We start from the raw sequence: 115,343 nt of genomic DNA on the forward strand, positions 1-115,343 counted from the left end.
CAGCACGAAGCCCCCGGAACCAAGGGTTGGTCATACCCTTGTCTCCCCCCAGGCTCTCCCCAGAGCCCGCTATGAAATTGATGTGGCCATGCCGTTCAGCAGTGGCCAAAGAAACGTATGGGACTTCCTCTACCGGATCAAGGGCATTTCGAGACTGAACCGCCCCACAGCCCTCCACCGCACGCACCGCCCATGCCCATGAGCAGCCCTTGGCGCGGGAGGACGCGCACGGCGGATACAACGGATCCGCCCACTTCGACCGGATCGTGACCAGAGAGCCGACACACCGGCAGGATGAAGCCCACGCAGGCCTCGCGCACGCTGTGCACAACCCATCGCTGTCAGGCTGGGGCCAACGTTGCCCCCGGAGGACGCCGTCACCCTGAGCCGGACACTGAAATCCGAAAGGACGTTCCCGGACGGCTGACCTTCATCAGCCGCTTCGGCGCGAAGGACGTGCACCCGCTCCTGCCAACGGTCGTCGACGCGGTGGCCGCCACGGTTCGGCACGGACCGGCGCAGGACCAGCACAGCATGTGCGGGCGCCTCCGGCCCCTTGCCAAGCTCAAACAGGAACGGCCACTACGACCCCGAGGACGCTATCCCTCATACGACGGCATCGCAGACGGGCAGCTGACCGTGTCCGACCTGAAGTTGTCCGGACCTGACAGTCCCGCTGCTTCCGTCGCCGCATTGAAGGCGATCGTATGTTCACCCCGTCGCTCCAGGTGCAACCACAGGCTGCTGATGGAGCGTCAGGCACACCTGTCCACCGGTTGCCCACCGAACCTCATCGCGTATGTCTGACCCACCCCTCCCGGATGAGCAAAAGACCAGCTCAGAGGCTCAGGCCGTCTACACGGTCACAGAAACCAAACCCCCGACCCACGCATTACGATGCACAGACCCCAGAGGCGCTACTTGGGTCGATTTCAAGGTCATCCGAAACAAGAAACCCCAGGTCAAAGGCATGACCTGGGGTTCACCATAGAGCCGCCTTCGGGATTCGAACCCGAGACCTACGCATTACGAGTGCGTTGCTCTGGCCATCTGAGCTAAGGCGGCGCGCTGTCCGCACTATGGTGCGATCAGCAACGTCGGTAAGTCTACACAGTTTCCGGGGTGCTCCGAACCAAGGGTCGGGGCACCCCGGAGCGCGGCCGGGCGGGGTGGGTGGTCAGGGGGCTGAGCAGCGCTTTCCGTCGGTCGGGGGTGTGCCTCGGAGGAGGTAGGCGTTGATCGTGGAGTCGACGCAGGCGCTGCCGCGGCCGTAGGCGGTGTGGCCGTCGCCGTCGTAGGTGAGGAGGCGGGCGGAGGAGAGCTGGGAAGCGAGGGCCTGGGCCCAGCGGTACGGGGTGGCCGGGTCGCGCGTCGTGCCGACGACCACGATCGGGGCGGCCCCCTTGGCTTCGATCCGATGCGGCCCGCCCGTCGGCCTCACCGGCCAGTACGCGCAGTTCAGGGAGGCCCACGCCAGCGCCCGCCCGAAGACCGGGGAGGTCTTCTCGAACTGGGGGAGGGCACGTTCGACCTCCTCGGGGGTGTTGAAGGCGGGCGGGAGGTCTAGGCAGTTCACGGCGGCGTTGGCGTACATCAGGTTGGAGTAGGTGCCGCCGGGGTCGCGTTCGAAATAGCTGTCCGAGAGGGCGAGCAGGCCGGTGCCGTTCTCGTTCCTGACCGCCTGGGTGAGGGCCTGACGCAGCTGGGGCCAGGAGCCCTCGTCGTACATCGCCGCGATCACGCCCGTCGTGGCCAGCGACTCGCCGAGCTGCCGGCCGTCGGCGTCGCCGGTCGGGAGCGGTCGCGCGTCCAGCCGCTCGAAGAGCCCGCGCAGGTTCTCGCCGACCTGTGCGGGCGTGCTTCCCAGCACGCAGTCCTTCCGCCCGACGCAGTCCTTCGCGAAGGCCTGGAACGCCGTCTCGAAGCCCGCCGTCTGCTCCTGGTTGAGCCGACGAGCGGGCAGCGACGGGTCCAGCGCGCCGTCCAGCACGAGCCGACCCACGCGCCCCGGGAACAGCCCCGCGTACGTCGCGCCGAGGAACGTCCCGTAGGAGGCGCCGACGTACGTCAGCTTCGCGTCGCCCAGCACGGCCCGCAGGATGTCCATGTCCCGAGCCGCCTCGACCGTGGAGATGTGCCGCAGCAGCTTCGGCGCCCGCTTCCCGCACCCCTCCGCGAACCGCTTGTACGCGGCGACCAGGCCGGTCGTCTCTCCCGTGTCGTCCGGGGTGAGATCCGTCTGCGTGTACGCGTCCATCTGGCGGCCGGTGAGACAGGTGACCGGCTCGCTGCCGGCCACACCCCGGGGGTCGACGGCCACCATGTCGTACTGCGCCCGCACCTTGGCCGGATAGCCGACGCCGGCGTACCCCTGCACGTAGCCGACCGCCGAGCCGCCCGGCCCGCCCGGATTGACCAGCAGCGAGCCGAGCCGCTTGCCCGGCCCGGTCGCCTTCTTCCGCGAGACGGCCAGCTTGATGTCGCCCTCACCCGGATTCCCGTAGTCGAGGGGCGCCCGCATCGTGGCGCACTGGAAGCCGGGGATCTCGCAACCGCGCCAGCTCAGCTTCTGCTCGTAGTACGGGGCCAGCGCCGCCGGTGTCGGGTGGGGCTGCGCGGCAGCGGGTCCCCCGTCCGCCGCCGTGGCCGCCGTGGCCGCCGTGGCCGCCGTACTGGGACCGCCGGAGGAGCAGGCCGAGACGAGCAGCGCGGCTGCGGCGAGCAACGCGCCGCCGGCCCTCAGAGACCGATTCGGCCGGGAAGTGCGCCTGATGTGCATTTCGCGAGCGTAACCACACGCACCCCGATGATCACGAACGGCGACGAAAGCTCCTCGTACGAGTGACACGGTCAAGCGAACGCGCCACCCCCGACCCACCACCCACTGCCCACGACCTACCGTCCACTGCCCCCACTCAATCCCCGACCGCCGCCCACCACCCACTCCCCGACCGCCGGCTGCCAGCCGACGCCCCTCCGCGGCCGCCAGCCGCCAGCCGACGCCCCTCCGCGACTGCCAGGCGCCAGCCGAAGCCCGAGTCACCCCATCACCGACATCGCCCCGTGGCATCAGGAAGGCGCCCCGTCACCCGGCCCGCAACGCCATCGTCATCGCCTCCACGGCCAGCAACGGCGCCACATTCCGGTCCAGCGCCTCCCGACACGCCGCGATCGCGTCGATCCGCCGCAACGTCGACTCCGGCGTCCCACCCCGCGCCATCCGCTCCAGCGTGTCCTGGACCTCGACATTGGCGAGCGCCACCCGCGACCCCAACTGCAGAGCCAGTACGTCCCGGTAGAACCCGGTGAGCTCGGTCAGGGCGAGATCCAGACTGTCCCGCTGCGCCCGCGTACGCCGCCGCTTCTGCTTGTCCTCCAGATCCTTCATCACGCCCGCCGTACCGCGCGGCATGCGCCCGCCCTGCACCGCGCCCAGCGCCGCCTTCAGCTCCTCGGTCTCCTTGGTGTCGACCTCTTCGGCGAGCTGCTTCGACTCCTCCGACGCCGCGTCCACCAGCTCCTGCGCGGCCTTCAGACACCCCCCGATGTCCTCGACCCGCAACGGCAGTTTCAGCACAGCGGCCCGCCGCTCCCGCGCCCGAGGATCGGTCGCGAGCCGCCGGGCGCGCTCGATATGACCCTGGGTGGCCCGCGCCGCCACAGCGGCAGCCTCGGGCTCGATCCCCTCCCGCCGTACGAGCATGTCCGCGACCGCGTCCACGGACGGCGTGAGCAGACCCACGTGCCGGCACCGCGACCGGATCGTCGGCAGCACATCCTCCAGCGAAGGCGCGCACAGCAACCACACCGTCCGTGGGGCGGGCTCCTCCACGGCCTTCAGCACCGCGTTCGCCGACTTCTCGTTCAACCGCTCGGCGTCCTCGACGAGGATGATCTGCCACCGCCCGTTCGCCGGCGACGTGAACGACTTGCGCACCGTGTCCCGCATGTCGTCGGCCAGGATCTGCGTGCCCACGGCCGCCACCGTGCTGACATCCGCGTGGGTCCCCACCAACGCCGTATGACACCCGTCACAGAACCCGCACCCTGGGCTCCCGCCGAGCGCCCGGTCCGGGCTCACACACTGCAACGCCGCCGCGAACGCCCGCGCCGCCGTGATCCGTCCCGAGCCCGGCGGCCCCGTGAACAACCACGCGTGCGTCATCTTCGAAGCCTCGGGAGGCGGCCCGCCGACCTCCGCCGCCGTGACGATGGCGTCCGCATCCCGAGCGGCCGCGTCCAACTGCGCACTCAGCCGCTCCTGCCCCACCAGGTCGTCCCACACGGCCATGACCACCACCACCCGTCCCAGACACCTCTCGCGCCCATTGTGCGCGACCCCACCGACAACGCGTCCCGCGCACGATCACCGCCCCACCTCAGCGCGCGTGACCGGTCCCTTGTGCGGGGAGGGCTCAAGCGGCCCGGTACGGGGAGTGGGCCGAGCGCCAATCGCCGAGCGGCAAGCAGCAAGAGCGGCAAGCGGTGAGAGGCAAGCGAGCCCACCAGCCCGCCCCCACCCCCGCCCGCCTCAACGACTCCCCGTTCAACGACTCCCCGTTCAACGACTCACCGGCGCCGCCGCCCCCAACCGCGCCGCTCCTCACCGTCGTCCTCGCCACGCGGGCCCAACAGCTCGTCCGCCAGAGTCGGCAGGTCGTCCAGCGGTGTCTCCTCGGCCCAGTCCGAGCGAGGCCGCCTCCGAGGAGCCCCCGTCTCATCGACCTGCGGAAGCTCCCGCGTCCGATCCTCCGTCCCATCCGGCCCGGGCCGCTCGTCCCGGAAGAACCCCGGCGGCACCCGATCGTCCCGCACCGGTGGCAGCACCGCCGTCTCCTCGGCTTCGCCCGCACCCGAAGGCACCTGCGGCAACACCGTGGTCTCATCCTCCGAGTCCGCCCCCGAAGACGGCACCGGCGGCTTCGGCAACTTCGCCGTCGTCTCCGAATCCGACCCACCCGGCGGCACCCGATCGTCCCGCACGGGCGGCAGCACCGCCGTCTCGTCCACCGGCCCACCGGACGCGTTCGTCGGCGTCACAACAGGCGTAGGCACAGTCACCGCCTCGTCAGCGCCGCCGCTCCGCGAAGCTCCCGAAGCTCCATCTCCCCGCTCAGCCCCAGAAGCCCCCGAAGCCCCACCGCCGCGCTCAGCCCCAGCACCCGACCCGTCAGCAGCGCCCCTCCCCGTCTCCCTCTCAGCCGCGGCAGCCCTCTCCGCCGCAGCCCTCTCCGCCTCAGCCGCGGCAGCCCGCTCAACAGCAGCCCGCTCGGCAGCCCTCCGCTCAGCCTCAGCGACAGCAGCCACCCGCTGCGCCTCCGCCGCGGCGGCCACCCTCCGAGCCTCCTCGGCGCGAAGCAAGGCCTCCTCGGCCTTCCGCTGCTTCTCCAGGCGCCGGGCCTCCGCCTCCGCCCGCAACCGCTGCTCCTCCGCGGCCTGCTGACGTCGGCGTTCCTCCTCGGCCCGCCGCCGCTCCTCCTCCTCGGCCCGGGCCTTCTCCTCCGCGAGGAGCCGCGCCTGCTCCTCCTCGGCACGGCGACGCGCCTCCTCGGCCCGCTGCCGGGCCTCCTCGGCCTGCCGCTCCGCCTCACGCCGCTGAGCCTCCTCCAGCTCGCGCCGCTTGCGCTCCTCCTCCTCGGCACGCAGCCGGGCGAGCTCCTCCTGGCGCTCCCGCTCCAGCCGCTCCTCCTCGGCCTTCCGCGCGGCCTCTTCCTCGGCCCTGCGCCGCGCTTCCTCCTCGGCCTTGCGCCGGGCCTCCTCCTGCGCCTGGATCTCGGCCTCGGACAGCGGCAACATCACATCGAGCCGATGCCGGACAACGGTCGTGACCGCCTCGGGGTCCTGCCCGGCGTCGACGACCAGGTACCTGCCGGCGTCCGCCGCGGCCAGCGTCAGGAACCCCGCCCGCACCCGCTCGTGGAACTCCGCCGGCTCCGACTCCAACCGGTCCGGCGCCTCGGTGAACCGCTCCCGCGCCGTCTCCGGCGACACATCGAGCAGCACCGTCAGATGAGGAACGAGCCCATCCGTCGCCCACCGCGAGATCCGGGCGATCTCGGTCGGCGAGAGGTCCCGCCCTGCCCCTTGATAGGCCACGGACGAATCGATGTACCGGTCCGAGATGACCACGGCGCCCCGCTCCAACGCGGGCCGCACCACGGTGTCCACATGCTCGGCACGATCCGCCGCGTACAGAAGCGCCTCGGCCCGATGCGACAGACCGGCCGACGACACGTCCAGCAGAATCGACCGCAGCCGCTTCCCCACCGGCGTGGCCCCCGGCTCCCGCGTCACCACGACCTCGTGCCCCTTGGCCCGGATCCACTCGGCGAGCGCCTCGACCTGAGTGGACTTCCCCGCACCGTCACCGCCCTCCATGGCGATGAAGAACCCGGTGTCCGCGGGCGCCTGTTCCGGATCGTCGCCCCCCAGCAGGGCGTCCCGCAGGTCCTGCCGAAGCGGCACCCCGGACCGGTCGTCGACCTTGGCGAGCACCAGCGCGGCGACCGGCAGCAGCAGCGCCCCCACCAGCATCAGCGTGAACGCCGCACCACCGTGGGCGAACACGAACTTGCCGCTCTCCAGCCGGTGCGGTCCGATGACGGCGGCGACCAGCGGAGCGACGAGCGCCGCCAACGCCACGAACACCCGTACGACGGCGTGCAGATGCTCGGTGGTCCGGGCCCGCCGGGAGTCCTCGGCCTCCTGGTCGAGCAGCGTGTGCCCCGTGTTCGCGGCGATCCCCGCACCGGCACCGGCCAGCCCCAGGATCAGCACCACACTCGTGACGTCCGGCGTCAGCCCGGCGGCCAGTAGCGCGACACCGGTGAAGGCGATCGCGAGAGCGAGCAGCCGGCGCCTTGACAGCGAGGGCAGCACGGAGGGCCCACGCCGGATCCCGACGACGACCCCACCGGTCAGCGCGGCCACCAGCAGCCCGAACAGCACCGGCCCGCCACCGAGGTCCTTGGCGTGCAGCACGGCGACGGCGACGGCCGCGGCGACCGCGCCGGCGACCGCACCGCAGGCGGGCACGAGGAGCGGAATGGCGCCCGTACGGCCCTTGTCGACACCGGTGCCGGTCTTGGGCCGGCGCAGCCCCTCCAGCGGCGACCGCGCGCGCGGGGTGCGCGTCTTGGGCAGTTCGAGGAAGGTCACCAAGGACAGCGAGGCGGCGAAGAGCCCGGCGGCGACGTACGAGGCGAGCGCGGCCTGGTGCTGCCCGAACCAGTCGATGCCCGCGCCCAGCAGGTTGTTGAGCAAGGCGGCCACGACGAGGACGGCGGCAGCGAGGGGCACCGCCACGAACCCGGTCCGCAGGGCCAGGCGCCGCAGCGCGTCCATGTGGTCCGGCAGCGGGCGTACGGTCGCGCCCTCCAGCGGCGGGGCGGGCAGCAGCGCGGGCGCCGCGCTCTCCCGGCAGACCGTCCAGAACCGCTCGGCGACACCGACGACGAACACGGTGACCAGCAGCACCGCGAGCGCGTTGTCCGGCGTCCAGTCGATCCACAGGGGCGCCACGATCAGCAGCAGGACCCGCAGTCCGTCCGCGCCGACCATCGTCCAGCGGCGGTCGAGCGGACCCTCCTGGGAGGTCAGCGAGGTGAGCGGCCCGAGAAGTACGGCGCCGAAGAGCAGCGTCGCGAGAGCGCGCGTGCCGAAGACGGCAGCGACCGTCAGGGCGACGCCTCGGTATCCACCGCCGAAGGAGCCCTCGGCGATCGCGGTCTGGAAGGTGAGGAGCACCAGCACGAACAGCGCGAGCACATCGCCCACGCCGCCCACGAGCTGTGCGCTCCACAACCGTTTCAACTGCGGCCGGCGCAGCAGCGCGCGCACGGCACGCTCCCTGGAATCGGCTGCCAGTGCCTCGTCGGGGGCCGGGTTGTGGGCCGTCGGCTGCTCGGCTCGCATCATGCTTTCAGCCTATCGGCACCCACCGACACCCCGAAGCAGCGCCCGAACGCACGCACACCGCACCACCAAGTCGCACAAACGGAGCAGATCGAGCAAAGAAGAGGTGAAGATTCCAGCCAACGCGAACGGCGGCCAAGTCAGGGGCGCGGGAACTGCGTGATCAGCCACAACCCACCCGCGGCCGCCGAACCACCCGCACCCCCGAGCTACTAGGCGCCCTCTCCCGAAGCCGCGGCCTTCTTCGCCGCCACCTTCTTCGCAGGAGCCGCCTTCTTCGCAGGAGCCGCCTTCTTCGCCGCAGCGGTCTTCGAAGTCGCCGTCTTCTTCGCGGCGGTCTTCTTCGCCGGCGCGGCCTTCTTCGCGGTGGCGGCCTTGGTCGCCGTCTTCTTCGCGGGCGCCTTCTTCGCCGTCTTCTTGGCGGGAGCCTTCGCCCGCTTCTCCGCGAGCAGCTCGAACCCGCGCTCGGGCGTGATCGTCTCCACGCTGTCCCCGGACCGCAGCGTCGCGTTGGTCTCGCCGTCGGTGACGTACGGCCCGAAGCGGCCGTCCTTCACCACGACCGGCTTGCCGCTGACGGGGTCCTCCCCCAGCTCCTTCAGCGGCGGCTTGGCGGCGGCCCGCCCACGCTGCTTGGGCTGGGCGTAGATCGCCAGAGCCTCTTCGAGGGTGATCGTGAAGAGCTGGTCCTCGGTCTGCAGCGACCGCGAGTCCGTGCCCTTCTTCAGGTACGGCCCGTACCGCCCGTTCTGCGCGGTGATCTCCTGCCCCTCGGCGTCCGCGCCGACGACCCGCGGCAGCGACATCAGCTTGAGGGCGTCGTCGAGGGTCACCGTGTCCAGGGACATCGACTTGAACAGCGAGGCCGTACGCGGCTTGACCGCGTTCTTGCCGGTCTTCGGCGTGCCCTCGGGAAGGATTTCCGTGACGTACGGCCCGTAGCGCCCGTCCTTGGCGACGATCTGGTGCCCGGTCGCCGGGTCGGTCCCCAGCTCGAAGTCGCCGCTCGGCTTCGCCAGCAGCTCCTCCGCCAGCTCGACCGACAGCTCGTCCGGAGCCAGGTCCTCGGGGATGTCGGCGCGCTGGTGCCCCTCGGCATCCTTCTCACCGCGCTCGATGTACGGGCCGTAGCGCCCGACGCGCAGCACGATGTCGTTGCCGACGGGGAAGGACGACACCTCGCGGGCGTCGATCGCGCCCAGGTCGGTGACGAGTTCCTTCAGTCCGCCGAGGTGGTCCCCGTCGCCGTTGCCGGCCTCGGCCGCCGCGCCGCCCACGCCCGTGGGCTCGCCGAAGTAGAACCGCTTCAGCCACGGCACCGCCTGGGCCTCACCGCGTGCGATGCGGTCGAGGTCGTCCTCCATCCTGGCGGTGAAGTCGTAGTCGACGAGCCGCCCGAAGTGCTTCTCCAGGAGGTTGACCACGGCGAAGCTCAGGAAGGACGGCACGAGGGCCGTGCCCTTCTTGAACACATAGCCCCGGTCGAGGATCGTGCCGATGATCGACGCGTACGTCGACGGGCGGCCGATCTCGCGCTCTTCGAGCTCCTTGACCAGCGACGCCTCGGTGTAGCGGGCCGGGGGCTTGGTGGCGTGCCCGTCGACCGTGATCTCCTCGGCGGAGAGCGCGTCACCCTCGCTGACCTGCGGCAGTCGGCGCTCGCGGTCGTCCAGCTCGGCGTTCGGGTCGTCGGCGCCCTCGACGTAGGCCTTGAGGAAGCCGTGGAAGGTGATCGTCTTGCCGGAGGCGCTGAACTCGGCGTCCCGGCCGTCGGCGGCGGTGCCACCGATCTTCACCGTGACGCTGTTGCCCGTCGCGTCCTTCATCTGGGAGGCGACGGTCCGCTTCCAGATCAGCTCGTACAGCTTGAACTGGTCACCGGTCAGACCGGTCTCGGCAGGTGTGCGGAAACGATCACCCGAGGGGCGGATCGCCTCGTGCGCCTCCTGCGCGTTCTTGACCTTCCCGGCGTACGTACGCGGCTGTGCCGGCAGGTAGTCGGCGCCGTACAGCTGCGTGACCTGGGCCCGGGCGGCGGCCACGGCGGTGTCGCTGAGCGTCGTGGAGTCCGTACGCATATAGGTGATGAAGCCGTTCTCGTACAGCTTCTGCGCCACCTGCATCGTCGCCTTGGCTCCGAAGCCCAGCTTGCGCGAGGCCTCCTGCTGGAGCGTCGTCGTGCGGAAGGGGGCGTACGGCGAGCGGCGGTACGGCTTGGACTCGACGGAGCGCACCGCGAACCGGGTGTTCTCCAGGGCAGCGGCCAGCGCTCGCGCGTTCGCCTCGTCCAGGTGCAGGACGTTCGCGCCCTTGAGCTGCCCGAGGGAGTCGAAGTCGCGGCCCTGGGCGACGCGGCGGCCGTCGACCGACTGCAGGCGTGCGACCAGCGACGACGGGTCGGAGGCGTCGCCGGCGCGGCCCGTGGCGAAGGTGCCGGTCAGGTCCCAGTACTCGGCCGAGCGGAAGGCGATGCGCTCGCGCTCCCGCTCCACCACGAGCCGGGTCGCGACGGACTGGACGCGGCCCGCCGACAGGCGCGGCATGACCTTCTTCCACAGGACCGGCGAGACCTCGTAGCCGTAGAGACGGTCGAGGATGCGGCGGGTCTCCTGGGCGTCGACGAGCTTCTGGTTGAGCTCGCGCGGGTTGGCGACGGCGGCCTGGATCGCGGCCTTGGTGATCTCGTGGAAGACCATCCGCTTGACCGGGACCTTGGGCTTGAGGACCTCCTGGAGGTGCCAGGCGATGGCCTCGCCCTCGCGGTCCTCATCGGTGGCGAGGAAGAGCTCGTCGGACTCCTTCAGCAGGTCCTTGAGCTTCCTGACCTGCGCCTTCTTGTCCGCGTTGACCACGTAGACGGGCGCGAAGTCGTGCTCGACGTCCACGCCGAGGCGGCGCACCTCGCCGGTGTACTGCTCGGGCACCTCCGCGGCGCCGTTGGGAAGGTCGCGGATGTGCCCCACGCTCGCCTCGACGATGTAGCCGGGGCCGAGATAGCCCTTGATCGTCTTCGCCTTGGCAGGCGACTCGACGATCACGAGTCGGCGGCCGCCCTTCGCGGTCTCGCTGGTCGGGGACAACTTCGCTCTTCTCTCCGGTCGACGCTGGGTTCCCCCAGGCTTGCGTCCCGGGGCGGGCACCCCCTGAGGTCGGTGCCTCGCACGGGGCTCGGCGTCGGCCCGGGGGTCGGGTCATGCTGACGCTGCGGAGTGTGACGGTACATCCCGCCCCCGTGTCAAACGGGAAAAGCCCGCAACGGCCACTCGAACGGTAACCCGACTACCGCCATTCCTGCCGCCCGGCGTCTTCATCGGCTCCTTCGGGCCGATACGGAGGGTCATCTCTCAGTTACGTGCCCATGCCCCGGCTCCAGCCCCGGAGCCCCTTCAGATGCGGGTGAAGCACCATGCGCCGAGCACGAGGGCGGTGACCGCCATGACGCTCGCGAGTGTCGCCGATGTCACGGGGTGCACCCCGTGGGCGACGGGCCGACCCTGCCGCAGCCGGGTCGTGGTCCACAGCAGCAGCCCGCCCCCGAACAGGGCGAACACCACTCCCACGAAGATCGCCGGTCCGCTCTCCATGTCCCGTTCTCCCACCCCTCGACTGGCCCGGGACGGGAGGCTGGCACGGACGGGAAGCGGGCGCGCGAACCCGAGGTGAACGCGAGGCGTCCGGGCTCTCAGACCGAGCCGGGCGTGGGTATCTTCCCGGTCGTCTTCGACACATCGGCGTTGCGCACCGTGCACACCACCTTGTTGAAGCCCTTCTCCCATTCCGTCTTGTCCGAGACCCAACCCGACACGATCAGGTCAGCGCCGGGTGCCCAAGTCGACTCGAACCTGTTGGTGCACAGCTTGCCGCCTTCGTCGAGGGCCCCTTGGAAGGTCATGCTGTCCGGGGCCTGGACCGATCCGACGACCTGGTCGGTGTGCGCTTCGGCACAGTCGGTCAGCGGTGCGTCGTACCCCTCGTCCTCCCTCGTGGTGTAGTCCCAGCAGTCGCCGACGGCCATCTGAGTGGGCCACAGATTCATGCCCACGTCACGGAGTCGGCCCACCTCACCGCCGATCGGGACGTGCTTGCCGAGTACGAGACATGCCGTACCGCCCTTGGCCGTGGCGAAGCCCTCCTTCGTGGGGACGAGCGCGTAGACGCCCGCGTCGGGCAGGGCCTCGGCCAGCGGGTCGGCCTGACCGGCGCAGCGCTGCGCGCCGCCGGCCCTGGCGTCCGCGTGGTCCGACGCCGTCTCTATCGCCACGACCTGGCCGTCCGGCCAGTCCTCGTCGCAGTCCACCACACCGAGGTCGGGCACCGACTCGAACGCCGCCCCCGTCCACACGGCCTTGACGCAGTCCCCCACCTGCAGCGCCTTCTTGAGCGCGGCCTTCTCGCCGTAGGGGTACTCCGAGCCCGGCGGCGACACGAGCGCCTGCGGCGTCTCGGAGGGCTTGGGGGCCGGCCCGCCCGCCCATTTCACCGCGGCCCAGGTCCCGCCGCCCGCCACCAGCAGCACGGCGACCACGATCGCGACGATCGCCGCCACGGGCATCTTCGGTTTCCCTCCACCTGGCGGCGGGGGCCCACCGGCCGTGATGGTCGGAAACTGCGCGTTCCCCGGCGGTTGCCCACCACCGCCCCCGTACGGCCCCGACGGGATGCCCGCGTACGGCGACGACTGCTGGCCGACGGTGCCGCCGTACGGCGTGGGCCGGCTGCCATCCGGCGTGCTCCCGTACGGCGCGGGCGGGCCACCGCCGTCGGGGTTGTAGCCGTCGTACGGGCCACGGGGCTGCTGCCCCTGCTGCCACTGGCCGTACGGCGAGGAGCCACCCGGGCCGGCCGGGCCCGCGCCCGGTGTGGGCGGGCCGCCCGCCGGGGTGTACGGGGTGTTCGGCGCCGGGGGCCCACCGGGCGTGTGCGGGGCCCCGGGGGTCTGTGGCGTGTACGGCGTGTGGGGCGCGCCCGGAGTGTTCGGTGTGCCCGCGACACCGTGCTGGCCTGCCGACACGTACCCGGGCGGGGTGCTCGCCACGTACCCCGGGGGCGCACCGGCGGTCTCGTGACCGCCGGGGGCGCCGGGGGTACCGGGAGTGCCGGGTGCCGGTCCGAAGCTTCCGGGGGCCGAGGCGGGGGTCGCTCCCCAGCCCGGCGGTGTCGACGCGCTGCCGGCGTCCGCCACCCGCTCCAGGCCGCGTGCCACCGCCTCCGGCGACAGCCGGCGCACCGGGTCCTTGATGAGCAATCCGTGCAGGACGGGGGCCAGTTCACCGGCGCGGGCGGGGGGCGTCGGCTCCTCGCCGAGCAGGGCCGTGAGGGTGGCGTACTCGCCGTGCCGGTCGAAGGGGCCCCGGCCCTCGACCGCCGCGTACAGCGTGGCGCCGAGCGAGAACAGGTCGGCGGCCGGTGTCGGCGGCTCGCCCCGCGCGCGCTCGGGTGCCAGATACCCGGGGGTGCCGAGGATGCCGGCGGTGGCGGTGAGCCGGGGTTCGCGGGACTCCGGCTGGAGCGCGATGCCGTAGTCGGTGAGCAGCACGCGCGCGTAGGGGTCGCCCGAGGAGTCGGCGGCCAGCAGGATGTTGGCCGGTTTCACGTCCCGGTGCAGGATGCCGATCCGGTGCCCCGCCGTGAGCGCGTCGAGGACGGCGAGGCCGATTCGGGCGACCTGCTCGGGCGGGAGCGGCCCCCGCTGCCGTACGACCGCCTGGAGGTCGATCGCGTCCGGCACGTACTCCATGACGATCCACGGCAGGCCCTCGTGCAGCACCACGTCGTGGACGGTCGCCACATGCGGATGTCCGCGCAGCCGCGCGGCGTGCCGGGCCTCGCTGCGGGCCCGGGCGATGCGCTGCGCCGGCTCGGCGGCGTCCATCGAAACCTCGGGCAGGGAGATCTCCTTCATGGAGACCTCGCAGGCCAACTCCTCGTCGTACGCGAGCCAGACCCGGCCCATGCCGCCCGCGCCCAGAGTGCGCAGCAGTCGGTACCGGTCGTTGATGATCCTTCCCTGGCCCTGCTCCGGCGTATCCCCCGCCATCGCGATCCCCCGATCCCCCAGAGACAGCGCGTGCCTCCCCCGAGGACACGTCGAATCCGTCTCTTGAAAATAGCTTCGCACGCACCACTGACAGGAGCCCTTTTACGGACCAATTCAGACAGAGGGGACGCATGGGCCCCAGGAGTGCGAATACGCCCCGCATGTTGCGGGGACGGGCGCCGGGCGGGGTACCGGTACCGTCACCGGGCGGTACGGAAATCGTCACCGGGCCGGTTCGAGGAACCCCTGTTCCACCAGCAGCCGGATCTGCACCGGCGTCCGGTCGCGCAATGCCACCGGGTCCTCGCCGACGAGCTGGGCGATGGCGTCCAGAATCCGACCCGCGCTGAGCGTGCCGTCGCACACGCCTGCGAATCCCGCGCCGACCGTGTCCACCTTCGTGGCCCGGCGCATGCCCCGGTTCTGACGCAACACCACATGCTCGGGGTCCTCGGCGCCGGGCAGCCCGACCTGCTCCTGGACGACCTCGGCGGTGAGCCGGAAGTGCGCGGCGAGGAGCGCCGCGTCGTCGTTCGCCCGCAGGTAGTCGACGCGCGCGAAGTGCTCCCGCACGGTCTCGCCGAGCGGCTGTTCGACCGGATGCGGCCACTCCTCGACGGTGATCGAGGGCTCGGTGTCGGCGGCCGCCGACCTGCGCAGCGTGATCCAGCCGAACCCGACGCCCTTCACCTTCCGTGCCTCGAACTCGTCGAGCCACGCGTCGTACCGCGCCTGGTACTCGGCCGCGTCACCTCGATGGTCGCCCGCGTCCCGCAGCCACAACTCGACGTACTGCGTGACGTCCTGGACCTCCCGCTGCACGATCCACGCGTCGCAGCCGCGCGGCACCCACGACCGGAGCCGCTCCTGCCAGTCCTCCCCCTCCACGTGCTGCCAGTTGGCGAGGAACTGCGCGAACCCGCCCTCGTTCAGCCGCTCCCCCGCCTGTGAGACGAGCGTGCGGCACAGATCGTCCCCGCCCATCCCGCCGTCCCGGTAGGTGAGCCGGGCGCCGGGCGAGATCACGAACGGCGGATTCGACACGATGAGGTCGTACGTCTCGTCCTCCCCGACCGGCTCGAAAAGCGAGCCCTCGCGCAGCTCGGCCGCCGGTGCGCCGGAGAGCGCCAGCGTGAGCGCCGTGATGTGCAGCGCGCGCGGGTTGAGGTCGGTCGCCGTCACGCGCGTGGCGTGCTGGGCGGCGTGCAGCGCCTGGATACCGGAGCCGGTGCCGAGGTCGAGGGCGGCGGCGACGGGCGTGCGCACGGTGATGCCGGCGAGGGTCGTGGACGCCCCGCCCACGCCGAGCACGACGCCTTCGTCCTTGCTCCCGATGCCAGCGGCCCCGCCGACCGCACACCCCAGGTCGGACACGATGAACCAGTCCTCACCGCCGGGCCCGCCGTAGGGCCTCACGTCGACGGCGGCGGCGACGTCAGCGCCGTCGTCACCCGCCCGGACCAACCAGCCGCTCTCCACGCACGCGTCCACGGGCAGCACACCCTCCACGCGCGCGCGTGGCACCGGCTGCTGCAACAGGAACAGCCGCACCAGCCCCTCCAGCGCCGTCTCCCCCCGAGTGGCCCTGAGCGCCGGGACGACCTCGCTCCGCGCCAACGCCGCGTACGCGGAGGCACCGAGCAACTCGAGCAGCCCATCGGCGGTGAAGTCCGCGCCGAGCAGCGCCTCACGCAGCCGAGCAGCAACATCGGAGCGGTCGACAGAGGGCAGAGAAGACAGCCTGAAGTCACTCACACCGCTCAGCGTAGCCGCGTGGGGGAGGGTGGGCGCAGCGGCACCTCGCACCGCCGAGCCGCGGAACCCGCCCCCGCCCAGCACGACCGCCGGGTGGCTGACGCGGCCCCGGCCCAGTCAGCCGCCGCTCAGCTCTTGGTCGCCGAAGCCGGTGCCGAGGCCACCCCGGAGGGAGTCGCGGACCTGCAGCTCTCCTGCTCGGCCATGGCCTTGCCCACCTCCCCCTTCTCCAGCTCCTTCAGCGCGTCGCTGCCGGTCTTGCTCAGCTTCTCCAACTCGGTGGCGACACCCTCGAGCCCGTCCGCGAACTTCGCCTGGTCCTTCGTGTTCAGCGCGTCCGACTTCTTCTTCAGATCGGCGTAGGCGGTGGAGAGCTGGTTCAGCTCCGCCACCGCGGCCTTCTGCTTCTTCTCGCCCTCCTCGACGTCCGGCGCCCCGGCCTGCTGAATGGCCGTCGCCATCGCCTTGTAGGCGTCGGAGATGTCCTGGAAGCCCTGGGAGTCGGCCTTCTGCACGTCCGCCGGTGCGCTGTCGTCCGAGGTCTCCTTCTGGATCGAGGCGTTGGCCGCCGCGATCTTCTTGATCTGCGGCTGTACGGAGTCGCAGACCTCCTTGGCCCAGGAGTTCAGTTTGTCGTTCGTCTCGTCGTCGCTGCTGCAGCCGGACAGCGCCAGTACCAGTACCGCACCGCCGGACAGTGCGGCCGCGAGCTTCTTGTTCACCGGATTGGTCCCTTCCGTGGCTCTCGGCCCCGGAACATACACGCCAGATGGGCGACACCTGTGTGCCGAGCACCCCCCGTGCACCCTTTTGTAACCATTTGCACCAAGAGAGAGAAGGCTCACGGAGAACGCCGGCATGCACAAGGGCGGGCGGGCGGCACGTCAACGCGTGCCGCCCGCCCGCCCCTTGAGCTGGACCCTCGTGAGGCCGGCCGTCAGACCGCCTACGAAACCACCGCCGGATCCGCCGACTTGGCCACCCGCTCGGAGTTGCCTTCGTCACCCACGGCGATCCCGCGCCGCTTCGACACGTACACCGCCCCGACGATCACGGCGATCGAGGCCACGGCGATCGCGACCCGCAGACCGACGCTCTTGTCCTCGCCGTAGCTGAACTGGACGACCGCGGGCGCGATGAGCAGCGCGACGAGGTTCATCACCTTCAGCAGCGGGTTGATGGCCGGTCCCGCCGTGTCCTTGAACGGGTCGCCGACCGTGTCGCCGATGACGGTCGCGGCATGGGCCTCACTGCCCTTGCCGCCGTGATGGCCGTCCTCGACGAGCTTCTTGGCGTTGTCCCACGCGCCTCCGGAGTTGGCGAGGAACACCGCCATCAGCGTCCCGGTCCCGATCGCCCCGGCGAGATACGCGCCCAGCGCGCCGACCCCGAGCGTGAACCCGACCGCGATCGGCGCCATGACCGCGAGCAGACCGGGCGTGGCCAGCTCCCGCAGGGCGTCCTTGGTGCAGATGTCGACGACCCGGCCGTACTCCGGCTTCTCGCTGTAGTCCATGATCCCGGGGTGCTCGCGGAACTGCCGCCGCACCTCGTAGACCACCGCGCCCGCCGACCGGGAGACCGCGTTGATCGCCAGCCCCGAGAAGAGGAAGACGACCGCGGCGCCCGCGACGAGCCCGACGAGGTTGTTCGGCTGCGAGATGTCCATCATCAGGTTCATCGGCGCGCCTTCGCCGGAGACCTTCTCACCGACGTCGTTCGCGGCCGTGAGGATCGCGTCGCGGTACGAGCCGAAGAGCGCGGCGGCCGCGAGTACGGCCGTGGCGATGGCGATGCCCTTGGTGATGGCCTTGGTGGTGTTGCCGACGGCGTCCAGGTCGGTGAGCACCTGGGCGCCCGCGCCCTCGACGTCGCCGGACATCTCGGCGATGCCCTGCGCGTTGTCGGAGACCGGCCCGAACGTGTCCATGGCGACGATGACGCCGACCGTGGTGAGCAGACCGGTGCCGGCGAGCGCCACCGCGAACAGCGCGAGCATGATCGACGTACCGCCGAGCAGGAACGCCCCGTACACGCCGAGGCCGATCAACAGGGCGGTGTACACGGCCGATTCGAGACCGATGGAGATACCGGCGAGGACGACGGTGGCCGCGCCGGTCAGCGAACTCTTGCCGATGTCCTTCACGGGACGCCGACTGGTCTCGGTGAAGTAGCCGGTCAGCTGCTGGATCAGCGCGGCCAGCACGATGCCGATGGCCACCGCGATGACCGCGAGGACCCGTGGGTCGCCGCCGTGGCCCGCGATCGCCGTGTCCGTGACCCCTTCGAGGTCGGCGTACGACGACGGCAGGTAGGCGTAGACGGCGATGGCGACGAGCACCAGGGAGATCACCGCAGAGATGAAGAAGCCGCGGTTGATCGCGGACATGCCGCTGCGGTCCGTGCGGCGTGGCGCCACCGCGAAGATGCCGATCATCGCGGTGATCACGCCGATCGCGGGCACGATCAGCGGGAACGCGAGCCCGGCGTCACCGAACGCCGCCTTGCCGAGGATCAGCGCGGCGACGAGCGTCACGGCGTAGGACTCGAAGAGGTCGGCCGCCATGCCCGCGCAGTCGCCGACGTTGTCGCCCACGTTGTCGGCGATGGTCGCGGCATTGCGCGGGTCGTCCTCCGGAATGCCCTGCTCGACCTTGCCGACCAGGTCGGCGCCGACGTCGGCGGCCTTGGTGAAGATGCCGCCACCGACACGCATGAACATGGCGATGAGGGCGGCCCCGAGGCCGAATCCCTCCAGCACCTTCGGCGCGTCGGCCGCGTACACGAGCACCACGCAGGACGCGCCGAGGAGGCCGAGCCCCACCGTGAACATGCCGACGACGCCGCCCGTGCGAAATGCGATCTTCATCGCCTTGTGCGAGACGGCGGTGAGATCTTTTTCCGGCTCTCCAGGTGCCGGTGTCGCTTCCCGAGCCGCTGCGGCGACGCGCACATTGCTGCGCACGGCGAGCCACATACCGATATAACCGGTGGCCGCCGAGAACAGCGCGCCGATCAAGAAGAACACCGAGCGTCCGGCGCGCTGATTCCAGTCGTCCGCGGGCAGCAGCATGAGCAGGAAGAACACGACGACGGCGAATACGCCGAGCGTGCGCAACTGTCGTGCCAGATAGGCGTTCGCGCCTTCCTGTACGGCCGCCGCGATCTTCTTCATGCTGTCGGTGCCCTCGCCCGCGGCGAGCACCTGGCGGACCAGGACCCCGGCGACGGCGAGCGCGGCCAGTGCCACGACGCCGATCACCAGGACGATGATCCGGTTGTCGTCGGTCAGGACCGCGGCTGCGACGTTCGTGGTGTGGTCAAACCTTTGAGGGGTAGAAAGCCCCGCCATTCGTCCTCCTTGACGCTTGGGCTGAGCTCAAGATGTGGACGGATTGTAGGGAGCGGAACCTGATCAAAACAGTGCACGGGAAACGCAATTGGCCTTCACATGCCCTTGAGCAAATGATCCGCACGTGATCCGCACGCGGGCACATTACTCGAAAGAGGTAACGCCTCAAAGGCATTGACGCTTGATCGAATTATCGCGTGATTGATCGTGAATTCCTTCACGAATTCCGGTGTTCCGATGAACGGTGATCGGAATAACTGTCGAACAAACACGAAGGGCCCTGCTCAGCAGGGCCCTCGCGGTACTACTTGAAGTTGTGAGGATCAGGTCAGGGCAGCACGGCGACCGACGGTGTCGTCGGCCAGGTCATGCGGATCAGTCCGCCGTTCTCCCCGGCGGAGACCTCGACGTCGTCGACGAGGCCGCTGATGACCGCGAGGCCCATGTCGTCCTCCTCGAGATCGACGTCCGCTCCGCCACCGGCACCCGATGACGAGTCACCGGGGACGGCGTGCGGCGCCTCGTCGCCCACCTCGATGGAGAACTGCTTCTCCTCCTCGATCAGCGACACCCGCACCGGCGCCGAGATACCGCTGCTCTGATGCAGTCCGACGGCACGGGTGCACGCCTCACCGACGGCCAACCTGACCTCGTCGAGGACGGCCTCGTCCACTCCGGCCCTGCGCGCCACCGCTGCCGCCACCAGTCGGGCGGTCCGGACGTGCTCGGGCAGCGCGCTGAAGCGGAGTTCAACGGTGGCCATGCATCCCCCTCGGAACTACGGGCGTGCTGTCGGAGGGCCGGGCCGCACGGGCCCGGTCCCCCTCACTTGTCTGTGGCCGTCCGGGCACAGGGCCCGGACGGACGTGATCAGTCAGTGGCCGCCACCGCTTCGTCGACCGAGGTGTGAATCGGGAACACCTTGGTCAGACCGGTGATGCGGAAGATCTTCAAAATCCGCTCCTGGTTGCACACCAGGCGCAGCGAGCCCTCGTGGGCCCGTACTCGCTTCAGGCCGCCCACCAGAACGCCGAGCCCGGTGGAGTCGAGGAAGTCGACGCCCTCCATGTCGACGACGAGGTGGAAACTCCCGTCGTTGACCAGCTCGACCAGCTGCTCACGCAGCTTGGGCGCGGTATAAACGTCGATTTCGCCACCGACCTCGACGACCGTACGATCGCCGACGGTACGGGTCGACAGGGACAGGTCCACGGATCCTCCAGCACCTTGCTATCGAGCGTTCGCCCCTCGGGACACCTCGGCTTGAAAGCCCCCGGGACGGTTCGCCAGCCGCGATGGCATTCAATCACTTACCGGCAGGCGTGCACGACGCCTTGGCTCCATTGTCCGTCACGCCGGTGACACACTCGATGCCGATGGCCAAGAATCACCGATCCGATCGATCCCCGACGGACACTGCCCCCAGCCCCTCGCCGGGCACGGTCCTGGACCGGCTCGCCTCGGGGCCGAGCCGGGCTTCGCGCATCACTCATACGGAGCATGTGCCCCCGCGCGCGGGCCGCCATGCCGTCTGGCCTGACCGGATCCGCTCGGAGGTCGTCGCCGCCGTACAGTCCGCCGGAATCGAACATCCCTGGGCCCACCAGGCACTCGTCGCCGAGCACGCGCTGGACGGCGACTCGGTCGTGGTCGCCACCGGCACCGCCTCCGGCAAGTCGCTCGCCTATCTCGTCCCGGTCCTCTCCCGCCTCCTGGACGGCGCCGAGGCCCCCAACGGCCGCGGGGCGACCACGCTCTACCTGGCCCCCACCAAAGCCCTCGCGGCGGATCAGTGCCGATCCGTGAAGGAACTTTCACAACCTCTCGGAAACGCGGTCCGCCCGGCCGTGTACGACGGCGACACACCCGTCGAGGAACGCGAGTGGGTGCGCCAGTACGCCAACTACGTCCTCACCAACCCCGACATGCTCCACCGCGGAATCCTCCCCTCCCACCCTCGTTGGTCCTCGTTCCTGCGTGCCCTCAAGTACGTGGTCATCGACGAGTGCCACACCTATCGCGGCGTCTTCGGCTCCCACGTCGCCCAGGTGCTGCGCCGTCTGCGCCGCCTCTGCGCCCGCTACGGCGCCGAGCCCGTCTTCCTGCTGGCCTCCGCGACCGCCGCCGAGCCCTCGGTCGCCGCCGGCCGCCTCACCGGCGTCCAGGTCACCGAGGTCGCGGACGACGCCTCGCCCCGTGGTGAACTGGTGTTCGCCCTCTGGGAGCCCCCGCTCACCGACCTGCACGGCGAGAAGGGCGCCCCGGTCCGGCGTACGGCGACGGCCGAGACGGCGGACCTGCTGACCGATCTGATCCTGCAAGACGTGCGTTCGGTCGCCTTCGTACGCTCCCGGCGCGGTGCCGAACTGATCTCGGTGATCGCCCAGGAACGTCTCGCCGAGGTGGACCGCTCCCTGGCCCGCCGCGTGGCCGCCTACCGTGGCGGCTACCTCCCCGAGGAACGCCGCGCCCTCGAACGCGCCCTCCACTCCGGCGAACTCCTCGGTCTCGCCGCCACCACCGCCCTCGAACTCGGCATCGACATCTCCGGCCTGGACGCCGTCCTCATCGCCGGCTACCCCGGCACCCGCGCCTCCCTGTGGCAGCAGGCCGGCCGCGCCGGACGCTCCGGGCAGGGCGCCCTCGCCGTCCTCGTGGCCCGCGACGACCCGCTGGACACCTTCCTGGTCCACCACCCGGAGGCCCTCTTCGACCGACCGGTGGAATCGACCGTCCTCGACCCCGACAACCCGTACGTCCTCGCCCCCCACCTGTGCGCCGCCGCCGCGGAACTGCCCCTGACGGACGACGACCTCGGCCTGTTCGGCCCGGCGTGCGAGGAGCTGCTGCCGCAGCTGGAGGCCGCGAAACTGCTCCGCCGCCGCGCCAAGGCCTGGCACTGGACCCGCCGCGAACGGGCCGCCGACCTGACCGACATCCGGGGCCAGGGCGGCCGCCCCGTCCAGGTCGTCGAGACCGGCACGGGCCGGCTCCTCGGCACGGTCGACGCGGGTGCCGCCCACACCACCGTCCACGAGGGCGCGGTCCATCTCCACCAGGGCCGTACGTACCTGGTGCGCGAACTGGACCTGGAGGACTCCGTCGCCCTCGTCGAGCAGGCCGACCCGCCCTATGCGACGGTCGCCCGCGACACCACCTCCATCTCCGTCCTGGAGACCGACACCGAGGTCCCCTGGGGTGACGGCCGGTTGTGTTACGGATCCGTCGAAGTCACCAACCAGGTCGTCTCCTTCCTCCGTCGCCGCCTCATCACCGGCGAGGTGCTGGGCGAGACCAAACTCGACCTCCCTCCTCGTACGCTGCGCACCCGTGCCGTCTGGTGGACCGTCACCGAGGACCAGCTGGACGCGGCCCGGATCAACCCCGAGATCCTCGGCGGCGCCCTGCACGCCGCCGAACACGCCTCGATCGGCATGCTGCCCCTCTTCGCGACCTGCGACCGCTGGGACATCGGGGGCGTGTCGGTCCCGCTCCACCCGGACACCCTGCTCCCGACGGTCTTCGTCTACGACGGCCACCCCGGCGGCGCGGGCTTCGCCGAGCGCGCCTTCCACACCGCCCGCGCCTGGCTCACCGCCACCCGTCAGGCCATCGCCTCCTGCGAGTGCGACGCCGGCTGCCCGTCCTGCATCCAGTCCCCCAAGTGCGGCAACGGCAACGAGCCGTTGCACAAGCGGGGAGCGGTACGGCTGCTGACCGAGCTGCTGAAGGCCGCGCCCGACGCTCCGCTGGGCGACCCGGTGCCTTAGGACTCGGGGGTGCCTTGGAGCTCGGCGGCTTTGGGCGCCTCGGGGCTCGGGAGGTGCTGTGGTCCGGCGGCCGACGGTTGTGTGTGGGCTGGTCGCGCAGTCCCCCGCGCCCCTTGCGGAGCGCGCACCGGGCCTTCCCTGCCAAGAGGGCTCTAACCCGTTGTCGGGGATGGTGGGCCCGCACGGGCCCTGGCTTCGGCGGTCAGCGGGCCCGTGCCCGACGCCGCCGTGACATCCGAGACCTCTCCCTCGACCTCGCAGTGCACAAGTCGGCCGCCCTGGGCCCGTGCCACGCGTTCGGCCGTCGCGCAGGCCCCCTCGCTGCCCTTCATCCAGTGATCGGCGGCGGCGAGGGCCGCGAGATCGGCCGCGGCTGACGCCTGATGCCGGATCACAAAGGCCTGTCCCAAGGCGAGCACGGCACCGAACACGACGCACAGCGCCGCGATCGCGCCGACCGCCCAGACCGTCGCGGAGCCTCTGTCCGATCCAGATCTCCTCACCCGGTCCCCACCTCCACCGATCCCACCGTCTCCTCCGCCAGCGCCACGGCCGTGTGGCTGAGGTCCAGGCCCAGCCCTCCCGGCCCCGGCGCCCGGGCCGACACCACCACGCGTACGAGGTCGCCCTTCCGGCTGACGCTCACCTCCGCCCCGTCCGGCGCCGTCTGCCGGGCCGCCGCCATGACGGTGGCCGGCGGGTCCTGCCGGGCCGCCGCCCGGGCACCGGCCCGGGCGGCGTCCACGACCTGGATCTGCGCGCAGGCGGCGAACAGGGCCCACACGAGCGCCGAGGCGAAGAGCAGCAGCACGGGCAGGACCATGGCCGCCTCGGCCGTCACGAACCCGTCGTCGCCGCCCAGGGCCCCGCGACGCCGTCGTGGCCCACGCACCTCACCCCCCGCCATTGAGAGCCCTCGAGACGATCTCCTGCAGCTCCGCCTGGACCTGCCCGCTGGTCACCACCTTGTAGAGCACCGCGGCGAAGGCCACCGCCGCGATGATCCCCACCGCGTACTCGGAGGTCACCATCCCCGCGTCCCTCCGCGCCGCCCGCACCCGGCACACCACGGCACGCGCCATCCGAACCCGCACCGCTTCCCGTACTGCCTTGTACATCTCAACCCCCATGAGGCTCTGTTCCGTTGCTTGCTGATGGCCACTGATGGCCTGTCACCGCTGATCACCGGCCGCCGACCGGTCGTCGCCGGCCACCGCTGTCGTTCAAGTCCGCCCCGTCATCGCCCACCCCCTCCCAGCAACCCGTCCGCCAGCCCGATCACCACCGGCAGCACGCCCACCGCGATGAAGGCGGGCAGGAAGCACAGCCCCACCGGTGCGGTGACCAGCACGGCGGCTCTGCGTGCGCGTTCCGTGGCCGAACGTCCCCACGCGGCGCGCGCCTCGGCGGCGAGACGGGCCACCGGGGCGGCGGTCGGCACGCCGGACCGGTCGGCCCGTTCCAGGAGCCGTGCCAGAGCGCCGGCGCCGGGGAGGGCGGCCAAGGCGCGCCACGCCTCGGCCGGTTCGCCCCCCAGCCGCGCCTCGGCCGCGCCCCGGGCCAGCCGCTCGCCCACCGGCCCGCCAAGGGCCTCGCCGACGGCCTGTGCGGCCACCACAGGGCTCGCGCCGGCGGTGATGCAGGCGGCCAGCAGGTCGGCGGCCAGAGGCAGTTGTCGTGCGGCCCGTGCGGCGTCGTACGCCTCTGCCGGGTCGCCGCCCGCGCGCCGCGCCCTGCGCAGCCACTGCCAGGCCCCGACTCCGGCTGCCAGCCCCAGCAGCAGCCCCGGGAGGCCGCCGACGAGCACCCAACCGGCGCAGACCGCCCCGGCGACCGGCAGCCAGTGCCGTACGGCACGCCGTGGCACGAGGCTCCGCCGGGGCGGTTCGGCCACGAGGACGAGCACCTTGGCCAGCCGGGCGCGCAGCTTTCGTTCGCGTCGCGCCATGTCGAGCGATCGGGCGAGCCACCACAGTCCCACGACCGCGCAGAGGGCCGCCCCCAGCCTGTGGACAACCTCCCCGCTCACGCCGCCTCAGCTCCCCGTACGATCCGCAGCGCCCACCACAGGCCCGCGCCCTCCAACACCGCGCCGACGAGCAGACAGCCCAGCCCGGCCGTGCTGTGCAGGACCACGTGCAGCGGGTCGGCGCCGAGCGCGGTGCCCAGCAGGAGTCCCAGCACCGGTAGCCCGGCGAGCATCACCGCCGTCGACCGGGCGCCGGCCAACTGGGCGCGCAGGTCGGCCCGCTGGTCCCGCTCGGCGCGCAGGGCGCCCTCCAGCCGGTCGAGCCCGGCGGCGAGGCCAGCGCCCCGGTCGACGGCCACCCGCCAGCACGCGGCGAGCCCCAGCAGCCCGTCGGCGCCCGGCTGACGTGCCGCGCCCGAGAGGGCACCCGGCACGTCCCCGCTGAACCGGGCCGCCGCCAGCACCACGGCCTCGGCCTCGCCGAGGCCGCCCGAGTCCCGCGCGGCCCGCGACAACGCCTCACCCGGCTGCCGCCCGGCCCGCACCTCGCCGGCGAGCGCCGCGCACAGCGCGACCACGCCGTCGCCCCGTCGGTCCCGGTCCCGGCGTGCCTCCGACGCCCGCCGCACCCGCCTCAGCAGCGGCACGCCGGCCGCTCCCGCGAGGACCGGCAGCACCGAGGCCCCCAGCACCGCGATCACCAACCCGGCCACCGGCGCCCACCACTCCGCCCCGAGCCGCCGCACCCGGCCGACGGCCCTCATCCAGGCCGGCGGCCCCACCGCCCCGCCGCCCGCCAACAGCAACCGGGCACGCCGCACCCCGGCGCCTCGCCCGTCGCCCGCCATCCAGGCCGCCGCCCCCGCACACGCCACGGCCACCACCCCCACCGACATCTCCCCGACCCTCGTCACCGCCGCTCACTCCCTTCCGACCGCCTCTCGCCCAGCCCGTCCCCCAAGCCGTCACCCCGGCCGTGCGACCCGTCCCGGAGCAGCCCCCGCAGCCGCTCCCAGCCCCGCTCGTACACGAAGGCCTCCGTGCCCCAGCGCAGCGCCGGCACGGTCACCACCAGCCCCGACGCATCCCGCTCCAGCACATGCACCTCGGCGATCCGTCGCCGCCCGTCCCGGTCCCGTACGAGGTGCAGGACCACCGACAGCGCGGCCGCCAACTGGCTGTGCAGCGCGGCCCGGTCGAGCCCGGCGGCCGTGCCGAGGGCCTCGAGGCGGGCCGGCACCTGCCCGGCGGCGTTGGCGTGGAGGGTTCCGCAGCCGCCCTCGTGGCCGGTGTTCAGGGCGGCCAGGAGGGACACGACCTCCGGTCCCCGCACCTCGCCGACCACCAGACGGTCCGGGCGCATCCGCAGCGCCTGGCGCACCAGGTCCTGCAGTTCGACGAGGCCCACGCCCTCCTGGTTGGCCGGTCTGCCCTCCAGCCGCACCACATGCGGATGGTCGGGCCGCAGCTCCGCCGAGTCCTCGGCCAGCACGATCCGCTCGCCGGGGTCGACCAGGCCGAGCAGCGCGCTCAGGAGCGTGGTCTTGCCGGTGCCGGTCCCGCCGCTGATGACGTACGACAACCGGGAGCGGATCAGGGCCCGCAGGACCCGGTCGCCGCCGGGCGGGACCGTGCCCGCCGCCGCCAGTTCGGCGAGGGTGAAGGCCCGGGGCCGTACGACCCGCAGCGACAGGCAGGTGGAGCCGACGGCCACCGGTGGGAGCACCGCGTGGAACCGGGCGCCGTCCGGGAGCCGGGCGTCCACCCAGGGCCGGGCGTCGTCCAGTCGGCGTCCTGCGACGGCCGCGAGGCGCTGCGCGAGTCGTCGTACGGCCGCCGCGTCCGGGAAGGAGATCCCGGTCAGCTCCAGGCCGCCGCCCCGGTCCACCCACACCCGGTCCGGCGCCGAGACCAGCACGTCGGTGACCGACGGATCGGCCAGCAGGGGCTCCAGCGGCCCGCTCCCCACCAATTCCGACCGCAGCCGCTCGGCCGCACCGAGCACCTCGGCGTCCCCGAGGACCCGACCCCGCTCCCGCAACGCCTGTGCCACCCGCGCGGCCGTCGGCTCTCCCCCACTCTCGACGAGCCACTGCCGTACCCCGTCCAACAGACCGTCGTCGGTCATCCCGCTCATCCGCCCTCGCCCCCGATCAGAAACCGCCCGCGCGTGCCCGCTGTCGATGGCCCCGCGCCGTCCGGCAACGCGTCACCAGGCGCCCGGCTCACGCCGTCTCACCCCTGACCGCAACCCGGGCCCAGAAGCCTTCGCAGAACCGCGCGAGGGGCTCTCGTGGGATGCCCCCCGGTGGTTTGCCGCCGTCCGGCAGTCCGACGTCGGTGGGCACTTCGCCCGCGAGCGGCAACCCCAGCAGGCGGGCCACCTCGTGGTCGTCGAGGCCGGGGGCGTAGGGGCCGCGGACTGCGACCCGGAGGTCGCGGAGGACCATGCCGAAGGCGGAGGCGACCCGTGAGGCGGCGGCGACGGCGCGCAGCTCGGCTGGGACGACGAGGAGGCCGAGGTCGAGCTGGGCGAGGGCCTCGGCGACGCCGTCGTCGATGCGGCGCGGCAGGTCGACGACGACGGCGCCGCCCCGCCGCCGGCCCGCGGCGAGGACCGCGCGTACGGCCTGGGGCGGGATGGCGACGGCGTCGCCCCGGTCCCAGCTGAGGACGCGCAGGGAGTGCAGTTCGGGCAGAGACTCCTCCAGGGCGCCGCCGCCGACCCGGCCGCGCGAGGCCGCGAACGCCGGCCAGCGCAGCCCCTCGGCGCTCTCGCCGCCGAGGAGCACGTCGAGGCCGCCGCCCAGCGGATCGGCGTCCACGAGGAGCGTGCGCCTGCCCTGTCGCGCGGAGGTGACGGCGAGGGCGCAGGCCAGTGTGGACGCGCCGGCGCCACCCCGGCCGCCGATCACACCGACGGTGAGCGCGGGCCTGCCGACCCCTTCGGCCACGTCGGCGATGCGGTCGACGAGCCACTGCTCGCCGTCCGGCAGCATCAGGACGTGGTCCGCGCCGATCTCCACGGCCCGCTGCCAGACCCCGGAGTCGTCCTGGTCCTTGCCGACGAGCACCACACCTCGTCTGCGCGCGGCCCCACGCAGCCGTCGCGCCGCGTCGTCCCCGACGAGCACGAGCGGCGCCGTCTCCCACCTGCCCCTGCCCTCCGGCACCCCGTGGTGGACCTCCGCCCGGGCGCCCGCGGCCGCGCACAGGCGCAGCAGGTCGTCCAGCAGTTCCACGTCCTCGGTGACGATCAACGGCCTGCCCTGCCGCCCCTCGGCGGCGGACGGCCGGTCGTTGGTGATGGCTCCCGCCATGATCTCCAGCCCCCTCTGCGTCCACGCGGACGCCCGGCCTCGCGGGCGCCCGGCCTCGCGGGCGCCCGTCTTCAACTCCTGTGTGAAGAACCGGCGATCGGCCGCCACAGGGGCGGCCGACGGAAACCGGCCATACGCGTCCGAGAAACCGAAGCGGCCATGAACTCGCCGCCGTCGGGACGCGCTGGAATCACGGTGCAGCGATCCCGGAAAACGTGTGGATCTTGGTCCGATATCTGTGGACAACTCGATGGTTGTGAATATCGCCGTCACCCGAACAGGCGACTCCTGGGCGGTTTCCACAGCGCAGCCCGACGGCTACGGACGGTGACGGATCCTGTGCAGGGGCAGAGGAAAGCCCACGAGGGCACGCAAGCGCCTCGCAGGCTGGGAAGAAGAGGGGAAAACGCATCCGGACATGCGACGACCCCCACCGGGGGGGAGAGTGGGGGTCGTCTCCACGGCCGACTCGGGGGGGGAGGAGCCGGGCCGGGTTAGCACGGTCGCGAACGATCCGTGACTTCCATGGTGTACCCGAGAGGCTTCTCAGGCAAACCCACGCGCCCCACACTAGCCCGAATGGCGGGCGCATATGCTCGGCCCGTGGAAAACCACTCCTTGCCTCGCACAGCCGCCTTCTTTGACCTGGACAAGACGGTCATTGCGAAGTCGAGCACGCTCACGTTCAGCAAGTCGTTCTACCAAGGTGGCCTGATCAACCGCAGGGCCGCCTTGCGGACGGCGTACACCCAGTTCGTCTTCCTCGCGGGCGGCGCCGACCACGACCAGATGGAACGGATGCGGAAGTATCTGTCCGCGCTGTGCCGGGGCTGGAACGTCCAACAGGTGAAGGACATCGTCGCCGAGACCCTTCACGACCTGATCGACCCGATCATCTACGACGAGGCCGCCTCCCTCATCGAGGAGCACCACATCGCCGGGCGGGACGTCGTCATCGTCTCCACCTCCGGCGCCGAGGTGGTCGAGCCGATCGGTGAACTCCTCGGCGCGGACCGCGTGGTGGCGACCCGGATGGTCGTCGGCGACGACGGCTGCTTCACCGGCGAGGTGGAGTACTACGCCTACGGTCCGACCAAGGCGGAGGCGATCCGGGAGCTGGCCGAGTCCGAGGAGTACGACCTCGCGCACTGCTACGCGTACAGCGACTCGGCGACGGATCTGCCGATGCTGGAGGCCGTGGGGCACCCGCACGCGGTGAACCCGGACCGGACCCTGCGCAAGGAGGCCCTCGCGCGCGGTTGGCCCATTCTGGACTTCCACCGTCCGGTGCGCCTCAAGCAGCGCCTGGCCGTACCGCCTCGGCCGGCCCTCCTCGCGGCCGCCGCCATAGGGGCCGCGGCGGCCACCGCGGGGCTCGTCTGGTACGCGAGCCGGCGCCGGGTGGCGACCGCCTGACCCGCGGTCGACCCCCATCTGCGGATTCACCCTCTTTGAACCCAAAAGTAAAGAAGCGCAGCGAGGGGTTCCGCTTGCTCCGGTCCTGGAGTAGAAAGGATTCAAGGCCCGCGAGACCAAAGGACATCCGAGAGGATCACCTTTAATTACTCATTTTGGCCCCACGGACCCAGCATGAACACCGGGCACCCACGCGACGTCGACCCGTCGATTACGGGCCAGCCGCACCAGGTGACGGGCCATAGTTCCCGGCCTGATGGGCACATATCGAGGACGCTTGGTAACCGGGTGGACATGCCAGCGGCGGTACGAATTCTCGTACCGCCGCATCCCTTTTCCGGGAGTTTCGCGCCGTCCGGCCGCCAAGGGTCCTACGCCGCCCCGCGCTGCAGCGCCTCGCACACCGCCGTCGACTCGCGCGCGCCCAGTTCGATCGCCCTTCCGCAGTGCGCGATCCAGGCGGCCATGCCCTCCGGGGTGCCGGAGACATATCCGTCAAGGGCGGCGATATAGGCGGCGCGGCCCAGTTCCGCGTGGCCGACCTCCGCCGGGCAGACCGCCTTGGGGTCGAGGCCGCTGCCGATCAGGACGATCCGCTCGGCCGCGCGCGCGACGAGGCCGTTGTGGAAGCCGAAGGGTCGCAGGGCGAGCAGCTCGCCGTGGACGACGGCGCCGGTCACCAGGGCGGGGGCCGAACTGCCCTTGATGATCAGTTCGGAGAGGCCGTCGAGGCGGCCGGCGACCTCGGCGGCGCCCGGCAGGGGCAGCTCGACGAGGGGTTCGTCGACGGGCTCACCGTCCTGTCGCGGCCGCCCCACGCGCGCGTCGTCGCTGCCGGCCGCCACCAGGTGCAGCCGGGCCAGGACCCGCAGCGGCGACTGCCGCCAGATCGACAGCAACTGACCCGCCTCAGCGGTCAGCCGCAGCGCGGCACCCATGGTGCGGGCCTCGTCGTCGCCCTCCTGACCACTGAAGTCACTGCGACGACGGACCTCTTCGAGGGCCCAGTCGGCACCGGACAGCGCCGCCGAACCGCGCGCGCCGCGCAGTGCCGCCTCGGAGGTGACCGCGTTGCTGCGGCGCCGCATGACGCGGTGGCCGTAGACCCGGTCCACGGCCTTGCGCACGGACTCCACGGACTCGGCCACACCGGGAAGTTCGCCCAGGGCCGCGAGCGGATCGGCGGCCGCACCTGTCGTACTCATGAGTACGACCCTACGCCCCGGCCGCTTCCCCCTCGAAGGAGTGGTCTTCCAGCGCCACATGGCCACCCTCGGCGCCTGTCCCACTACCGTTAGTGAACATGAAAATTGCTTTCGTCGGGAAGGGCGGGAGTGGCAAGACCACGCTGTCCTCCCTGTTCATCCGCCATCTCGCCGTCTCCGGAGCGCCGGTCGTCGCCGTCGACGCCGACATCAACCAGCACCTGGGCGCCGCCCTCGGCCTCGACGAGTCGGAGGCCGCCGAGCTGCCCGCGATGGGCGACCGGCTGTCACTGATCAAGAACCATCTGCGCGGCTCCAACCCGCGGATCGCCTCCGCCGAGACGATGATCAAGACCACTCCGCCCGGCGACGGCTCACGCCTGGTGCGGATCTGCGAGCCCAACGCGATCTACGACGCCTGCGCCCGCCCGGTGGAACTCGACGGCGGGGCCGTCCGTTTGATGGTCACCGGCCCCTTCACCGACGCCGACCTCGGGGTCGCCTGCTACCACTCCAAGACGGGAGCGGTGGAGCTGTATCTGAACCACCTGGTGGACGGCCGCGACGAGTACGTGGTGGTCGACATGACGGCCGGTTCGGACTCCTTCGCCTCCGGCATGTTCACCCGCTTCGACATGACGTTCCTCGTCGCCGAGCCGACCCTGAGGGGGGTCTCCGTCTACCGCCAGTACAAGGAGTACGCCGGCGACTACGGCGTCGCCCTGAAGGTCGTCGGGAACAAGGTGCACGGCCGGGACGACCTCGACTTCCTCCACGCCGAGGTCGGGGACGACCTGCTGGTCACCCTCGGGCACTCGGACTGGGTGCGCGCTCTGGAGAAGGGCCGCCCGCCCCGCTTCGAACACCTGGAGGAGGCCAACCGCCGGGCCCTGCGCGTTCTGCACGACGCCGCCGACGCCACGTACGAGCTGCGGGACTGGGAGCGCTACACCCGTCAGATGGCGCACTTCCACCTGAAGAACGCGACCAGTTGGGGCAACGAACGGACCGGGGCCGACCTGGCCGCGCAGATCGACCCCGAGTTCGTGCTCGGCGAAGAGGTCGCCGCCCCCGTGTAGCGGTTACGGCTTGGCCGCCGGAGCCCCGGGAACCCCCTTCGGGGCCGGTGCCGGTCCGGTGGAGAGAAAGCTCTTCCAGCCCCTCCTGGGGGACTGACCGACCTTCAGGGTGCGCAACTTGTCCAGGACCTCCGGGTCCTGGGCGTCGAGCCAGTCGACGAGCTGCCGGAAGGACACGCAGCGCACCTCGGCCTTGCCGCAGACAGCCTCGATGGTCTCCTCGACGGCCCGCATGTAGACGCCGCCGTTCCAGGACTCGAAGTGGTTGCCGATGATCAGGGGCGCACGGTTGCCCCGGTAGGCGCGCTCGAAGCCGGCGAGCAGCCCGTCGCGGAACTGGTCGCCCCAGTGCTCCCGCCTGGATGCCGCGCCCGCCCGGGCCCCGGACTGGTTCATGTAGAAGTTGTAGTCCATGGTCAACGTCTCGTAGTCCCGGCCCGGGACGGGGACGAGCTGCAGCGACAGATCCCAGAGCCCGTCCTTCTTGTCGGGCCAGACCTGGTCCCGGACGCCGCTGGTGTCGTAGCGGAAGCCGAGTTCGCGGGCGGCTCTCATGAAGTTCCTCTGGCCCTCCAGGCAGGGTGTACGGCCGCCGATCAGCTCCTTGTCGTAGTCGAAGGGCAGGGGCTCCGCCTCCCTCGTGCCGGTGTTGGTCCTCCAGCCCTTCACGAACGCCTTGGCCTGGGCGATCTCGCTCTTCCACTCCTCCACCGACCACTCACCGACCCCGCCGCCGGGGCCGCAGAAGTGACCGTTGAAGTGTGTGCCGATCTCGTTGCCCTCCAGCCACGCGCCGCGCAGCTGCTCCACGGTGTCCTTGATTCCGCGGAGGTCGTTGAAGCCGATGTCCGAGCGGCCCGGCGAGTGCTGGGGCGGGCGGTACAGGTCCCGCTTCTCCTCCGGCAGCATGTACACGCCGCTCAGGAAGTACGTCATCGTCGCGTCGTTGGCCCGGGCCACCTCGCGGAAGTGCGAGAAGAGCCTTTGGCTGTCCTCCCCCGCACCGTCCCAGGAGAAGACCACGAACTGCGGGGGCCTCTGACCGGGCTTCATCCGTTCGGGTCGGGGCAGGTGCGGCTGCGCTCCGGTGTACGCGGTGGAGCCGTCGCCGATCAGGCGGATCGGGGCCTTGGGCGGCGCCGGGGCGCCCCCCTCCTCGGGGGGTACGCCTTGCGCGCCCTCCTTCTCCGTCTTGTTCGCTCCTGGTGAGCCGACGGCTCCGGGTGGCTCACCGATCCCGCATCCGGCGAGTGCCGCAGCGCAGGTCGCGGCGAGCGTGACGCCGGCGGCGATCCTCTGTGTGACGGCCATCTTCCGCCCACCTTCTTCCTTCGCTCAGGGGCAGAGCGACCAAGCTCACACAGAGGTCCGATCACCATTAATACGACAAGCCGATAAAAGAGCTACGTTCATCCTCCTGAGTGATCTAATAACCCATTTGCCGCTAATGTCCTTGCATAGCCTTTACTCTGCATTACGATCTGTTTACTGAGCGTTGAGAAATCCCGCCGCTGTACGCCGTGACCCACGGCCGCGAACCGACGCGACCGCGTAGCCCGGAGGAGACGGGAGAACATGACCGCCTGCGTCCCCACCCACACCACCGACCCGGACCCGTATCTCACGGAGCATGATCATCAAAAGCACAGCCCACCGGAGGGACCGCGTCGCCGATTCCGTGTCTCGGCCGCCGATCTGTCCGCCTCCATCGCGGTCTTCCTGATCGCCCTCCCCTTGTCGCTGGGCATCGCCCTGGCCACCGACGCCCCGCTCCAAGCCGGCCTCGTCGCCGCAGCCGTCGGCGGCCTCGTCGCCGGACGCCTGGGCGGCTCCCCCCTCCAGGTCAGCGGCCCGGCGGCCGGTCTCACCGTCGTCACCGCCGATCTGATCCACCAGTACGGCTGGCGCACCACCTGCGCCATCACCGTCCTCGCCGGCCTCGCCCAACTGGGCCTGGCGCACCTGCGCGTGGCCCGCTCGGCCCTCGCCGTCAGCCCCGCGATCGTGCACGGCATGCTCGCCGGCATCGGCGTCACCATCGCCGTCGCCCAGCTGCACATCGTGCTCGGCGGCACCCCCCAGAGCTCGGTCAGCGCCAATGTCGGCGCCCTGCCCGCCCAGTTGGCTCAGCTGCACCCCGCCGCGCTCTCCATGAGCGCCCTCACTCTCGCCCTGCTCCTCGCCTGGCCTCGCCTCCCCGGGCGGGTCGGCCGGCATCTGCGCATCGTCCCGGCCGCTCTCGTGGCCGTCGCGGGCGCCACGGCGACGGCCACGCTGGCCGGGCTGAGCCTGGCCAAGGTCGACCTGCCGTCATGGCGCAGCCACGCCCTGGCCGGACTGCCCGAAGGCCCGGCGCTCGGCCTCGTCGCGGCCGTCCTCACCACCACGCTCGTGTGCAGCGTGCAGTCGCTCCTCGGGGCCGTCGCCATCGACAAGCTCGCGGCGGGGCGGACCGACGTACGGCGCTCGGACCTCGACCGCGAGCTGCGCGGCCAGGGCGCGGCCAACGTCGTCTCCGGCGTCCTCGGCGGCCTGCCCATCGCCGGCGTCGCCGTCCGCAGCACGGCCAATGTGCGAGCCGGCGCCACCAGCCGGAACTCCACGATGCTGCACGGCGTTTGGGTGGTAGCGGCCGCACTGCTCCTGGTCCCCGCCCTGGAGCTGATCCCCCTCGCCTCACTCGCCGCCCTGGTGATGGCCGTCGGGATCCAGATGGTCTCCCTGCACCACATCCGCACGGTCACCCGCCACCGTGAGGTGCTGGTCTACGCCGTCACCACGCTCAGCGTCATCCTCCTCGGCGTCCTGGAGGGCGTCGCGCTCGGCATCGCCGTGGCCGTCGGTGTCGCCCTGCACCGCCTCACCCGCACCCGCATCACCCACGAGGAGAAGGAAGGAGCCCATCACGTCCACGTACGAGGGCAGTTGACGTTCCTCGCCGTGCCGAGGCTGAGCCGTGCCCTGCATCAGGTCCCCCAGGGGGCCACCGCCGTCGTGGAGTTGGACGGGTCGTTCATGGACCACGCGGCGTACGAGTCACTGCAGGACTGGCGGCACGCGCACCGGGCGCGCGGCGGCTCCGTGGAGATCACCGGTCGCGCCGGCACCCGTATCGCCGAACCCGCCGCCGCCTCGGCGACCGGCTGCCGCTGCCGGCCCTGGACACCGTGGCGCAACCACCAGTGCGAGGCACCGGTCACCCCGGCCGACGGCACACCACCGCAGGAAGCGGCCGACGGTCCGAGCGGTCATCAACTGGCGCGCGGCATCAGCGCGTTCCAGAGCAACACCGCTCCCCTGGTCCGCAGTGAGCTGGCCCGGCTGGCGCGCGAGGGACAGCAGCCCTCGCAGCTCTTCCTGACCTGCGCCGACTCCCGGCTCGTCACCTCGATGATCACCTCCAGCGGCCCCGGCGACCTCTTCGTCGTACGCAATGTCGGCAATCTGGTGCCGCTGCCCGGTGAGGAGAGCGGTGACGACTCGGTGGCGGCCGCGATCGAGTACGCGGTGGACGTGCTGAAGGTGCGGTCCATCACCGTGTGCGGGCACTCCGGCTGCGGGGCCATGCAGGCCCTGCTCAATACCGACCCGCACGGCGCCCAGACCCCCCTCAAGCGCTGGCTGCGACACGGCCGGCCGAGCCTGGACCGCGCGACGGACAAGAACCGCCCGTGGGCCCGCCTCACCGGCCGTGAACCGGCCGACGCCGTCGAGCAGCTCTGCCTGACCAATGTCATCCAGCAACTGGAACACCTGAGAGCGCACGACTCCGTCGCGCGCGCCCTGCGCGAGGGCGCGCTCGAACTGCACGGCATGTACTTCCATGTGGGCGAGGCACAGGCGTATCTGCTCACCGAGGAAGCGCCGGACAGCCAGGTCTTCGACCAGGTCGCCGGAACGGAGGAGACGGTCGGCCCGTCCGGGACGCTCCTGCACGGCACACGCGCGTGAACCGATTCCGGTCCCGGTCCGTGGGAACGGGTGGCGTCCTGGCCGCAGGGCCACCCGCCCACAGGTCTAAACCAATCAGAGGAAGGCCCTTGTCAGCGAGGGTCCGGGTCTGATGAGCTGTGGCCTGGGACACAACGGTCGCCCCGGCTAAGCACCGCAAGGGAGATGTCGTGAGCAACGAAAGCCTGGCCAACCTCTTGAAGGAGGAGCGACGCTTCGCGCCGCCCGCTGACCTGGCCGCGAACGCCAACGTCACGGCCGAGGCGTACGAGCAGGCCAAGGCTGACAGGCTCGGCTTCTGGGCGGCTCAGGCCCGGCGGCTGACCTGGGCCAAGGAGCCGACCGAGACGCTGGACTGGTCGAACCCGCCGTTCGCCAAGTGGTTCAAGGACGGCGAGCTCAACGTCGCGTACAACTGCGTCGACCGCCATGTCGAGGCCGGCAACGGCGACCGGGTCGCCATCCACTTCGAGGGCGAGCCCGGGGACAGCCGGGCCATCACCTACGCCGAGCTCAAGGACGAGGTGAGCAAGGCCGCCAACGCCCTGCTCGAGCTCGGGGTCCAGGCGGGCGACCGGGTCGCGGTCTACATGCCGATGATCCCGGAGACCGCCGTGGCGATGCTCGCCTGCGCCCGGATCGGCGCCGCGCACTCCGTCGTCTTCGGCGGCTTCTCCTCGGACGCGCTCGCGACCCGTATCCAGGACGCGGACGCCAAGGTGGTCATCACCTCCGACGGCGGCTACCGGCGCGGGAAGCCGTCCGCGCTCAAGCCGGCCGTGGACGAGGCCGTCACCAAGGCGGGCAACGTCGAGCATGTCCTCGTCGTCCGCCGCACCGGCCAGGACGTCGCCTGGGACGACTCCCGTGACGTGTGGTGGCACGAGATCGTCGACCGGCAGAGCGCCGAGCACACCCCGCAGCCGTTCGGGGCCGAGCACCCGCTGTTCATCCTCTACACGTCCGGCACGACGGGTAAGCCCAAGGGCATCCTGCACACCTCCGGCGGCTACCTCACCCAGACGTCGTACACCCACCACGCCGTCTTCGACCTCAAGCCGGAGACGGACGTGTACTGGTGCACGGCCGACGTCGGCTGGGTCACCGGCCACTCGTACATCGTGTACGGGCCGCTGGCGAACGGCGCGACGCAGGTCATGTACGAGGGCACGCCGGACACCCCGCACCAGGGGCGGTTCTGGGAGATCGTGCAGAAGTACGGGGTGACGATCCTGTACACGGCGCCGACGGCCATCCGTACGTTCATGAAGTGGGGCGACGACATCCCCGCGAAGTTCGACCTGTCCTCCCTCCGCGTCCTCGGGTCCGTCGGTGAGCCGATCAACCCCGAGGCGTGGATCTGGTACCGCAAGCACATCGGGGCGGACGCGACGCCGATCGTGGACACCTGGTGGCAGACCGAGACCGGCGCGATGATGATCTCGCCGCTGCCGGGCGTGACGCAGACCAAGCCGGGCTCCGCGCAGACGCCGCTGCCGGGCATCTCGGCCACGGTGGTGGACGACGAGGCCCGGGAAGTCCCCGACGGCGGTGGCGGTTACCTGGTCCTCACCGAGCCGTGGCCGTCGATGCTCCGCACCATCTGGGGCGACGACCAGCGGTTCCTCGACACCTACTGGTCGCGGTTCGAGGGCAAGTACTTCGCCGGTGACGGCGCGAAGAAGGACGACGACGGGGACATCTGGCTCCTCGGGCGCGTCGACGACGTGATGCTCGTGTCGGGTCACAACATCTCGACGACCGAGGTGGAGTCCGCACTCGTCTCGCACCCGTCCGTGGCCGAGGCGGCCGTGGTCGGCGCGGCCGACGAGACCACCGGTCAGGCCATCGTGGCCTTCGTGATCCTGCGCGGTACGGCGGCCGAGAGCGAGAACCTGGTCGGCGAGCTGCGCGACCACGTCGGCGCCACCCTCGGTCCGATCGCCAAGCCGAAGCGGGTCCTGCCGGTGCAGGAGCTGCCGAAGACCCGCTCGGGGAAGATCATGCGCCGACTGCTGCGTGACGTGGCGGAGAACAGGCAGCTCGGGGACGTCACGACCCTGACCGACTCCACGGTCATGGACCTGATCCAGGCGAAGCTGCCGGCGGCGCCGAGCGAGGACTGACGAACGACGTACGGCCTCCCAGGGCACCCGGCGACCAGTGCGCCGGGTGCCCTGTCGCATGTGATTTGTAGACTGAAGGTCTAGGTGTGCCGGGAAGTCTGGTCGGCAAGCGTTCCGTGCTGCCCACCAACCGGAGGTCCCCACCGTGGCCGCGCCCCGCACGACCCCCACCCGCAAGGTTCTCGGCCGGCTCTCCCTGACCGAGCGGACCTTCGTCGCGGACGCGCTGCGCACCGAGACCGTCGGCGGTGTGCTCCTGCTCCTGGCCGCCGTCACCGCACTGGTCTGGGTCAACGTGCCCGCCCTGCACGACAGCTACGAGAGCGTCAGCCACTTCCACTTCGGCCCCGAAGCCCTCGGCCTCAACCTGTCCGTGGCGCACTGGGCGGCCGACGGTCTCCTCGCCGTCTTCTTCTTCGTCGCCGGCATCGAACTCAAGCGCGAGCTGGTGGCCGGTGACCTCAAGGACCCCAGGACGGCCGCGCTGCCCGTGGTCGCCGCGCTGTGCGGCATGGCCGTACCGGCGCTCGTGTACACGCTCACCAATCTCGCCGGCGGCGGCTCCCTGGCCGGCTGGGCGGTGCCCACGGCGACCGACATCGCCTTCGCGCTGGCCGTGCTCGCCGTCATCGGCACCTCCCTGCCCAACGCGCTGCGGGCCTTCCTGCTCACCCTCGCCGTCGTCGACGACCTGTGCGCGATCCTGATCATCGCGGTGTTCTTCACCGACAGCCTCGACTTCGCCGCGCTCGGCGGCGCCTTCGCCGGTCTCGCCGTCTTCTGGGTGCTGCTGAGGAAGGGCGTGCGCGGGTGGTACGTGTACGTTCCGCTCGCCCTCGTCGTCTGGGGGCTGATGTACAACAGCGGCGTCCACGCCACCATCGCCGGTGTGGCGATGGGGCTGATGCTGCGCTGCACCCGGCGCGAAGGAGAGGAGCGCTCCCCCGGCGAGCACATCGAGCACCTCGTGCGCCCCCTGTCCGCAGGCCTGGCGGTACCGCTGTTCGCCCTGTTCAGCGCGGGGGTCACGGTGTCGGGCAGCGCGCTGGGGAAGGTGTTCACACAGCCGGAGACGCTCGGGGTCGTGCTCGGCCTGGTCGTGGGCAAGACGGTGGGCATCTTCATCGGAACCTGGCTGACCGCCCGCTTCACCCGGGCCTCCCTCTCCGAGGACCTCTCCTGGCCGGACGTCTTCGCGGTCTCCTCCCTCGCCGGGATCGGCTTCACCGTGTCGCTGCTCATCGGCGAACTGGCCTTCGAGGACGACCGGGTGCTCACCGACGGCGTCAAGGCCGCGGTCCTCGCCGGTTCCCTCGTCGCGGCGGCCTTGGCGACCGTCCTGTTGAAGCTGCGCAACGCCAAGTACCAGGCCCTGTGGGCCGCCGAGGAGCGCGACGACGACCTCGACGGCGTCCCCGACATCTACGAACAGGACGACCCGGCGTACCACCTGCGGATGGCCGAGATCCACGAACGCAAGGCCGCCGAACATCGCAGGCTTGCCGAAGTGGCGGGCGGGGCAGGCGACGGCGACGACGGTCCGGCATGATCTGACAGGACCGTACAAACGCATATGAGGGAGACCCCGATGAGCGCACCCGACGGCAGCCCGGTCGGAGCCGAACGCAGTGTCGGCCAGTTGTTCGCCTCGGCGACGGCCGAGATGTCCGCGCTCGTGCACGACGAGATCGCGCTGGCCAAGGCCCAGCTCCGGCAGGACGTCAAGCGAGGCATGGTCGGCGGTGGCGCGTTCACGGCGGCCGGCGCGGTGCTGATCTTCTCGCTGCCGATGCTGAGCTTCGCCCTGGCGTACGGCATCCGCACCTGGAGCGACTGGAACCTGGCGATCTGCTTCCTGCTGTCGTTCGCGGCGAACGTGGTGGTCGCGGTCGTGCTGGCGCTCATCGGCGTCGTCTTCTCGAAGAAGGCCAAGAAGGGGCAGGGCCCGCAGAAGGTCGCCGCCTCCGTGAAGCAGACGGCCGGCGTGCTGCAGAACGCGAGGCCCCACCCTCGTCGGCCCGCCCCGGCCGACGACGCCGTCGAGGCTGTGGCACGCTCAACCTCATGACCGACCCCGCTGCCACCCCGGCCGCCCCCTCGAACCAGCCCGCGTCTCCCGTACGGCTCGACGTACCCGGCGCGAAGGAGCTGATCCACCGGGACGTGGCCGCCAACGGCGCGCGCTTCCACATCGCCGAGGTCGGCGACGGGCCGCTGGTACTGCTGCTGCACGGCTTCCCGCAGTTCTGGTGGACCTGGCGGCACCAGCTGGTCGCCCTCGCCGACGCGGGTTTCCGGGCCGTGGCCATGGACCTGCGCGGGGTCGGCGGCAGCGACCGTACGCCCCGGGGTTACGACCCCGCGAACCTCGCGCTCGACATCACCGGAGTCGTACGGTCCCTCGGCGAGCCCGACGCCGCGCTGGTCGGCCACGACCTCGGCGGCTATCTGGCGTGGACGGCGGCCGTGATGCGCCCCAAGCTCGTACGGCGGCTCGCGGTGGCCTCGATGCCGCATCCGCGACGCTGGCGCTCGGCGATGCTCTCGGACGTCAAGCAGACCTCGGCGGGCTCCTACATCTGGGGCTTCCAGCGGCCCTGGATCCCCGAGCGGCAACTCACCGCCGACGACGGCGCGCTGGTCGGCCGGCTGATCCGGGACTGGTCGGGGCCGCGCCTGCCCGACGACGAGGCCGTGGAGGCCTACCAGCGGGCGATGTGCATCCCGTCGACGGCACACTGCTCGATCGAGCCGTACCGGTGGATGGTGCGGTCCCTGGCCCGCCCGGACGGCATCCAGTTCAACCGCCGGATGAAGCGCCCGGTGCGCGTGCCCACGCTTCATCTGCACGGGTCGCTCGACCCGGTGATGCGGACGCGCAGCGCGGCCGGCTCCGGGGAGTACGTCGAAGCGCCGTACCGGTGGCGGCTGTTCGACGGCCTGGGGCACTTTCCGCACGAGGAGGACCCGGTGGCGTTCTCCTCCGAGCTCATCAACTGGCTGAAGGACCCGGAGCCCGACCGGTAGGCACGAACCGGGACGAGAACACCGTTGCCCGGACAGCCACTTGCCCGGCGCATAGGCCAATTGGGGGGCGTGGGGGCGGTTATCGACCTTGGGGCGGGGGCACACGTCGGGGTATGGGCTGGACGCACGACTACAGTGACGCAGCACGCAATCGCCGCTCGGCCGCGGGCCTGAGCTCCCACCAGAGGGGCGCCCCGCAACTGCCGGGCACGGATCCCCGGCTGGGCATTCCGCGCATCCTGCGCCGCCGGGCCCGCTGGGTCTCGGCTCGGCTGCGCCACCCCCGCCCCTGACCCTTACGGGGCGACCTTCACCGGGCCTCATCACGTCGGCCCCGCCCGGCCTCAGAGTGCGCAGCTGTCGCTGTCCACCTGCTGGTTGGCCGTACGGCCCTTGGCGATGTCCTCCTTGATCTCGTCCGCGGTGAGCGCGTAACCCGTCGCCGGGTCGTCGAGGGACTTCGCGAAGACCACGCCGTACACCTCGCCCTCGGGCGTGAGCAGCGGGCCGCCGGAGTTGCCCTGGCGGACGGTCGCGTAGAGCGAGTAGACGTCGCGGTGGACGGTGCCGCGCTTGTAGATGTCGGCGCCGTTGGCGGTGATGCGGCCGCGCACGCGCGCGGGGCGGATGTCGTACGCGCCGTTCTCGGGGAAGCCCGCGACGATCGCGTCGTCGCTGCTGACGGCGTCCTCGGTGGTGAACTTCAGCACGGGCGCCTTCAGACCGGGCACGTCCAGTACGGCGATGTCACGCTCCCAGTCGTAGAGGACGACCTTGGCGTCGTACTTGCGGCCCTCGCCGCCGATCTGGACGGTGGGTTCGTCGACTCCGCCGACCACGTGCGCGTTGGTCATGACGCGGCGCTCGCCGAAGACGAAGCCGGTGCCTTCGAGGACCTTGCCGCAACTCTGGGCGGTGCCCATGACCTTGACGATGGACGCCTTGGCGCGCTGAGCGACGGGACTGGTCGCGAGCGCGGGGTCGGGGGGCTCGACGTCGGTGATCGGCTCGTTCGAGAACGGGCTGAAGACCTGCGGGAAACCGTTCTGCGTGAGGACCGAGGAGAAGTCCGCGAACCAGGTGGTGGCCTGGTTGGGCAGGGCACCGGCCACGCCCTGCAGCACCTTGGAGTTGCGGACCTCCTTGCCGAGCGTCGGCAGTGTCGTGCCCGCGAGTGCGGAACCGATCAGCCAGGCGACCAGGAGCATCGCCACGACGTTGACGAGGGCACCGCCCGTGGCGTCCAGGGCGCGGGCCGGGGACCAGGTGATGTACCGGCGCACCTTGTTGCCGAGGTGGGTGGTCAAAGCCTGGCCGACGGAGGCGCAGACGATCACGATGACGACCGCGACGACGGCGGCGGCCGTGCTGACCTCCGAGTTGTCGGTCATCCAGTCCCAGATGACGGGCAGGGCGTAGACCGCGACAAGACCGCCACCGAGAAAGCCGATCACCGACAGGATGCCGACGACGAAGCCCTGTCGGTAACCCACGATCGCGAACCAGACAGCGGCGACCAGCAACAGGATGTCCAGCACGTTCACCGCTTCAAGCCTCGCCTCGTCACTTCGCGATCACTACAGGCCGGCCGGGGGTCCGGTCCGCCGCGCGGCGACAGGGAAACACCACAAGCCCCAAAAGACGCAGCACGGCAGACACCCTGTCATGAGCGCCAGTCGAGCGGGACCTGCTTCTCACGGTCCCAGGGGCGCTCCCAGCCCGCGTAATGCAGCAGACGGTCGATCACTCCGGCGGTGAAACCCCACACGAGGGCCGATTCGACCAGAAATGCCGGACCCGCGTGGCCACGGGGGTGAAGGGCGGTGGCTCTGTTCGCCGGATCCGTGAGATCCGCCACGGGGACGGTGAAGACGCGGGCCGTCTCGTTCGGATCGACGACCCGGACCGGTGTCGGCTCGCGCCACCAGCCCAGCACGGGGGTCACGACGAAGCTGCTGACGGGGATGTACAGCTTGGGCAGCACGCCGAAGAGCTGGACGCCGGCGGGGTCGAGGCCGGTCTCCTCCTCGGCCTCGCGCAGGGCGGCCCGCAGCGGGCCGTCGGTCTGCGGGTCGCCGTCCTCGGGGTCCAGGGCGCCGCCGGGGAAGGACGGCTGGCCCGCGTGCGATCTGAGCGAGCCGGCGCGCTCCATGAGCAGCAGCTCGGGCCCGCGCGGGCCCTCCCCGAACAGGATCAGGACCGCCGACTGCCGCCCCGAGCCGTTCTCCGGCGGCAGGAAACGGCTCAGCTGCAGCGGCTCGACCGTCTCGGCGACGCGGACCACCGGGCCCAGCCAGGCGGGCAGTCCCGTCTTGTCCAGGTCGAGGCGTCCGCTCCGCCAGTGCTGCCCGTCGTCCGTGTCCGTGCCGCTGTCCGTCCGGCTCGCGCGTGTCATAGCCACCCCCGTCGTTCTTCCGGTCCCAACGCCCGCAGGCCCGCCGATCGTTCCACTCGGGCCTCGCGTCCCTCTTGTGGGTGGTGGGTGACGCATGAGTGGCATGAGTGGTGGGTGAGGGATCCGGACGGGATGTCCGGGTCGGGTCGCTTCGTGCGGTCCGTCATCCGGCGGCTCCCAGCGGCGGGGCCGGGATGCCGCCCGCGTCCAGGTACGACTGCGGGGGCTTGAGGCGCTGGCCGGGGAAGCCGCCCTTCTCGTACTTCAGGAGCTTCCTGGCCTTCTCCGGGTCCGTCTCGCCCTCGCCGAACGCCGGGCAGAGGGGGGCGATGGGGCAGGCGCCGCAGGCCGGTTTGCGTGCGTGGCAGATCCGGCGGCCGTGGAAGATCACGTGGTGCGACAGCATCGTCCACTCGCTCTTCGGGAAGAGCGCGCCGATGGCCGCCTCGATCTTGTCCGGCTCGGTCTCCTCGGTCCATCGCCAGCGTCGTACGAGCCGCTGGAAATGCGTGTCCACGGTGATGCCGGGCCGGCCGAAGGCGTTGCCCAGCACGACGAAGGCGGTCTTGCGGCCGACACCGGGCAGTTTGACGAGATCTTCGAGCCGGCCGGGGACCTCGCCCTTGTGGTTCTCCACCAGGGCCTTCGACAGGCCTATCACCGACTTCGTCTTCGCCCGGAAGAACCCGCACGGGCGCAGGATCTCCTCGACCGCCTCCGGGTCGGCCGCGGCCAGGTCCTCCGGGGTCGGGTACCTCGCGAAGAGCGCGGGGGTCGTCTGGTTGACCCGCAGGTCGGTCGTCTGGGCGGACAGCACCGTCGCGACGATCAGCTGGAAGGAGTTCTCGAAGTCCAGCTCCGGGTGCGCGTACGGGTACACCTCGGCGAGCTCGCGGTTGATGCGACGGGCACGGCGGACGAGGGCGGTCTGGGACTCGGGCTTCGGCACCTTCTTGGCCGGCGTCTTGTTCGCCTTGTTCGTCGCGGCTTCCTTCGTCGGCGTCTTGCCCGCCGCGGTTTCCTTCGCCGCCGTTTTCTTCACTGCCGCCTTCTTCACCGCCGCCGTCTTCCGGGCTGTGGCGGCGGCCTTTGTCGCCGGGGCGGCCTCGTTCGGCGGAGCGGCCTCGTTCGGCCGAGCGGCCTTCTTCGCCGGGGCCGTGGTGGTCTTCTGGGCGGGGTTCTCCGCCGGTGATGGATCGGACACCTTCGTCGCCTTTGCCGTTTTATTCACTTCCGTGCGGCCCTGTTCGCCAACAGCGGAATCGCGCCGTGCAACCACCCGCCCAGCCCCCTTGGCCTGTGCTCTCACCGGCGTTTTGGACACCCGGCCAGCCTAAAGCCCGGCACCGACATCCGCCCCGGGCCCAGAAGATCGGCCCCCAATTGGACCCCTGACGCTTACCCCAGGACATGTGTGCGGCATCCTTGTGACAGATCACACTGTTTGGACCGTCCGGCAAGATGGGGAACACGGTCCCCTGGTAGTACGGGGAGCAAGATCCCCTGAGCAGGTCGACAAGGAGAGAACTCGTGGACGACGTTCTGCGGCGCGCCCCGCTCTTCGCGGCGCTCGATGACGAGCAGGCCGCGGAGCTCCGCGCCTCCATGAGTGAGGTGACCCTCGCGCGCGGTGACGCTCTCTTCCACGAGGGCGATCCCGGCGACCGCCTCTATGTGGTCACCGAAGGCAAGGTCAAGCTGCACCGTGCGTCGCCCGACGGCCGCGAGAACATGCTGGCCGTGCTGGGTCCCGGTGAGCTGATCGGCGAGCTGTCGCTGTTCGACCCGGGTCCGCGGACGGCCACGGCCACCGCGTTGACCGAGGTGAAGCTGCTCGGACTCGGCCACGGCGACCTCCAGCCGTGGCTGAACGCGCGGCCCGAGGTGGCCGCGGCGCTGCTGCGGGCCGTCGCGCGGCGGCTGCGCAAGACCAACGACCAGATGTCCGACCTCGTGTTCTCGGACGTGCCCGGGCGGGTCGCTCGTGCGCTGCTGGACCTCTCGCGGCGGTTCGGTGTGCAGTCGGAGGAGGGCATCCATGTGGTGCACGACCTCACGCAGGAGGAGCTGGCGCAGCTGGTCGGTGCGTCCCGGGAGACCGTGAACAAGGCGCTGGCGGACTTCGCGCAGCGCGGGTGGCTGCGGCTGGAGGCCCGCGCGGTGATCCTGCTGGACGTGGAGCGGCTGGCCAAGCGGTCGCGCTGACGTTCGCGTCGTAGGCCGGTCCGGGTCGTAGGCCGGTCCGGGTCGTACGGGGGCAGCTTGAGCCGTTGCGTGCGGCTGTTCCGTACGCCTGGGGCGGCCTCGTCGTTTCGCCGCCGCCCTAACCGTTCCCATCCCCCAGGGGCGCTGCGCCCCCTGGACCCCCGCCGAGCTTGCGGACTCCGCCTGCCCAGCCCCCGCCAGACAATCGGCCTGCCCGCGCGCGTCCCCCGAGGCACAGTGGTCGTATGGCTGGAACAGGGCGTCCTAGAGGGCTGGACAGTCGTGGGTACATCGAGCGGGAGGGCTCGCTCGGGCGGATCCCCGCAGGGTTTCGGCCGGTCGTGGCGGTGGCTCGGGATCGGGTGCTGGACGTGTTCGGAGCGCGGTTGCACAGTGCGTACCTCTACGGGTCGATCCCCCGGGGGACCGCTCGGCCGGGGCGCAGTGATCTCGACCTGCTGCTGGTGTTGCGCGAGGAGCCGACGGAGGCGGACCGGGCGGAGGCCCGGGTGCTGGACGAGGCGCTGGACAAGGAGTTCCCGCAGATCGACGGGTCCGGGACGCTGCTCGTCAGCCGGGCCCAGGTGCTCAGTGACCTCGAGCGGTACGACCTGGGCTGGTTCGTGGCCTGTCTGTGCACTCCGCTGCTGGGCGAGGACCTGGCGGAGGACCTGCCCCGTTACCGGCCGGACTCCCTCCTCGCCCGCGAGACCAACGGCGACCTCGCGCTGCTCCTGCCCCGCTGGCGCGAGCGGATCGCGGACGCCTCCACCGCCGACGCCCGGCGGGCGCTCGTCCGCGGTTGCTCTCGGCGGCTCGTCCGTACCGGCTTCACCCTCGTCATGCCGCGCTGGAACGGCTGGACCAGCGATCTGCACGAGATGGCGGAGGCGTTCGGCGAGTACTACCCCGAGCGCGCCGCCCAGATGCAGGCTGCGGCCGTGGCCGGGTACGAGCCGGATGCCGGGCCGGGCACCCACGACGCCGTCCTGCGGTCCTACGTGGACGACCTCGGGCCCTGGCTGGCCGAGGAATACGCGCGCGTGCACGGCGTCAAAACGCCACGACCCGGAGGGCAAAAGTGAGGGAGGCACACGGAGGCCGTCCGGGCATCATCCCTGGACGCCCCTGAGAGGGGCTGCTGAGGCTCAGGAGACCTTGCAGCTCCGCTGATGCCGGTCAGGCGGTCGTGGCCCGTGAGGAGGCCACTGAGGGTCAGATCAGGCCGTGTTCGGTCAGGTACTCCAGCTGCGCGCGTACCGAAAGTTCCGCAGCCGGCCACAGGGAGGGGTCGACGTCGGCGTAGACGTGGGCGACGACCTCGCCGGGGGTGCGGTAGCCGTTCTCGACGGCCGTCTCGACCTGGGCGAGCCGGTGGGCGCGGTGGGCGAGGTAGAACTCGACGGCGCCCTGGGCGTCGTCGAGGACGGGGCCGTGGCCCGGCAGGACGGTGTGGACGCCGTCGTCGACCGTGAGGGACCTGAGGCGCCGGAGGGAGTCGAGGTAGTCGCCGAGACGGCCGTCGGGGTGCGCCACGACCGTCGTACCGCGCCCGAGGACGGTGTCGCCCGTCAGGACCGCCCGGTCGGCCGGGAGGTGGAAGCACAGCGAGTCGGCGGTGTGGCCGGGGGTGGGGACCACGCGGAGTTCCAGGCCACCGACCGAGACGACGTCACCCCCGCCGAGTCCTTCGTCTCCGAGCCGCAGCGCCGGGTCGAGGGCGCGTACGTTCGTCCTGGTCAGCTCGGCGAAGCGGGCGGCGCCCTCCGCGTGGTCCGGGTGGCCGTGCGTGAGCAGGGTCAGCGCGACCCGCTTGCCGGCCTTCTCCGCCGTGCCGACGACATTGCGCAGATGGGCGTCGTCCAGCGGGCCGGGATCGATCACGACCGCCAGCTCGGAGTCCGGCTCGGACACGATCCAGGTGTTGGTCCCGTCCAGCGTCATCACGGACGCGTTCGGCGCGAGGACGTTGACCGCGCGCGTGGTGGCGGGACCCGACAGGACGCCGCCCCTGGGCTGGCCGGGGAGAGCTGCTGCGTCGGTCATGCGGGGGTGCCTTCCAGCGGGATGGGCGGGGCGTCACGTCGTCGTTCGGAGGTCCGCACGGTGTCCGGGAGCCCGCGAAGTCGGCCGGCGGCCCGCGCGGTGTCCCGGAGCCCGCGACGTCGGCCGGCGGCCCGCGCGGTGTCCCGGAGCCCGCGAAGCGGTGCGAGCGGCACGTGAGGGGCCGCGAGCCCGGCTCTCGGCCGGTCCGGGAGGGCTGTCGTGGCCGTCATGAGGGGTCACCGCCGGCCGATATGCGCTTGGTGAACTCGTCGTGGCCGGGCCAGGAGAGGACCACGTCGTCGTTCTCCAGGCGGGCCTCGGCGAGGACGGGGGTCAGGTCGCGCGCGGGGGCGGCGGCCAGCGCCTCGGCAGCCGTGTCGTACTCGGCGAGCCGGCGCAGGGTCGCGATGGTGGGCGGCATCATCAGCAGTTCGCCCTTGTCGTAGCCCTCCGCCGCGTCCCGGGGGCGGATCCACACCGTGCGATCGGCCTCCGTGGAGGCGTTGCGCGTGCGCTGGCCCTCGGGGAGGGCGGCCACGAAGAACCAGGTGTCGTAGCGGCGGGTCTCGAACTCCGGGGTGATCCAGCGGGCCCAGGCGCCCAGCAGGTCGGACCGCAGGACCAGTCCCCTGCGCTCCAGGAACTCCGCGAACGACAGGTCCCGGGCGGCCACCGCGGCGCGGTCCGCCTCCCAGTCGTCGCCGGTGGTGTCGCCGACCACGGTGTCGGGGCTGGGCCCGGCGAGCAGGACGCCCGCCTCCTCGTACGTCTCCCGGACTGCCGCGCAGACGATCGCCTGGGCGTCGGTCTCGTCGACGCCGAGCCTGGACGCCCACCACGCGCGCGTGGGGCCCGCCCAGCGGATCTGGTGATCGTCGTCGCGCGGGTCCACGCCGCCGCCCGGATAGGCGTACGCGCCTCCGGCGAAGGCCATGGAGGCGCGTCTGCGCAGCATGTGCACGACCGGGGTGTCGGCCGTGTCCTTGAGCAGCATGACGGTGGCGGCCCGCCTGGGGGTCACCGGTGTCAGCGTGCCGGCCGTGAGGGCGCGAATGCGGTCCGGCCACTCGGGTGGGTACCACTGCCCGTTTGCCATGGGCGGAGGCTAACCCGTGACGGCCGGATGTTCGAGTGAGCCCCCGCGATCTTCGCACCGCGACCGCGTGGCTACGCGGCCGACAGCTCCACCTGGATCTCCACCTCGACCGGCGCGTCCAGCGGCAGTACCGCCACGCCGACCGCGCTGCGCGCGTGGACGCCCTTGTCGCCGAAGACGGCGCCCAGGAGTTCGCTCGCGCCGTTCAGCACGGCGGGCTGGCCCGTGAAGTCGGACGCCGAGGCCACGAAGCCGACGACCTTCACCACGCGCGCGACCCGGTCCAGGTCGCCCGCCACGGACTTGACGGCGGCGAGGGCGTTCAGCGCGCAGGTACGGGCGAGTTCCTTGGCCTCCTCGGGGGTGACCTCGGCGCCGACCTTGCCGGTGACGGGCAGCTTGCCGTCCACCATGGGGAGCTGCCCGGCCGTGTACACGTAGACGCCGGACCGTACGGCCGGCTGGTACGCGGCGAGCGGCGGGACCACCTCGGGCAGGCTCAGCCCGAGCTCGGCGAGCTTGGCCTCGACGGCGCTCACGGCTTGGGCCGCTTCAGGTAGGCCACCAACTGCTCGGGGTTGTTCGGCCCGGGCACGACCTGGACGAGCTCCCAGCCGTCCTCGCCCCAGGTGTCCAGAATCTGCTTCGTGGCGTGGACGAGCAGCGGCACGGTTGCGTATTCCCACTTGGTCATGTGGCCGACTTTATCCGCAGTCCGCGCCGCGCAGACGGCCGGGACAGGCGGTTGTCCACAGGCCGGGAAAGGACAGGTTGTCCACAGCCTCCCGCGTATGCCGCGCGCGGACTGGTTAGTCTCGAATACGTGAGCAGGCTCCAGGTCGTCAGCGGCAAGGGCGGGACCGGAAAGACCACGGTCGCCGCCGCACTCGCGCTCGCCCTCGCGACCGAGGGGAAGCGCACCCTCCTGGTCGAGGTCGAGGGCAGACAGGGCATCGCGCAACTCTTCGAGGCGGAGGCACTGCCGTACGAAGAGCGGAAGATCGCGGTGGCTCCCGGGGGCGGGGAGGTGTACGCGCTGGCCATCGACCCCGAACTGGCTCTGTTGGACTACCTCCAGATGTTCTACAAGCTCGGCGGGGCGGGCCGGGCCCTGAAGAAGCTCGGCGCCATCGACTTCGCCACCACCATCGCGCCCGGCCTCAGGGACGTACTGCTGACCGGCAAGGCGTGCGAGGCGGTGCGCCGCAAGGAGAAGAGCGGGCGGTACGCGTACGACTACGTGGTGATGGACGCGCCGCCCACCGGCCGCATCACCCGCTTCCTGAACGTCAACGACGAGGTGGCGGGACTGGCGAAGATCGGCCCGATACACAATCAGGCCCAAGCCGTCATGCGGGTCCTGAAGTCCCCCGAGACGGCCGTGCATCTGGTGACGCTCCTGGAGGAGATGCCCGTCCAGGAGACGGCGGACGGCATCGCCGAGCTGCGGGCCGCGAAGCTGCCGGTGGGGCGGATCATCGTCAACATGGTCCGGCCCGAGGTGCTGGACGCCGACGAGCTGGAGTTCGCGCGCGCGGTGCCGCGTACGGCCGTCGCCAAGTCCCTGTCCACGGCGGGCCTCGGCGGCGCGCGGCGCGGCGGCAACGCCGAGCGGCTGGTGGATCCGCTGCTCGCGCAGGCCGAGGAGTACGCCGAGCGGTACACCCTGGAGCACGAACAGCGGGGCGTACTGGGCGAGCTGGACCTTCCCCTTCACGAACTGCCGCTGCTCGCCGAGGGAATGGACCTGGCGGGCCTGTACGAACTGGCCACGGAACTGCGTCAGCAAGGGATCTCATGACTCCGGACCCGGCCGCCACGCACGACTCGGCCCACGCCCACGACCCGTCCCACACGCCCGACGGACACCGCGCGATCAGCCCGACCCGGCTCCTCGCGCTCGACCCCCTGATCGACGACCCCGAGACCCGCATCGTGGTGTGCTGCGGCGCCGGCGGCGTCGGCAAGACGACCACGGCGGCGGCCCTCGGGCTGCGTGCGGCCGAGCGCGGCCGCAAGGTGGTCGTGCTCACCATCGATCCGGCCAAGCGGCTCGCCCAGTCCATGGGCATCGACTCGCTGGACAACACCCCGCGCCGGGTGAAGGGCATCGACGGGGACGGCGAACTGCACGCCATGATGCTCGACATGAAGCGCACCTTCGACGAGATCGTCGAGGCGCACGCGGACCCCGACCGGGCCTCCGCGATCCTCAACAACCCCTTCTACCAGTCGCTTTCGGCGGGCTTCGCGGGCACGCAGGAGTACATGGCGATGGAGAAGCTGGGCCAGCTGCGGGCCCGGGACGAGTGGGACCTGATCGTCGTCGACACCCCGCCGTCCCGCTCGGCGCTGGACTTCCTGGACGCGCCGAAGCGGCTCGGCTCGTTTCTGGACGGCAAGCTGATCCGCGTACTGCTGGCGCCCGCGAAGGTCGGCGGGCGGGCCGGCATGAAGTTCCTGAACGTCGGCATGTCGATGATGACGGGCGCCCTGGGCAAGCTGCTGGGCGGTCAGCTGCTGAAGGACGTACAGACGTTCGTGGCCGCCATGGACTCCATGTTCGGCGGCTTCCGTACGCGCGCGGACGCGACCTACAAGCTGCTCCAGGCGCCCGGCACGGCCTTCCTCGTGGTGGCCGCGCCCGAGCGGGACGCGCTGCGGGAGGCCGCGTACTTCGTGGAGCGGCTGGCGGCCGAGGACATGCCACTGGCCGGTCTGGTGCTCAACCGTGTCCATGGCAGCGGCGCGGCCCAGCTGTCCGCCGAGCGCGCGCTCGCCGCCGCGGAAAATCTTGACGAGCCCCGCATTGTGGATCAGATGGACGGGAAAGCAGTTCGTAACTCTCCCGACACGTACGACAGTTCAGCCAGCACAGGATCTTCCGCAACGGCCGGTCCCCAGGACGGCTCCCCCGCCCCGGACCAGCAGAACCAGGCCGTTGCCGACCAAGCCGTCACTTTGGACCTGACCGTGGAACAGCTCACGGCAGGCCTGCTCAGGCTGCACGCCGAGCGGATGCGGCTGCTCTCCCGCGAGCAGCGCACGCGTGACCGCTTCACCGCGCTTCATCCCGAGGTGGCCGTGGCCGAAGTGGCCGCGCTGCCCGGCGATGTCCATGACCTGGCGGGCCTGCGGGACATCGGCGACCGGCTCGCGACCACGAGGCCGGAGCTGCCCATCTCTGACGACTGACCGAGAACCGCGCTGTTCCCCAACGGCCGATCCACGCCCCGGGGCGCTCAAGAGCCGGCACACCTGCCCGACGCGCCGACACCTCAAGGGCGCCCTCCGACGGGCGTGGCCCGGTGGGGCCTCGCCCTCAGCTCACCGCCGCGTAGTTCTCGTACATCTCGTCATCGTCGAGCGGCAGAATGCCCGCGCCACGCTCGTATTCCGTGCGCGCGGTCTCCAGCAGCCTGCGCCACGACGTGACGGTCGGTCGCCTGCGCAGCAGTGCGCGGCGCTCGCGCTCCGTCATTCCTCCCCACACGCCGAACTCGACGCGGTTGTCCAGCGCGTCCGCCAGGCACTCCGTGCGTACCGGGCATCCGGTGCACACCGCCTTGGCCCTGTTCTGCGCTGCTCCTTGAACGAACAGTTCATCCGGATCGGTAGTGCGGCAGGCAGCCTGCGCACTCCAGTCGGTTACCCAGCCCATACCGGCGCCGTCCTCTCCCGAATCGAGGCTCCCCCACGGCGGCAGCGGCATATTCACCGCCGCCAGTTGAGGACGTTACGGAAGGTGGGCACAGCGCAACACCCCCTTCGGGCCCAATCTTGAATGGCCCGAACGGACTATGCGTAAGCGGCAGATCACCCGCGGGAGTGACCTGAGGACATACGTGACTATCCCGGCAGAACGGGATAGTTGACATGCGTCACAACGGACACCGAATGACACACGAGGTGGATTCGGACACGGCACCGGAAAAAAATCGGAAGAACGTCAGAACGATTCGGGCTCGACGGACGTACTTGATACAAGGGCCTACGGCTGTGACAGTTGAGAGCAGCTTAGGCCAAGGCCTGTACGCGTGTCTGGAAAATGAGAACGTAGACAACCGTTCATGTTCTTCATGCGCATCGCCAGCGCGCCGGCGCGGGCGACGGATGTCACGATCCTGCACTTGTGCCCCTCCCGAGACACCCGCTCCTCGGCAGGGCCATGACTACGGATTAGGCTGCCCTCATGCCAAACAAGCGCTCGGGTGGTGGTCTGTCCCCCACACAGCAGGCCGCCAAGTTCCTAGGTGTCAGCGTCCTCGCCGGTGCCGTCATGGCGGGCATCGCGCTGCCCGCGGTCGGCGCCCTGGGGCTCGCGGCCAAGGGTTCGGTCGAGGGGTTCGACGAACTCCCCGCCAACCTCAAGCAGCCGCCGCTGAGCCAGCGCACCACGATCCTGGACAGCAAGGGCGACCAGATCGCCACTGTCTACTCGCGCGACCGTACGGTGGTCGATCTCAAGGAGATCTCGCCGTACATGCAGAAGGCGATCATCGCCATCGAGGACGCCCGCTTCTACCAGCACGGCGCCATCGACCTGAAGGGTGTCCTGCGCGCGCTCAACCGGAACGCGCAGGACGGCGGCGTCACCCAGGGCGCGTCCACGCTGACGCAGCAGCTGGTGAAGAACGTGGCGGTGGAGGAGGCCGGTGACGACCCGACGCTGGTCGCGCAGGCCACCCAGCAGACCCTCGGCCGGAAGATCAACGAGCTGAAGAAGGCGATCCAGCTCGAGGAGGAACTCGGCAAGAAGAAGATCCTCGAGAACTACCTGAACATCACGTTCTTCGGCCAGCAGGCCTACGGCGTCGAGGCCGCCGCCCAGCGCTACTTCTCCAAGTCGGCCAAGGACCTGGACGTCGAGGAGGCCGCGCTCCTCGCCGGCATCGTGCAGTCGCCCAGCCGGTACGACCCGGTGAACGACCCGCAGGAGGCCACCAAGCGGCGCAACATCGTGCTGCAGCGCATGGCCGATGTCGGTGACATCTCGCAGGCGGAGGCCGACAAGGCCAAGGAGAAGCCGCTCGGCCTGGACATCAGCAAGCCGAAGAACGGCTGCATCACGGCCGTCAAGGGCGCGGGCTTCTTCTGCGACTACGTGCGCGAGGTGTTCCTGAACGACCCGGTCTTCGGCAAGACCAAGGAGGATCGGGCCAAGACCTGGAACCAGGGCGGTCTGACGATCCGGACGACGATGGACCCGAAGGCCCAGAAGTCGGTCCAGGCCTCCATCAAGCGGCACGTCTACCAGAAGGACGAAGTGGCCACCGCGGCCACCATCGTCAAGCCCGGCACGGGCAAGATCCTCGCCATGGGTCAGTCGAGGCCGTACGGTCTCGACACCAAGAAGAACGAGACGTCGATCAACCTCTCGGTCGACGAGTCGATGGGCGGTGGCGCGGGCTACCAACCCGGTTCGACGTTCAAGCCGATCGTCGCGGCTGCCGCCATCGAGGACGGCATGTCCCCGGGGAAGATCTACTCCGCGCCCTACGAGATGGCCTATCCGAGCCCGATCGCCGCCTGTGACGGCAAGACCTGGCGGAACAGCACCAGTTCGCCGGCGAAGCTCACCAACGAGAACGAGTCCGAGGTCGGCCCGTACCCGATGGAGGAGGCGACCGCGCTGTCGGTCAACACCTACTTCGTACAGATGATCGCGGACATCGGCATCTGCCCGGTCACCAGCATGGCCAAGAAGATGGGCGTCGAGCGGGCCGACGGACGCAAGATGGACCAGGCCCCGTCGATCGCCCTCGGCACCCAGGAGATGTCCCCGCTGACGATGGCGAACGCTTACGCGACCTTCGCCGCGCGGGGCATGTACTGCACGCCGGTCGCCATCGAATCCATCACCCAGCGGGTCGGCGACAAGTCGAAGTCGTTGGAGGTCCCGAAGTCGACGTGCTCACGTGCGATGTCCGAGAACACGGCCGACACCATCAACACCCTGCTCAAGGGTGTGGTGGAGGACGGTACGGGTAGGGAGGCGGGTCTCGGCAGCGGCCGCCCCAGCGCCGGCAAGACCGGTACGACGGACTTCCGCTATGCGGCCTGGTTCGTGGGTTACACCCCGAACATGGCCGGTGCCGTCTGGGTCGGCGACCCCGCGCACGAGCGCCGTATGGTCAACATCACCATCGGCGGCGAGCGGCACGACAAGGTCTTCGGCGGCCAGGTCCCCGGGCCGATCTGGGGCGACATGATGTCCGGCGCGCTGGAGGGCGAACCCGCGCCCAACTTCACCCTCGTCCACATCCCCGACGAGCGGCCGGACCGCGGCCGCGGGGACGGCGGCGACGGTCGCGGGAACGACGACGACGGCAATGGTGACGACAACGGCAATGGTGACGGCGATGAGGGGATCATCGGCGGCAACGTCGGCGGCACCTTCCCGACGCCGGACTTCTCGATCCCCGAGGGCTGGATCCGGGGGCAGACGAACGGCGGGAACAACGGGAACGGCAACGGTGGTGGGTTCGGCTGACAGCCACTGAGTGCCTGAGTGGTCTGTGACAGCCACTGAGTGCCTGATCCGGCTGGACATGGATACGGCGGTGGGTCGCCCCTGAAGAGGGGCGACCCACCGCCGTTCTGCTGAGAGGACCGTTGGGAGACGGAGGGCTGATCAGCCGCCCGCGAGCTGCTGCTTGACGATGGCGGCGACGCGGCCGCCCTCGGCAAGCCCGGCCACCTTCGGGTTCACGATCTTCATGACCTGGCCCATCGCGCGCGGCCCCTCGGCGCCGGCGGCCTTGGCCTCCTCGACGGCCTGCACGACGATCTGCTTCAGCTCCTCGTCGGACAGCTGCTTGGGCAGGTAGTCGGCGAGGATCTCGCCCTCCGCCTTCTCCCGCTCGGCCGACTCGGTACGACCGCCCTGGGCGAAGGCGTCCGCGGCCTCGCGGCGCTTCTTCGCCTCCTTGGTGATCACCTTGAGTACCTCGTCGTCGGAGAGCTCGCGCTTCTCCTTGCCCGCGACCTCCTCCTTGGTGATCGCGGTGAGGGTCAGCCGGAGCGTCGAGGAGCGGAGCTCGTCGCGCTCCTTGATCGCCGCGTTGAGGTCTTCCTGCAGCTTCGACTTGAGCGTGGTCATGGCGTCGATTGTCGCAGGTGTAGTGCGGGAAGCGCGCCTTGATTTCGCTGGTGTGTGCGGATCTGACGCGGATCGGGGCCGGGTGGATCGAGCGGGGCGGGGTGGATCACGGCGTGGCGGAACGGATGCGGTCGGAACGGGGGTCGGCGGAACGGATGCGGCCGGATCGGGGAGGGGGTGCGGGGGCAGAGTGGGTTGTCCACAGGGGGAGTTGGCGATCGGGGGTGGTGGCCGTGGTTGTCCACAGGCGTTCACCCGGGCTCGGCGGGGTCTGACACGATGGACACATGCGAGCGCGATACGGAGTACCTCTGGGAATCGCGGCGGCCGGTGCCGCCGGTGTGGTGTACGCGGCGGGTTTCGAGGTCCGCTCCTTCCGGCTGCGGCGGGTGACGGTGCCGGTGCTGCCACCGGGCATGCGGCCGCTGCGCATACTCCAGGTCTCCGACATCCACATGGTCAGCGGGCAGCGCAAGAAGCAGCGCTGGCTGCGTTCCCTGGCCGGGCTGCGCCCCGACTTCGTGATCAACACGGGAGACAACCTCTCCGACCCCGAGGGCGTCCCGGAGGTGCTGGACGCGCTGGGCCCACTGATGGAGTTCCCGGGCGCGTACGTCTTCGGCTCGAACGACTATTACGGCCCGAAGCTGCGCAACCCCGCCCGTTACCTCCTGGAGAAGGTCCAGGGCCGTCACGGCCTGAACGGCAACAAGCCGGTGGTGGGCGCCATCCACAACCCGTGGGAGGACCTGCGTGACGGCTTCGACGGGGCGGGCTGGCTCAACCTCACCAACACCCGCGGCACGCTGAAGATCGAGGGCATGTCGGTCGAGCTCACCGGCCTCGACGACCCGCACATCAAGCGAGACCGCTACGCCCGGGTGGCCGGTGGTCCGTCCGACTCCGCCGACCTCTCCCTGGGCGTCGTCCACGCCCCCTACCTCCGCAGCCTCGACGCCTTCACCGCCGACGGCTACCCCCTCATCCTCGCCGGCCACACCCACGGCGGGCAGCTCTGCATCCCCTTCTACGGGGCCCTCGTCACCAACTGTGACCTGGACACGGACCGCGTGAAGGGCCTGTCCACGCACACGGCCGACGGCCACACCGCGTACATGCACGTCTCCGCCGGCTGCGGCACGAACCGCTACACCCCGGTGAGGTTCGCCTGCCCACCGGAGGCTTCGCTGCTGACGTTGGTGGGACGGGAAGGCTGAAGGTCAGGGCCGGGACAGGGCTGGGAGGCCTGGCCGTGACGCCTGACTGCGGGGCGACGACCCATACGGATCATCCCGGATAGCCCGTTTCGTCGGGGCGTCTTAGCGTGAGCGCATGACCTCACCGATACCCAGGGACATCCCCGACCTGCCCGCGATCTCGGGCATTCCGGCGCCGGTGACGTCCGTCGTGCCCGCGACGGCGGTGGTGGGACCGACACGACGCCCGCTGGCGGCGGCGTACCGCGCGTTGGTCGCGCTGGCGGCGGTCGCGGCCGTGGTGATCGAGATGGTGCTGGGCAGCCCCCTGCGGGCCTTCAGCCATTTCTCGGTCCAGAGCACGATCCTGGTGGCGCTGGTCTTCGCCGCCTCGTCCCGCCGCGCATGGTCGGCCCGCCACCCCCTGCCGTCCTGGGTGACGGGCGGCACGGTCCTCTACGCGGTGATCACCGCCCTGGTGTACCACCTGCTCCTGACGAAGGACCCCGGGGCCTTCTCCATGACGGCGACGCCGACGGGCGCGCCGGTCGTCCCCACCGGCTGGCAGGCCGTGACGAACCACGCCTTCCACACGGCGATCCCGCTCGCGGTGGTGGCGGACTGGCTCCTCCTGACCCGCCCGTCCCCGCCACGGCTGACCCACGCGACGGCCTGGCTCCTCTACCCGATGGCGTACCTGGCGTTCACGCTCGGCCGAGCCGGCCTGCTGACCCCCGACTGGCCGGCCCCGTACCTCTACCCGTTCCTGGACGTCGACCGCCACGGCTACAAGAGCGTCCTCGGCAACGCCCTCCTCCTGGGTCTCGCCTTCTACGCCCTCGCCCTGCTCCTCACCGCCGTAGACCACGTCCGCCCCGACCTCGTACACCCTCGCCGGGGCCGCCCCAACCGCCACGACCGCCGCCCCGAAAACCGGATTTCGTCTCCAGCCAGCAGTGGGCTAAAGTAAACGACGTCGCCGCGACGAGCAGCGACAATCGGGGTGTAGCGCAGCTTGGCAGCGCGCTTCGTTCGGGACGAAGAGGTCGTGGGTTCAAATCCCGCCACCCCGACAGCCGAAACACCAGGTCAGGGGCCTGATCCGCTTAGCGGGTCGGGCCCCTGAGTGGTTCTCCGGACCCCTTGGGGGAAATCTGGGAGAAGATCTTGGAATCTCTCCCCTAGACGGTGCCTACCGGCGCGTCCGCAGACGCTCCCGCAAGAGGGCGCACGGAGGGCCACAGGAGACGGTGGGGCACATGGCCGACCAACATGGTGCGCCTTCCTCCATCCGCCGACGCGCCCCATGCGCACCAGCACCCGGCTCTCTGTCTAGTCCCAGGTGATGCCTGACGGTGGACGCCGCCGACAGTGTCCGGCTCGTGCCGCTGCCATGCCAGACGCTCGAAGAGCGCCACCCTTCAGGAGCGGCGCTCTTCGCAATGCTGGTCTCGGAGACCGGCGCGGCCATGTGGGGGTCGAGACGCTTGAAGAAGTCGGTGACGTCGTCGAGCTCGACCGGATTCTCGCCCGGCCCGCAGCTCTCGGAACACGCCACCGAGAACGCGGAGCATGCCTACCGAGCCGAGGAGCGAGGACCGGCGTACCTCCTGCGCCTTGGTGAGCTCACCGGGCTGACGCTCCGCCTCTGGGTCGTCCTCGGTGAGGGAAGCGAGGTCGGTGACGGCGTTGGAGATGATGTCGAGAAAGTCCTTGACCTGCTCGACACCTCTCCGTCGGTGAGAGTCTGCTCGGCCTTTTTGCCGATCCGGCCGCCGGCACCGGCGACGACGGCGCGGGTGATGTCGGCGACGTGCTTGGCACCCATGAAATCGGGCAGCGAGCCGTAAGGCCACGCCGTGGCGCGCCACCGTCTCGGCTCCGGCCCGCGCTGATGGCGTGGTGGTCAACTGGCCCTCGGTGTGGCCTGACCGATGAGTTTTGCGCGCCGTGCTGGTCTGTACGCCGAATACCGACTCACGGGGAGACTGACGCCATGCGGAAACTGACCTTCGCCATGAACATGAGCCTGGACGGCTACATCGCCGCGCCCGGCGACGACCTCGGCTGGAGCGTGCCGAGCGACGAACTGTTCCAGTGGTGGTCCGACCGGGTGGACGCGACGGGCCTGGCGCTGTACGGGCGCAAGCTGTGGGAGACGATGAGCTCCCACTGGCCGACCGCCGACAAGCAGCCGGGTGCCACACCGGCGGCGATCGAGTACGCCGGCCGCTGGCGGGACATGCCGAAGGTGGTGTTCTCCTCTACGACCAGCACGGTCGACTGGAACACCCGTCTGGTCACCGGCGACGCGGTCACCGAGATCACCAGGCTCAAGGTCGACGACGGCAGCCCCATGGACATCGGCGGTGCCACACTCGCCGCGGCGGCCATGCGAGCCGGGCTGATCGACGAGTACGTGATCGTCACCCATCCGGTCCTGGTGGGCGCCGGCACGCCGTTCTTCACAGCCCTGGACAAATGGGTGAACCTGAGCCTGGTGGAGACCCGGACGTTTCCCGACGGCGTGCTGCTGACCAGGTACGAGACCAGGCGCTGACCTGCGACTGGCGTCCGGGGTCATGCCACGTCGGAAGGTCGGTCGCCCTGCCTGATCACAGCTCTGACCAGCATCAAGTGCAGCGTCACCGCAACTTCCCGGGGGGCCTAACAGGGGGCCGAACGTCACAGCCGCGATCGGACGGTCCTGGACCGGAATGGACAGTGTCGGAGCCGAATAGGCAGGCCAGCGACCCTCGAGGCGAGGCATAAAAGTCTTTGGGCAGGAAGTGGCGTAGGCGGGCTCATTGCGACGAGCAGTGAGCCTGCCTGGGGGGGTCAGACCAGGAGCGGTAGGGCAGCGAGGCCGCGCATCAGGCGGGTGTGGCGCCAGCGCAGGGGGGCGGTGGGGGTCGCCAGGCGGAGGGAAGGGAAGCGGGTGAGCAGGGCGTGGAGGGCCAATTCGGCTTCGGCTCTGGCCAGGGGGGCGCCCAGGCAGCGGTGGATGCCGTGGCCGAAGGCCAGGTGGGCGGGGGTGGGGCGGGTGAGGTCCAGTCGGTCGGGGGTGGGGAAGCGGGCGGGGTCGCGGTTGGCGGCGCCGGGGGCGATGAGGACCGGGGCGCCTTCGGGGATGTCGGTTCCGCCGAGGGTGAGCGGCTCGGTGGTGTAGCGGAACGTGGCGATGCCGATCGGTGAGTCGTAGCGCAGCAGTTCGTCCAGCGCGGCGCCGAGGAGTCGGGGCTCGGCCCTCAGGCGGGTGAGTGTCTCCGGGTGCCGGAGGAGGGCCAGGGTCGCGTTGCCGATGAAGTTGGTCGTGGTCTCGTGGCCGGCCACCAGCAGGAGCACGGCTAGTGAGACGAGTTCGTCCTCGGTCAGGCGGTCCTGGCCGTCCCGTACGGCGATGAGGTCGTCGAGCAGGCTTTCGCCTGGCGCGGTGCGTTTGGCGGCGACCAGGTCCGTCATGTAGTCGCCGATGGCATGGGAGGCGGTGTCGATCCGGCCGGGGTCTCCGGCGGCGAACAGGTCGCTCGACCAGGCGCGCACGAGTCGGCGGTCGGACTCGGGTACCCCCAGCATCTCGCAGATGACCGTGACGGGCAGGGGCACCGCGAGGCTCTCGACGAGGTCCACCTGTCCGTGCTCCGGCCAGGCGTCGAGCAGTTCGTCGACGAGGCCGGCGATGTAGGGGCGCAGCCGCGCGACGGCGCCGGTGGTGAACGCCTTCGTCACCAGGGAGCGTAGGCGTGCGTGCTCCGGGGGGTCGGTGGCGAGCATGTTGCGGGAGACGGCCGGATGGAGGTCGCGCCGGGAGGGCCGGCCGGCGAAGAACCGTGTGGTGTCCTTCGAGAGCCGGGGGTCGGTGAACGCCTCCCGGGCCTCCGCGTAGCCCGTGACCAGGTAGCTGTGGCGGCCTCCCGAACCGGTGGGCACCTTCTGCACCGGCGCCGCGTCGCGCAGCCGGGCGTAGGTCGGGTAGGGGTCGGTGAAGAACTCCGGGTCCTGCAACGGGTCGGTCACGCCTGCGGGTCCGTTCCTGTGGGGGCCAGGTCTTCGGTGACAGTGGTCGTGGTCTCGTCCCGCGCGTAGGCGTGGGCGACCAGGAGCAGCCACTCGGTCTCGGCGCGCAGGTCGCCCGCTCGGGAGGCGGCGCCGGGGGCCGGTGGCGCGGCATTCGGCTGTGGGTCGCTCGCGGTCTTCTTCGCGTGTACGGCGGCTCGTAGGATCGCGGCCTCCACGATCGCGTCCCCTTCCGGAGTCCCCGCCAGGCCGCGTGCGGCCACGGCCCGCTCGGCTGTCTCCTGGACTCGCGGGGAACGGTGGGGGCGGAGGGCGAGCCCGCCGTCGTTGATCTCGATCACCCGGCGATGGAGGAAGAAGTCGGGGTCGTCCGCGTCGGCCTTGTCTCCGGGCTCGCCCGACACAGCGGAGGCCAGGACGACTTCGGGGGTCGCGCCCGTCACGTCTTCCCAGAGTGGTGCCAGCGCCGCGAAGGACCGTGCTTCCCATCGGCGGCGCAGGAACTGGCTGAACGGCCACGCGACCGCCGGGAGGGTGAGGCCCAGGGTGATGAGGAGGACGGCCAGGGCGGGCGCCGTCACGCTGAACACGCAGCGGACGGGACTGATGGGCGTAGAGCACCGGACGCCGTGCGGGAGGAGGTTCAGTTCGAACCCGATGGAGATCAGACCGAACACCTTGTACGCGGCGTAGAGGAGGGCGAAGACGCAGCCGACGGCGGTGATGCGCAGTCCGATGCGCTGGCTCCTCCGCCGTGAGTGGTTGGCCTGTTTCCAGGTTTGCACGCCGAAGTCCTTCGCGGTGATGCCGAGATACGTGATGTAGATCAGCACGTAGAGCGCGTACAGCTGGGGCGAGTCGTCGTTCATCTCGCTCGCGGCGAAGAGGACCGTCATGCCGGCGACGGAGATGCCGAGGAACAGCACCCGCAGCCGGATGCGGCGCCTGGCCTCATCGGGCTCCAGGTCGAGCTGGAGCATGAACGCCAGGACGGAGGTCGCGGCGGCCAGCGTGAACGAGTTGCTGAGCAGGCGGCCGGCCTCGGGGACGACGCTCTCGACGGCGTTCTCCACGAACGACACGTACGAGACGAAGGCGAGGGCGAAGGACACCAGCAGTGCGGCCATGGGCCAGGTGCCGGTCGGCCGGTGGCCGCCTCGCCCCCGGACCCAGTAACCGGCGGCGAGGAGAAGCACGAGGGCCACTCCCGAGAACAAGAGGTCGATCACGGGTGTCGACGGCCCTTCCTGGTCGGTCTGGCGAACAGCGCTTCCCAGCGCTCGGCGCCCTTCTCGGGTTCGCTCGGGGGGAGTTCGCGTCCTCGGTAGATGTGCTGCCGGATGACGGTGGCCATGATCTCGGCCTCGCGCTCGTCGTCCGTGGAGTAACTCGTGCGTCCGTTCATCCGCTGGACGAGGGTGGGGTTGAAGCCGATGGCGTGGAAGGCGTCGGCGTCCAGCTCCAGGCTGCCGGGGTGGTCGCAGATGATGTGGCTGACCTCGTGCGCCAGTATGTGGTTCTGGTGCAGGGCGGACGTTCCCTCCTCGTAGAAGAGGAGGTCGGCGTCAGGTGTCTCCAGGCGGATTCCGCAGGGTGCGTCGATCGCGCCGAGGGTGTTCAGGGGCCTGAGGATGATCGGGCGGCCGCGCTTGTGCGCCACGGCGTCGCAGAGGTCCCGGGTATTGAAGCGGTGCGGAAGCCGAAGGGCGTCCACCCGCTTCTCGCACTCGCGGCGTAATCGCTCAAGGTCCATGCCCGGTCCTGACGTTGCTCGGGTCTGACGCGCTGAAGGCGCGACCCCGTAAGGCCGGAGCGCGATCCGGAATCCCCGGCGCCGAATCGCTCGAAAGCTTAGGCGAATGCCTGGCCCCGCTCCAAGAGGATCTCTGCCCTCTGGCCGAATGGCCGGATAACGCGGGCCCAGACCGGATAGGGCGCATGCCGGACCGCAGAGCCCGCATGCCAGACCGGACAGCGCGCGTGCCGGACCGCAGAGCCCGCATGCCGGACCGGACAGCGCGCGGCCGGACCGCAGGGCGCGCGGCCAGACCGGACAGCGTGCGTGTCAGTCGTCCAGGTTCAGGCCGTTCGCGTCGGTGTCACCGGGGAGACCCTCCAGGATCCGGGCCTGCTCGATCACCGCCGTCACCATCTGCAGCGTCTCCGTGCTCAGGCCGTTGGCGCGCAGGGCGACGGTGCGGACGTTCCGGTCGCGCATGGCGGCGAGGACGGCGATCTCCGCCCGGGTGCGGTGGGCGGCCTCCTCGTCGACGAAGTAGCCGGCCGGTACGCCGAAGAAGTCGGCGAGCGCCTTGATGGTGTGCCGGGTGGGGTTCTGCTTGGCGCCGGTGCGCAGTTGCTGGATCGCGCTCGCGGTGAGCCCTTTGCCCTGGCCTCCGGAGGCCTCCCGGATGCCCTCGGCGACCTCGGCGTACGTGTAGGGACCGCGGTTCACCGGGTGGACCTCGCGGAACAGGTAGTCCAGCAACTGCGCGAAGGTGCGCGGCTCGTTGTCTGTCACGTCCGGTACGTCCTTGTCATGGTCGTCGCGGTATCCACTCTGGTGTGTGCCGAGCAGCGAGCGCGATGGTTTCCGATCCACTTTAGTTGACGATCGCCCACAACCACGGTGTACGTTCTGTGGGGAGCCACTCACACCAGAGTGTTCCCGCCCGAACGGGTGGCCGGGTTCCACGGGGGTGGGCCCGGCCATCTCTGTTCCGTCCGACACGGCGCTGATCGGGGCCCGCTCAGGCGAGGTGCTCGGGGAGCGGCGGGAACGGTGTCGTGGTGACGTAGGGCAGCGTCTTCGGCTGAACCACCGGCAGCGCCATCAGCTCAGGGTCCTGCGACAGCAGCCGTGCCTGGAGCGCGCGCAGGCTCGGTCCCGGCTCGGCGCCCATCTCCTCGATGGTCCGGGCGCGGTGGTCGGCGTAGAGCTTCAACGCCTCGTTGCCACGGTCCGAGCGGTAGAGCGCCAGCATCAGCAGCCAGACGAACCGTTCGCGCAGCGGGTACTTGTCCACCGCGTAATGCAGATAGGGGACGGCGTTGCGGTGCCGGCCCAGCTCCAGTTCGAGCTCCGCGCGTACCTCCATGTCGGACAGGAAGCGCTCCTGGCGGTAGAGCCGCTCGCGCTGGAGCATGGGGCTTTCGAGCCCTTCGACCAGCGGTCCGGTGGACATGACGCGGGCCTGCTCCAGCAGTTCCGCCGCCTTGAGGACCTCGCCCTCTCGCGCCGCGGTGGCCCCGGCCGACGCCAGTCGCTCGTACACATAGAGATCGACGTACGCGTCCCCGGTGCGCAGCAGATATCCCCCTGCCGACCACTCCAGGGAAATGCCCTCGCCCGCGGCCGTCTCGGCTGTCTCCGCCGTCTCCGCCGCGAAAAGGCCACGGAGGTTGGAAACGGACTTTTGAATCAGGTTTTTCGCGTGTGCGGGATATTCCTCTCCCCACAGCGCCTCGATCAGCTGGTCGGTACCCGTTTCGAGACCCCGCCTCAACAGCAGCATGGCCAGCAGGGCGCGCTGCTTGGGCGGGCCGAGCTCCAAGAGACGGCCCGCGTGCGTCACTTGCAAAGGGCCGAAGAGACGAAACCGCCAGGACGGCCCGTCTCTGGGTTCGAAATCGGCTTCACGCAACAGCACGCCAGACATACGACCCCGCGATCCCCCCGGTAAGTACGTGCTAACAGCAGCACGGTAAGCGCGGCCCCCGATCGGCTGCCAGCGGGTAAGCGGTCGCCCGTGGCTCAAAGTCCGCTCTTGGCCACCTCGACGGACAGGCTCACTGCGGCCCGACCGTCGGCCTGTGCGCAGTGTCCGTCCCAGCGGTGGCAGCGGTGGCAGCGGTGGCAGCGGTCACAGCCGTCACAGCGGTGGCAGTGGTGGCAACGGCCACAGCGGTCGCAGCCGTCGCAGCGGTCGCCCAGCGTTTCGTCCAACCGTTGGTCCAACCCCTTCCTGCAAGGTGACTCTCGCCGTGGTCGACGACGCTTCCGGTGTTCATGTTCTGCGTCGCCTTCGGCATGTCCGTGGACTACGGCGTCCTGACCGGCCGCAAGCAGATCCCGCACTCCCCCACCCCCATCCATCCGGAGACCGAGCATGCCGACCACACACCGAGCGGCGGGCGCCGACGCCACGCAGCACCCGCCCGCACTGCGACGCTGGGGCCGGGTGACCGCCACCAAGCCCCGGCTGGTGATCTGGACGAGTGTCGTCCTCGCCCTGCTGGCCCTGGTGCTCGCCGCGGGTGCCATGGACCGCCTGGTGCTCAGCCGCTTCGAGAGCCCCGGCTCCGAGTCCCTGACCACCAGGGCACAGCTGGAGAAGGAGTTCGGCGAGGGCACGCCCAGCGTGCTGCTCATGGTGACCGCTGAGCAGGGCACCGTGGACGACCCGGCCGTGGCCGCCGAGGGCGGCAGGCTGGAGAAGGAACTCGCGGCGCAGGACGGGGTCGCCGAGGTCGCCTCGTACTGGTCGCGGGGTTCGTCGCCCGCCATGCGGGCCACCGACGGCAAGCAGGCCCTGATCGTCGCTCGGATGTCCGGCACGGTGACCGAGGCCCGTACCCGGCTCGGGGAGTTCTCCCCCGACTTCAGCCGGGACACCTCACTGGTGAAGGTCCGGGTCGGCGGCGGTGACGAGGTCTTCCGGCAGGCCTCGGCGCAGTCCCGGCAGGACTTCCTGCGGGCCGAGATGATCGTGTTCCCGCTGGTGCTGCTTCTGCTGTTCGCCATCTTCCGCAGGTTCTCGGCGGCTCTGCTGACGCTGGGCATGGGCCTGTTCTCGGTGATCACCACGCTGGCGATCCTGCGGGGCGTCACCTACTTCACCGACGTGTCGACCTTCGCCGCCAACCTGGCCCTGGTGATGGGCATCGGTCTGGGCGTCGACTACAGCCTCTTCGTCATCAACCGGTTCCGTGAGGAGCTGCGGGCCGGACGGTCCGTGGCGGAGGCCGTCGAGTACGCGGTCGGCAGCGCGGGCCGTACGGTGGCCTTCAGCGGACTCACCGTCCTGGTGTCCCTGGCCTGTCTGCTGCTCTTCCCGTTCCCCTTCCTCCGTTCCTTCGCGTACGCCGGTGTCGCGACCGTCCTGACGTCGGTCTTCGCCGCGCTCGTGATCCTGCCCGCGTCGCTGGCCCGCCTGGGTCACCGGGTCACCCGGAAGAACGCCGACACCCGCGCGGCCACCGGCTGGTGGCACGACACGGCGCTGCGGATGATGCGCCGGCCGCTGCTGTGGGGCATCCCGGCCCTGGTGGTCCTGCTGGGTCTCGCCGCGCCGACACTGAACCTGACGTTCGGCGTGCCGGACGAGCGGGTGCTGCCCGCGAACACCTCCAGCCGGGTCGTCCATCAGGACATCCGCGACAACTTCGCCGGCGAGGAGATGGACGCCATCCAGGTGCTGCGTCCCGGCCAGCCCGGCACCGACGCGGGCAAGGAGTCGATCGACGCCACGGCGGCCGCGCTGTCCCGCATCGCCGACGTCCAGCAGGTCGACGCGCTCACCGGCTCGTACGCCGAGGGCCGCAAGATCTCCGAGCCGAACAGCGGTTCCGACCGGTTCGCCCATGACGAGGACACCTGGTACTCGGTCGTCGCCACCCACCACGGCCTGGACCGGGACATCGACCGGGTGCTCTCCGAGATCCGGTCCACCGCGGTCGAGGGCGCGCCCTCCGGTGCCGAGGTGCGCATCGGCGGCTATCCGGCCGAGCTCAAGGACTTCCGCACCGAGTTGGTCGACCGGCTGCCCCTGGTGTTCGGGCTGATCCTCGTGGTCACGTTCGTGATCCTCTTCCTGATGACCGGCAGTGTGCTGCTGCCCGCGAAGGCCATGGTGCTCAACACGCTCAGCATGGGAGTGATGTTCGGTGCCCTGGTGTGGGTCTTCCAGGACGGCCGTCTGTCCGGCCTGCTGGGCTTCACCCCGAGCGGCTCGATCGAGCCCAGCATCCCCATCCTGATGTTCTGCGTCGCCTTCGGCCTCTCGATGGACTACGAGGTCTTCATGCTGTCGCGCATCAAGGAGGAGTACAACCGGACCGGTGACAACGTCGGCGCGGTAGCCCTCGGGCTGGAGCGCAGCGGCCCGCTGATCACCTCCGCGGCGGTGATTCTCGCGGCCTCGTTCGCGACGTACGCCTCCTCGGGGATCGTCTTCCTGAAGATGCTGGGCCTGGGCATGGTCGTGGTGATCCTGGTGGACGCCACCCTGATCAGGGCGGTGCTGGTGCCCGTCTTCATGCGCCTGGCCGGTGACGCCAACTGGTGGGCGCCCGGACCGTTGCGCGCGCTGCACGACCGGTTCGGGATCTCCGAGTCCGAGCCCGTCGTGACGGGTGCCCCGCGGTCCTCCGCCGCGACCGTCGGCGCACGCGCCGGCCGTTCCTGACACGACCGGGCAAGGGACTCCCGGCTGGCGGCTGGGCACGGTGGCGCTCCGTTCGGTACCGGTCCCTCCCCTCGTGGGGACCGGTACCGAACGGTGCGGGGTGTCGATCCGTGTCGGTGGACGTGGGATCGAGGGTCGGTCGGGGCTCACGCCGAGCCGGTGGCCTGCGTGGGCGCTGCCCGGGGTACGTGGCTGGAAGCCGAATCCTGCCAGCCGGGGATCATCGCGAGGAGGGCCCGCGCCTCCGGTGATGACTTCTTCGCAGGTCAGGCATATAAAGTGAGTTTTCCGGTCCGGATATCAGCCAGCGGGGGAAGTCAAGGGGAGGATGCCTTGAGTCACGACTCAGAGGCACGCTCGGCCTTCGCGGAACGTCTCGCTCTGCTGTACAAGGAAGCGGGCAATCCTCCCCTCAAGAGCGTTTCCGAGTCGGTCGTCCGGCTGCAGCGGGTCGACGAACGCGGGCGGCCCGTTCGGGTGTCCGCCCAGCGGATCAGCGACTGGCGGCGGGCCAGGAACGTGCCCGCGCAGTTCGCCGCCCTCGCCGCCGTCCTGCACGTGCTGATCCCCGAGGCCCGGCGCGCCCGGCCCGCGCCGGTGTCCAAGGGGCTGTACGACATGGCCCAGTGGCAGCGGCTGTGGGAGCGGGCCCTGGCCGACCCCGTCGGCGAGCGCGCCGCGGCGTCCGGGTCCACCACGTCCCCCGTGCCCGCCGCCTCCGGCGAGTCCCCGGAGGAGGAGCAGACGGCGGGCGACGGCCCGCCCCTTCCCGGCGGCGTCTGCCCGTACCGGGGGCTGGCCTCGTACCGGCAGCAGGACGCCCGCTGGTTCTTCGGGCGGGAGCGGAGCACCGACGCGCTCGTCGCGCAGCTGCGCGCGGCGGAGCGGACGGGTGGGCTCGTCATGCTCGTCGGCGCCTCGGGAGCCGGCAAGTCCTCCCTCCTGAACGCCGGCCTGGTCCCCGCCCTACGGGGCGGCGCCTTGGGCGGCCCCCTGGGAGACGACGACAGCCCGGCGGGTGGGGGCCGGGCGAACGGCCGGAGGACGAGCGAGGTCCGGGCGGACGGCCAGCACACGGCTGAGGGCCAGACCGACGGCCGGCGGACGGGCGTGGTCCGGGCGGACGGCCTACGGACGGCCGAGGGCCAGCCCGAGAGCCGTAGGCCGGGTGTAGTCCGGGCGGACAGCCAGCGGACGGGCGAGGTCCGGACGGACGGCCAGCGGACAGGCGAGAGCCAGGCCGACGTTCGAAGGACGGTTGACGGCCAGAGCGACAGCCGGAGGACGAGCGAAGTCCAGGCCGACGGCCGACGGACGGCTGAGGGCCAGACCAACGGCCGGCGGACGGTTGACGGCCAGACCGACAGCCGTAGGCCAGGCGACGTGTTGCAGCTCGTGCCGGGCGCCGATCCGATCGCCGAGCTGACCGGTCACATACCGGAGCTGGCGCAGGTGGTGTCCGCAGCGTACGAGCCCGGCACGCCGATGTTCGCCGACGCGGTACGGGAAGCCGTCGCGGCCTGGGCACGCCGACGCCGAACGTCCGCCGCCGACGACAAGGCCGACCACGGCCCCGCCGCCCACAGCATGGCGACCCCCACCGACGGCCGAACGCCCGCCGCCGGCACCACAGTCACCCCCACCGACGGCCGGACACCCGCCGCCGGCACCACAGCCACCCCCACCGGCCCCCCTCCCCCCACCACAACCCGCCCCGTCCTGATCGTCGATCAGTTCGAGGAAACGTTCACCCTCTCCTCCGACGAAGCGGACCGGCGCACGTTCATCCAGCTGCTCAGTGCCGCGTGCACGCCCGGAGGGCCGGGCGAAACGGCGCCTGTGCTCGTCGTCCTGGGCATCCGCGCCGACTTCTACGAGCAGTGCCTCGGCTACCCGGAGCTGGCCGACGCCCTGCAGCACCGGCACATGGTGCTCGGGCCGCTGACGACGGCGGAGCTGCGGGAGGCGGTGACGGGCCCGGCCAAGGCCGTGGGCCTGGAGCTGGAGCCGGGGCTCGCCGAGCTGATCGTGCGCGAGGTGAGCGCGGACGGTCCGCGCGGGGCGCACGACGCCGGCGTGCTGCCGCTGCTGTCGCACGCCCTGCTCGTGACCTGGCAGCGGCGCAAGGCGGGGCGGCTGACGCTGGCCGGTTACCGGGCGGCGGGCGGCATCCAGGGCGCGGTGGCGGCGACCGCCGAGCGGGCCTGGTCGGGGCTGGACCCGGCGGCCCGTACGGCCGCCCGGCTGCTGTTGCTGCGCCTGGTCCGGCTGGGCGAGGACACGCAGGCCACCCGGCGTCGGGGCACCCGGCGGCAGCTGGCGGACGGCTCGGCGGACCCGGGCAAGACCCAGGAGTCGCTGGAGGCACTGGTCCGCGCCCGGCTGGTGACGCTCGACGCGGAGACCGTGGAGATCACCCATGAGGCGCTGCTGCACGCCTGGCCGCGCCTGCGGGGCTGGATCGACGAGGGGCGCAACGACCATCTGCTGCGGCAGCGTCTGGAGGAGGACGGCCGGGCCTGGGAGGACTCCGAGCGCGACTCCTCGCTGCTCTACCGGGGGTCGCGGCTCGAACAGGCCCACACCTGGGCGGAGTCGGCGGGGGACACCGTCCTGACCCGGAGCGCGGTGGAGTTCCTGGCCGCCTCGGTCCGGCTGCGCCGGCGTACCGTCTGGATCAGCCGGAGTGCCGTGGCGGCGCTGGTGGCGTTCGCCCTGGTGGCCGTCGGGTCGGCGGTGGTCGCCTGGCAGCAGCGCAACGACGCGGTGTTCGAGCAGGTGGTCGCCGAGGCCGACCGCGTCCAGTACACGGACCCGTCGCTCTCCGCCCAGCTCGACCTGGTGGCGCACGACCTGCGGCCCGACGACAAGGGCACCGACAACCGGCTCGTCTCGATCGTCAACGCGCCGCTGGCCACCCCGCTCCTCGGCCACGGCGGCGCCGTCTACCTCACCTCGTTCAGCCCGGACGGGAAGTATCTGGCCACCGCCAGCTACGACCGGACCGTACGCCTGTGGGACGTGGCGGACCCGTCCCGGCCCAAGGCCCTGGGCAAGCCCCTGACCGGGCACACGAGTTGGGTGAGCACCTCGGTCTTCGGCCCGGACGGCCGCACGCTGGCCAGCGCCGGCGACGACGGCACGATCCGGCTGTGGGACGTACGGGATCCCCGCGCCCCCCGGTCGTTCGGCGCGCCGCTGACCGGGCACGACGGCACCATCTATCTGCTCGCCTTCAGCCCGGACGGGAAGACACTGGCGTCCGTGGCCGAGGACCACACCGTACGGCTGTGGGACGTGAGCGACCCGGCGCACGCGCGGGCGCTCGGCGCGCCGCTCACCGGGCACACCGCGCCCGTACGGTCCGTGGCGTTCAGCCCGGACGGGAAGACGCTGGCGACCGGTGGCGACGACGACACGATCCGGCTGTGGGACGTGGCCGATCCGCGTCATCCCGCGCCCTACGGCACGGTGCTGGAGGGCCATACGAACGTCGTGCACTCCCTGGCCTTCAGCCCCGACGGGAGGACGCTGGCCAGCGGCAGTTCGGACAACACCGTCCGGCTCTGGGACGTGGCCGATCCCCGGCGCGCGAGCGCGGTCGGGGCGCCGCTCACCGGGCACACCGGCCCCGTCTGGTCCGTGGCCTTCAGTCCCGGCGGGGGTCTGCTCGCCGTGGGCAGCGCGGACAGTACGGCGAGTCTGTGGAACGTGGCCGACCCGGAGTATCCGTCCCAGGTGGGCGAGCCGCTCGCCGGGGCCAGCGGCGAGATGTTCGCGGTCGGCTTCAGCCCGGACGGGAAGACCCTCGCCACCGGGAGCGGGGACAGCAAGGTCCGGCTGTGGTCGGTGCCGACGTCGGACATGGTGGGCCGGAAGGGTGTGTTCCGTCCGGACGGGAAGGTGCTCGCCACGGCCGGGCGCGACGGCCGGATCCGGCTGTGGAACGTCGCGGAGCCCGGCCGCCCGGTGCCGCTCGGCGCACCGTTCATGACCGAGGACGGCAGCAACCGCGCCCTGGCGTTCTCCCCCGACGGCCGGACCCTCGCCATCGTGGCCGGGAACCGGGCACTGCATCTGTGGGACGTCAGCGACCCCACCCGCCCGGTCCGCCACCGGCCGCCCGTCGAGCTGAGGACCCGGTACACCGACGCCCTGGCCTACAGCCCGGACGGGCGCACGCTCGCCACCGTCTACGACGACCACACCATCCAGCTGTGGAACGTCGCCGACCCCTCGCGCGTCGTTCCGTTCGACCGGCGGCTCACCGGCCACAAGGGCTACGTCCTCGAACTGGACTTCAGCCCGGACGGCCGCACCCTCGTCAGCGGCAGCGCCGACGGCACCATCCGGCTGTGGAACGTGACCGACCCGGGCCGCGCCACCCGGCTCGGCGAACCCCTCACCGACCATCACGGCCCCGTCAAGGCCCTCGCCTTCAGCCCGGACGGCAGGACGCTGGCCAGCGGAGGCGACGACGACACGGTCCGCCTCTGGGACGTCACCGACCCCGCCGGGGTGACCCGGCTCGGCGAACCCCTCACCGGCCACACCGAGGCGCTCGTGTCGCTGAGCTACAGCCCCGACGGCCGCACCCTGGCCAGCGGCGGCAACGACAGCACCGTCCGGCTGTGGAACGTCGCCGACCCGGCCGAGGCCTCCCCCATCGGCCAGTCGATGAGTCCCAACGCCAAGACCGGCAACTTCCTGTCCTTCCGGCCCGACAGCCACATGCTGGGGGTGTCCAGCGGCGCCGACACCGTACGGCTGTGGAATCTGGACGTCGACGACGCCGTACGGCACATCTGCACGACGACACGCGGTGTGCTCACGCGGGAGAAATGGAACGAGTACCTGCCACGGCTGTCGTACGAGCCGCCGTGCGAGAGCGGGTGACAAACGTTTACCCGCTCGTTGGTGGCACGTGATCCCGATCACAACTGGTCAACACAGTCGAGCAGTCGGCTCCCGTCCGACGAGCAGCCTTGTTAGCCTTGGCCATAGCCCGGTCGCTGGTGCATCCCCCGTCGCCAGCGACCGGGCCCTTTCATGCCCGGCTTCATGCCTCGGCTTCACGCCCCGCCTCACGCCACGGCCCAGGCCCGGACGTGTACCTCCCGTCGCTGCCGGCGGTCACCGCTACCGGTTGCCGCCGGCCACGGTGAGCCAGTGGGCGACCCTGCGGACGGTCGTCTCGTCGAGCCCGTCCACGACGCTTCGCACGGCGGCGATCTTCCACTCCATCGGCGAAGGCGACCGGCTCGTGGCCCATGCGGTCAGGTACACACCGTGACGGATGACGCCCGAGCGAACACCGGCGAAAACGCGCCCGTTCGAACATGCGCCCCTGCCACCACCACGACCGGTCAGGGATTGAGCCTCGCGCGGTCCGGTCGCACGGCCTGGCTAATGGATCAGGGCGTTCGCAACAATGATCACCAGGCCGATCAGCATATCGAGGGCCCCTGCCCGGCACGCGGACGGCCATCCGTACCCAGCGGTGCGGGCGGCCGAAGTGCCCAGACCGAACAGGGCGACAGTGTTGAACAGCAGGGCCGCGTCCACAGCTGTGCCCTCTGCCCACCACCCGGCCACCGCGGCAAGCAGTACCCCCACCGTGGGCAGCACGGCGGCGACCAACGGCCACTCGGCGAGCACCGACCGCAGTCTGCTGGTGGTGGCTGTGCCGTCAGCGGACGCACGCTGGGCGATCACATGCGCGTACCCATGGGCGGCACTCGACGCCAGCGCGGTGAGCAGCACCCACAGCGCGTCCGGACCGGGATCGGCCTTCTCGCCCGCCGCGTCCAGCGCGGACACCATGGCGCTGGCCAGCACCAGACCGTAGATGCCGCTGAACAGCCACTGCTCCGGTGGCTGTCGCCGCAGGATTCCCCTTGGGGAGACACCCTCGGGGCGGACACGGTCGGCTCGGTCGGGCATGGCATCGCCTCGTGCGGGAAGAGGGCGGGTCCGCACATGCTCACCCGCGTGACGTCAGGGCACACGACGCCACGCGGGGAAGCGACCTGGGAAGTCCTGACAAAGGCGTCGGACGTGCCGGTGGGTGGACCAGGCAGGCGGCGAGGCCGAGGAGGGCTTCGCGCATGTCGTCGCGTCCCTCCCGACGGATGCGCGGACGGCGAAAGCCATGGAGCCAGGAGATCGCGCGTTCGGTGACCCGGCGGAAGGTGCCCGGGCCCGTGCCGTGCGGTTGTCCTCGCTCGGCGATAGCGGGCCGGATGCCGCGTTGCCGCAGCAGCGATGACGACTGACGGTTCGTCAACTATCCATAGGCGCGCGCCCGACCGGCTCCGGGGTGGGGCCGGCGCTGACAGCCGACCGCCGTCGCCCGTCGCCCGTCAGCCGTCAGCCGTTCCAGGCCTCGTCGTACGGGTCCTGGGGCGCCTTGACCGGCCTGGTGGTCTCGACGTGGAGGTACGGGACGGCCGTGCCGTTGACCGGGTCCTCGGCCCGTTTCGGGGTGTAGGCGCCGGTGACCTCGATCCAGGTGTCCGGCTGGAGGACGGCCGGGAGTGCGCCGGCCAGGGCGATCTTGACCGGTTGGGCGTCGGCGGCACAGCAGTTGAGTGCCATACGGACGAGGTACGGGGCGCCGGAGCTGTCGAGGGCGAGGAACCCGGTGACCTTGAGCTCGCGGCCGGCGAGGGCGCGCCCCTTGTCGTAGACCGCGCGCCCCGCGTAGTCGGCGACGCTCAGCCGGAGCGTGCCCTCGGCGGGGAGCTCGGGGTAGCCCCAGGGCTGCTCCTGGAGTGCCGTGCCGGTGCGCATCGCGGTGTAGGAGCCGGCGGCGGGCGGGGCGACCAGGACGAGGGCGAGGAGGGGGAGGACGAGGAGCCAGGAGACCCGGGGTTCGCGGTGGGGATGGGCGTCGGGGGCGTCGCCGAGGCCGGGGGCGTCGGCGGGGGCGTCACCGTTGCCGGGGGCGTCACCGTTGCCGGGGGCGTCACCGTTGTCGGGGGCCTCGGCGGGCGCGTCCTGTCGGTGTGCCGCCCGGCGTTCGTACCAGAGCGTGGCGACGGCGGCGGCTATGAGGACGACGCCGGCGCCGATGAGGAGGGGGCGCAGCCCGGCCTTGACGTAGCGGAGGTAGAGGTCGGTGAAGCCGGCGTGCAGGAGGGCGCCGCCGGTGAGGAAGAGGACGACGGTCTGGGCCTGGCGGTTCACAGGAGCACCGCCCCGACCAGGGCCGACACCAGGATCGCGAGGGCGAAGGTGACGGGGGCGAAGCGGAGCGCGAAGGCGCGGCCGAAGGTGGCGGTCTGCATGGCGAAGAGTTTCAGGTCGATCATCGGGCCGACGACCAGGAAGGCCAGTCGGGAGGTCAGGGAGAACTGGGTCAGCGAGGCCGCCACGAACGCGTCCGCCTCCGAGCAGATCGACAGCAGCACGGCCAGCACCGCGAGGGCGAGGATGGCGATGACGGGGTTCTCGGCGGCGGCGTTCAGCCAGCTCGCCGGGACGACCGCCTTGAGCGTGGCCGCCGCCATCGCGCCGACGACGAGGAAGCCGCCCGCGTGCATCACGTCGTGCCGCACCGAGCCCCAGAACGCCGCGCCCTTGCTCTGCCCCTCGTAGGACGGCCGCTCCGGCGGGCGCATCCACTCGCCCCGGCCCAGCCGTTGCCACAGCCAGCCCATCGCGCACGCGACCAGCAGGCTGGCCACGAACCGCGCCAGCACCATCTCGGGGTCGCCCGGGAAGGCCACGGCGGTCGCCGTCAGCACGATCGGGTTGATGGCGGGGGCGGAGAGGAGGAAGGCGAGTGCGGCGGCGGGCGTCACGCCCCGGCGTACGAGGGCGCCCGCGACCGGCACCGACGCGCACTCGCACCCCGGCAGCACCACACCGGCCATCCCCGCCGCCGGCACCGCCAGCGCGGGCCGCTTCGGCAGCGCGCGGGCGAAGAACGACGCCGGCACGAACACCGCGATCGCGGCCGACAGCAGCACCCCGATGACCAGGAACGGCAAGGCCTGCACGACCACCGCCACGAACACCGTCATCCAGCTCTGCGTCACGGGCGCCGACAGCAGACCGCGCAGGGGGCCCTGCGCCACCACCGCCAGCACGAGCACCATCGTGAGGAGGAGGGGTGGGTCGAGGTGCCGACCGCGGTGGGGGGCTTCTTCCTTGGTTATGGCCACGGGGGACGGTACCTCCGTATGGAACGGCTGTGCAGTGCGGGCCTGTTCGGCCTCTTCTCCCATACGGCGGCCGGGGCCAGGTTGCTCACGACGGCCGGGAGCGACCACCGGAAGCGGCCACCGGAAGGAGCGGCCACCGGAACCCTCTTTTCGTAATGGGATCCATTTTCATGTAGCGTTCCGGGACATCACCTGTGGAGGAGGACCCATGGCCGTACCCAAGCGGAAGATGTCCCGCAGCAACACCCGTCACCGTCGCGCCCAGTGGAAGGCGAGCACGCCGCAGCTGGTGCCGTTCACGGTCGACGGCGTCACCCACCTCGTACCGCAGCGGCTGCTGAAGGCGTACGAGCGCGGGCTGATCCACCCCGAGGGCTGACACCGTGGCCATGGTCCGGGACCGGTTGCCCGTCACCGTCCTCTCCGGCTTCCTCGGCGCGGGCAAGACCACCCTGCTCAACCATGTCCTCGCCAACCGCGAGGGGCTGCGAGTGGCGGTCATCGTCAACGACATGAGCGAGGTCAACATCGACGCCGCCCTCGTGCGCGGGGGCGAGGCCGCCTTGTCGCGCACGGAGGAGCGGCTGGTCGAGATGACCAACGGCTGCATCTGCTGCACCCTGCGCGACGACCTGCTGGAGGAGGTGGACCGGCTGGCCCGGGAGGGCCGTTTCGACTACCTCCTCATCGAGAGCAGCGGAATCTCGGAACCCATGCCCGTCGCCGCCACGTTCGCCTTCGCGCGGGACGACGGGGCGACCCTCGACGAACTCGCCCGGCTGGACACCATGGTCACGGTGGTCGACGCGGCGAACTTCCTGCCGGAGCTGGCGGGTGGCGACGAGCTGGTGGCGCGGGGGCTCGACCAGTACGAGGACGACGAGCGCACCGTGAGCGATCTGCTCATCGACCAGGTGGAGTTCGCCGACGTGATCGTGCTGAACAAGCTCGACCTCGTCGACGCGGCGACCGCCGAGCGGCTGGCGGCGACGCTGGCGCGGCTCAACCCGGCGGCGCGGATCGTACCGGTCAGCCAGGGCCGGGTGCGGGTCGCGGAAGTGCTCGGCACGGGGGCGTTCGACCTCGAACGGGCCCAGCAGGCGCCGGGGTGGGTGCGGGAGCTGAACGGGGACCATGTGCCGGAGACCGAGGAGTACGGCATCTCCTCGACCGTCTTCCGGTCCGGACTCCCCTTCCATCCCGGGCGGTTGTGGACCTTCGTGACGGAGACGCTCGACAGCGGTGCGTTCGGGTCCGTCCTGCGTTCCAAGGGGTTCTTCACCCTCGCCACGCGCCCGCACGTGGTCGGCCTGTGGTCCCAGGCCGGCTCGGTCGCCCGCTTCGAACCGTCCGCCGCGCACGATGGAGAGGCTCCGCACGCGCAGGAGCTGGTCTTCATCGGCACGGGCCTGCGACCGGAGGCGCTGCACTCGGCGTTGGCCGGTTGCCTGATGCGCGAGGACGAGCAGGTCGCGGGGTTGTCGGCCGCAGACGATCCGTTCCCGGAGTGGGACACGTACGGGTTCGACGACGCGTGCGAGCACGAGCGGTCGGTGGGGGTGGGCTGATCCGGTGTGGCGGCTGCGGGTGGGCGGGGGCTGGTCGCACAGTTCCCCGTGCCCCTGAAGAGCAGGGGCTGCGCCCCGTGCTCTTCGCCCGGTGGCCGGACGGCCCCCGGGCCTACGCCCCCGCCCGCGCCCGCCTCCCCAGCAGCTCCGCCAAGCCGCGTCGCGTGGCCGCCAGGACGACGCGGTCCTCGGCCCGGAGTACGTACGTGGGCGGCAGGTCCCAGACCAGCCCCGATCCGGGCGGTGGCCCTGACGGCCGGTCACCCGCGTCCTCGCCCGGCGCGGCCGTGTCGAGCGCCAGGACCCGCCACGCCCCCGCCCGAAACGCCTCCGCGACGGTCCGGCCCTCCAGACGGGGATGGCCTCGCACCTCGACGGCGGCGAACAGCAGCACTCGGCGCTCGACGGGTATCGCCCCCAGGATCTGGCGCCCCATCATCGCCCCGGCGAAGGCGGGCGCGGCGAGATGGGTGACGCTGCGGCTCCGGGTGAGAGCGCCGGGATGTGCGGCGCGAAGGGTGCGATACACCGCCGTGGCGAAGTCGTCGTCGTAGAGGCGGAGGACGACCCGCAGATCGGGCTGTACGGAACGGGCGTACAGGCCCGCCTCGAGGTTCGTCGTGTCGGCGCTGGTGACGGCGAGGAGCGCGTGGGCGCGGTGGATCTTGGCGGCCTCCAGGACGCCTTCCTGGGTCACATCGCCGAGGATGACCGGCACCCGTAGGCGACGGGCCTCCGCGAGGCCGCGTGCCTCGGGGTCCTCCTCGACGCAGACGACCGGGATGTGCAGTTCGCGCAGGCGTGCGAGTACGCGGGTGCCGATCTTGCCGAGGCCTAGCAGGACGACATGGCCGGAGAGTCCGCGCGGCGGCTTGCGCAGGGCGGTGCCGCTGCGGAACGTACCGAGGGCCTCCAGCACGGCGGCCAGGAGCACGGGCAGCAGGAGTAAGCCCATGAGCCCGGACAGGAGTTGGAGGATCTGGCGGGAGTCGCTCTGGTCGGTCGCCGGGTCGGCGATCCCGAAGAGGTCGAGGAGGGTCGCGTACGTCGCCTGGAGCGGATGCTCCCCGGTGATCACCATCTGGGCGACGGCGAGGGCGAACACGCACCCGACCAGCCCCGCGAGGGACCACCGCAGCCTCCGTGAGAGCAGTGAACCGAACGCCCCGAAGGCCCCGAGCGACCCGCCGCCCGCCCGGCCGGGCGGCAGCGCGGGCCCCGCGTAGCGAACGGTGTCGAGGACGACGGTCCCGCGCCCGGTGGCCTCGGCGACCGCCCGCTCGTCGGGCAGGAGTTGGGGACCTCGTTCCCCACTGCCCTCGGAACCCTCGGTTCCGGCGGGGTCGTTGGTGGTGGCCGACAGCAGCGCGAGCGTGCACAGACCACCGGGGCTTTGCCCTCCGCGCCCCGGCGGGCGCTCCACGGCCCGCAGCATCAGCCCGTCCGTCTGGACGACCTTGGTGGTTCCGGCGACGGCGGTCGCGGCCAGCGCGGGCGCGGCGGTGTCGGCGTCGGAGAGGACGGTGGTCGAGGCGCCGAAGCCGTCGATCCCGTCGGCGGCGGCGCCTCCCGTGGCCAACGCCGAGGCCTGGTCGAGCAGTTCCTCGATGTGCTGACCCAACCGGCGGTTGTAGAGCCGCAGGACGAGCCGCAGGCGCGGGTTGAGCCGCCGGGCGGTGAGGGCGGCACGGATGTTGGTCTCGTCGTCGTCATACACGAGCGCCAACGCGGCGGCCCGCTCCACCCCGGCCTCGGCGAGCACCGCCTCGGTGGCCTCCCCGGCCTCCAGGAGCCGCTCGCCACCGTCCCGGGTGCTGCGGTCGCCCCGCTCCCCGGCCCGCTCCCCGGTGCGGTCGCCCCGGTCCCCGGCCCGGTCGCCGGTGCGGTCGCCGGTTCGGTCGCCGGTTCGGTCGCCGGTCGTCGGATCGCCGTTGCCCGCAGCCCGGTTGACCGCCGCCGTCACCCGGTCCAGGAGCGCGGCGGCACCGCGGGTGCGCCCGACCACCGGACGCGGTGCGACCCGCGCGGTGGGCGGCACGACGAGGGTCACCTGCTCCCGGTACACGGTCCGCAGTTCGGCGGCGAGCCGGTGCGCGAGCCCGTCGTCCCCGCAGACGACCATGTGCGCGCCGGAGTCGGCGGCCGGCCTGCCGGGACCGGCCTGTCTGCCAGGACCGGTCTGTCTGCCAGGACCGGTCTGTCTGCCCGAACCCGCCTGTCCGCCCGGGCCGATACGGCTGCTGCTCTGCTGCGAAGGGCTCCCCACAAGGCAGAAGACTGCCGCATCGACACAGCCGGTTCCTTCGTGATCCACATCACACTTGGCGGTGTGAGTGCGACGGCGGGTGGAAATCCGTACTCAAGGGGGACGGGGTGACGACGGTGTCCGGATGCGAGGATGGGGCGCCATGACCGCAGGGTGGGGTTCGCGCACGGTACGCGCCGCGATGTTCGCGGCCGTCTGCGTGCTGCTCGCCGCCCTGGGCCACGTGATGATGTCCGGTAGCCCGGTCCCCTGGTGGGCCGTGACCGCCGGAGCCGCCGCGACCGGTGCCGTCGGCTGGTGTCTGGCCGGACGTGAACGCGGACTCCTGCTGGTCACCTCCGTCGTGGTCGCCGCCCAGACCGCCCTCCACTCGGGCTTCTCCCTCGCACAGCCGTCAGGCCGAGCCGGTATGGACTCCATGGACATGGGCTCCACAGGCATGGACATGGGTGCCGTGGACATGGGCTCCGCCCACCTGAATCACACGGTCCACACGGAGTCGACCGGTCATATCGGCCATGTGGACCACACCGGGTACCTCCTGGACGGGCCGTCCCCGTCCTCGTCCGGCATGCTCGCCGCGCATCTGCTGGCCGCCCTGCTGTGCGGACTGTGGCTGGCGTACGGCGAACGCGCCGCCTTCGGGCTGTTGCGGGCCGTGGCCGGCTGGCTGGCCGCGCCGCTTCGGCTGTCGCTCACGCTGCCCGCCACGCCGGAGCGACCGCGCCCGAGGGTGCGGCGCGGCCGTTCGGACCGCTCGCCGCGACGGCTCCTCCTCGTCCACGCGATCACCTCTCGGGGTCCGCCCGCCGGGGCCGCTGTCATCTGACGACAGCCGGTGCCCCGAGGCAGGCCGTTGCCACGGCACACGCTTCGGGCTCCGGCCGTACGCCGCCCACGCTCGCGGGTCGTACGGCCGTTCCCCTTTCTCACCGGACCCGCCGGACGCGTACGCACGTGCCCACAAGGCGCGCGCGCTCGCTCGCGCGCTCTCGGCTCATGGCTCACGGCTCTCGGACCGTGCCCGTGCCCGCGTCGGTGGTCCGGATCCCGGATGACCCCAGAAGGACACCAGGTGATCACCCTTACTCCCCCGCCCGCCACGATGCCACCGGCCACGATCCCGCCGGCCACGATCCCGCAGCCCAGGTCCAAGACCGACGAGTCGATAACCGCCTGGGCGCTGGCCGCCCGTGGTGGGGACCCGGAGGCCGTCGAGCGGTTCGTCGGCGCGTTGCACCGTGACGTCCAGCGGTTCGTCGCCCACCTCTGCGCCGACCCGCAGGCCGTGGACGACCTGGCCCAGGACACGTTTCTGCGGGCGCTCGGCAGCCTGCACCGGTTCGAGGGGCGCTGCTCGGCCCGTACCTGGCTGCTGTCCATCGCCCGGCGGGCGGTGACCGACAGCTTCCGCTACGCGGCGGCCCGGCCCCGGCCGGCCGACGTGGCGGACTGGCGGCTGGCCGTCGAGCACGCCCAGCCGCGCGGGCTGCCCGGCTTCGACGACGGCATCGCGCTGGCGGATCTGCTGGGCGCGCTGCCGGAGGAACGGCGTGAGGCGTTCGTGCTCACCCAGTTGGTGGGGTTGTCGTACGAGGACGCGGCGGAGGTGACCGGGTGTGCTGTCGGGACGATTCGGTCTCGGGTGGCTCGGGCCAGGGCCGCGTTGGTGGGGTTGTTGGCGGCGGCGGAGGGGTGCCGGGACGGGCGGGAGGCGGGGGTTCCGGTCGCCGCCTGAGCCAGGGGCTTCGGGTGCGGGTGGGTGGGAGCTGGTCGCGCAGGGCCGAGAAGCACGGGGCGCGGCCCCTGCTTCTCAGGGGCGCGGGGAACTGCGCGAGCAACCACACCCCACCCGCACCCGAAGAACTCGCACGCACCCGAAGAACCCATCCGTACCTGAAGAACCCACCCGTACCCGAGGGCCCCCACGCGGCCCCGAGCTCTCACGCGCCCGGCGAAGCCCCCACGTGGCGTTGGGCGAAGTCCAGTTCCAGGCGGACTTGCTTGATGCGTTCGTCGACGACGAGGGAACCGTGGCCGGCGTCGTAGCGGTAGACCTCGTGGACGGCGCCGCGGTCGGCGAGTCTGGCGACGTAGTTGTCGATCTGGCGGATGGGGCAGCGCGGGTCGTTGACCCCGGCGGAGATGTAGACCGGGGCCTTCACCGCGTCGACGTACGTCAGGGGGGACGAGGCCTCGAACCGCTCGGGCACCTCCTCCGGCGTGCCCCCGAGCAACGTCCGGTCCATGGCCTTCAGCGCCTCCATCTCGTCGTGGTAGGCGGTGACATAGTCCGCGACGGGTACGGCGGCGATGCCGAGCGCCCAGGCGTCGGGCTCGGTGCCGAGCCCGAGCAGCGTGAGGTAGCCGCCCCAGGAGCCGCCGGTGAGGATGAGACGGTCGGGGTCGGCGAAGCCGGAGCTCACCGCCCACTCGCGAACCGCCGCGATGTCCTCCAGCTCGATCAGCCCGACCCGGTGCTTGAGTGCGTCGGTCCAGGCGCGGCCGTAGCCCGTGGAGCCCCGGTAGTTGATGCGGATCACCGCGTACCCGTGGTCCAGCCAGGCGGCCGGGCCGGCGGCGAAGGAGTCGCTGTCGTGCCAGGTCGGGCCGCCGTGGATGTCGAAGACGGTGGGGTACGGACCGGAGACGCCCACCGGGCGCTGGACCAGGGCGTGGACGCGGCCGCCGGGGCTGTCCACCCAGACGTCCTCCGCCGGAACAGAGCCGGGCGACTTCAGACCGGGCGGATCCAGCACGACCTCGCCCGTCGTGGAGCGCACGACCGGCGGTTCGGCGGCCGAGGACCACAGGTACTCGACGCTGCCGTCGGGGCGGGTCGTGGCCCCCGACACCGTGCCCCTCGGGGTCTCCACGCGCTCCAGGCCGCGGGTCGCCAGGTCATAGCGGAACAGCTCGCTGCGGGCCTCGAAGCTGTGGGCGAGCAGCAGCGCGGAGCCGTCCGGGAACCACTCGGCGCTCAGGTCGCCCTCCAGCCGGTCGGCGAGTCCGAGGTCGGTCTCCTCGCCGGAGGCCACGTCCCAGACGAGCGGCTCCCACCGTCCGCCCCGCTGGTGGCCGATGAGCAGCCGGGTGTCGCCGTCGACGGGTGCGAAACCGAGCACGTCCAGGCCCAGCTCGACCGTGCCGCCCTTGGTGTCGTCGAGCTCGGCGACCGTCGTGCCGTCCGGCCGGATCACGCGCAGCGCCGCGTGCATCGCGTCGCCGTGCTCGGTGTGCTCGATCGCGATCAGCGATCCGTCGTGGGAGAGGTCGCCGACACCGGCCGACTCACGGTGGCGGTAGATCTCGACGGGGGCCGCGCCCTGCCGGGCCAGATGGATCGTGGAGCCGTCCTCGTCCGTCGAACGGCCGACGACCGCCGTACGGCCGTCACGGGCGATGGCCAGGCCCGCCGGATACGACGGATCCAGGCCGGGAGTCGCCTCCTCGTCCGGACCTCCGTGGAACGGCTGGCGACGCCAGACGCCGAACTCGTCGCCGTCCTTGTCGTCGAACCACCAGATCCACTCGCCGTCCGGCGAGAGCACACCGTCCGTCGTACCGTTGGCCCGGTCCGTGACCTGGCGCTGCTCGCCGGTCGTGCGGTCCCACGCGTACAGCTCGTACGTGCCCGTGGCGTTGGAGACGAACAGCGAGCGGTGCGGCGCGTCCTCCGCCCAGTCCGGCAGGGACACCCTCGGCGCCCGGAACCTCTTCTCCCAGTCGGGCATGGACCCGATCTGCTCCTGCGGGGTGGACCCGTTGCTCTCAGTCATGGCCCCATCTTGCCCCGCCCGCACGACAATGCGCCGCCGAGGTCCCCAGCCTGTGGATAACTTTGACGACCGAGGCTCCGCCCCGGCCGACCACCATGGCTCCGTCCGGGCCGGTTGTCAGTGGCCGGGTGCAGACTCGCCCCATGACCTCACCGACCTCAATGACCGATCTGCGCAAGACCGTCGAGAGTTTCTGGGCCGCCGCCGAGGGCCGGGACTGGGCCGCGTTCGCCGAGACGCTGGCGGAGGACGTCGTGTACGAGCTGCCGCAGACGAGGGAGCGGATACGCGGCAGGGAGCGGTATGTGCGGTTCAACCGGGAGTACCCGGGCGACTGGCACGCCCGGATCGAGCGGATCATCGCGGAACCCGGACAGCCGGGGCAGCCAGGCCGGCCCGCACAGCCGGGGCAGGTCGTCAGCTGGGTCCACTTCACGGTGGGGCTGGAGGAGATGTACGGCATCTCCTTCTTCACGGGGGACGAGGACGGCCGGATATCCGCGATCACCGACTTCTGGCCCGAGCCGTACGAGCCGCCGGCCGGCCGTGAGCACCTCGTCGAGCGGTACTGAGCCGAACTGAGCGCGGTCCTGAGCCGTACTGAGCGCGGTCCTGAGCCGTACGGAGCGCCGCTGAGCGACCGGCCGCCGGGGACTCGGGGACCCACCCCGCGCCCGGGCGTCCGGCGCGGGCACCGTACGGTGGAAGGCGTGTACCGGTTTCTGCTGACGCCCCGATGGTGGGGGATCAACGTCTTCGTGCTGCTCGCCATCCCCCTCTGCGTGTTCATGGGGTCGTGGCAGCTGAGCCGGTTCGAGGACCGGATGCAGGACCATCGCGCGGCGACCGAGCGGATCGACCCGGCGGACCGGGCCCCGGCACGGCCGCTGGACGAGCTGCTGCCGGTGGACAAGGAGACCTCGGGCGAGCTGGCCACCGCGACGGGCCGGTACGGCGAGCAACTCCTCGTGCCGAACCGTGAGGTGGACGGCAGAACCGGCTTCTACGTGCTGACGCTGCTGCGCACCGACGGGGGGAAGGCCCTGCCCGTCGTACGGGGCTGGCTGCCCGGCACCGCCGACGCGGACCGGGCACCGGCCGCGCCCACCGGCGAGGTCACCGTCACCGGTTCGCTGCAGGCCTCCGAGACCCCGGGGTCGAACGGCGTGCCCGTCCAGGGCGGGCTCCCGGCCGGGCAGACGTCGGCGATCAGTGCGGCGGCGCTGGTGAACCTCGTGCCGGACGACCTGTACGACGGCTGGATCACGCTCGACAAGGCCGACGCGGGCATGAAGGCCGTGCCCGCGACCACCCCGCAGGGCACCGGCCTCGACCTCAAGGCCTTCCAGAACCTCGGCTACACCGGCGAGTGGTTCGTCTTCGCCGGCTTCGTCGTCTTCATGTGGTTCCGCCTGCTCCGCCGAGAGGTCGAGTTCATCCGGGACGCCGAACTGGGCCTGGTCCCGGACGAGACCCCCACCCCCGCGAACCAGCCCCGAGAAGCCGAACCGGCCCAGTAGACCGGCAGCCGGCACCGCGGGACGGGGTGCCCCCGGCGGACAAGCCGCTGCCCCCGGCGGGACTCCGGTCAGGAGCCCGCCAGCAGCCCCGTCCGGTAGAGCACGCCCGCGCAGGCGTTGCTGACGGTGGTGCTGAAGCTGGCCACGCCGCCCTCGGTGGTGTGGGAGACGAGGACACTGCCGTCGACGACGCCGTCCTCGGTGAAGAGCTGGGTGGAGACGGAGTTGGAGCCGTCGGTGGTCGCGCCGGGGGTCGCCTCCCCCGTGGGCGTCGGCTCCGTGGTCGGGTCCGAGCCGCCGGTGCCGCCGTCGGTCGTACCGCCGGTGGTGGGGCAGGGCTCCGAAGGCACCCAGGCGAACCGCACCTCGTACGCCGCCCCGGGCGCCAGCAGCAGCTGGGGGACGGACAGCGACGGGTCGGGCAGTCCGGCGGCCGCGTCACCGGCGACATGGTTCGCCACGGTGATCTTCGTGCCGTCTGCGGCTCCCTGCGGGGCCGTGCTCACGCCGCCCGCGCCGGTGACCGTGCAACTCGTGCCGGAGATGTTGGAGACGCGGAACGTGCCGTAGACGGCGCCGCTGGAGTCCGGTGAACCCACGGTGGCACCGCCGCCGAGCTGAGCCGTGGTGCACAGGGTCGAGGCCGCGATCGTCGGTGTCGGCTCGGCGCCGCCCGTGGAGCCGTTGCTCTCGCCCCTGCCCTTGTCGGCCTTGTCCTTGTCGGTGCTCTTGCCGGACTCCTTGGCGCCGCCGGAGGAGCCGCCCGACGTACCACCCCCGCCGGTCTGGCCCTTGGTCTGGCCGGCGGTCCCCTGGGTGTGGGAGCCGTTGCCCATGATGGAGGGGTTGACGTCGGAGCCGGTGGAGTTGGAGACGTGGACGAGGGCCGGGACCGCCGTGCCGACGAAGAGCGCGGCGGCCGCCATGCCGACGACGGCCTGCCGCTTGCGCGTCCGCCGGGCCGGTACCGCCCGCCGCAGATGCTCCAGCGTGCCGTCCCGGGGCTCGATCTCCGACACCGCCTGATGCAGCAGGTTCCGCAGCACCAACTCGTCGGACTCGAACCCACCGATCCCCTTCGGGCCGGGGCCCGGCCGCGGCCCCGCCCCGTCCGAACGCGAACCGTCCGAACGCGAACCACCCGAACGCGGTTCGTCCGTACCGAGGTCGGCCGAATTCAGGTCGGCCGACCTCGGGGCGTCCGAACTCGGAGCGTCCGAAGGCGAATCGTCCGAACGCGAGTCGTCCGGGGCGCGGCCTTCGAGACCCTGGCCCTTGGAGGTGGGGCCTTGTTCTTCGGGGCCGTGATTCACAGTTCCGTTCCCAGCGTGCGATTGCGTTTCTTCGTGCTCGTCGAGCTCGCGCCCCCCGACGCGCCCGTCCCGCCCGCGCTCCACGGCGCGCTCGTCCTCGTCCCCGCGCTCCACGGCGCGTTCATCGTCGGCCCCGCGCTCCACCGCGCGTTCGTCATCGTCCCGGCGTCCCCAGGAGGCGCGCCTGCGGGCGCCGAGTTCGTCGCGACCGTTCAGCCCGTCGTGCCTGTGGAGTCCGTCGTGCCTGTCCAGTCCGTCGTGCCTGTCGAGCCCGTCGTCCTTGCCGTGCGTGCTCATGCCGGCGCCTCCATGGCGACGCGCAGTGCCGCGATGCCCCGGGAGCCGTACGCCTTGACCGAACCCAGCGATATGCCGAGCGTCTCGGCGACCTGCGCCTCGGTCATGTCCGCGAAGTAGCGCAGCACGAGGACCTCGCGCTGCCGGCGCTGCAGACCCTTCATCGCCTTGATGAGGGAGTCGCGCTCCAGCTGGTCGTACGCGCCCTCCTCCGCACTCGCCATGTCGGGCATCGGCTTCGACAGCAGCTTCAGACCGAGGATGCGGCGGCGCAGGGCGGAACGCGAGAGGTTCACGACCGTCTGGCGCAGATAGGCGAGCGTCTTCTCCGGGTCGCGGACACGCTTGCGCGCCGAGTGCACCCGGATGAACGCCTCCTGGACGACGTCCTCGCAGGAGGCGGTGTCGTCGAGGAGGAGGGCCGCGAGGCCGAGGAGCGAACGGTAGTGGGCGCGGTAGGTCTCGGTGAGATGGTCGACCGTCGTACCGGAGGCCGGCACCGTGGATGTGTCGTCCGCGCCGTCGCGCTGGCTGGGTATGCGGGTCGGCCGCGCCGCGGGCATCGGCGCGATCACCGGCATGCCGCCGGCCGAACCGGGCGCGCGGGGACGGCGGGGTGGACGAAGGGCGGTGCCCCTCGCCTGTACCGCGGTGAAATCGAGAACCTCTGCCACGCCTGTTGGACCCGCGTCCCCCCGTCAGGGTTGTACGCGACAGGCATCACTTTTGCGTCAGACCGCAGACGTGCGCACGCGGCACGGGCGCCCGTCGGTGCGGCGGACTCGCGCGTTGGCGCGCTGCGCGCACCCGTCGGCACGACCCACCGAACACCGGACAGCGCGTCGAACGCTCTCATGCGTACCAGCTCTTCCCCTATGCCCCAAGTGTTGGCGCCCAGCCCCGCCGAAGGGCGCTCGTTAAAGACGCTCCCCGTCCACCGCGTGGTTGCGGAGGACGGGGAGAAAAACCCGCGATCACCGGGAGGCCTGAATCAACCCGGAAATCCCGCGACAGTACGGCCGGAAATCCTCCGTCCGCCGAACCGCCGACTCGAAGAACTTACACGCCATCGCCGACAACGGCCCACGCCAGTGGGCCGGTACCGCGACACGGCCGATAGCCGATCTACGCACGGAAGTGGGTGGCTCGTGGCCGAAACGGCGGACAGTGCACCCATAGGCAACGAACAGTGCACCCTGAGACAACGAACAGCGCGCTCTAGGGCAGCGACCGGCCCCGCCCCGTCCGTTCCGCCGCCACCTGCTCCGCGAGCTGGGTCGCGTTGAGGGCGGAGCCCTTGCGGAGGTTGTCGCCGCAGACGAAGAGTTCGAGGGCCGTCGGGTCGTCCAGGGCCCGCCGTACGCGGCCCACCCACGTGGGGTCCGTGCCGACGACATCGGCCGGCGTGGGGAACTCCCCCGCGCCCGGGTCGTCGAAGAGCACGACCCCGGGGGCCGTGGCGATGATCTCGCGGGCCTTGGCGACCGTGACCTCGCCCTCGAAGCGGGCGTGGACGGTGAGGGAGTGCGCGGTGACCACCGGGACCCGTACGCAGGTCACGGCGACCGGCAGGTTGGGCAGCCCGAGGATCTTGCGGGACTCGTCCCGGACCTTCATCTCCTCCGACGACCAGCCGTCCGCCCGCAGCGACCCGGCCCACGGCACAACGTTCAGCGCCACCGGCTCGGGGAACGGCCCGGTGTTGTCGCCTACGGCCCGCCGTACGTCACCGGGGGTGGTCCCCAGCTCCGTACCGGCGACCATGGCGATCTGCTGCCGCAGGGTCTCCACGCCGGCCCGCCCCGCGCCGCTGACCGCCTGGTACGCGGAGACGACCAGCTCGCGCAGTCCGAACTCGGCGTGCAGCGCGCCGAGCGCCACGATCATGGACAGGGTCGTGCAGTTGGGGTTGGCGATGATCCCCCGCGGCCGGCGTCGGGCGGCGTGCGGATTGACCTCGGGGACCACGAGGGGCACCTCCGGGTCCATCCGGAAGGCGCCCGAGTTGTCCACCACGACCGCGCCCTTGGCGGCCGCGATCGGCGCCCAGTGGGCCGCCACCTCGTCGGGTACGTCGAACATGGCGATGTCGACCCCGTCGAAAGCCTCCTCCGACAGGGCCGCCACCTCGACCTGCTCCCCGCGCACGGCCAGCTTGCGGCCGGCCGAGCGCGGGGAGGCGATCAGACGGATCTCGCCCCAGATGTCCGCCCGGTGGGACAGGATTTGGAGCATGACCGTGCCGACGGCCCCGGTCGCGCCCACGACCGCGAGCGTCGGCCTGCCGGTTCGCCCGGCATCGACGGCCATCAGCGACCGAAGCCGCCGTCGTCGCACGAACCGTACGAACCGCACGAGCCATACGAACCGTGCGAGCCGCACACACCACACGTGCCGTACGTGGCGTACGGGCCGTACGACCCGTTCGAGCGGACCGTCATCGTCCGGTGCCCCCGTAGACGACGGCCTCGTCGCTGTCGGAGTCGAGCCCGAAGGCGGAGTGCACGGCGCGCACGGCCTCGGGGACGTCGTCGGCACGGGTGACGACCGAGATACGGATCTCGGAGGTGGAGATCAGCTCGATGTTCACGCCCGCGTCGGACAGGGCCTCGAAGAAGGAGGCGGTGACGCCCGGGTTGGTCTTCATCCCGGCGCCGACCAGGGAGATCTTGCCGATCTGGTCGTCGTAGCGCAGCGAGTCGAAGCCGATGCCGGCCTTGTTCTTCTCCAGCGCGTCGATGGCCTTGCGGCCCTCGGTCTTGGGGAGGGTGAAGGAGATGTCCGTCAGGCCCGTCGTCACGGCGGAGACGTTCTGCACCACCATGTCGATGTTGACCTCGGCGTCCGCGATGGCGCGGAAGATCGCGGCGGCCTCGCCCGGCTTGTCCGGGACGCCGACGACCGTGACCTTGGCCTCGGAGACGTCGTGGGCGACTCCGGAGATGATGGCGTGCTCCACCTTGTGGTCCCCTTGCGACTCTGGCTTCTCGTTGCTGACCCAGGTGCCCGGCAGTCCGGAGAAGGACGAGCGGACGTGGATCGGGATGTTGTAGCGGCGGGCGTACTCGACACAGCGGTGGAGCAGCACCTTCGAACCGGACGCCGCCAGTTCGAGCATGTCCTCGGAGGAGATCCAGTCGATCTTCCGCGCCTTCTTCACGACCCGCGGGTCGGCGGTGAAGACGCCGTCGACGTCGGTGTAGATCTCACAGACCTCGGCGTCCAGCGCGGCGGCCAGCGCGACGGCGGTCGTGTCCGATCCGCCGCGGCCCAGCGTGGTGATGTCCTTGCTGTCCGCGCTGACGCCCTGGAATCCGGCGACGATGGCGATGTTGCCCTGGTCGATGGACTCGCGGATCCGGCCGGGCGTGACGTCGATGATCCGGGCTTTGTTGTGGACCGAGTCGGTGATGACACCTGCCTGGCTGCCGGTGAACGACTGGGCCTCGTGGCCCAGGTTTTTGATCGCCATGGCCAGCAGCGCCATGGAGATACGCTCCCCGGCGGTCAGCAGCATGTCGAACTCACGCCCGGCAGGCATCGGTGACACCTGCTCGGCGAGATCGATCAGCTCGTCCGTCGTGTCGCCCATCGCGGAGACCACGACAACCACCTGGTTGCCGTTCTTCTTGGCTTCCACGATTCGCTTGGCGACGCGCTTGATGCCCTCGGCATCGGCTACGGAGGAGCCTCCGTACTTCTGCACGACAAGGCCCACGTGCGCTCCTCGCTCCGTTTCATTCCCTTATCCGCACATACACACGTACTGCGGCGGTCGGCTCAGTCTAACGAGCGGCCGAATCTCCCTTCCCGGATATCGCATGGTGAGATGTCCCGCTCACCCCTTGATCACCTGGGTTTTCTCCGGACGTTCTCCCGGTTTTCACCCGGCTTCTCGCCCGGACCTCCGACCGCTCCGGGAACGTCTCTGCCCAGGTCGTCGCCGAACAGTCGACGCGGAGGGGGAAAAGTGCCTGGAGTCACACCGCGGGCCCCCGCGGCGACGAAAGCCCAACTTTCAAGCACTAAGGTCATGGCGTGCGCGTACTTCTGGTGGAAGACGACGAGCCGGTCGCCGAGTCCCTGCGGCGTGGGCTCCTGCGATACGGCTTCGAGGTGGAGTGGGTCACCACGGGCGGCGCGGCGCTGTCGTACGGCGGCCCGTATGACGTCGTCCTCCTGGACCTGGGCCTGCCCGACACCGACGGGCTCGACGTCTGCAAGGCCCTCCGGGACCGCAGCGAGGTGCCGATCATCGTGATCAGCGCCCGCAGCGACGAGACGGACCGCGTGGTCGGCCTGGAACTCGGTGCCGACGACTACGTCTCCAAGCCGTTCGGTGTCCGCGAGGTGATCGCCCGGATACGGGCCGTCATGCGCCGTATGCAGCCCCGCGCCGGCGACTCGCCCGCCACCGGCCCCGACCGCTACGGCCCCCGCCTCACCGTCGACCGCAAGGCCGCGCGCGTCCACCTCGACGGTACGGAGGTGGGGCTCGCCCCCAAGGAGTACGACCTCCTCGCCTTCCTCACCGAGGAGCCGGGCGCCCTGATGTCGCGCGAGCAGATCATGGAGGCGGTCTGGGACGCGAACTGGTTCGGCCCGACGAAGACGCTGGACGTCCATGTGGCGGCACTGCGGCGGAAGCTGGCCGGGGCGATCACGATCGAGGCGGTGCGGGGGGTGGGGTTCCGGCTGATCGTCAACGAGGAGTCCGGGACGCCCGGCGGCACGCGTGAGGGCGACGGCACGTCATGATCCGGCAGCTCATCCGCAGCTACGTCCTCCTCGTGGCTGTGGCCATCGCCCTGTTCACCGTGCCGGTGGCGTTCACCCTCACGGATCAGCTGCGGGGCGACACCGAGCTGTCCGTCAAGCGCGAGGCCGAGACCATGGCCAAGCTGCTGGGCACCGACGACGTCGCCGCGTGCGAGGCCCTGACGCAGATGGCCAAGGCGTACACCGACGACGACGCCGAGGTCCAGGCCGAGGTCCAGGTGTCCGCCACGAACGGCTGCGGGCCCGAGGGCTTGGCGGCACCGGTCAGGGACTCGGCCCTGACCAGGGCCCTGGAGGACAGCGAGGCCACCACCGACTGGGGCGCCGACTTCATCTGGGGCGACAACCTGGTGATCACCGTCCCCGCCCATGAGCGCACGGCGGACGGCAAGGCGACGGATGAGGTCGTCGGCGCCGTACGGATCGTCTTCTCGACCGACCACCTCACCTACCGCCTCTGGACCATCTGGGGCTTCCGGGCGGCGCTGGCCGTCCTGGTCCTCGCGGCCGCCGCGTTCATCGGCGTGTTCGCCGCCCGCCGGCTGACCGCGCCCCTGCGCCAGCTCAACGAGATGGCGAGCAAGATGAGCGACGGCGACCTGACGGCCCGCTCCCCCGTCACGGGCCCGCAGGAGACGCAGACCCTGGCGCGCACGCTGAACCAGGCGGGCGAGCGCCTGGACACGCTGATCGCCTCGCAGCGCATCTTCGTCGCCGACGCCTCGCACCAACTGCGTACGCCCCTCACCGCTCTGCGGCTGTCCCTGGACAACATCGCGGACGGCACGGACGACGAGTTCGTACGGGAGGACGTGGAGCAGGCGACCGCCGAGGTGGTCCGGATGAGCCGGCTGGTCAACGGTCTGCTGGTGCTGGCGCGGGCCGAGGCGAAGGTGACGGCGGCGGAACCGCTGTCCCTGCGGGACGTCATCCAGGAACGCCTGGATGTGTGGAGACCGGCCGCCGACGAGCGCGGAGTCACCATCACGCTCAGGGGGAGTGCCGACGGCCGGCCGCTTGTGCTGGCCAGTCCCGGTCATCTGGACCAGGTCCTGGACAACGTGCTTTCCAACGCCCTGGAGGTCTCACCGGACGGTGCGACCATCACGGTTCGGGTGGAGGCCCGGGGCGATGTGGTGGTGCTGTCGGTGCTGGACGAGGGGCCCGGTATGTCGGACGCCGAGAAGTCCCGCGCCTTCGACCGCTTCTGGCGCGGTCAGGGCCTCACCGGGAAGTCCGGTTCCGGCCTCGGCCTCGCCGTCGTCAAGCAACTCGTCACCGACGACGGCGGAACCGTGGCCCTCGAGGACGCGCCCGGGGGCGGTCTGTGCGTCGCGCTCACGTTGCGTGCGGCGCGGCCCGGGGGTGGCTGAGCCGGGGGGTGGAGGGCTCAGCCACGACCGGCTGCGAGCGGAGCTTCGACCGGCGATCAGCCCTCGGGCATCGCCGAGGAGTGGTGGTTCACGATCTTCCAGACGCCGTTCCGCTTCTCGTACTCGTACGTGTAGCGGGCCTCGACGACACGCTTCGCACCGGTCTTCGGGTCGGTGAGCGTGAAGGCGTACGTACCGGCGTCGAGCGCGGAGTTGCTGTCGAGGACGTTGATGTGCGACTTGATCTTCTTGCCGACCGGCTTGTTCTCCAGGAAGTGGTCGAAGTAGTCGACGATCCCGGCGCGGTCGGTGCGGACCTTGTTGGAGACGGTCGGCAGAAGCACCGCGTCCTTCGCGTAGCGGTCCGCCACCTTCTTGGAGCTACCGGTCTGCAGTGCCTTGTTCCAGCCGTCGAAGAGTGCCGCGATCTCCTTCTTGGAGGGCTTCTTCGGCGCGGCCTCGGCCCCGGCCATGCTGACTCCGGCGGTGACGGTGCCGGCGGTGACCAGTGCGGTGGCGGTGACGATGGCGGCGCGTATGCGGTTCTTGCGGGTCATCGCGATCTCCCGTGCGAGTGTGGGGTGTTACTGCCTCCGCTTCGTCTGCGGTGGAAGTGACTCCAGATTCGCGTGACGCCGGTTAGGGGCCGTGCAGGGGAAGTACAGGGGGCGGACAGGGGTCACCCAAAGCACAGAGGGTGATCGTTCGATCACTTGGCGATGTGCCGACCGACGCGGCGAGGGTCGACTTGCCGATGCCGCCGAGCCCGTGGAGTGCGTGGACGACGACACCGCCTGTCTCCCCGAACGTCGCGTCGGGAAGCCGGAGTTCGCGCCGACGGCCGACGAACTGACCGGTCCGAGCGGGAAGATGACGTACCCGGGCCGCGCACGCGCCAGCGAAAACGTCTTTGCCGGAAGCACCGTGGCCCGCCCGGTCGACGCGATCTGTGTGACGAAGTCCCCGGTGGTCACATCGCCGAGGTCCCTCCCGGCGGCGATCGCCCCGCACCGAGCCGGATCAGTCCGCGTACTCCTTGAGTTGCTCCGTCTCCAAGGTGATGTTCACGGGGTCGGGGAGCTTGACCGTGGCGCCGAAGGCGAACTTCTCCTCGTGCCGGTAGCGCCCGCCTTCCGGCTGGTTGAACACGACGACCGAGCAGTCGTCGCGGTCGATGAGGAGATAGACGGGGATGCCTGCGGCGGCGTAGCCGTCGGGCTTCTCAACCCGGTCACGCTGATGGGTGTCGTTGTCATAGGACGTGACTTCGACCACCATGAGAACACTTTGCGGGTCTGACCAGTCCCCATGCCCCGCCGCGAACCCGAACGGTGCGAGAACGCCATCCGGGCGTGCCCGCCCCTTGCGGTAGCCCTCGATCTTCATGCCGCGATCCCCATAGAGCCACAGCTCGGGACGATGCTGCATGCACAGCCGCTGCAGCCAAGCGACGATGTGATCGTGGTTGCCGTCGGTCACCGGCTTGACCTGGACCTTCCCCTGGATGAACTCCAGCCGCACCATCTCGGGGGCATGGCGTTCGAGCTCCTCGAACTCCTCGACGGACATCTGCGGCCGGTGCTCGGTCCTGGGGGTCATGGCGTCGCCTCCTCGACTCCATGGTGCCCTGACCGGTACGTCCTGCACGCTCATACGCCCCTCCCGTCCGAAGAGCCTCCAGCGACCGACCCACCCCGCTCGTCGTCCGCCGGACACCACCGGTTGGCGTTCGCTCGTGCTCGCAGGCGGGCCGTGACGTCGGCACCGAGGCTGAGTAAGAGCCGCTCGTCCTCCGGAAGCTCCGCGGACCGGGTCACTTCCAGCGCCCCAGACCGGCCGCACGGCGCAGTTCGTCCACACGTGCCGTGACGTCCACGACCTCGTCGGCACCCGGGAGGCCGCCGGTGCGCGGGGCTGGGAGGAAGGTGTCCGGGATCGGCACGTACACCGGCATGGGCCCGTCCTTCTCGCACTCCGCGAGACATTCACGGCACAGCCCATTCACGATCTCGACCGTCCGCTCGTCCGCGTCGCACAGACCACAGGCCATGATCACTCGGTCGATACGCGCACGCAGGCCGGCCTTCTGCCGGATCCTGGCCTTCTTGGGCCTCATCGGGGGCATCTTGCTCTCCAATCGTTTGCGGGCGAGGCCGCCCGGGTTGGTGACATCCGGCGGCAGTCCGTCGGTCAGCGCCTTGGTGACGTCCTGCGGCGTCGCGCCACGCGACAGCCATTGCGTGACGAGGGATTCGAGGGAGTGGCAGTCGGTGTCGGACAGCGGCATACGGGGTTCCACGGAGCGGATCTCGGCGAGGGTGTGGTAGGCCGTGCTGGACTCCGGGACCGGGGCTACCGCCCTGCCAGCCTTGTCGGCCTCGGCGACGGTCTCGGCCTGCTCGGCGGGTGGCTCCGCGGGCTCGCTCTCCTCGACCCGGGCCAGTCCCGACTGGTAGTGCTCCGTCACGTCCTTGCCGTCGCGCTCCCGCGCGAAGTTCTTCCACCACTCCACCGACCTGGGGGTACGCGACCAGTACGTCCGCGTCACCCACCGCATCGAGCCGTCCTCGATGGTGATGTGTTCCTTGATCCACCGCAGATGACCGGCGTGGACGAGGCGCCCTGACGAAGTACGCACCGCCTGCTGGCCGTAGCGCGGGTGCTCCGCCGCGATCACCTTGTGGCCCATGGCGTGGCCCTCTTCGAGGTGGTCGATGAAGACGGCGATCTCGGCGTCACGGGGGCTCAAGTGTGCGAAGGTCGCGTCCGCGTGCGGGTCTTCGTCACCCACGGAACGCTTTCCGTAACCCGTTTTGGCCATCGGGTGGGACGGGGAAGGCAGGGCAGCACTAGGCTGGGTGTAAGCCACGATCGAGTCTCCGTCGATCCGTAGGTCTAGGCCCTGGCACTGGTGTTGGCGCACCGGCCGGGGCCGATCTATTTGGTCGGTTGCCGCGAACCTAGAGCGACTTTACGTTCCGAAGCAAGCCGATCACGGAACGTCACCCATTCGGGTTACGCCCCTTCAACTCACGTACGAGCTTGGTTGGTTGGGTTGGTTTTTCATCCATCCCAGAATCACTCAGTAACCCCTCAGCCCGGCACAACTCATCCGCCACCTCGAGCGCCCGAGGCGTCGGCATCCGCACCCCTTGCTCCATGGACTTGATGGTGTCCGGCGAGTAGTTGGACGCAGCAGCCAGTTCCTCACGACTCACGTTCGCCTTGGTGCGCCATCGCTTCATCTGGTTCCCGCTGTAGCGCCACGCGATTGGCGGCTGGGAGTTGTACTGGCCCGACACAGCGTCCACCTCCGGTCGATACATCACAGCGAGTATCACCTCAGTCACTACCCAGCGTAGCCATCCGCTCGCCACCCTGTGACCATGACGAACGCAATTCACCGGCCGCCGTGGGTCCCGGCCTCGGGCCACCGGCTCCGGGTGATCGGCGTGCACTTCGACGCCGTACGGATCGAGGGCGGGCGCGGGGAGTTGGTCGCGAACGAGCTGATCGAGCTGACGGACGGGGACGCCGGGCCGGTCATTCTCGAACAGGCCGGGTTCCGGTGGATGTACTTCCTGCTGAGACCGGGGACGGTGCACCGACACGCGTGGCTGCCGGGCGTGCAGCGGTTCGGGTTGAACTCGAAGAACATGCGGACCGTGACGTACGTCGGCATCCCGGCCCTCGACGGCAACACCTATCCGCTGCGCTGGTACTCGGAACCGACCCCGGAAACAACTTATGTGGACCCGGAGTTGCTGCTGACAGCGGTGACCGCCGTGTCGAGGGGGGCGCGAAGCTAGAGCGTCCCCAGTGCCGGCGCGAACGCGATCAGCAGCGGGAGGAGGGCGAGGAGCGCGGCGGCGGTCGTGGTCGCCGCGCGGCGGGTGCGGTCCAGGCGGGGCGGGGGTTCGAGGAGGCGCTCCACCCGGTCGCCCAGCAGGCGGCGGGTGTTGGCGCAGCTCAACACGCCCCGGTGCTGGTTGAGTTCGATGAGGGCGAGAGCCGTGGTCAGGTGGCCGCAGCGGCGCGATGCCGTGTCGTCGGCGGCCAGTTCGACCAGGCGGTGGGTCTGGTCGGCGAAGTGGGCGAAGAGGGGGATGCGCGGGAAGCCCGTGGCGAGGGCGGTGGAGAGGTGGAGCAGCCAGTCGTGGCGGGCGCGGGCGTGGCCGAGTTCGTGGGCGAGCACGGCGTCCAGTTGACGGTCGGTGAGTTTGCCCAACGCGCCGGTCGTCACGACCAGTTGGGGTGGCGCGCCCGGCATCAGCCACGCGTCCGGGTACTCGTCCTCCAGCACCAGCAGCGGGCCCTGTGCCTGCGGCAGGCCCGCCGGGAGATCGGGGGCGCGCTCCCGCAGGTGCGCCCGGCGGAGGTGTCGGCGGCGCCGGGCCTCGACCAGCTCACGGGCGAGCATCGCACCGCTCCAGGCCGCCCCGCAGGCCAGGGCCAGCGTCAGTACGGCCGTCCAGGGCGGCGCGGCCGTCAGGTCGTACGCGGCGGTCACGGCCGGGGGTGCGGGGGCGAAGGCGTGCGTACGGACCGTCTCGAACACCGCCGCAGCGCCCAGCACCAGCGCCGCGAGGCAGCTCAACAGGGCCGCCGCCACCAGGCACTGCCAGGCCCACAGCGCGACCACGGGTTCCCGCTCGGGCCACCTGGCCCTCAGCAGGGCGCGGGGGCCCAGCACTGCGGCGGTCAGGGCCACGGCGGTGAGGAGCAGCAGGAGAACGGTCACGTCACTGGGTCCGGTTCCTGTCGGGGGCGCGAGAGGGGGTGCGGGGGCACGTACGGCGACGGTGTCTACGCTACCGCCGGTACTCCCCCTTCCAGGACCCTTTCGGCAGCCCTTCGTCCAGCCCTTCGGCCGCTCCGCTCCGTTCAGTTGCCCGTGGCACCATCCCGCCCTGGGTGAGCCTGGGCCTACTTCACCTTCCGCAGGCCCAGCGGGCCGGCGATCTCCTCCGCCATCACCTGGCCCGCCTCGAACTCCAGCGTCTCGTCGCCCATCAGTTCCTGGTCGGTGTCGAGGCCGTCGAGCTCGGCGAGGGGCTGGTTGAGGCGGACGTGCGCGACCACGGACTGGAGGGCGCGGAGGGTCGCCGAGGCCGTGGAGCCCCAGTTGGAGAAGTAGGAGAACTGCCACCACCACAGCGCCTCGGTGGTGCGGCCCGCGCGGTAGTGGGCCATGCCGTGGCGGAGGTCGGCGATGACATCGGCGAGGTCGTCGGAGATACGGGCCGGGACCGGGGCCTTGCGGGGCTCGTACGGGTCGAAGACCTCGGAGTAGACGTCGACCGGGTCGAGCATCCGGGCCAGGCGTTCGCGCAGCTCGTCGACGTCCGACTCGGGGCCCGGGTCGGGCTCGTAGCGCTCGTCCGGCACGATGTCCTCGTGCGCGCCGAGGCGACCGCCGGCCAGGAGCAGCTGGGAGACCTCCAGGAGGAGGAAGGGAACGGCCGAGTCCGGCTCGTCGCCCTTGGCCACCTCCGTGACGGCCACCAGGAAGCTCTCGATCTGGTCCGCGATCTGGACCGCGAAGTCGTCCGGGTTCTGGCCGGTCGCGTGCAGCGTGGCGTCAGACATCTAGGAGTCGTCTCCCCTCGAAGGCGCGGCCGAGGGTCACCTCGTCCGCGTATTCCAGGTCGCCGCCCACCGGGAGGCCGCTGGCCAGGCGGGTGACCTTGAGGCCCATGGGTTTGATCATGCGGGCGAGGTACGTGGCCGTGGCCTCGCCTTCGAGATTCGGGTCCGTGGCCAGGATCAGTTCGGTGACCGTCCCGTCGGCCAGGCGGGCCAGCAGCTCCCGTATGCGCAGGTCGTCGGGGCCGACGCCCTCGATCGGGCTGATCGCGCCGCCGAGGACGTGGTAACGGCCGCGGAACTCACGGGTCCGCTCGATCGCCACGACGTCCTTCGGCTCCTCCACGACGCAGATGACCGAGGCATCGCGGCGGGTGTCGCGGCAGATGTTGCACAGCTCCTCCTGCGCGACGTTCCCGCAGGTCGCGCAGAAGCGGACCTTCGCCTTCACTTCGAGGAGGGCGTGCGCGAGACGCCGTACGTCCGTCGGCTCCGCCTGCAGGATGTGGAAGGCGATCCGCTGCGCGCTCTTGGGACCGACGCCGGGCAGTCGCCCCAGCTCGTCGATGAGGTCCTGGACCACGCCTTCGTACACGGACTGCCGTCCTTCCTGGTGTCTTTCAGTACGTACCGTAGTCGGCCGCCGCCGGTCCGAGGAAGGCGGTGCGGGGTACGTATGGGCTCAGAGGGGGGTCGCGGAGAGGTTCAGAAGGGCAGGCCGGGAATGCCCATGCCACCGCCGCCGAGGCCCTGGGCCAGGGGGCCCAGCTTCTGCTGCTGGAGGGCCTGGGCGTTCTCGTTGGCCGCCTGGACGGCCGCGAGGATCAGGTCGGCGAGGGTCTCGGTGTCCTCCGGGTCCACCGCCTTGGGGTCGATCTTCAGCGCGCGCAGTTCGCCGGAGCCGTTGACGGTGGCCTTCACCAGGCCGCCGCCCGCCTGACCGTCGACCTCCGTGCGCGCGAGCTCCTCCTGCGCTTTCGCCAGGTCCTGCTGCATCTTCTGGGCCTGCTGGAGCAGCTGCTGCATGTTGGGCTGGCCACCACCGGGGATCACGTTCAGCTCCCTCGCACGAGTTCTTGCGGCGCACCGTGGACGTTCCTGCGGACGCCACCGTGGCCGTTCTTGCGGTCGCCACGAGCCTACGTGGTCGGCACGGCCTGTGCTTCGCCACTCTTTCGAGTGAGGCGGCCGGGGATTCGTATACCTGGTCAAGGGCATCTTCCAGGGGGAAAAGCGGTGAAAACGGGTTCTTCGCCACCCATTGGGAGGTAGGAAGGGTCCGGCCGCGTCAGGGTGCGTCAACGCCGTACCCACGCGTGTCTCGCACTGTCGTCAGCAGCGTCGTCAGTAGGGAGTGCCGGGTGAGCCAGCCGGAGATTCAGCCCGAGGGGGGACCCCAGGACGGGCGGGGTGAGGGGTCCGGGCTGTGGGCGGAGCCGTGGGCGTCGACGGCCGGCCCGTGGGTGGGGGACCTGGCCGGGCGGCCCTTTCCGCAGGGGGACTGGGGGGCGCCGGCCGAGCGGCTGGAGGAGCTGTACCAGTGGGTCGAGCGGGCGGCGTTGGAGACCGCCGCGTGGTATCTCGCGGACCGGGTGTGGAAACGGCTGGCGGCGCGGCTGCTGCGGACGGGGGCGGCGGTGGGGGCGCTGGCCGGGGCGGCGCTGCCGTTGCTCGATCTCACGGGGGCGGTGGGTGGAGTGGCCCCCTGGGGATATCTGGCGCTCCTGGCGTGTGCGGCATGTGTCGCGGTGGACCGGTTCTTCGGGGTCACGTCCGGGTGGATGAGGGATGTCGCCACGGCGCAGGCGGTGCAGCGGCGGCTGCAGGTGCTGCGGTTCGACTGGGCGTCCGAGAGTGCGCGGGAGGTTCTGGGGCCGGCGGAGGGGACGGCCGGGGAGGCGGCGGAGCGGTGTCTGGGGGTGCTGCGGCGGTTCGCCGAGGACATCACGGATCTGGTGCGGGCGGAGACGACTGACTGGATGCTCGAGTTCCGGTCGGGTTCCGCGCCGCTCGGTGTGCAGACCGGGGGGTCCGTGTCGCGGCCCGAGGGGGGAGCGGGTGGGCGGTTGTCGATGCTGCCGGGGGCTCGGCCGAACATGCCTCGGCAGCGGCCGCCGGAGGCGCGGTGAGGTGACCTGGGCCCTCCTCGCCCCCGCCGCCCCTACCCGTCCCGTCCCAGGGGCGCTGCCCCTTCGACCCCGAGGGGTGGGGTTTTCGGGTGCGGGTGGGTGGGGGCTGGTCGCGCAGTTCCCCGCGCCCCTAAAAGACCAGGCCCCTGCGGGCCTGAAGACAACGGCCCTGCGGGCCGAAAAGCACGGGGCGCAGCCCCCGCTTTTCAGGGGCGCGGGGAACTGCGCGACCAGCCCCCACTACCCGCAGCCGCCGTACGACCGACCCGCCCCCGGCCAGTGGTGCCACTTGGCGCCATCTGGCGCCGCGTGGCGCCATGCGGCCTCGATTCGCACCCCTGGACGCGCACGAGCACGCATGGCGCCACCGCCACCCAGACAGACGCCAGCACATTTACGCAGGTCAGAGCCACCAAGTCGGACACCAACCCCGAAGATGCCGCCCTGCGGCTTGCGCATGGCGGCAGATTGGCGCCATGATGGCGCCATGGACCTCACCCCGTATGTCGACACCCTCCGTCGCGAACTCGCGGTGGCTGCCGAAGCCGGTGGCGACGAAGCCCGCGAGCTGGCCGAGAGGCTCACCGCTCCGCTGGAGTCGGCGACCCGGCTGACCATGCTCAACGTGCTCTCCGCCGCGATGGACGAGATCACCCGCGAACTCGCCCCCGGCTCGGTCGACGTACGGCTGCGCGGGCTCGACCCCGACTTCGTGGTGACACCGCCGCCCAGCTACGGCGACGCCCCCGCGCAACCGGCCGCGCCCGTCGAACCGCTCAACACCCCGGCCCCGGCCGACGCCGACGAGGGCGGCACCGCCCGTGTCAACCTGCGTCTGCCGGCCCACCTCAAGGCCCGTGCCGAGGAGGCCGCGGCCCGCGAGGGCCTGTCGGTCAACGCGTGGCTGGTGCGCACCGTGTCGGCCGCGGTCGACGGCGGTGCCCGGCCGCGTACGACGGAGAAGACCCAGACCGTCGGACAGAGCTTCACGGGCTGGGTGCGCTAGCCGCGCCGCCGCCCGCACCACTTCACCCACACACCACGTCCCACCAGCGGGGACGCCCCACGGACTCAAGAGGACGGGACAGCCATGCCTTCTTTCGACACCCCCGAACCGATCTCGGTCACGGCGCACGTGGGCGCCGGTTCCATCCAGTTCACCGCGAGCGACCGCCTCGACACGGTCGTCGAGGTGCGGCCCGGCGACCCGAAGCGGGACAAGGACGTGCGGGCCGCCGAGCAGACCGAGGTCACCTACGCGAGCGGCGTTCTGACCGTCAGGACGAAGGAGCGCCGCCTGATCGGCCCCTCCGGCACCGTCGGCGTGACGGTCGACCTGCCCACGGGTTCGCGCATCGACGTGACCGGCTCCTGGACTCAGGTCTTCGGCGAGGGCCGGCTCGGCGAGGTCCGCGTGAAGGCCTCGGTCGGCGATGTCCGCCTCGACACCACCGGGCCGCTGGAGGTGAACGCGTCGCACGGCTCGGTCACCGTCGACCGGGTCGAGGGCACGGCCGAGATCACCACCAGCAGCGGCAACCTGCGCGTCGGCCTCGTCGACGGCCCGGCCGTGCTGAAGAACTCGCACGGCACCACGACCGTCGGCACCGTGACCGGCGACCTGCGGGTGAGCGGCGCCAACGGCGGCATCGACATCGCGCGCGCCGAGGCGTCGGTCACCGGCACCTCGACCCACGGCTCCCTTCGCGTCGCCGAAGTCGCCTGCGGCAACGTCGAGTTGGAGACCTCCAACGGCTCCATCGAGGTCGGCGTCCGCGAGGGCACCGCCGCCTGGCTCGACGTCAGCTCCCAACGCGGGCAGGTACGCAACAGGCTCACCGCGTCCGAGGCCCCGGAGCGGACCGAGGACACCGTCAAGGTCCGCGCACGGACCCACTGGGGCAACATCGACGTCCTCCGCGCCAAGGCCTGAGCGCCCACACTCCCCGGCCGCCGGAGCCCGAACACCCTCACCCCCGTACCAGCCTCATCTCTTCCGCCCCACCCCAACCACTTCCGCCCCCGAACGGGAGGGCCCCATGCCTTCTTCTGTCATGCCCACATCAATACAGCTCGGCAGCGATCACCCCTCCCCGATCGCCGTCTCCACCGTCGGTCTGCGCAAGTCGTACGGCGACAAGGTCGTCCTGGACGGCATCGATCTGCGCATCCCGGCCGGGTCCGTGTTCGCGCTGCTCGGCCCGAACGGCGCCGGCAAGACCACCGCCGTCAAGATCCTCTCCACCCTCGTCTCCGCCGACAGCGGGCAGGCCCAGGTCGCGGGCCACGACCTCGCCACCGCCCCGCAGTCCGTGCGTGCCGCGATCGGCGTCACGGGGCAGTTCTCCGCCGTGGACGGGCTGATCACCGGCGAGGAGAACATGCTCCTGATGGCGGACCTGCACCACCTGTCCAAACGCGAGGGGCGACGGGTCACCGCCGAACTCCTGGAACGCTTCGACCTCACCGAGGCCGCCAAGAAGCCCGCCTCCACCTACTCCGGCGGCATGAAACGCCGCCTCGACATCGCCATGACCCTGGTCGGCGACCCCCGGATCATCTTCCTCGACGAACCCACCACCGGCCTCGACCCCCGCTCCCGGCACAACATGTGGGGCATCATCCGCGAGCTGGTCTCCGACGGGGTGACGGTCTTCCTCACCACGCAGTACCTGGAGGAGGCCGACGAGCTCGCCGACCGTATCGCCGTGCTCAACGACGGCAGGATCGCCGCCGAGGGCACCGCCGACGAGCTGAAGCGGCTCATCCCCGGCGGACACGTCCGGCTCCGGTTCTCCGACCCGGCGGCGTACCGGTCGGCCGCCACCGCGCTGGGTGAGGCCGCCCGGGACGACGAGGCGCTGGCGCTGCAGATCCCCAGCGACGGCAGCCAGCGCGAACTGCGCTCGATCCTCGACTGGCTGGACTCGGCCGGCGTCGAGGCGGACGAACTGACCGTGCACACCCCCGACCTCGACGACGTCTTCTTCGCCCTGACCGGCGGCGCCAACGTCCCCGACCAGGCCAAGGAGGCCACCCGATGAGTTCCCTCTCCCTCGCCGTGCGCGACTCGTCCACCATGCTGCGCCGCAACCTCCTGCACGTGCGGCGCTACCCCTCTCTCACCCTGAACCTGCTCCTCACGCCGGTCATGCTGCTGTTGCTCTTCGTCTACATCTTCGGTGACGTGATGAGCGCCGGCATGGGCGGCGGCGGGGCGGGCCGCTCCGAGTACATCGCGTATCTGGTCCCGGGCATCCTGCTGATGACCATCGGCGGCACCACGGTCGGGACCGCGGTGTCCGTCTCCATGGACATGGCCGAGGGCGTCATCGCCCGCTTCCGCACGATGCCGATCCACCGCGGTTCGGTGCTCATCGGGCACGTCATCGGCAGTGTGCTGCAATCGGTCGCCAGCGTGGTTCTCGTGGGCGCCGTCGGCGTGGCCATCGGGTTCCGCTCCACCGATGCCACGGTCCTGGAATGGCTGGCGGCGTTCGGGCTGCTCGTGGTGTTCGCCATGGCGCTCACCTGGATCGCGGTCGGCATGGGCCTGGTCAGCCCGAACGCCGAGGCCGCCAGCAACAACGCGCTGCCGCTGATCTTCCTCCCGCTCATCTCCAGCACCTTCGTCCCGGTCGACGCGATGCCGGGCTGGTTCCAGCCGATCGCCGAGTACCAGCCCTTCACCCCCGCCATCGAGACCCTGCGCGGGCTGCTGCTCGGCACCGAGATCGGCCACAACGGATGGCTCGCCCTCGCCTGGTGCCTGGGCCTGGCCGTGCTCGGCTACTTCTGGTCCAAGTCGGTGTTCCATCGCGACCCGAAGTAGAGGCCGACGGCTCCCACTCCAGGGCGGCGTACCCCGACACCTCGTCGGCGTACGCCGCCCGTCGGCGTTCTCCGCCGCCCGTCGGCGTTCTCCGCCGCCCCCCGGCTCAGCCCCCCTCGTCGTCCCGAGCCCGCTGGTCGCACAGCCTCGCCCCCGTCGCCGTCTCGCACGGCACGTGCCCGTGGTTGCGGATGACGCTCTGGGCGCTGCCTCGGCGGATATGGGCGAGGAAGCTGTCGGCGAGGGAGTTGGCGGGTGGGCGGCGGTAGGTGTAGGCGTACTCGGCGCCGTAGTACGGGTAGGTGTCGTCGCCCTTCTCCAGGGCCTCCACGGAGGCCGTGTGGCCGTCGAGCGCGAGGCGGCGCAGGCCGGAGCGGCGGGTGGTGAGGTTGAGTTCGCTGTAGCCGACGGCGCCGGGGAGTTCGGCGACCTTGGCGAGGACCTGCTCGCTGGAGTCGAGCTCGCAACGGGTGACGGACGCGGTCGAGAGGTCGTCCCGGCGGCAGTCGAGCGAGGTGCTGGCGACCTGCTCCCAGCCGTCCAGCACCGTGCGCTGGAAGACCTGCCGGGTGCCCGAGTCGGCGTCCCGGCTGACGAGGACGACGGGGATGTCGGGAAGGGAGGGGTCGAGCTGTCTCCAGCGGGTGATCTCGCCCCGGTAGACACGGCGTACGTCGTCGATGGACAGGGTTCCGCCGCGCGGGCGGATGCCGTCGTTCACGACGAGCGTGAAGACGGACAACGCCACCCGGTGGCCGACCAGTTCGGGATCGGCGCTCGTGCTCGGCCCGTCCGAGAAGGCGATGACGGCCGGGGAGCCCTTCTTCGACTCGGCGCCCAGTGTGGCGAGTTCACCCACGCCCGCCGAACTGCCCCGCGCGTCCACCCGGATCTCGGCGCCCGCGCAGTCCTTCTCGTACTCCTCCGCGAGCCCCCGCAGCACCGGCGCGAACGCGGTCGAGCCGGTCAGCGTCAGCTCGCCCGTGGCGCACTCGATGGGCGGCGGGGTGTCGTCCCGGACCACGACGATCGCCGCCAGGGCGATCACGCACAGCGTCAGCATCACGGTGATCAGCCGCGCCGCGCGGCTGAACAGCGGCGGCTTCTCGTCGGGCGTCGCACTGCGGTTGGGGTGCACCTCGCCGTCGCGGATGCCGCCGATGAGCCGTATCGGGCTGTCGACGTCGCCGCCGGCGAGGAGCACGAGCAGCTTGAAGTGGTCGCCGCGGTTGAGGGGGACGCGGGGGATACGGAGGACGCCGTCGCGGTAGCCGAAGCCGGCGGCCGGGGTGAAGTGGTCCATCAGGTGGTCGGTGCCGGGTGGCTGGGTGACCGAGACGCCCCGGATGACGCGACCGGTGAACACGGCGGTGAGGCCGTGCAGTTCACGTCCCGTGTAGTCGTTGTCGGCGATGCTCTGGGAGCCGTCGTTCTCGACGCGCAGCAGGACCAGGGTGGCGTCGGACATGTCCGGGGCCTCGTCGAAGAGCCCGAGGCGGACGTTGGCCCGCCCCGAACGCACGTCGTGGCCTATCGGGTTGTCCATCTGCACGCGGTAGCCGATCCGCTTCCGCCTCGGCACCCGGCGCTCGTACCAGACCATGACCGCCGACGCCACGACACCGGCCACGGCGGTCGCCACGGCCACCACGTTCTCCGCGCTCAGCCACTCCTGCATACGAGCCACTCCCCCGAGCCTTACGCTCCGCAGTCAAGCGGAGACAAGGTACGGCTCGGGGAGCGGACGCGGCATGGACATTCCGGGTACGGCGCCGGAAGTTCAGCGGAAATTCGCCCCTCGCTCAGCCGGCTTTGGAGTACGTCACCGACTTCCCCGTCGCGTCGACGCGCCGCAGCTGCCCGTCGGGCAGGAGGGTGACGGTGGTCGCGGCGCCCGGGGAGCAGGAGGCGGCCGGTTCGCCGGTGGTGACGGTGGAGGGGCCGATCTCCAGGGGGCCGCCGTCGGCCGGTTCCTCCGCGAGCGCCGCCTCGAACACGCAGTGGTACGTGCCGCCGCCTTCGAGCGGGCCGTCCGCCGTGAGGGAGAGCACGGTGTCACCCACCTCGCCCTGAACGATGACGAGTTGGCGGGTGTCCGCGCCGTCGGAGCCGTCGAGGGTGGCGTTCCAGGTGCCGAGGAACTCCTCCGGGACCGTGCCCGCGTCGGGCGACTCGGTGGTCGGGTCCGGGGAGGTCTCCGGGTCCGACGGCTCGATGGTCTCGGGCCCCGGCGTCTCCGGCGCGCTCGTCGTCGGCCCGCCCTTGGCGTCGTTCTCCTTCCCCCCGTCGTCCCCCTTCTTCATCAGCGTGTACACCGAGCCGCCGGCGCCCAGCGCGACCACCAGGGCGACGATGACGAGCAGCACCGAGGAGCGACGGTTCCCGCGCGCGGGTTCGGGCTGCCCACCGGGGGCCGCCCCGGCTCCGGGCCCGTAGAGGGGGTTCGGCCCGTAGGGCGGGGTCGCCCCGAGGCCCGGCCCAGGGGCGCCGCCGGGTGCCTGACCGGCGTACGGACCCTGCCCGTACGAGGAGCCGTACGAGCCGTACGAGCCGTGCGGCGCCTGCGGTGCGCTCTGCGGATATCCGTACCCGGCGGCGGGCTGCTGGGTGTACTGCTGAGGGAAGCCGTACCCGGAGGGCGCCGGCCCGGGCGGGACGCTCGGCAGAGGCGGCTGCGAGCCCGCCCCCGCGATCTGCGTCGGCATCCGGTCCAACGGGGCGGCACCCGGCGCACCTGGCGCACCCGGCGGAGGCGGTACGGCGCACTCGGACGCGACGGCCGGGTGCCCGGCCGGGGCGCCGGGGGCACCCGGAGGGGCCGCCGGGCCGTACGGAGAGCCGGGGGCGCCGAGCGGGTACACGGGCGGGGCCGAGGGCGGGCCTGCGGGAGCGGGCGGGGCTGCGGAAGGGGGCGTCGGCGGGGCCTCGGGCCGAGCCTCGGGGCCGGGCTGTGGCGTGGCGCCCGGCCCAGCCGAAGACGAGGAGGCCGCTGCGGGCGCCTGCCCGGCGGGGTCGGGCACGTCTGAACGACCGTCACCTCCCGCCCCCGCGCCTCCCGCAGCCGCAGCCGCCGCCGCCGGACCCCCTGCGGCCGCCCCCTCCCCCTCCTCCCGTTCCTCCGGATCCTCGGCGTCCAGCAAGCGCACCGCGTGTCGCCCCAGTTGGGCCACCAGGGCGCTCGGCAGCCAGGGATCGCGGGACCGGCCCGCGAAGACCGTGTCCTCGGCACCCATGCGCCGCAGGATCTGCGCGAGGGTCGGGCGGGCGGCGGGGTCCTTTCTCAGGCAGTCGCGGACGAGATCGTGGAGGCCTTCCGGCAGGTCCTCCAGGTCCGGTTCCTCCTCGGCGATGCGGAACATCAGGGCGTGGACGCCGGAGTTGGCGGCGCCGAAGGGGAGGTTGCCGGTGGCGGCGTAGGCGAGGACGGAGCCCAGGCAGAAGACGTCGCAGGCGGGGGTGATGCGGTCGCCGCGTACCTGCTCGGGCGCCATGAAGCCCGGCGACCCGACGAGCGCGCCGGTGCGCGTGAGCCCGCCGACCGCGACGGTCTCCAGCGCCCGTGCGATCCCGAAGTCGATGACGCGCGGCCCGTCGATGGTCACCAGCACGTTGGACGGCTTGAGGTCCCGGTGGATGAGCCCGGCCGCGTGGATGTCCTCCAGCGCGTGGGCGAGCCCCGCCGCGAGGATCCGTACGGACCGCTCGGGCAGCGCCCCGTGATCCCGCCCGACCACGGCCTGCAGCGTCGGCCCGGCGACATACCCGGTGGCGACCCACGGGATGCCCGCCTCGGTGTCCGCGTCCAGCACCGGCGCGGTCCAGTACCCGCCCACCTGCCGCGCGGCCCGCACCTCCTGCCGGAAGCGGGCCCGGAACTCCTCCTGCTCCGCCAGCTCCTTCCGGACGAGCTTCACGGCGACGGTACGGCCCCGGTCGGACCGGGCCAGGTACACGTTCCCCATCCCGCCGGCCCCCAGCCGCGCGAGCAGCCGGTACGCCCCGATCCTCTGCGGATCCCCAGGCCCGAGCTTCTCCATGGCCGTCCCCCGTCTCCCCCGTGCCGTCCCCTGCCCATGTGTGCGCGTACGTACGGGTACGTCGCGTACGCGCGCGACGGACCGATCGTAGTGCGGCCTCACGGGGCGACGGCCGAACCGGTGTCTACGGTTCCGTAACAGCCACCGGTTCCGATTCCGTGGCACGCCCCGGCGCCGGATCGGCCTCCCGTGCCGCCGCCAGGTGGTCCAGGGCACCCGACAGCCGCTCCAGCACCCGTACGGTCTCCGCGAACCCCTCCTCGCCCAAAGCCTCCGTGAGGCGGGCGGCCAGGGCCGCGTGCCCGGGGTCGATCTCCTCGATCGCGGCGCGGCCGGCGGGGGTGGGGGTGAGGAGTTTGGCCCGGCGGTGGGCCGGGTTCGGTACGTACTCGGCGAGGCCCCGCTCGACGAGCAGGTCGGCGACCCGCTGGACGCTCTGCCGGGTGATGCCCATGGCACGGGCGACCCCAGCCACGGGCAGCGGCTCGGGCAGCACCGCGCCCAGCACCTGCCACCAGGCGGCCGTCAGCCCCGCCGGACGCGCCAACTCCTCGGCCACGGACAGGAACTGGCCGTTGAGCCGGAAGACACCGAGAGCGGCACGGCTGAGGAGGTCCTGCTCTTCGCGGCTCACCGCCCGGCCGCTTCCAGGACGGCGTACGCCTCCGCGTCGGAGTCGTGGAAGAGGCGGTACCAGGCGTCGAGGACCTCGCCCTCGTAGACGCCGAGGAGGCGGAAGACCTCGCGGGCGAGGGCGACGGGTTCGGTGGGGCCGGCGGTGACGAGGAGTCCGGAGCCGTCGGTCACGGCGTCCGCGTCCACGTACCGCTCGCCGCCCCGGTAGCCGGTGGCGGCGAGGTAGAAGGGAGCCGCGCTGGTGTGGGCGCGGTCGTCGAGCAGCCCTTCCCGGGCGAGCCCGGCGGTCGCCCCGCAGATCGCGGCGACGGGCCCGCCGGCCGCCAGGAACTCCCGTGCCTTCCGGGCGAAGGGCGCCAGCTCGTCACCCGTGTCCCACAGATCCGCGCCGGTGAGGACGAGCAGCGAGCTCTCCTCCGGGCGCAGCTCGTCAAGGACCTCGTCCGGCTGGATACGCACCCCCGCGATGGTCCGCACGGCCTCCCGGCCGGGCCCGACCGTACGGATCTCGTACCCGCCCCGGGCCAGCCAGGCGGTCGTGTGCCCGGTCTCCCAGTCGGCGTAGGTGTCGTAGACGGCAAGATGGACGGGTTTGCGGTCGCTCATGACTCCTCCTGAGGGTGCCCCGAGATGCCCTATGACAGCATGCTGCCATTTCGACAGCCTGTTGTCAATGAACGTCCGGTGGGAGCTGGTTCTTTCAGGGGCGCGGGGAACCGCGCGACCAGCCCCGACACACTGTCGTGCTCCCGCGCCCCGCCCCCGACAGGTCGCCGGTGTCCGCCGGAGGCAGCCGCCCCCTACCCTCACCCCCATGACCCCTCAGCCAAATCCCCAGGCCGGCGCCGCGGTGAAGGCCGCGGACCGTGCGCACGTGTTCCACTCCTGGTCCGCGCAGGAACTCATCGACCCGCTCGCCGTCGCCGGCGCGGAGGGCTCGTACTTCTGGGACTACGACGGCAACCGCTACCTCGACTTCACGAGCGGCCTCGTCTACACGAACATCGGCTACCAGCACCCGAAGGTCGTCGAGGCGATCCAGCGGCAGGCCGCGACGATGACGACGTTCGCCCCGGCGTTCGCGATCGAGGCCCGCTCGGAGGCGGCCCGGCTGATCGCCGAGCGGACCCCGGGCGACCTGGACAAGATCTTCTTCACCAACGCCGGCGCCGACGCGGTCGAGCACGCCGTCCGCATGGCCCGGCTGCACACCGGCCGCCCCAAGGTGCTGGCCGCGTACCGCTCGTACCACGGCGGCACCCAGCAGGCCGTGAACCTCACCGGCGACCCGCGCCGCTGGGCCTCCGACTCGGGCACGGCCGGGGTCGTGCACTTCTGGGCGCCCTTCCTCTACCGGTCCCGTTTCCACGCGGAGACGGAGGAGCAGGAGTGCGCGCGCGCCCTGGAACACCTGGAGACGACGATCACCTTCGAGGGGCCGTCGACCATCGCCGCGATCATCCTGGAGACGATCCCGGGCACGGCCGGGATCATGGTCCCGCCGCCCGGCTATCTGGCCGGGGTCCGGGAGCTCTGCGACAAGTACGGGATCGTCTTCGTCCTGGACGAGGTCATGGCGGGCTTCGGGCGGACGGGCACCTGGTTCGCCGCCGACCTCTTCGACGTCGTACCCGACCTGATGACCTTCGCGAAGGGCGTCAACTCCGGTTACGTCCCGCTCGGCGGTGTCGCCCTCTCCCCCGCCATCGCCGAGACCTTCGCCAGGCGCCCCTACCCCGGCGGTCTCACCTACTCCGGCCATCCACTGGCCTGCGCCGCCGCCGTCGCGACCATCGAGGTCATGGCGGAGGAGGGCGTCGTCACCAACGCGGCCTCCCTCGGCGCGAACGTCATCGAGCCCGCCCTCCGCGAACTCGCCGAGCGCCACCCCTGCGTGGGCGAGGTGCGCGGCGTCGGCATGTTCTGGGCTCTGGAGCTGGTGAAGAACAAGGAGACCCGCGAGCCCCTCGTCCCCTACAACCCCGTCGGCGAGGCCAACGCCCCCATGCTCGCCTTCGGCGCCGCCGCCAAGGCGAACGGCCTGTGGCCCTTCATCAACATGAACCGCACCCACGTCGTCCCCCCGTGCAACATCACGGACGCCGAGGCCAAGGAGGGCCTCGCTGCCCTGGACACGGCCCTGTCCGTGGCGGACGAGTACACGGTGTAAGGCCGTAATTCTGGGCGGTGTTCGCCGCGGTGCCGAGCGGACAGGGCGAAAACTCCTCCCCGGAACCCGAACGCGTAAGGTGACGTGCTCGTAAGAGAACTCAGAGAGCACGCACAGGTATGCGTACGCGTACGCGGATGGGGGAAGCGGACCACAATGCCCGGCACCGGCGGCGGCAATGGCGCCGTGACTCGAAGCACCCTGCGGCAGCAGCTCGCGGACGCGCTCCGTGACGAGGTGCTGGCCGGCAGACTCAAGCCGGGGCAGGAGTTCACGGTCAAGGAGATCGCCGAGCAGTACGGCGTGTCGGCGACGCCCGTGCGCGAGGCGCTGGTGGATCTGTCCGCGCAGGGGCTGCTGGACGCCGTGCAGCACCGGGGTTTCGAGGTCCACGAGTACTCCGTGGACGACTACCGGAACATGGTCGAGGCCCGCATCCTGGTCACCGACGGCATGTTCCGGCGCCTGGGCGACCGCAAGGTCGACCCGCGTACGGCCGCCGCGCTCGCCGGGGTCCGGCGGCGCGGCGAGGAGGCGCGGCGGGCCGCGCTCGCCGGGGACCTGGACATCCTCGTCGGCTACGACCTGCGGTTCTGGCGCGAGCTGAGCGCCCTGTTCGGCAACCCGTATCTCACCGACTTCCTGCACCGGCTGCGCGTGCAGTCCTGGGGGTGCGCGGTCCAGCTCCTGCGTCAGGCGGACGACCGGGCAGGCAACGGGACAGGCGACCGGGCAAGCGACCGGGCAGGCGAGTGGACGGGCAACCGGGCGGGCGACCGGGCGGCTGATCTCAAGGGCCGGCTGTGGGCCGACCACACCGATCTCGTCGACGCCCTCAGCCGTCGTGACGCGCAGACCGCCCAGGAGATCATCGCCGGTTACGACGAGCAGTCCCTGAGCCTTGTGGAACGCCTGGCGGACGGATGAGCACCACCCCCAGGGCGGCCGGCGGCCAGGTGAGCGTCGACCTCTCCGTCGTCGTCCCCGCGTACAACGAGGAGGACCGCCTCGCCCCCACACTCGACGCGATCATCGCCCACCTCGCGGCCACCGAGGCCGCCGCCCGCTGGGAGATCATCGTCGTCGACGACGGGTCGACGGACGGTACGGCCGAGGTCGTGGCCGCCGTCACGGCCCGCGACGCACGGGTCCAGCTGGTCTCCGGCGGGCCCCGCAACCGGGGCAAGGGGCACGCGCTGCGGCTCGGCGTCCTCGCCTCGCACGGCCGCCGGGTCCTGCTCACGGACGCCGATCTCTCCGCGCCCATCGACGAGTTGGAGCGGCTCGACAAGGCGCTCTCCGACGGTCACACGGCCGCGATCGGCTCGCGCGAGGCGCCCGGCGCGAACATCGAGCGCCATCAGCACCGGCTGCGCGAGACACTGGGGCGGGCCGGGAACCTGCTGATACGCGGGATCGCGGTGCCCGGCATCCGCGACACCCAGTGCGGCTTCAAACTGTTCGACGGCGACCGCGCCCGCGAGGCGTTCGCCGCCTCCCGCCTCGACGGGTTCGGGATCGACGTGGAGATCCTGCGGTACTTCCGCCGCAGCGGCTGGCCCGTCGTCGAGGTCCCCGTCCGCTGGTCCCACCAGCCCGGCTCGAAGATCCGCCCGTGGGACTACCTCCGCGTCCTCGGTGAACTCGCCGTCCTGCGGGCCCGTTCCGTCCGCCCCGCCGACGCCCTCGCGGTCACCGTCTTCCTCCTGATGTCCGTGGCCCTCTACATCGGCCGCTGGCGCGATCCGAACGGCCGCTACCTCCCAGACTCCCTCCAGGACCAGAACCAGTGGGAGTGGTTCTTCGCCGTCACGGCCGACAACCTCGTCCACCTCCGCAACCCCCTGTTCACCACCTTCCAGGGCTTCCCCGACGGCGTGAACCTGATGGCCAACACGGTCATGCTGGGCCTGTCCGTCCCCTTCGCCCCCGTCACGCTCGTCCTGGGCCCGGCGATCTCCCTGGCCCTGGTGATGACCCTGGGTCTCGCCGCCACGGCCGCCGCCTGGTACTGGCTGCTCGTGAGGAGAGTCGTACGGCACCGGGGCGCGGCCTTCGCCGGAGCGACCCTCGCCGCCTTCGCGCCGCCGATGGTCAGCCACGCCAACGCGCACCCGAACTTCGTCGTCCTGTTCATGATCCCCCTGATCACCGACCGGGCGCTGCGCCTGTGCACGGGTGCGCGGACCCGACGGGACGGCGTGATCCTCGGGCTGATGGCGGCCTACCAGATCTTCCTCGGCGAGGAGCCCCTCCTCCTCGCCGCGATGGGCATGCTGCTGTTCGCCGCCGCGTACGGGCTCATACGCCGGGACGTGGCCCGCGACTCCTGGCGCCCCCTCCTGAAGGGCCTCGGCGTCGCGGCCCTCGTCGCCCTCCCCCTCGTCGCCTTCCCGCTCTCCTGGCAGTTCTTCGGCCCGCAGAGCTACGGGAACATCGCGCACGGCGACAACTCCGGCAACAGCCCGCTCGCGCTCCTCTCCTTCGCCGAGCGCTCCCTGGCGGGCGACCGCGAGCGTTCGGACGCGCTCTCCCTCAACATCACCGAGCAGAACGCCTTCTACGGCTGGCCCCTGGTCCTCCTGGCCCTCGGCATCGTCGTACGCCTGTGGGAGCGCCCCCTGGTGAAGGCCCTCGCCGCAACCGCGTTCGCCGCCGCTCTGCTCTCCCTCGGCCCGGAGTTCCGCCTCCCGCAGACGGACCTCGTGCTGCCCGGCCCGTGGGCGCTGTTCGCCGAGAAGCCGCTGTTCGAGTCGGTCATCGAGGGCCGGGTGGCGATGATCTGCGCCCCCGTGCTGGGCATGCTGCTGGCACTCGCCTGCGAACGCCTGGCGGACGTGCCGGGTCTCGGGACGCGCTACGTCGGCTTCATGGCCGTGACGCTCGCCCTGCTGCCGATCGTCCCGGCCCCTCTGAAGTCCGTGGAGCGCGCCGAGGTCCCGGCGTTCTTCGCGGACGGCACCTGGAGGTCGTACGTCGACCCCGGAGCCGGCGAGACCCTGGTGCCCGTGCCGCTGCCGGACCCGGGCAACGCGGAGGCGCTGCGCTGGCAAACCACGGCCGGCTTCGGCTTCCGGATGCCCGGCGGCTACTTCAACGGCCCGTTCGGCGAGGACCGCGTCGGCATCTACGGCGCGGTCCCCCGCCACACCTCCAACCTGCTGCGGGACGTCCGCTACACCGGCAGGGTCCCGGTGATCGGCGAGAACTGGCAGGCGCAGGCCCGTAAGGACTTCGCGTACTGGCACGCGGGGGCGCTGGTCCTGCGTCCGCAGCCGTACGACGAGCAGTTACGCGCGGCGGTCGACAAGCTGGTCGGGCGCCCCGGGAAGTGGGTGGCCGGTGTGTGGGTATGGGACCTGCATGACCCTGCATGACCCTGCATGACGGGGACTGAAGACGCGTTCAGCGACTACGCTTCCCTGACCACTGTGTGCCGTACGCGAACGTATCCCTACCGTGCGTGTGCGTGCCGGATGACCGAGGAGTTCTCTTTTGGCCTGTGACCTCTGGCTGGTCCCGCTCGTGGACGTGTTGTGCCACACGCCCGACAACCCCTTCGCCGAGGAACTCGCGCTCTACAACAAGCTGCTGGGCGAGGCCGGGCTGCCACCGGTGCCGGTGTACCAGTACATGCCGGGGCTGACCGGGGAGGTCGCCCCCGTCGCGGGCTTCGACTACGACGCGCTGCACTTCCTGCGCCGGGCCTATCTACTCCAGGTGTGCGGGCTCGCGGTGACCCCGGTGGACGCGCTGGGCGGGGACTACGAGCAGCTGCTGGAGATGTTCGAGTCGACGGCCCAGCAGTCGCATCTGGTCTGGCACTACGACCACGCGGGCGCCTACGTCCCCGTGGACTTCCCGCAACCCCTCTCCGACGACGAACTCCTCGCCGGGGGCGGCCCCTTGGGCTCCTCCCAGGGCCTCCTGCGGGAACTGGAGTTCGTCGCCCCGGCCATCGGCATCGACCCGGCGAACCCGCCGGCGCCGCCCGAAGCGCCGGTCGCGCCCACGGAGTTGGAGGAACCGGCCGTGCCCGCCCCGTACGACCCCAGCCCGTTCGCCCGGGAGCGTCACGTCTGGCTGGGCCTGCACGCGGCGGCGACCCGCAGCCTGGCGCAGGGTTCGATGATCGTCTTCAGCTGAGGCTCTCCGGGCTCAGGCTCAGCGGCCCAGCGCAGACAGGCCCTTCTCCAGGTCCTCGGGGTTCATGGCCGGGGTGTACGTGACATCGGCGCCCAGTTCGAGGAAGAACGGTTCGGCGATCGACGGCATCTGCGAGCTGTCCTGCAGATCGAAGACCATGAAGCAGGTGCGCCGCCCCTCGTCGGTGGTGAAGTAGGCCGCCTCCGGCTTGACCTGCTCCATGGAGGACTGCATCAGCTTGGCCAAGGTGCCGTTGCGGATGGCCTCGTTCGACCTCTCGGTATCGAACCGTGCTTTGAACAGAACGCGCATCGCACTCACCTTCCTCTGTCGCACAGGAGTACGCCGGACACAACATC

Annotated in this window: 94 protein-coding genes and 2 tRNA genes; 39 read left to right on the plus strand and 57 right to left on the minus strand. The window is 71.2% G+C overall.

Annotated elements, in window-relative coordinates; translation table 11 throughout:
- Positions 1 to 991: 991 nt before the first annotated feature.
- The 12 genes from ACWD26_RS12775 to bldG all read right to left on the minus strand — a co-directional run bounded on the left by ACWD26_RS12775 (position 992) and on the right by bldG (position 20,270).
- Positions 992 to 1,065 (minus strand) — tRNA-Thr (locus ACWD26_RS12775).
- A gap of 112 nt (positions 1,066 to 1,177) precedes the next feature.
- The gene (locus tag ACWD26_RS12780; protein ID WP_451269146.1) at positions 1,178 to 2,779 is read right to left on the minus strand and encodes an alpha/beta hydrolase; all 1,602 of its coding nucleotides are present in this window, start codon (positions 2,777 to 2,779) and stop codon (positions 1,178 to 1,180) included.
- Positions 2,780 to 3,085: 306 nt separating this feature from the next.
- Entirely contained in the window at positions 3,086 to 4,291 is a 1,206-nt protein-coding gene (locus ACWD26_RS12785; RefSeq protein ID WP_451269148.1) for a DNA polymerase III subunit delta', read from the minus strand.
- A 278-nt stretch (positions 4,292 to 4,569) separates the two neighbouring features.
- Positions 4,570 to 7,917, minus strand: coding sequence for a dTMP kinase (tmk, locus tag ACWD26_RS12790; RefSeq protein ID WP_451269150.1), 3,348 nt, complete (start codon positions 7,915 to 7,917; stop codon positions 4,570 to 4,572).
- A 209-nt stretch (positions 7,918 to 8,126) separates the two neighbouring features.
- The gene (gene topA / locus ACWD26_RS12795) at positions 8,127 to 10,994 is read right to left on the minus strand and encodes a type I DNA topoisomerase (RefSeq protein WP_451269152.1); all 2,868 of its coding nucleotides are present in this window, start codon (positions 10,992 to 10,994) and stop codon (positions 8,127 to 8,129) included.
- A 306-nt stretch (positions 10,995 to 11,300) separates the two neighbouring features.
- Positions 11,301 to 11,498 carry a hypothetical protein gene (locus ACWD26_RS12800; RefSeq protein WP_451269154.1) on the minus strand — a complete coding sequence of 66 codons (198 nt, stop codon included), beginning with the start codon at positions 11,496 to 11,498 and terminating at the stop codon, positions 11,301 to 11,303.
- A gap of 98 nt (positions 11,499 to 11,596) precedes the next feature.
- Positions 11,597 to 13,951, minus strand: a complete 2,355-nt coding sequence (locus tag ACWD26_RS12805; protein WP_451269156.1) for a protein kinase domain-containing protein — start codon at positions 13,949 to 13,951, stop codon at positions 11,597 to 11,599.
- Positions 13,952 to 14,173: 222 nt separating this feature from the next.
- Positions 14,174 to 15,706 carry a DUF7059 domain-containing protein gene (locus tag ACWD26_RS12810; RefSeq protein WP_451269158.1) on the minus strand — a complete coding sequence of 511 codons (1,533 nt, stop codon included), beginning with the start codon at positions 15,704 to 15,706 and terminating at the stop codon, positions 14,174 to 14,176.
- Positions 15,707 to 15,834: 128 nt separating this feature from the next.
- A complete protein-coding gene (locus tag ACWD26_RS12815; protein ID WP_451269160.1) occupies positions 15,835 to 16,428 on the minus strand; it encodes a small secreted protein in 594 nt (197 codons plus the stop codon).
- Positions 16,429 to 16,652: 224 nt separating this feature from the next.
- Positions 16,653 to 19,058, minus strand: a complete 2,406-nt coding sequence (locus ACWD26_RS12820; RefSeq protein ID WP_451269162.1) for a sodium-translocating pyrophosphatase — start codon at positions 19,056 to 19,058, stop codon at positions 16,653 to 16,655.
- Between the two features lie 328 nt (positions 19,059 to 19,386).
- Positions 19,387 to 19,821, minus strand: coding sequence for an ATP-binding protein (locus tag ACWD26_RS12825; RefSeq protein ID WP_451269164.1), 435 nt, complete (start codon positions 19,819 to 19,821; stop codon positions 19,387 to 19,389).
- A 107-nt stretch (positions 19,822 to 19,928) separates the two neighbouring features.
- Positions 19,929 to 20,270, minus strand: a complete 342-nt coding sequence (gene bldG, locus ACWD26_RS12830; RefSeq protein WP_005475923.1) for an anti-sigma factor antagonist BldG — start codon at positions 20,268 to 20,270, stop codon at positions 19,929 to 19,931.
- Between the two features lie 83 nt (positions 20,271 to 20,353).
- Between bldG and ACWD26_RS12835 the strand changes: the two genes are divergently transcribed.
- On the plus strand, positions 20,354 to 22,828 hold the full coding sequence (locus ACWD26_RS12835; RefSeq protein ID WP_451269166.1) for a DEAD/DEAH box helicase: 2,475 nt from the start codon (positions 20,354 to 20,356) through the stop codon (positions 22,826 to 22,828).
- A gap of 152 nt (positions 22,829 to 22,980) precedes the next feature.
- Here the strand turns inward: ACWD26_RS12835 and ACWD26_RS12840 are convergent, their stop codons facing one another.
- The 7 genes from ACWD26_RS12840 to ssd form a co-directional block, all read right to left on the minus strand.
- Entirely contained in the window at positions 22,981 to 23,352 is a 372-nt protein-coding gene (locus tag ACWD26_RS12840; RefSeq protein WP_451269626.1) for an Rv3654c family TadE-like protein, read from the minus strand.
- Positions 23,328 to 23,735 (minus strand): TadE family type IV pilus minor pilin, encoded by a 408-nt coding sequence (locus ACWD26_RS12845; protein WP_451269168.1) that lies wholly within the window; start codon positions 23,733 to 23,735, stop codon positions 23,328 to 23,330. Before ACWD26_RS12845 ends, ACWD26_RS12840 begins: the two co-directional genes overlap by 25 nt.
- Complete coding sequence (locus ACWD26_RS12850) at positions 23,722 to 23,946, minus strand: DUF4244 domain-containing protein (RefSeq protein ID WP_451269170.1); 225 nt, start codon at positions 23,944 to 23,946, stop codon at positions 23,722 to 23,724. The genes ACWD26_RS12845 and ACWD26_RS12850 overlap by 14 nt, the downstream gene beginning before the upstream one ends.
- 119 nt (positions 23,947 to 24,065) lie before the next feature.
- A complete protein-coding gene (locus ACWD26_RS12855) occupies positions 24,066 to 24,857 on the minus strand; it encodes a type II secretion system F family protein (protein ID WP_451269172.1) in 792 nt (263 codons plus the stop codon).
- Positions 24,854 to 25,693 (minus strand): type II secretion system F family protein, encoded by an 840-nt coding sequence (locus ACWD26_RS12860; RefSeq protein WP_451269628.1) that lies wholly within the window; start codon positions 25,691 to 25,693, stop codon positions 24,854 to 24,856. Before ACWD26_RS12860 ends, ACWD26_RS12855 begins: the two co-directional genes overlap by 4 nt.
- A gap of 14 nt (positions 25,694 to 25,707) precedes the next feature.
- Positions 25,708 to 26,934: a TadA family conjugal transfer-associated ATPase gene (locus ACWD26_RS12865; protein ID WP_451269174.1), complete on the minus strand. Its 1,227-nt coding sequence runs from the start codon at positions 26,932 to 26,934 to the stop codon at positions 25,708 to 25,710.
- An 88-nt stretch (positions 26,935 to 27,022) separates the two neighbouring features.
- Entirely contained in the window at positions 27,023 to 28,117 is a 1,095-nt protein-coding gene (gene ssd / locus ACWD26_RS12870) for a septum site-determining protein Ssd (RefSeq protein WP_451269176.1), read from the minus strand.
- Between the two features lie 579 nt (positions 28,118 to 28,696).
- On the opposite strand from ssd, the gene ACWD26_RS12875 reads away from it, so the two are divergent.
- Positions 28,697 to 29,533, plus strand: a complete 837-nt coding sequence (locus ACWD26_RS12875; RefSeq protein WP_451269178.1) for an HAD family hydrolase — start codon at positions 28,697 to 28,699, stop codon at positions 29,531 to 29,533.
- A 371-nt stretch (positions 29,534 to 29,904) separates the two neighbouring features.
- Here the strand turns inward: ACWD26_RS12875 and ACWD26_RS12880 are convergent, their stop codons facing one another.
- Positions 29,905 to 30,738 carry an oxidoreductase gene (locus ACWD26_RS12880; protein ID WP_451269180.1) on the minus strand — a complete coding sequence of 278 codons (834 nt, stop codon included), beginning with the start codon at positions 30,736 to 30,738 and terminating at the stop codon, positions 29,905 to 29,907.
- Between the two features lie 98 nt (positions 30,739 to 30,836).
- Between ACWD26_RS12880 and ACWD26_RS12885 the strand changes: the two genes are divergently transcribed.
- Entirely contained in the window at positions 30,837 to 31,817 is a 981-nt protein-coding gene (locus tag ACWD26_RS12885) for an ATP-binding protein (RefSeq protein ID WP_451269182.1), read from the plus strand.
- A gap of 3 nt (positions 31,818 to 31,820) precedes the next feature.
- Here ACWD26_RS12885 and ACWD26_RS12890 read toward each other — a convergent pair whose 3' ends face one another.
- Entirely contained in the window at positions 31,821 to 33,128 is a 1,308-nt protein-coding gene (locus tag ACWD26_RS12890; RefSeq protein WP_451269184.1) for a hypothetical protein, read from the minus strand.
- Positions 33,129 to 33,392: 264 nt separating this feature from the next.
- Between ACWD26_RS12890 and ACWD26_RS12895 the strand changes: the two genes are divergently transcribed.
- The 6 genes from ACWD26_RS12895 (at position 33,393) to ACWD26_RS12920 (ending at position 41,214) form a co-directional block, all read left to right on the plus strand.
- Positions 33,393 to 35,768, plus strand: coding sequence for a SulP family inorganic anion transporter (locus ACWD26_RS12895; RefSeq protein WP_451269186.1), 2,376 nt, complete (start codon positions 33,393 to 33,395; stop codon positions 35,766 to 35,768).
- 170 nt (positions 35,769 to 35,938) lie between these two features.
- On the plus strand, positions 35,939 to 37,894 hold the full coding sequence (gene acs, locus ACWD26_RS12900; protein WP_451269188.1) for an acetate--CoA ligase: 1,956 nt from the start codon (positions 35,939 to 35,941) through the stop codon (positions 37,892 to 37,894).
- A 145-nt stretch (positions 37,895 to 38,039) separates the two neighbouring features.
- On the plus strand, positions 38,040 to 39,443 hold the full coding sequence (gene nhaA / locus ACWD26_RS12905; protein WP_451269190.1) for a Na+/H+ antiporter NhaA: 1,404 nt from the start codon (positions 38,040 to 38,042) through the stop codon (positions 39,441 to 39,443).
- Positions 39,444 to 39,482: 39 nt separating this feature from the next.
- Positions 39,483 to 39,962, plus strand: a complete 480-nt coding sequence (locus ACWD26_RS12910; protein WP_451269192.1) for a phage holin family protein — start codon at positions 39,483 to 39,485, stop codon at positions 39,960 to 39,962.
- Positions 39,959 to 40,921, plus strand: coding sequence for an alpha/beta fold hydrolase (locus ACWD26_RS12915; RefSeq protein ID WP_451269194.1), 963 nt, complete (start codon positions 39,959 to 39,961; stop codon positions 40,919 to 40,921). Before ACWD26_RS12910 ends, ACWD26_RS12915 begins: the two co-directional genes overlap by 4 nt.
- Positions 40,922 to 41,034: 113 nt before the next feature.
- Positions 41,035 to 41,214 (plus strand): hypothetical protein, encoded by a 180-nt coding sequence (locus ACWD26_RS12920; RefSeq protein ID WP_257542638.1) that lies wholly within the window; start codon positions 41,035 to 41,037, stop codon positions 41,212 to 41,214.
- Positions 41,215 to 41,265: 51 nt separating this feature from the next.
- Here ACWD26_RS12920 and ACWD26_RS12925 read toward each other — a convergent pair whose 3' ends face one another.
- From ACWD26_RS12925 to nth, 3 genes are all read right to left on the minus strand, one after another.
- Positions 41,266 to 42,465 carry a MarP family serine protease gene (locus ACWD26_RS12925; protein WP_451269197.1) on the minus strand — a complete coding sequence of 400 codons (1,200 nt, stop codon included), beginning with the start codon at positions 42,463 to 42,465 and terminating at the stop codon, positions 41,266 to 41,268.
- A gap of 119 nt (positions 42,466 to 42,584) precedes the next feature.
- Positions 42,585 to 43,316 (minus strand): NUDIX hydrolase, encoded by a 732-nt coding sequence (locus ACWD26_RS12930; protein ID WP_451269199.1) that lies wholly within the window; start codon positions 43,314 to 43,316, stop codon positions 42,585 to 42,587.
- A gap of 163 nt (positions 43,317 to 43,479) precedes the next feature.
- Positions 43,480 to 44,520 (minus strand): endonuclease III, encoded by a 1,041-nt coding sequence (gene nth, locus ACWD26_RS12935; RefSeq protein ID WP_451269201.1) that lies wholly within the window; start codon positions 44,518 to 44,520, stop codon positions 43,480 to 43,482.
- Positions 44,521 to 44,846: 326 nt separating this feature from the next.
- Here nth and ACWD26_RS12940 point away from each other — a divergent pair, with 326 nt between their 5' ends.
- Positions 44,847 to 45,521, plus strand: a complete 675-nt coding sequence (locus ACWD26_RS12940; RefSeq protein ID WP_005476003.1) for a Crp/Fnr family transcriptional regulator — start codon at positions 44,847 to 44,849, stop codon at positions 45,519 to 45,521.
- A 245-nt stretch (positions 45,522 to 45,766) separates the two neighbouring features.
- Entirely contained in the window at positions 45,767 to 46,606 is an 840-nt protein-coding gene (locus ACWD26_RS12945) for a nucleotidyltransferase domain-containing protein (protein ID WP_451269203.1), read from the plus strand.
- A 130-nt stretch (positions 46,607 to 46,736) separates the two neighbouring features.
- On the opposite strand, the gene ACWD26_RS12950 is transcribed toward ACWD26_RS12945, so the two are convergent.
- The 4 genes from ACWD26_RS12950 to ACWD26_RS12965 form a co-directional block, all read right to left on the minus strand.
- On the minus strand, positions 46,737 to 47,567 hold the full coding sequence (locus tag ACWD26_RS12950) for an MBL fold metallo-hydrolase (protein WP_451269205.1): 831 nt from the start codon (positions 47,565 to 47,567) through the stop codon (positions 46,737 to 46,739).
- Between the two features lie 226 nt (positions 47,568 to 47,793).
- Entirely contained in the window at positions 47,794 to 48,663 is an 870-nt protein-coding gene (locus ACWD26_RS12955) for an NUDIX hydrolase (RefSeq protein WP_451269207.1), read from the minus strand.
- Positions 48,664 to 48,734: 71 nt separating this feature from the next.
- Positions 48,735 to 49,202 (minus strand): RidA family protein, encoded by a 468-nt coding sequence (locus ACWD26_RS12960; protein ID WP_451269209.1) that lies wholly within the window; start codon positions 49,200 to 49,202, stop codon positions 48,735 to 48,737.
- The gene (locus tag ACWD26_RS12965; protein ID WP_086785308.1) at positions 49,199 to 49,357 is read right to left on the minus strand and encodes a DUF4177 domain-containing protein; all 159 of its coding nucleotides are present in this window, start codon (positions 49,355 to 49,357) and stop codon (positions 49,199 to 49,201) included. Before ACWD26_RS12965 ends, ACWD26_RS12960 begins: the two co-directional genes overlap by 4 nt.
- Positions 49,358 to 49,486: 129 nt before the next feature.
- Here ACWD26_RS12965 and ACWD26_RS12970 point away from each other — a divergent pair, with 129 nt between their 5' ends.
- On the plus strand, positions 49,487 to 50,464 hold the full coding sequence (locus ACWD26_RS12970; RefSeq protein ID WP_451269211.1) for an ArsA family ATPase: 978 nt from the start codon (positions 49,487 to 49,489) through the stop codon (positions 50,462 to 50,464).
- On the plus strand, positions 50,461 to 51,858 hold the full coding sequence (locus tag ACWD26_RS12975) for an ArsA family ATPase (protein ID WP_451269213.1): 1,398 nt from the start codon (positions 50,461 to 50,463) through the stop codon (positions 51,856 to 51,858). The genes ACWD26_RS12970 and ACWD26_RS12975 overlap by 4 nt, the downstream gene beginning before the upstream one ends.
- Before the next feature lie 127 nt (positions 51,859 to 51,985).
- On the opposite strand, the gene wblA is transcribed toward ACWD26_RS12975, so the two are convergent.
- A complete protein-coding gene (wblA, locus tag ACWD26_RS12980) occupies positions 51,986 to 52,324 on the minus strand; it encodes a transcriptional regulator WblA (RefSeq protein WP_033524587.1) in 339 nt (112 codons plus the stop codon).
- 531 nt (positions 52,325 to 52,855) lie between these two features.
- On the opposite strand from wblA, the gene ACWD26_RS12985 reads away from it, so the two are divergent.
- Positions 52,856 to 55,156 (plus strand): transglycosylase domain-containing protein, encoded by a 2,301-nt coding sequence (locus ACWD26_RS12985; RefSeq protein ID WP_451269215.1) that lies wholly within the window; start codon positions 52,856 to 52,858, stop codon positions 55,154 to 55,156.
- 141 nt (positions 55,157 to 55,297) lie between these two features.
- On the opposite strand, the gene ACWD26_RS12990 is transcribed toward ACWD26_RS12985, so the two are convergent.
- A complete protein-coding gene (locus tag ACWD26_RS12990) occupies positions 55,298 to 55,765 on the minus strand; it encodes a GatB/YqeY domain-containing protein (RefSeq protein ID WP_451269217.1) in 468 nt (155 codons plus the stop codon).
- A 287-nt stretch (positions 55,766 to 56,052) separates the two neighbouring features.
- On the opposite strand from ACWD26_RS12990, the gene ACWD26_RS12995 reads away from it, so the two are divergent.
- The 5 genes from ACWD26_RS12995 to ACWD26_RS13015 all read left to right on the plus strand — a co-directional run bounded on the left by ACWD26_RS12995 (position 56,053) and on the right by ACWD26_RS13015 (position 59,521).
- Complete coding sequence (locus ACWD26_RS12995; protein ID WP_451269219.1) at positions 56,053 to 56,982, plus strand: metallophosphoesterase; 930 nt, start codon at positions 56,053 to 56,055, stop codon at positions 56,980 to 56,982.
- A 115-nt stretch (positions 56,983 to 57,097) separates the two neighbouring features.
- The gene (locus ACWD26_RS13000) at positions 57,098 to 57,931 is read left to right on the plus strand and encodes a Pr6Pr family membrane protein (protein ID WP_451269221.1); all 834 of its coding nucleotides are present in this window, start codon (positions 57,098 to 57,100) and stop codon (positions 57,929 to 57,931) included.
- Between the two features lie 29 nt (positions 57,932 to 57,960).
- Positions 57,961 to 58,034, plus strand: a tRNA-Pro gene (locus ACWD26_RS13005).
- Between the two features lie 282 nt (positions 58,035 to 58,316).
- Complete coding sequence (locus ACWD26_RS13010; RefSeq protein ID WP_451269223.1) at positions 58,317 to 58,811, plus strand: hypothetical protein; 495 nt, start codon at positions 58,317 to 58,319, stop codon at positions 58,809 to 58,811.
- A 146-nt stretch (positions 58,812 to 58,957) separates the two neighbouring features.
- Positions 58,958 to 59,521 (plus strand): dihydrofolate reductase family protein, encoded by a 564-nt coding sequence (locus ACWD26_RS13015; protein WP_451269225.1) that lies wholly within the window; start codon positions 58,958 to 58,960, stop codon positions 59,519 to 59,521.
- A gap of 278 nt (positions 59,522 to 59,799) precedes the next feature.
- Here the strand turns inward: ACWD26_RS13015 and ACWD26_RS13020 are convergent, their stop codons facing one another.
- The 5 genes from ACWD26_RS13020 to ACWD26_RS13040 form a co-directional block, all read right to left on the minus strand.
- Positions 59,800 to 60,978, minus strand: a complete 1,179-nt coding sequence (locus tag ACWD26_RS13020; protein WP_451269227.1) for a cytochrome P450 family protein — start codon at positions 60,976 to 60,978, stop codon at positions 59,800 to 59,802.
- Positions 60,975 to 62,207 carry an MAB_1171c family putative transporter gene (locus ACWD26_RS13025; protein ID WP_451269229.1) on the minus strand — a complete coding sequence of 411 codons (1,233 nt, stop codon included), beginning with the start codon at positions 62,205 to 62,207 and terminating at the stop codon, positions 60,975 to 60,977. The genes ACWD26_RS13020 and ACWD26_RS13025 overlap by 4 nt, the downstream gene beginning before the upstream one ends.
- Positions 62,204 to 62,731, minus strand: a complete 528-nt coding sequence (locus ACWD26_RS13030; protein WP_451269231.1) for a regulator component — start codon at positions 62,729 to 62,731, stop codon at positions 62,204 to 62,206. The genes ACWD26_RS13025 and ACWD26_RS13030 overlap by 4 nt, the downstream gene beginning before the upstream one ends.
- Before the next feature lie 312 nt (positions 62,732 to 63,043).
- On the minus strand, positions 63,044 to 63,499 hold the full coding sequence (locus tag ACWD26_RS13035) for a Secondary metabolite protein (protein WP_451269233.1): 456 nt from the start codon (positions 63,497 to 63,499) through the stop codon (positions 63,044 to 63,046).
- A 229-nt stretch (positions 63,500 to 63,728) separates the two neighbouring features.
- Positions 63,729 to 64,637, minus strand: coding sequence for an AfsR/SARP family transcriptional regulator (locus ACWD26_RS13040; protein WP_451269235.1), 909 nt, complete (start codon positions 64,635 to 64,637; stop codon positions 63,729 to 63,731).
- 450 nt (positions 64,638 to 65,087) lie between these two features.
- Between ACWD26_RS13040 and ACWD26_RS13045 the strand changes: the two genes are divergently transcribed.
- Positions 65,088 to 67,385: an MMPL family transporter gene (locus tag ACWD26_RS13045; protein WP_451269237.1), complete on the plus strand. Its 2,298-nt coding sequence runs from the start codon at positions 65,088 to 65,090 to the stop codon at positions 67,383 to 67,385.
- Between the two features lie 333 nt (positions 67,386 to 67,718).
- Positions 67,719 to 72,281, plus strand: a complete 4,563-nt coding sequence (locus tag ACWD26_RS13050; RefSeq protein WP_451269239.1) for an nSTAND1 domain-containing NTPase — start codon at positions 67,719 to 67,721, stop codon at positions 72,279 to 72,281.
- 510 nt (positions 72,282 to 72,791) lie between these two features.
- Here the strand turns inward: ACWD26_RS13050 and ACWD26_RS13055 are convergent.
- The 3 genes from ACWD26_RS13055 to ACWD26_RS13065 all read right to left on the minus strand — a co-directional run bounded on the left by ACWD26_RS13055 (position 72,792) and on the right by ACWD26_RS13065 (position 75,553).
- Positions 72,792 to 73,328: a hypothetical protein gene (locus ACWD26_RS13055; RefSeq protein ID WP_451269241.1), complete on the minus strand. Its 537-nt coding sequence runs from the start codon at positions 73,326 to 73,328 to the stop codon at positions 72,792 to 72,794.
- 426 nt (positions 73,329 to 73,754) lie between these two features.
- Positions 73,755 to 74,573 (minus strand): TIGR03943 family putative permease subunit, encoded by an 819-nt coding sequence (locus ACWD26_RS13060; protein WP_451269243.1) that lies wholly within the window; start codon positions 74,571 to 74,573, stop codon positions 73,755 to 73,757.
- Positions 74,570 to 75,553 (minus strand): permease, encoded by a 984-nt coding sequence (locus ACWD26_RS13065; RefSeq protein ID WP_451269245.1) that lies wholly within the window; start codon positions 75,551 to 75,553, stop codon positions 74,570 to 74,572. The genes ACWD26_RS13060 and ACWD26_RS13065 overlap by 4 nt, the downstream gene beginning before the upstream one ends.
- A 208-nt stretch (positions 75,554 to 75,761) precedes the next feature.
- On the opposite strand from ACWD26_RS13065, the gene rpmF reads away from it, so the two are divergent.
- Entirely contained in the window at positions 75,762 to 75,932 is a 171-nt protein-coding gene (rpmF, locus tag ACWD26_RS13070; RefSeq protein ID WP_055717714.1) for a 50S ribosomal protein L32, read from the plus strand.
- A gap of 10 nt (positions 75,933 to 75,942) precedes the next feature.
- On the plus strand, positions 75,943 to 77,121 hold the full coding sequence (locus ACWD26_RS13075) for a GTP-binding protein (protein WP_451269631.1): 1,179 nt from the start codon (positions 75,943 to 75,945) through the stop codon (positions 77,119 to 77,121).
- Between the two features lie 112 nt (positions 77,122 to 77,233).
- Here ACWD26_RS13075 and ACWD26_RS13080 read toward each other — a convergent pair whose 3' ends face one another.
- A complete protein-coding gene (locus tag ACWD26_RS13080; RefSeq protein WP_451269633.1) occupies positions 77,234 to 79,243 on the minus strand; it encodes an NAD-binding protein in 2,010 nt (669 codons plus the stop codon).
- Positions 79,244 to 79,529: 286 nt separating this feature from the next.
- Here ACWD26_RS13080 and ACWD26_RS13085 point away from each other — a divergent pair, with 286 nt between their 5' ends.
- Positions 79,530 to 80,216 (plus strand): hypothetical protein, encoded by a 687-nt coding sequence (locus ACWD26_RS13085; RefSeq protein WP_451269247.1) that lies wholly within the window; start codon positions 79,530 to 79,532, stop codon positions 80,214 to 80,216.
- A gap of 276 nt (positions 80,217 to 80,492) precedes the next feature.
- Positions 80,493 to 81,125 (plus strand): sigma-70 family RNA polymerase sigma factor, encoded by a 633-nt coding sequence (locus ACWD26_RS13090; RefSeq protein ID WP_451269635.1) that lies wholly within the window; start codon positions 80,493 to 80,495, stop codon positions 81,123 to 81,125.
- A gap of 205 nt (positions 81,126 to 81,330) precedes the next feature.
- Here ACWD26_RS13090 and ACWD26_RS13095 read toward each other — a convergent pair whose 3' ends face one another.
- Complete coding sequence (locus tag ACWD26_RS13095; protein WP_451269249.1) at positions 81,331 to 83,166, minus strand: S9 family peptidase; 1,836 nt, start codon at positions 83,164 to 83,166, stop codon at positions 81,331 to 81,333.
- Positions 83,167 to 83,309: 143 nt separating this feature from the next.
- On the opposite strand from ACWD26_RS13095, the gene ACWD26_RS13100 reads away from it, so the two are divergent.
- Both ACWD26_RS13100 and ACWD26_RS13105 read left to right on the plus strand, forming a co-directional pair.
- On the plus strand, positions 83,310 to 83,738 hold the full coding sequence (locus ACWD26_RS13100; protein ID WP_451269251.1) for a nuclear transport factor 2 family protein: 429 nt from the start codon (positions 83,310 to 83,312) through the stop codon (positions 83,736 to 83,738).
- 138 nt (positions 83,739 to 83,876) lie between these two features.
- Positions 83,877 to 84,686, plus strand: coding sequence for an SURF1 family protein (locus tag ACWD26_RS13105; protein WP_451269253.1), 810 nt, complete (start codon positions 83,877 to 83,879; stop codon positions 84,684 to 84,686).
- 68 nt (positions 84,687 to 84,754) lie between these two features.
- On the opposite strand, the gene ACWD26_RS13110 is transcribed toward ACWD26_RS13105, so the two are convergent.
- The 4 genes from ACWD26_RS13110 to ACWD26_RS13125 form a co-directional block, all read right to left on the minus strand.
- Positions 84,755 to 86,296, minus strand: coding sequence for a hypothetical protein (locus ACWD26_RS13110; RefSeq protein WP_451269255.1), 1,542 nt, complete (start codon positions 86,294 to 86,296; stop codon positions 84,755 to 84,757).
- Positions 86,293 to 86,970: a SigE family RNA polymerase sigma factor gene (locus ACWD26_RS13115; protein ID WP_451269257.1), complete on the minus strand. Its 678-nt coding sequence runs from the start codon at positions 86,968 to 86,970 to the stop codon at positions 86,293 to 86,295. The genes ACWD26_RS13110 and ACWD26_RS13115 overlap by 4 nt, the downstream gene beginning before the upstream one ends.
- 544 nt (positions 86,971 to 87,514) lie before the next feature.
- On the minus strand, positions 87,515 to 88,606 hold the full coding sequence (locus ACWD26_RS13120; RefSeq protein WP_451269259.1) for an aspartate-semialdehyde dehydrogenase: 1,092 nt from the start codon (positions 88,604 to 88,606) through the stop codon (positions 87,515 to 87,517).
- A gap of 127 nt (positions 88,607 to 88,733) precedes the next feature.
- The gene (locus ACWD26_RS13125) at positions 88,734 to 90,014 is read right to left on the minus strand and encodes an aspartate kinase (RefSeq protein ID WP_451269261.1); all 1,281 of its coding nucleotides are present in this window, start codon (positions 90,012 to 90,014) and stop codon (positions 88,734 to 88,736) included.
- Positions 90,015 to 90,334: 320 nt separating this feature from the next.
- Between ACWD26_RS13125 and ACWD26_RS13130 the strand changes: the two genes are divergently transcribed.
- Positions 90,335 to 91,054, plus strand: a complete 720-nt coding sequence (locus tag ACWD26_RS13130; RefSeq protein ID WP_451269263.1) for a response regulator — start codon at positions 90,335 to 90,337, stop codon at positions 91,052 to 91,054.
- Positions 91,051 to 92,448, plus strand: coding sequence for a HAMP domain-containing sensor histidine kinase (locus ACWD26_RS13135; protein ID WP_451269265.1), 1,398 nt, complete (start codon positions 91,051 to 91,053; stop codon positions 92,446 to 92,448). Before ACWD26_RS13130 ends, ACWD26_RS13135 begins: the two co-directional genes overlap by 4 nt.
- Before the next feature lie 56 nt (positions 92,449 to 92,504).
- Here ACWD26_RS13135 and ACWD26_RS13140 read toward each other — a convergent pair whose 3' ends face one another.
- From ACWD26_RS13140 to ACWD26_RS13155, 4 genes are all read right to left on the minus strand, one after another.
- Entirely contained in the window at positions 92,505 to 93,005 is a 501-nt protein-coding gene (locus tag ACWD26_RS13140; RefSeq protein WP_451269267.1) for an SgcJ/EcaC family oxidoreductase, read from the minus strand.
- Between the two features lie 463 nt (positions 93,006 to 93,468).
- Positions 93,469 to 94,047 carry a Uma2 family endonuclease gene (locus ACWD26_RS13145; RefSeq protein WP_451269269.1) on the minus strand — a complete coding sequence of 193 codons (579 nt, stop codon included), beginning with the start codon at positions 94,045 to 94,047 and terminating at the stop codon, positions 93,469 to 93,471.
- Positions 94,048 to 94,261: 214 nt separating this feature from the next.
- Positions 94,262 to 95,269, minus strand: coding sequence for a hypothetical protein (locus tag ACWD26_RS13150; protein WP_451269637.1), 1,008 nt, complete (start codon positions 95,267 to 95,269; stop codon positions 94,262 to 94,264).
- Positions 95,270 to 95,450: 181 nt separating this feature from the next.
- Positions 95,451 to 95,774 carry a helix-turn-helix domain-containing protein gene (locus ACWD26_RS13155; RefSeq protein ID WP_451269271.1) on the minus strand — a complete coding sequence of 108 codons (324 nt, stop codon included), beginning with the start codon at positions 95,772 to 95,774 and terminating at the stop codon, positions 95,451 to 95,453.
- Positions 95,775 to 95,828: 54 nt separating this feature from the next.
- On the opposite strand from ACWD26_RS13155, the gene ACWD26_RS13160 reads away from it, so the two are divergent.
- A complete protein-coding gene (locus ACWD26_RS13160; protein WP_451269273.1) occupies positions 95,829 to 96,257 on the plus strand; it encodes a hypothetical protein in 429 nt (142 codons plus the stop codon).
- On the opposite strand, the gene ACWD26_RS13165 is transcribed toward ACWD26_RS13160, so the two are convergent.
- The 4 genes from ACWD26_RS13165 to ACWD26_RS13180 form a co-directional block, all read right to left on the minus strand.
- A complete protein-coding gene (locus ACWD26_RS13165; RefSeq protein ID WP_451269275.1) occupies positions 96,254 to 97,189 on the minus strand; it encodes a M56 family metallopeptidase in 936 nt (311 codons plus the stop codon). The genes ACWD26_RS13160 and ACWD26_RS13165 overlap by 4 nt on opposite strands.
- A 185-nt stretch (positions 97,190 to 97,374) precedes the next feature.
- On the minus strand, positions 97,375 to 98,037 hold the full coding sequence (locus tag ACWD26_RS13170) for a DUF5063 domain-containing protein (protein WP_451269277.1): 663 nt from the start codon (positions 98,035 to 98,037) through the stop codon (positions 97,375 to 97,377).
- The gene (gene recR, locus ACWD26_RS13175; protein WP_451269279.1) at positions 98,030 to 98,629 is read right to left on the minus strand and encodes a recombination mediator RecR; all 600 of its coding nucleotides are present in this window, start codon (positions 98,627 to 98,629) and stop codon (positions 98,030 to 98,032) included. The genes ACWD26_RS13170 and recR overlap by 8 nt, the downstream gene beginning before the upstream one ends.
- A 110-nt stretch (positions 98,630 to 98,739) precedes the next feature.
- Positions 98,740 to 99,087: a YbaB/EbfC family nucleoid-associated protein gene (locus ACWD26_RS13180; RefSeq protein ID WP_451269281.1), complete on the minus strand. Its 348-nt coding sequence runs from the start codon at positions 99,085 to 99,087 to the stop codon at positions 98,740 to 98,742.
- Between the two features lie 308 nt (positions 99,088 to 99,395).
- Here ACWD26_RS13180 and ACWD26_RS13185 point away from each other — a divergent pair, with 308 nt between their 5' ends.
- The 5 genes from ACWD26_RS13185 (at position 99,396) to ACWD26_RS13205 (ending at position 103,995) form a co-directional block, all read left to right on the plus strand.
- Positions 99,396 to 100,163, plus strand: coding sequence for an SLATT domain-containing protein (locus tag ACWD26_RS13185; protein WP_451269283.1), 768 nt, complete (start codon positions 99,396 to 99,398; stop codon positions 100,161 to 100,163).
- Between the two features lie 487 nt (positions 100,164 to 100,650).
- Positions 100,651 to 101,169, plus strand: a complete 519-nt coding sequence (locus ACWD26_RS13190; RefSeq protein ID WP_451269285.1) for a toxin-antitoxin system HicB family antitoxin — start codon at positions 100,651 to 100,653, stop codon at positions 101,167 to 101,169.
- Positions 101,170 to 101,253: 84 nt separating this feature from the next.
- On the plus strand, positions 101,254 to 102,096 hold the full coding sequence (locus ACWD26_RS13195) for a DUF4097 family beta strand repeat-containing protein (RefSeq protein WP_451269287.1): 843 nt from the start codon (positions 101,254 to 101,256) through the stop codon (positions 102,094 to 102,096).
- A gap of 106 nt (positions 102,097 to 102,202) precedes the next feature.
- Positions 102,203 to 103,207, plus strand: a complete 1,005-nt coding sequence (locus tag ACWD26_RS13200) for an ATP-binding cassette domain-containing protein (protein ID WP_451269289.1) — start codon at positions 102,203 to 102,205, stop codon at positions 103,205 to 103,207.
- The gene (locus ACWD26_RS13205) at positions 103,204 to 103,995 is read left to right on the plus strand and encodes an ABC transporter permease (RefSeq protein ID WP_451269291.1); all 792 of its coding nucleotides are present in this window, start codon (positions 103,204 to 103,206) and stop codon (positions 103,993 to 103,995) included. Before ACWD26_RS13200 ends, ACWD26_RS13205 begins: the two co-directional genes overlap by 4 nt.
- A 106-nt stretch (positions 103,996 to 104,101) precedes the next feature.
- On the opposite strand, the gene ACWD26_RS13210 is transcribed toward ACWD26_RS13205, so the two are convergent.
- The 4 genes from ACWD26_RS13210 to ACWD26_RS13225 form a co-directional block, all read right to left on the minus strand.
- On the minus strand, positions 104,102 to 105,673 hold the full coding sequence (locus ACWD26_RS13210; protein ID WP_451269639.1) for a PstS family phosphate ABC transporter substrate-binding protein: 1,572 nt from the start codon (positions 105,671 to 105,673) through the stop codon (positions 104,102 to 104,104).
- Positions 105,674 to 105,797: 124 nt separating this feature from the next.
- Complete coding sequence (locus tag ACWD26_RS13215; RefSeq protein ID WP_451269293.1) at positions 105,798 to 108,032, minus strand: serine/threonine-protein kinase; 2,235 nt, start codon at positions 108,030 to 108,032, stop codon at positions 105,798 to 105,800.
- Positions 108,033 to 108,156: 124 nt separating this feature from the next.
- Complete coding sequence (locus tag ACWD26_RS13220; protein WP_451269295.1) at positions 108,157 to 108,666, minus strand: MarR family winged helix-turn-helix transcriptional regulator; 510 nt, start codon at positions 108,664 to 108,666, stop codon at positions 108,157 to 108,159.
- The gene (locus ACWD26_RS13225) at positions 108,663 to 109,274 is read right to left on the minus strand and encodes a DJ-1/PfpI family protein (RefSeq protein WP_451269297.1); all 612 of its coding nucleotides are present in this window, start codon (positions 109,272 to 109,274) and stop codon (positions 108,663 to 108,665) included. The genes ACWD26_RS13220 and ACWD26_RS13225 overlap by 4 nt, the downstream gene beginning before the upstream one ends.
- A gap of 208 nt (positions 109,275 to 109,482) precedes the next feature.
- Here ACWD26_RS13225 and ACWD26_RS13230 point away from each other — a divergent pair, with 208 nt between their 5' ends.
- From ACWD26_RS13230 to ACWD26_RS13245, 4 genes are all read left to right on the plus strand, one after another.
- On the plus strand, positions 109,483 to 110,838 hold the full coding sequence (locus ACWD26_RS13230) for an aminotransferase class III-fold pyridoxal phosphate-dependent enzyme (protein ID WP_451269299.1): 1,356 nt from the start codon (positions 109,483 to 109,485) through the stop codon (positions 110,836 to 110,838).
- Positions 110,839 to 110,994: 156 nt separating this feature from the next.
- The gene (locus ACWD26_RS13235) at positions 110,995 to 111,765 is read left to right on the plus strand and encodes a GntR family transcriptional regulator (RefSeq protein WP_451269301.1); all 771 of its coding nucleotides are present in this window, start codon (positions 110,995 to 110,997) and stop codon (positions 111,763 to 111,765) included.
- Positions 111,762 to 114,215 (plus strand): dolichyl-phosphate beta-glucosyltransferase, encoded by a 2,454-nt coding sequence (locus tag ACWD26_RS13240; RefSeq protein WP_451269303.1) that lies wholly within the window; start codon positions 111,762 to 111,764, stop codon positions 114,213 to 114,215. Before ACWD26_RS13235 ends, ACWD26_RS13240 begins: the two co-directional genes overlap by 4 nt.
- A 118-nt stretch (positions 114,216 to 114,333) precedes the next feature.
- Positions 114,334 to 114,984: a hypothetical protein gene (locus tag ACWD26_RS13245; RefSeq protein ID WP_451269305.1), complete on the plus strand. Its 651-nt coding sequence runs from the start codon at positions 114,334 to 114,336 to the stop codon at positions 114,982 to 114,984.
- An 18-nt stretch (positions 114,985 to 115,002) separates the two neighbouring features.
- Here the strand turns inward: ACWD26_RS13245 and ACWD26_RS13250 are convergent, their stop codons facing one another.
- Complete coding sequence (locus tag ACWD26_RS13250) at positions 115,003 to 115,296, minus strand: DUF3303 family protein (RefSeq protein WP_451269307.1); 294 nt, start codon at positions 115,294 to 115,296, stop codon at positions 115,003 to 115,005.
- Between the last annotated feature and the right edge of the window lie 47 nt (positions 115,297 to 115,343).

The sequence above is a fragment of the Streptomyces sp. NPDC002787 genome (assembly GCF_053592095.1).

What these genes read in the sequence shown, in the direction of transcription:
- ACWD26_RS12780 (WP_451269146.1), bottom strand. Translation starts at nt 2,779, where the DNA reads ATGCACATCAGGCGCACTTCCCGGCCGAATCGGTCTCTGAGGGCCGGC.
- ACWD26_RS12785 (WP_451269148.1), bottom strand. Translation starts at nt 4,291, where the DNA reads ATGGCCGTGTGGGACGACCTGGTGGGGCAGGAGCGGCTGAGTGCGCAG.
- tmk (WP_451269150.1), bottom strand. Translation starts at nt 7,917, where the DNA reads ATGATGCGAGCCGAGCAGCCGACGGCCCACAACCCGGCCCCCGACGAG.
- ACWD26_RS12800 (WP_451269154.1), bottom strand. Translation starts at nt 11,498, where the DNA reads ATGGAGAGCGGACCGGCGATCTTCGTGGGAGTGGTGTTCGCCCTGTTC.
- ACWD26_RS12805 (WP_451269156.1), bottom strand. Translation starts at nt 13,951, where the DNA reads ATGGCGGGGGATACGCCGGAGCAGGGCCAGGGAAGGATCATCAACGAC.
- ACWD26_RS12820 (WP_451269162.1), bottom strand. Translation starts at nt 19,058, where the DNA reads ATGGCGGGGCTTTCTACCCCTCAAAGGTTTGACCACACCACGAACGTC.
- ACWD26_RS12825 (WP_451269164.1), bottom strand. Translation starts at nt 19,821, where the DNA reads ATGGCCACCGTTGAACTCCGCTTCAGCGCGCTGCCCGAGCACGTCCGG.
- ACWD26_RS12835 (WP_451269166.1), top strand. Translation starts at nt 20,354, where the DNA reads ATGGCATTCAATCACTTACCGGCAGGCGTGCACGACGCCTTGGCTCCA.
- ACWD26_RS12845 (WP_451269168.1), bottom strand. Translation starts at nt 23,735, where the DNA reads ATGGCGGGGGGTGAGGTGCGTGGGCCACGACGGCGTCGCGGGGCCCTG.
- ACWD26_RS12850 (WP_451269170.1), bottom strand. Translation starts at nt 23,946, where the DNA reads ATGTACAAGGCAGTACGGGAAGCGGTGCGGGTTCGGATGGCGCGTGCC.
- ACWD26_RS12860 (WP_451269628.1), bottom strand. Translation starts at nt 25,693, where the DNA reads ATGTCGGTGGGGGTGGTGGCCGTGGCGTGTGCGGGGGCGGCGGCCTGG.
- ACWD26_RS12865 (WP_451269174.1), bottom strand. Translation starts at nt 26,934, where the DNA reads ATGAGCGGGATGACCGACGACGGTCTGTTGGACGGGGTACGGCAGTGG.
- ssd (WP_451269176.1), bottom strand. Translation starts at nt 28,117, where the DNA reads ATGGCGGGAGCCATCACCAACGACCGGCCGTCCGCCGCCGAGGGGCGG.
- ACWD26_RS12875 (WP_451269178.1), top strand. Translation starts at nt 28,697, where the DNA reads ATGGCGGGCGCATATGCTCGGCCCGTGGAAAACCACTCCTTGCCTCGC.
- ACWD26_RS12880 (WP_451269180.1), bottom strand. Translation starts at nt 30,738, where the DNA reads ATGAGTACGACAGGTGCGGCCGCCGATCCGCTCGCGGCCCTGGGCGAA.
- ACWD26_RS12885 (WP_451269182.1), top strand. Translation starts at nt 30,837, where the DNA reads ATGAAAATTGCTTTCGTCGGGAAGGGCGGGAGTGGCAAGACCACGCTG.
- ACWD26_RS12890 (WP_451269184.1), bottom strand. Translation starts at nt 33,128, where the DNA reads ATGGCCGTCACACAGAGGATCGCCGCCGGCGTCACGCTCGCCGCGACC.
- ACWD26_RS12895 (WP_451269186.1), top strand. Translation starts at nt 33,393, where the DNA reads ATGACCGCCTGCGTCCCCACCCACACCACCGACCCGGACCCGTATCTC.
- ACWD26_RS12910 (WP_451269192.1), top strand. Translation starts at nt 39,483, where the DNA reads ATGAGCGCACCCGACGGCAGCCCGGTCGGAGCCGAACGCAGTGTCGGC.
- ACWD26_RS12915 (WP_451269194.1), top strand. Translation starts at nt 39,959, where the DNA reads ATGACCGACCCCGCTGCCACCCCGGCCGCCCCCTCGAACCAGCCCGCG.
- ACWD26_RS12920 (WP_257542638.1), top strand. Translation starts at nt 41,035, where the DNA reads ATGGGCTGGACGCACGACTACAGTGACGCAGCACGCAATCGCCGCTCG.
- ACWD26_RS12930 (WP_451269199.1), bottom strand. Translation starts at nt 43,316, where the DNA reads ATGACACGCGCGAGCCGGACGGACAGCGGCACGGACACGGACGACGGG.
- ACWD26_RS12945 (WP_451269203.1), top strand. Translation starts at nt 45,767, where the DNA reads ATGGCTGGAACAGGGCGTCCTAGAGGGCTGGACAGTCGTGGGTACATC.
- ACWD26_RS12950 (WP_451269205.1), bottom strand. Translation starts at nt 47,567, where the DNA reads ATGACCGACGCAGCAGCTCTCCCCGGCCAGCCCAGGGGCGGCGTCCTG.
- ACWD26_RS12955 (WP_451269207.1), bottom strand. Translation starts at nt 48,663, where the DNA reads ATGGCAAACGGGCAGTGGTACCCACCCGAGTGGCCGGACCGCATTCGC.
- ACWD26_RS12965 (WP_086785308.1), bottom strand. Translation starts at nt 49,357, where the DNA reads ATGACCAAGTGGGAATACGCAACCGTGCCGCTGCTCGTCCACGCCACG.
- ACWD26_RS12975 (WP_451269213.1), top strand. Translation starts at nt 50,461, where the DNA reads ATGACTCCGGACCCGGCCGCCACGCACGACTCGGCCCACGCCCACGAC.
- wblA (WP_033524587.1), bottom strand. Translation starts at nt 52,324, where the DNA reads ATGGGCTGGGTAACCGACTGGAGTGCGCAGGCTGCCTGCCGCACTACC.
- ACWD26_RS12985 (WP_451269215.1), top strand. Translation starts at nt 52,856, where the DNA reads ATGCCAAACAAGCGCTCGGGTGGTGGTCTGTCCCCCACACAGCAGGCC.
- ACWD26_RS12990 (WP_451269217.1), bottom strand. Translation starts at nt 55,765, where the DNA reads ATGACCACGCTCAAGTCGAAGCTGCAGGAAGACCTCAACGCGGCGATC.
- ACWD26_RS12995 (WP_451269219.1), top strand. Translation starts at nt 56,053, where the DNA reads ATGCGAGCGCGATACGGAGTACCTCTGGGAATCGCGGCGGCCGGTGCC.
- ACWD26_RS13000 (WP_451269221.1), top strand. Translation starts at nt 57,098, where the DNA reads ATGACCTCACCGATACCCAGGGACATCCCCGACCTGCCCGCGATCTCG.
- ACWD26_RS13015 (WP_451269225.1), top strand. Translation starts at nt 58,958, where the DNA reads ATGCGGAAACTGACCTTCGCCATGAACATGAGCCTGGACGGCTACATC.
- ACWD26_RS13030 (WP_451269231.1), bottom strand. Translation starts at nt 62,731, where the DNA reads ATGGACCTTGAGCGATTACGCCGCGAGTGCGAGAAGCGGGTGGACGCC.
- ACWD26_RS13040 (WP_451269235.1), bottom strand. Translation starts at nt 64,637, where the DNA reads ATGTCTGGCGTGCTGTTGCGTGAAGCCGATTTCGAACCCAGAGACGGG.
- ACWD26_RS13045 (WP_451269237.1), top strand. Translation starts at nt 65,088, where the DNA reads ATGCCGACCACACACCGAGCGGCGGGCGCCGACGCCACGCAGCACCCG.
- ACWD26_RS13055 (WP_451269241.1), bottom strand. Translation starts at nt 73,328, where the DNA reads ATGCCCGACCGAGCCGACCGTGTCCGCCCCGAGGGTGTCTCCCCAAGG.
- rpmF (WP_055717714.1), top strand. Translation starts at nt 75,762, where the DNA reads ATGGCCGTACCCAAGCGGAAGATGTCCCGCAGCAACACCCGTCACCGT.
- ACWD26_RS13075 (WP_451269631.1), top strand. Translation starts at nt 75,943, where the DNA reads ATGGTCCGGGACCGGTTGCCCGTCACCGTCCTCTCCGGCTTCCTCGGC.
- ACWD26_RS13080 (WP_451269633.1), bottom strand. Translation starts at nt 79,243, where the DNA reads ATGGTCGTCTGCGGGGACGACGGGCTCGCGCACCGGCTCGCCGCCGAA.
- ACWD26_RS13085 (WP_451269247.1), top strand. Translation starts at nt 79,530, where the DNA reads ATGACCGCAGGGTGGGGTTCGCGCACGGTACGCGCCGCGATGTTCGCG.
- ACWD26_RS13090 (WP_451269635.1), top strand. Translation starts at nt 80,493, where the DNA reads ATGCCACCGGCCACGATCCCGCCGGCCACGATCCCGCAGCCCAGGTCC.
- ACWD26_RS13095 (WP_451269249.1), bottom strand. Translation starts at nt 83,166, where the DNA reads ATGACTGAGAGCAACGGGTCCACCCCGCAGGAGCAGATCGGGTCCATG.
- ACWD26_RS13100 (WP_451269251.1), top strand. Translation starts at nt 83,310, where the DNA reads ATGACCTCACCGACCTCAATGACCGATCTGCGCAAGACCGTCGAGAGT.
- ACWD26_RS13110 (WP_451269255.1), bottom strand. Translation starts at nt 86,296, where the DNA reads ATGAGCACGCACGGCAAGGACGACGGGCTCGACAGGCACGACGGACTG.
- ACWD26_RS13120 (WP_451269259.1), bottom strand. Translation starts at nt 88,606, where the DNA reads ATGGCCGTCGATGCCGGGCGAACCGGCAGGCCGACGCTCGCGGTCGTG.
- ACWD26_RS13135 (WP_451269265.1), top strand. Translation starts at nt 91,051, where the DNA reads ATGATCCGGCAGCTCATCCGCAGCTACGTCCTCCTCGTGGCTGTGGCC.
- ACWD26_RS13140 (WP_451269267.1), bottom strand. Translation starts at nt 93,005, where the DNA reads ATGACCCGCAAGAACCGCATACGCGCCGCCATCGTCACCGCCACCGCA.
- ACWD26_RS13145 (WP_451269269.1), bottom strand. Translation starts at nt 94,047, where the DNA reads ATGACCCCCAGGACCGAGCACCGGCCGCAGATGTCCGTCGAGGAGTTC.
- ACWD26_RS13150 (WP_451269637.1), bottom strand. Translation starts at nt 95,269, where the DNA reads ATGGCCAAAACGGGTTACGGAAAGCGTTCCGTGGGTGACGAAGACCCG.
- ACWD26_RS13155 (WP_451269271.1), bottom strand. Translation starts at nt 95,774, where the DNA reads ATGTATCGACCGGAGGTGGACGCTGTGTCGGGCCAGTACAACTCCCAG.
- ACWD26_RS13170 (WP_451269277.1), bottom strand. Translation starts at nt 98,037, where the DNA reads ATGTCTGACGCCACGCTGCACGCGACCGGCCAGAACCCGGACGACTTC.
- ACWD26_RS13190 (WP_451269285.1), top strand. Translation starts at nt 100,651, where the DNA reads ATGGACCTCACCCCGTATGTCGACACCCTCCGTCGCGAACTCGCGGTG.
- ACWD26_RS13195 (WP_451269287.1), top strand. Translation starts at nt 101,254, where the DNA reads ATGCCTTCTTTCGACACCCCCGAACCGATCTCGGTCACGGCGCACGTG.
- ACWD26_RS13200 (WP_451269289.1), top strand. Translation starts at nt 102,203, where the DNA reads ATGCCTTCTTCTGTCATGCCCACATCAATACAGCTCGGCAGCGATCAC.
- ACWD26_RS13205 (WP_451269291.1), top strand. Translation starts at nt 103,204, where the DNA reads ATGAGTTCCCTCTCCCTCGCCGTGCGCGACTCGTCCACCATGCTGCGC.
- ACWD26_RS13210 (WP_451269639.1), bottom strand. Translation starts at nt 105,673, where the DNA reads ATGCAGGAGTGGCTGAGCGCGGAGAACGTGGTGGCCGTGGCGACCGCC.
- ACWD26_RS13215 (WP_451269293.1), bottom strand. Translation starts at nt 108,032, where the DNA reads ATGGAGAAGCTCGGGCCTGGGGATCCGCAGAGGATCGGGGCGTACCGG.
- ACWD26_RS13225 (WP_451269297.1), bottom strand. Translation starts at nt 109,274, where the DNA reads ATGAGCGACCGCAAACCCGTCCATCTTGCCGTCTACGACACCTACGCC.
- ACWD26_RS13230 (WP_451269299.1), top strand. Translation starts at nt 109,483, where the DNA reads ATGACCCCTCAGCCAAATCCCCAGGCCGGCGCCGCGGTGAAGGCCGCG.
- ACWD26_RS13235 (WP_451269301.1), top strand. Translation starts at nt 110,995, where the DNA reads ATGCCCGGCACCGGCGGCGGCAATGGCGCCGTGACTCGAAGCACCCTG.
- ACWD26_RS13240 (WP_451269303.1), top strand. Translation starts at nt 111,762, where the DNA reads ATGAGCACCACCCCCAGGGCGGCCGGCGGCCAGGTGAGCGTCGACCTC.
- ACWD26_RS13250 (WP_451269307.1), bottom strand. Translation starts at nt 115,296, where the DNA reads ATGCGCGTTCTGTTCAAAGCACGGTTCGATACCGAGAGGTCGAACGAG.